This window comes from Stenotrophomonas sp. GD04054, assembly GCF_029836955.1.
Classification (GTDB): Bacteria; Pseudomonadota; Gammaproteobacteria; order Xanthomonadales; family Xanthomonadaceae; genus Stenotrophomonas; species Stenotrophomonas maltophilia_A.
The window spans coordinates 1-93,850 of record NZ_JAOECR010000011.1; the positions used below are offsets into that span (position 1 = coordinate 1).

A 93,850-nucleotide genomic window follows, 5' to 3' on the forward strand; every position below is an offset into this window, starting at 1 on the left:
AAGGCAGCCAAGCATGGGCTCGGCTCTACATGATTGGGTCCTTCGGATCACTTCCGGGCCAGCGGTTTCACATTGTTCGCATAGCGTGGAAACGCAGGCGCGGCGAACTCCCTCAGCATGTGCAGGTGCGGCTGAAGCTTGAACCTGCGCAGATTGCCAATGGCTACTTCGCCGCCGCAAACCAGCGCTGGCTCAAAGCCATACATCTCATCCGCCATCAAGTGCCCGCAAGTGCTCACAACCCTGTCGAAAGGCAGCTCTTCGGCCCCATCCATCAGATCAAAGTCGTCAAGCTCCGCGCAAGCGAAGAATGCCTTGATGCCACCCTCCTGCCGTGCGAGAGACTTGGGTCTCAAACAGTTCTGAAGAGCAAATACTTCACTACGGATCGGATCGATGCTCACGCCAGCGCCTGATGCTTCGCCGCACAGGTAGAGCCGTCCAAACCCGCTTCTGGCAAACACATGGTAGGTATCGATCAGGGGAAATGGCGTACCAGACAACCACATGTGCATCAGGCCTTCGTAGTCCTCGGGATTCACCGTCCACAGCCGTCCATTGCCATAGTTCGCCCATCCATCCCGACGCCAATAGCTCAAGAGCGAATCAGGCAAGATGCCCGCCCACTTGGAGAACGCGGTCTCTGGCACCGGATCGTGTTCAGTTGCCTCACCGAAGCTCTCGATGAAGAGCGCGAAATCTTCATCATCTTCCATTGTCCCTCCCATCTTGGACTGTTTCGTCGGCGTGGACTGAGGCGCTCTTATATCTGGTGCTTCATCAGATTCTAAGAGCTGTTTACGACAGACCATTGGAAATTCATTCATTCACATTGCCGCCAGCCCCGCTTGACCCGCTCTCCCGCCGTGACCAACATGCGCCATCACCGCTGACGGATCACCGCGATGTACCGCACCCTTGCTGCCGCATTGCTCTGTGCCCTGTTCGCCGTTCCGATCGCTTCTGCACGTGGCGCTCCCGGCACTCTCTCTGCTCAGCTCGACACCCAACTGCAGGCCAACCGCGAGCGCTACGGCATCGCCGGCCAGGCGGTACTGGTCGCGCACAATGGCCAGGTGCTCTACCAGGGCGCCAGCGGCGAACGCGATCCCGCTGCCCATGTGCCTGCCACTGTCGACACCATCTTCGCCGCGCAATCCATGGCCAAGCTGCTGACCAGCACACTGGTGATGCAGCTGGTCGACCAGGGCAAGGTGGATCTGGACGCACCGGCCAGCCGTTATGTTCCGGACCTACCGACGGCATGGCAGGCGATTCACGTACGCGATTTCCTCAACCACAGCTCGGGTATCGGCGAGTATTACGACCGGGTGGACAACCGCTGGGTGAGCAAGGGCTACACCGGAGTGGCGCCTAACCTTGGCGCTGCACTGAAGGTGGCCGGCGCGACACCGATGCAGTTCGCCACCGGCAGCCGCGTGCAGTACACCCAGGCCAACTACCTGGTGCTGACCGCCTTGCTGGAAGCGCATTACGGCAAGCCCTACCCGGCCATCGCGCGCGAACGCATCCTGCAACCGCTGAAGATGACCAGCACCTCATGGGGCGTCACCAGCGTCCCAGCCACGCGCGCGGCAGTGCCTTACATCGGCAAGGACGGCCAACTGCAGCCGGCCAATGAAGACCCCTGGCCGAACTACGGTTGGGGCCACGCCGACCTGCAGACCACCGTGGGCGACATGAACCGATTCCTGCAGGCGCTGGCGACCGGCAAGCTGCTGCGCACGTCCACGCTGGAAACGCTCTGGCAGCCGCAGAAGCTGAGCGGCGGCGGCAGCAATTTCTTCTCCACCGGTTGGGACACCACTCGCAGCGACGGCTACACCCAGGTCGGCCACGATGGTGGCACCCGCGTGCGGGCACGGCTGGCCTACAAGGGCACGCTGGCCAGCGGTTACTGGGTATTCGTGTACCTGACCAACGGCAGCGCCCGCAATGTCTGGTCGAGCACGCTGGTGGAGAGCACGATGGCGGTGGCCGCGCCAGAGGAGTTTCCGCATGCGGTGCTGTCCGAGCGACTGATCGCGTATGCGCTGGATGACAGTGCTGGCGCGACCGAAGCAGTGCATCGCTGGCTGGGCGACAGCAACCAGGTTGCTGCCAGTGAACTGGAACGCGCGATCAATGCCGATGGATATGCCATCCGCGAAAGCCTCGGTGCACGCAAGGCACTGAAAGTATTCGCGCTCAACACAGAGCTGTATCCGAATTCGGCCAATGCGTGGGACAGCCTCGCGGAATGCCACGCCGCGCTGGGTGAGAAGGAAGCGGCCGATCGGCTGTATGCCAAGGCCAAGGCGCTGGCGAAGCCGGCTCTGTAGAGTCGAGCCGTGCTCGACTCCGGGACACAGAGGCAGTCGAGCAAGGCTCGACTCTACAGAAAGCGAAAGACAGTCGAGCAAGCTCGACTCTACAAGGAGCGCGGGCGGCCATACGCCGCCGATGGGTGACGTGACGTCGCCGACCTGTTAACTTGCGCGCCACTTCCTTGGTTTACAGCATTCCCGCATGTCGCTCTCGCCGTACCGCCCCACCCCGTCGCTGCTGTTCCTGGCCGTTTCCCTCTGCCTCTCCTCCACCGCCGCTGCGGCCCCGCAGGCCACCACGCTGGATGCGGTGCAGGTCACCGCTGCCGCCGATGCCAGCGCGCAGGCGCGCGAGGCGCTGAAGCGCGTACCCGGCGCCGGCAACGTGATTGACGTAGCCAAGGCGGACAGCCGGCTGTCCAGCAGTGCCGATGTGCTGGCCTACCAGCCGGGCATCAGCGCGCAGTCGCCAGGCAACGAAGGCACCAAGATTTCGATCCGTGGCTCAGGCATCAACCGGGGCCCGGGCGCGCATGCCTCGGGTATTGCGGTGTCGATCGACGGCCTGCCACTGACCGGCCCGGGCGGCACGCCCTACGAGCTGCTGGAACCGCTGTGGCTGTCCCGCGTGGAAGTACTGCGCGGCGCCAACGGTTTCGAGCGTGGCGCGCTGGCACTGGGCGGTGCCATCGACTACATCAGCCGCAGCGGCCGTGATTCGGCGGGCGTGCAGCTGCACTACGAAGCCGGCAGCCGTGGCTACCAGAAGCGCGGCATCAGCTGGGGCGGCGTCAGTGGCGATGTCGATTACTTCCTGGCCTACACCGATACCGAGTTCGATGGCTATCAGCGCCATGCGCGCGGCGACGGCAAGGGCGCAATGGCCAACATCGGCTGGCAGATCACGCCCGACCTGCAGACGCGCTTCTTCGTGCGCTACCGCGAGACCAATCACGAAACACCCGGTCGCCTGACCCGCGATCAGATCCGCAACGACCCACGTGCCGCGAATGCGGCCAACCTGGCTATCGATGCGCGCCGCCCGCAGCCGGGCAGCACCTGGGTGGGCAACGTCACCACGCTGCAGATCGATGAGGATTCCTCCCTGCAGGCCGGGCTGGTCTATCACACGTACCCGATGGACTTGAACGAGAGCCTGTACCGCCAGCAGCTGGACTACGCCAACCTCAACGGCACGCTGGACTATCGCCATCGCCACCGGCTGTTCGGCCTGGACAGCGAAACCACGGTCGGCCTTCGCGTCACCCACGATCTGGACGCCGATGTGCGCGAGTCGCTGCGCTTTGCCAGCAACGGCTACGCCGCCGGTACGCGCACGCGTGACTTCCGCCACCACGGCACCGACAGCACGCTGCACGTCGGCAATACCCTCACCTTGAACGACCGCCTGCGCATGCAGACCGGGCTGGCACTGATCAACACCCGCCGCGATGTGCAGGTGACCTGGCCAAGCAGCGGCGGCCGCCTGCGCGACCACGACTGGGACTACGCACCGCGGCTGGGCTTCACCTGGCAGCACAGCGCGCAGACCCAGTGGTTCGGCAACCTCAGCCGCTCGGTGGAAGCACCGCATCCGTGGTCGATGATCTGGGGTTCCAACCAGTACTTCGGGCCGGGCAATGGCCCGTCCACCGGCCGCCAGCGCGCGCCGGTACCGATGCAGAACCAGACCGCCACCACGCTGGAACTGGGCGCGCGCGGTGACGCGGCGCTGGGCCGCTGGGAACTGACCGGCTACTACGCGCACGTAAACCACGAACTGCTGAGCGTCGAACTGCAACCGGTGCCGAACCTGTTCATCGCCGAGAACAACGCCAGCCCCACCGTTCACCGCGGCATCGAAGCCGGGTTGGACAGCACCCTGTGGCAGGCTGCGCCGGGCCGCCTGTCGCTGCGCCAGGCGTACACCTTCAGTGACTTCCGCTATCGCCACGATGCGCGTTTCGGCAGCAACCGCCTGCCCGGCCTGCCGCGCCACGCTTACCAGGCCGAGCTGCGCTTCGATCACGCGTCCGGCCTGTACGCTGCGCTCAATACCGAATACGCCTCGCGCATCGCCGTCGACTACGCCAACAGCTACTGGGCCGACAGCCATGTGATCTTCGGCAGCCGCATCGGCTACGACGCACCCGGCGGTCGCTGGCAGGCCTGGGCGGAGATGCGCAACATCGGCAACCGCCACTACGCCGCCACGGTCACGCCAGGCTACAACGATGCCGGCAAGGATATTGCCCGCTCGACGCCGGGCGAAGGCCGTGGCATCTACGCTGGTGTGCGTTTGCGCTTTGACTGATGACCGCAGGCGGCGCCGGGTGTGATCCAGCGCCGCCGTTTCAATGTCAGCTGATGCGCCACGCCGGCAGGCGCTCGCTGCGTTTCCAGATGGACGGCGCGAAGCCGATCAGCACCATCGCCGCCAACCACTTCGGTGAGGTAGTGAGCAGTGTCGATGTGAGCGAGCCATCGACGGGGGCAGCCATTTCCTGCCACGGGTTGTAGCCCAGGTAGACGATGCTGCCAGCCCACCACAGCAACGCCACACCGAAACCCACCAGCAACAGGGCCAGCGTTCGGCAGGTCCAGCGCTGCGAGGTGGTACCCCATTCGCGTGATACCGCCACCAACAGGCCCACCACCAGCAGCGAAATCAGGGCCACCAGGCCGATATCGACCTTGGGCCCAATGCGCTCATAAGTGCAGGCGCGGCATTGCGCCTCTTCCGTAGCGGTGGTGGTGGCATTTTCGGTGATGTCGGCCTGCCCGGCTGCGGGCTGCGCCAGTGCTGCAAACGGCAACAACACCGCCAGCAGCACCATCATGGTCCAACGAAACAACGTCCTGTTGCGGTGTGCAGCGACATCCATGCGCTCTTCCTCGTCAGTGGTGGTTGACAGCCGGCCACATACCTTGGCCTTGGCGCGGATCATAGCGCAGGGTAGGCCAGGAACGAAAAACCGGGCTCGGCCATCCACATGCGCCGCTACAGCGCCCGAAATGCCTGGGCCAGACTGACCGCACCTGGTGCCAGCTCCTGTGCGAGCGATCCAACAACGGTGAAAAACACCAGCAACCCGAGCAACGGCCAGATCGTGTGCGTCACGCATACCCGCCACCATCCCTGCTCCTGCATACCCTGCATGCGCCGGTACAGGCCTCCGGCGATGGCCGCGTCCACCAGCAGCTCAGCCATCAGCACTGGCGCCGACCACACAATCCACACGCTGGCCAGCAGAACGGTCGCCACCAACGCGACGAGGCCGAGGATCGCGAGCAACGGCAGGCCCGCTTCGTCTTCGGCCAGGCCGGTCAATGGCAGCTCACCGGCATCGTCGCCGCTGACCCGCGCCGACTCATTCCACGAAGCTGACGCGCCGCCACCTCCAGAACGGCCACCGACGCCGCTCCACGGTGATTCCACGGCACTTCCACGAGGCGATGGGCTACCACTGCCCACATCCGCCGACAGGCCATCCAGCACGTTGTCCCAGCGCCAGCGGATCCAGATCCACATCAGCAGCAGGAACACGCCATAGGCCAACAGCACGGCCATCGGGTAGCGAAGCAGCATTGCGTCGATACCGGCCAGACGCAGCAGATGCGAGGCAAGGAAACCGGCCGCACCGGTCAGGGCCACGATCAATGCCATCTGCAGGCGCGGCCAGCCGCGTTGCTGCAGATGCTGCCGCGCGCGCACGACTTCACTGCCGCGATTAGCCGGCAGCTTCAATGGGCTGCGTGTAAAGAAACGGGTGCGTTTCATCGGCGCCGCTGGATGCCGCAGATCGTGCAGCGTGGAAGCTCGAAAACCTGATACTGCATGCGGACATCCTTGCCGGGCACGCGTAAGCGGTGGTGGGCGGATTCTACCGCGGGCAGGTCCGCTGTCCAGACGGCGGACCTGTGCCATCGATCTTCAGCTGCGGTCGATGATCCGCACGATGCGACCGTCCTCAAAAGCGAACTCGCTGCGTCCCTGCAGGGCCAGTTCCGTGCCCGCACTGGGACCATCGGGAATGTCCTGCGCGAACACGCCACGCCAGCCGATGCTGGCCAGCGCCATGCCATCCTCGAAGGTCAACTCGAGCAACCGCTGCTCGCGCTCGCGGAACAGCGGCGCCGATTGCCGTGCCAGTTCGCCGAAGGCATCGATGCCTTCGGTGACCATCGTCAGCTGGCTGCCGCTGTGGTTCTCGAATCGCACGTTATGCGCCAGCACCGCCAGCATGGCGTCGATGTCGAAGCGGTTGTAGGCCTGCAGGTAGTGCTCGATCAGGTGGCGGCAGTGCGATTCGTCCATGGCGGCGTCCAGTCAGGGCCTGCGCCGAGTCTCCCGCGACCGTGCCGCCGGATCAAGGCCGCGCGGCGGCTTTCAACAACTGCGCGGCCACCTGGTCGAACGGTGCGATGTCCTGCAGTGCGCGGCTCATCGCCACCGCACCTTCCACGCTGGCAATCACCAGACTGGCCAGCCCACCCGCGGCGGCCGGATCGTGTCCGTCGGCGACGAACGCTGCGGCCAGATGGCCCTGCCAGCGCGCGAATACCTCTGCAGCTGCCGCGCGCGGCTGGCTCGGTACGGCCTCCACCGGCTCCTCCACCGCAGCGGCCAGCACCGGGCAGCCGGCGCGGAAATCGGTGCGCAGCAGGCGCTCGCGCCACATCGTCAGGAACTGCTGCAGGCCCTGCACCGCCCCGCCCTTCAGCAGCTCCACCAGCAACGCTTCGACCTTGTCGCCGGCCATATGGGTGGCACGCGCCAACAGCTCCTGCTTGCCGCCGGGAAAGTGGTGATAGGTGGAGCCCAGCGGTGCCTCGGCCAGCTTGGTGACCTCACGGATGCTGGTGGCATTGAGACCCACGCGCGCCAGCATCTGTGCCGCAGCATCAATCACGCGTTGTGGCGCATCAGAGGGACGCGGGCTCACGGGAGGCTCCTTGCCAGGACAGTCGTCATAGATTAGCGTACCGGCGATTCTATAACAGTCGTCATAACCATGAATCTCTGGTTCCGCCTGCTCCACCTGCTCCTGTGCAGCCTGTTCCGGCCCAAGCTGGAGGCCCCGTTCGGGGTCTCGCGGCTGCAGTTCCGGGTACTGCCCAACGACCTGGACAGCAACCTGCACATGACCAACGGCCGCTACTGGAACATCTTCGACCTGGGCCGGCTGGACCTGATCCTGCGCATGGGCCTGGGCCGGGTGGCGCTGCGCGAGAAGTGGGCACCGATCGTCGGTGCCGGCACCATCCAGTTCCGCCGCGAGCTGAAGCCGTTCCAGCGCTTCACCCTGGAAACGCGCCTGGTGGGCTGGGTCGGTTCGCGCGGCATCATGGAGCAACGCGTACTGATCGGCGCCGAACAGAAGATTGCCACGCGCGCGCTGCTGGTCACCGGCATCTACGACCGCCGCACGCGGCAGTTCCTCGGCATGCCGAAGATGATGGAAGCGATCGGCGTGGTCGCCCCGCCGTCGCCGCCGCTCAGTGCAGCCGCCGAGGCGCTGCTGGCTGCCGATGCCGCATTGAAGCAGGACGACGCCTGAGCGGGCTGGATGTGCGCGCCATGCAGGTGCTGCCGCCTCAGCCCGGCAGCCGCAAAACTCCGACCACACCACAGGCGACGCCTGCCAGCAGGATCGAGTAGATCAACCACACCGGCCCACCCTGCGAATAGCCGAAGATCACCCATGCCTCACGGATCGGACGGCGGGTCATCCAGGGAATCAGCAGCAGCGCCAACAGCGGCAGACCGCAACTCATGCCGGCTGCCAGCAGCAATGGAAGTGAATCTGTACTGGCGTAGTGACCCAACGGCCAGATCAACAGGCCGCTGATCAACCCGAGCAGGAAAAGCGCGTTTGCACTCCAGATGGAAGCGCGATGGCGGCGTCGCAGGTAGACCAGACTACGGCCGCGGTAGTGACTGGGAAGTCGACCGGCAGCTCGCCGTGCAATCATCGTGGCGATACTGCCGCCCACCAATCCACTCCATATGCCCGTATCCAGATCCATCTGCTCCCCCGAGCATGTGTACCTGGAGCATCATGACATGACCTCCGGCGCGTCAACGCAACAGTGGACTACACCTTCGGCATGTTCTTGGTCACGCAATGGATGCCGCCACCGCCACCGGCGATGGCATCGATATCCACCTGCTCGATCACGCGGCCGGGATACATGTCTTCCAGTAGTTCGCGGCAGAATCCATCGGCTTCGTCGTCTCCGAACTGCGGCGCGACCACTGCGCCGTTGATCGGCAGGTAGTTGATGTAGCCCATCGCCAGATCGTCGTTGTCGCGCGTATGCACGTTGTCGCGTCCGTCCAGCGGCGGCGGCAGCGTATGCACCTGCAGGCGACGGCCATCGGCATCGGTGGCCCCGCGCAGGATCCGCAGATGCTCGCGGGTCAGGTCGTAATCGTAGGACTCCGGATCGTTGTCCAGATTGGCGATCACCACGCCCGGGCGTACGAAGCGCGCATAGAAGTCCACGTGCGCATCGGTGATGTCCTTGCCGGCGATGCCGGGCAGCCAGATCACCTTGCGCAGGCCCAGGTGATGCTTCAGCTCGGCCTCGATATCCGCGCGCGACCAGTCCGGATTGCGGTTGCGGTTGACCCAGCAGCTTTCGGTGAGGATGGCCGTGCCATGGCCGTCGACTTCGATGCCACCGCCCTCGCCCACCAGATCGCTTTCCAGCAGCGTCGCACCGGTCACCTGCGCCAGCCACGGCGCCACCGCGCCATCGTTGCGCGCGCTCTGCTTGCCGCCCCAGCCATTGAAGTTGAAGTCGACCAGGCCCAGCCCGCCCTGGCCATCGGTGACGAAGCACCCACCATAGTCGCGCACCCAGATGTCATCCAGCGGCACCTCGAGGAACTCGATGTTGTCGCGGCCACAGCGATCCTGCGCCTCCTTCAACTGCGCCGGGCGGCACAGCACGCTGACCGGCTGGTGGCGGGCGATGGTACGGGCCAACCGCGCCACGGCGGTGTTCACCGCATCGGCTTGCGCGCCCCACACCCGCGGCTGCGCGGCGAAGGCAAGGAACACGCGTTCCTGTGGGCCGTGCTCGTCCGGCATGCGCCAAGTCCCCGCACCTGGCCCTGCTGCAGCCACGCGACCCGGCAGCCCGGCCAGGCCCAGAGCAGCCAGGCCGCCAAGGCCGGCGGCGCCCGCCAGCTGGGTGAGGAAGTGACGACGGTTGCTCATGACAGGCTCCATGGCCGGTGTGGGATGGGCGCTATGCTGCGCTTGCCGACACATAAGAACAAACGATAGATTCAGCCATCAATTGAACAGTTTTACTTATCTGAAATGCTCAAGCACTGGCCACCACTGAACGCGCTACGGGGTTTCGAGGCTGCCGCCCGGCTGGGCAGTTTCCACCGTGCGGCGGAGGAACTGCACCTGACCCAGTCGGCCATCAGCCAGCAGATCCGGGGCCTGGAAGCGTCGCTGCAGCAGCCGTTGTTCTTCCGGCAGGGCCGCAGCGTCACCCTCACCGATGCCGGCATCGACCTGCTGGAAACAACGCAGGCGCTGCTGCGGCAGCTGGCCAGCGGCATCCGCCGGCTCGATCAGTACCGCAAGCCCAATCAACTGATCGTCAACGCCAGCCCGGCCTTTGCCCGGCATTGGCTGGTGCCACGCCTGGCCAGCTTTCACCGGCTGCATCCCGACGCCGACCTATGGCTGCTGACCAGCGAGGAAGCGCCGGACATGACCACGCAGACGCTGGACGTAGCGGTACGTGATGACCTCGACTCACAGGCGCAGTGCCAGCATCGCGTGCTGCTGCAGGATCGTCTCTATCCAGCCTGCCATCCGGCCCTGCTCGCCACACCGGCGCACGAACGCCTCACCCTGCATGGCGAGCGCGAGATGGACTGGAGCCAATGGCAGGTGCAGGGTGGCGCCGATGTCGGCCAGCGCCGCGAGGGAATGAATTTCTCCGAGCCCGGGCAGTTGCTGGATGCAGCCTGCCAAGGGCTGGGCATCGCACTGGTCAGCGAACTGCTGAGCACGCGTGCGTGCGAACAAGGCCTGCTGCAACCATTGGATGATGCACGCGTGCGCGGCCCACGCTGGAGTTGGCTGGTACATGAGGAGAGTGCAACCAATCCGCTGGTGATCAGTTTCTGCGAGTGGTTGTTGGCAAGCCTGCCCGGCGGAGCTACTTCTGCTGCAGCGCGCGCTTGACCGCCGCCTCGGCCAACGGCGCCATCACCGCATAGCCCTTCGCCGTAGGATGCACGCCGTCGTCGGCCAACTGCGGGTCCAGTCCGCCGATCGCATTGGCCATCGGCGTGTAGTAGTCCAGATAGACCAGCTGCTGTGCATCGGCATAGCGCTTCAATGCCGTGTTCAATGCACGCACCTTGGGCGCAGGTGCTGTGCCCGGCAGCCACGGGTAATCGCTGACCGGCAGCACTGATGCCAGTACTACGGCGATGCCATGTGCACGGGCAAGGTCCACCATCGCGTGCAGGTTGTCTTCGATCATCGCCTGTGTGGATGGGCCGGTGTTGCCGGCAATGTCGTTGGTGCCGGCCAGGATCACCACCACCTGTGGCTTCAGTGCCAGCACGTCCTGCGGGAAACGCACCAGCATCTGCGCCGTGGTCTGGCCGCTGATGCCGCGGTTGAGCCAGCCCTTGCCGGGGAAGAAACCGGCACTGCCTTCCCTGCCCCAACCTTCGGTGATGGAGTCACCGAAGAACACCACGCGCGGCTGGCCGGGCACCGCATCAGGTAGGCGCGCATTGGCATCACGATAGCGTTGCAGCTCCGGCCAATCGGCCAGGCGCTGCTGCATGAAGCGCACTTCGTCGGGGCGTAGCTGGTCGATGGGCGTCTGCAGTAGCGGGTTGACTGCGACGGCCTCAGCGGCGCCCAGCGGAGAAGCCAACGCGAGGCCCAACGTCACGACAGTGGCAGTGGCAAGCTCAACAGGTCCACGCATGCGGGTACTCCTGAAATCATCTTCAGCAGTCTAACGCCCCGCCCTGTGCTCAGCGTGCAGCCGTACGCGCCGCCACACCCGTGACTTTCGCCGGCATCCACATACCCGGCGTCCAGCCGCTGGCGGCCAGGATCGCCTTCGGGTTGTCCTGCTGGATCAGCGCACGCACCGCGTCACGCTTGTTCTTGGCCTGCAGGTAATAGGCCTTGGCGATGCGGTATCCCACCCAGTACCCGAGGTCATAGGGCTCCTGCGAACCGGGCTTGTAGTTGTACAGCCACGGCGACAGATCGGTGCTGTCCAGATCCAGCGCGAATGCGCTTTCGATATGCACTTCCCGACCACGGGTCCAGGCCGCATGGCGCCCGTTGCCGACGTTGCCGGAAATCAGTTCGGCGATGAACTCAGCAATGCCCTCGCCCAACGAAACACGCAGCACCGTCGCATGCGGGTCGCCCGGCTCGAAGTCGGTCAGGCCGGTCTGCTGGATGTGCACGTACTCGTGCGCGATCACATGCACGAAGCGGTCCTGCACATTGGGATTCATGAAATCGGCTGCGCACAGCGCTTCCAGGCCGATGATCACGCCGCTTTTCGAGGTCAACCCTACCGGACGACCACGGCCGACGGCGATGGTCACCGGCGGAAACGCAGCCTGCGGATAGATGGCCTGCAGGTTGGAAAACACCTGCGTCAGACGTTGTTTCACCGCCGGCAGTTCGGCCAGGCAGCTTCGCCCCTGCACATACAGCTCCGGCTGGCTGGCGATGGACTCGGCAATGCGCTCGGGGGTGACCCGGCGCGCCTTGGCCAGCTCGGCCAGGCCCGCCGAACCCTCGGCCATGTAGCCACGCAACTGCGCAACGCTGGGTTTGCCACCTGCGTTGTCGTACAGCGCGTAGAAACGGCTGACATCGTCAGTGACAATCTGCGGCCCGGCCGGTGCCGCCGCCGTGGCCATGCCAACCACCCCGGCACAGGCCAGGGCCAACAGGCCGCGCAGGATCATGGACATCGCTCCGTCCTTGGTGGAGTGCATGCGAAGCGCGCAATCTATCACTCCGGCCCGGCCGTCGCAGCAAGCAGATGCGGGCACCCCGGCGCTGTGCCAGACTCGCGTTGGCACCTGCCACGGAAGATAGAGCACCCCGCGATGATGATCGTTCCCGCCTACTGGGCCGAAGCCCGCCTGCAGGCCCGTTTCCGTGGCCGGCCGGTGGTGGTGCGCCGCTTCGGCTGGTCCGACGAAGGCCCTGCCGAGGCGCAGGTGCACGCCGACCGCCGCGCCAATGAAGCCCTCAATGCCATCCTCGCCGGACAGGTGCTGCCGCGTCGCGAAGTGCGCAGCAACTACGGCGTGGAAGGCGTGCCGATCCGCGAGCAGATCGTGCAGCGCGACGGCGACGTCGTCATAACCCGCAACAGCTATGGCGCACTGTGCCTCAACAGCCCGGACGTACTGTTCGCCGACATCGACCATGCGCAGCCGCCAGCCGGCTGCGTGATGCCAGCCATCGTTGCGGCGGTCGTGCTGCTTGCCGGCGCCGTCACCGGCACGCTGCTGTGGCATTGGCTGGTGGGACTGGTGCTGGGCGTGGCGGCGGTGGTTCTGGTCAATGCCGCATTGCTGATGCGCCGCAGGCAGCGGCTGGCCGCCGCCGGGGGCGCCGAGGGGTTGGCGCTGCGACGCGTGGAAGCCTTCAGCGAACAACACCCCCACTGGCATCTGCGCGCCTACCGGACGCCTGCGGGACTGCGTGTACTGGCGATGCATGCCACGTTCTCGCCGGAGGACGAGCAGCTGCAGGCATTCTTCAAGGCACTGGGCACCGATACCCTGTACGCGCGCATGTGCCGGCTGCAGCATTGCTTCCGTGCGCGACTGACACCGAAGCCGTGGCGCGTCGGCCTGAAGTACCGCATCCGCCCGCCAGTGGCCGCGTGGTCATCCGAACAGGCCAACAATCCGGATCGATTGGCCTGGATTGCCGAGTACGAAAAGAAGAGCGCCGGCTTCGCAGCCTGCGCTTATCTACGCAGTTTCGGCGATACCACCCGGGTGCATGCCAAGGCCGAGCACGTGCGCGACCTGCATGACGGGTTATCCCACGCGCAGGACCGCCTACCGCTGGCGTGAGGGCGGGTGCTCAGTCAGCGCTCTGCACGAACGGCTGCCCTGCCAGGGTAGTGCCCAGCCGCACCGCGATCTGTTGACCGTCCTTTTCGAAGGTCGTCGCACACTGCTTTCCGTCCTTCTGGCATCCGACTTCCGGAAAGCCCTCCAGCGACTCCGGCGCGCCCTGCGCAGGTTTCGCCTGCCAGCCTGCAGCATCCAGCAGGCGCTTGGCCTTGGCGTAAGGCATGCCGGCGACAATGCCCAATTGCGTCAGCTCAGCAGGAAACGACTGAGCATATGCCGTTGAAACTAGGGCCAACGACAACGTTGCAGCAAGGAGAATGGCTTTCATTGCACCGACCTGGAACGAGCGATCAGGTTCAGCCTAGACCATTTGCGTGGCATGCGAATGTGCCGGTAACACGTCGTTACCGAGTCTCCACAGTTGATTGCAGAGCATCCATGGATGATCAATCTGCCGTTTCCTAGCGCAGGGTTCCACAACGCAGCGCCTCCAAGGCAAGGTCGCCGCGTAATCTGTTCTGAAACCAAGCGATCTTGAAGCGTTCGCGTGTGGGTTCTCCCGCAGGTAGCAGCCCCATCAATGCATCGCTCAACGCCGGACGCCACTCTTCCTGAGCACCTTCCAGAACCTGCTGATCGAAGTCCGCCGACGACAGGCGCTTCCAAGGCAGCATCATCGTGTGCTGGGAGGTGGACACCAAGACGGTATCCGGGTGGCCCAGCCGGGATACGACCACGGTCATGATGGGATAGTCATCGGTCCGGAGACTGTTGAAGTGCTCTGCAACGCGCTCCTGCAAACCCTGCCCGGCCAGAGCTTGCCGTGCCCAGGCCTGCTGCTGGGCAAACGAACATCTGGCCGGCGGCATGCTGCGCAGCTCCGGATCCAGCTTGAGTATCGCGGGCCGGTCCAGCTGCGAAGTGATCAGATCCACCGTGGCGTCCCTGGTCAACGGTGCTGCCCGCAGCGCGGCCTCGAACGCTGACAGCGCCCCGAACGGCAGAAGCTCCGGCAAACGCGGCTGGACGTCGGGCGCATCAACCACCTGTACACGGGTGGTCAAGCCATAGGCATCGCGCCGGATGACCCAGCGCTCAGATACAGAACCCCAACCAGACCAGTCGTACGTCACGTGCACGCTCATCGGGGGCTGCACCGCCATTGCCACGGGAGAAACCAACAACGTGGCCAGTACCAACATCCATGCCTTCATGAGACTTTCCTATCTCTGTCGAACAGCAGCCGAGCATGGCGCGGCTCTACAGGATGCAGGAAGGCCGCCCGAAGGCGGCCTCGTGCAAAGCAGTCGAGCTCGCTCGACGCTACTTGGCGTTCTTCACGTAGGTGTCGAACCAGTTCAGCATCTCCGACACCAGCTGCTCGTTGGACTCCAGCGCGGTGTACCAGTGCGGTTCGTTCGGCAGCATCACCAAGCGGGTGGTACCGCCGTTGCCACGAATGGCCTGGTACAGCTTGCGCGACTGGAACGGTTCGGTGCCCGGGTTGGCATCGTCCTCACCGTGCACCAGCAGCAGCGGCAGCTTGATCTTGTCGGCATAGAAGAACGGCGAGGCCTTCAGGTACACGTCCTGCGCCTGCCATACCGAGCGACGCTCGTTCTGGAAGCCGAACGGGGTAAAGGTCTTGTTGTACGAACCGCTGGTCGCCACACCGGCCTTGAACAGGTTGGTGTGCGCGATCAGGTTGGCGGTCATCAGGCCGCCATGGCTGTGACCGGTCACGCCGATGCGGTTGCGGTCGACCACGCCCATGTCCACGGCCTTGTCCACCGCTGCCTTGGCGTCGGCTTCCAGCTGCTCCAGGTAGGTATCGTAGGCGTTCTTCGGGTCACCCACGATCGGGAACGAGGCGTTGTCGATGATCGCGTAGCCGGCCAGCAGCATCAGGCGGTACGGCTGCAGGCGGGTGAAGGTCTGCTGCGAACCGGACACCTGGCCGGCCTGCGCGGCATTGGCGAAGTCGGCCGGGTAGGCGTACAGGATCGCCGGCACGCGCTGGCCCTCCTTGTAGCCCGGCGGCGTGTACAGGGTGAACGACAGGTCCACGCCATCGGCACGCTTGTAGGTCACCAGCTGCTTCTTGATCTGGCGCACTTCCGGGGTCGGGTCGACCAGTTTGGTCAGCGCGGTCGCGGTGGACGCGAACTGCGCCTCGCCGGTCTTCGCATCGGCCACTGCCTCCCCCTGCTGGCGGATGAAGGCGTTCGGCGGATCGATCACCGACTGGTGCCAGGTCAGGTAGCGCCCCGGCGTGTTGCTGAAGCCGAGGAACTGTTCGTAGGCGTCGGCACTGCTACGGAACAGGCGCTCGCTCTTCAGCGTGCCCAGGTCCAGGCGGTCGAGGAACGGACGATCGCCCTGCGGCGAGGCGCCACGGCCGCTGAGGAACACGTGGTTGCCCTCACGGCGCACGACCTGCGCGCCATTCGGCAGGCGGGTAAACACCAGGTTGCCGGGGTTGCCGTACAGCTCATCGCTGGACATGTCCCACAGCAGGCGACCGTCCTTCTTCGGCTGGTCCACATCCACGATGCGGGTCTGCATCCAGTGACGGTTCTCGTCGTTCTCGTACTGGAAGGCTACGGCCGGATCGGCGGTCCACGCAAACCCTTCAAAACGCTGCGCGGTACGGGTGATTTCGGTCGGCTTGCCGTTGAACGGCGCCTTCAGCATCAGCACGCGGTCACGGTGCGGCACGTTGACCTTCCAGTCGCCCTTGTCCAGCGCTTCGGCATAGACCAGGGTCGCCGGATCGGTGGCTCGCCAGTCGAAACCGCGCGGGCCTTCCGGTACGCCGTGCACCGGCACGCGATCCGCCAGCGGCAGGCTGGCGATCGGCATGCTGCGGCCATTGCTCACGTCCAGTACGGCCACGTTGTTGGCGAAGCGCTGGTAGGTCACCGCATGTGAGTACGGCGCCTTGATCGATTCGGTCAGCACGTGCACGCCGTCGGGCGCGGCGCTGACCTCGTTGAACAGCGCAGGCTGCCCCACCGGGCGCACGCTGCCCGCGGCGGTATCGACCACGGCCAGCTGCGAAGCGCCGTAGTAGGCGAACAGCTTTTCATCATGCACGCTGGTCAGCGTGTCGCGGGCTTCGTAGGTGCTGCTCTCGCCACTGCTGCCCAGCGATTCCTGCGCATCCGGACCGGTCGGCACGCCACCGTTGGACGGCGCCGGACCGTGATTGGCCGGCACCAGTTTCACCAGCAGGTTCTGGCTGCCGCCCAGCCACTGCACGGTGTAGCCGAAGATCGGATTCAGCTGCACGTTCGGCACCTGCTTCACCTGGCCGGTGGCTGCATCGCCCACCCACAGCTGCACGCTGGTATCGACCGCATTCTGGAAGGCGAAGTGGCTGCCATCGGCCGACCACAGCGCGCCGGTGGCGCAGCCCTGCGGCAGGTTGACCTTGGTCTCCTTGCTGCTGCCGATATCGACCAGGGTGAAGTCGGCCACGCAGGCCGGAATACCGTAGCCGCCGGGGGTGTCATGCCGACTGCGGTTCTTCGGCTCCAGCCGAACGCCGGCCAGCTTCAGGTACGGCTGGGCGACGCGGCTGATCGACGGATAGGTCTGCGCGGTGGTCAGCAGCAGGCGCTGGCCGCCCGGGGCCACGTTCGGTGCTGGCGGCGGCGGTGCCTTCAGCACCTTGAGCAGGTGCTCCGGCGGCTTCGCGTAATCGGCAAGCGCCGGGCCAGCGGCCAGCAGGCCGACGGTGGCAACGGCAACTGCCGCTGCCAGAGAGGTTTGACGGATCAGCATCCTTATCCCCTGGGGTGTGAATGGGTACCCGGAATCGGGCATGGCCCCGAATCTAGCACCGCAGGAGTTGTCGTGAATGGGCCGGAAGGGCTAGTGGCCGGATGGGGCAAAGTGCATCGGAGAACAGGCCGCGGGGCACTCAAGAAAGAACTGAAGCTGGCTCCAGGCAACGATCTACTGCCACTTTCCGGGAGAGATGGCTCCTTTAGCCACGATTCCCGGCCCCCGATTTTCCTGTCCGGCTGCCCTTGCGGCGCCTAGCATCAACAACACCCCTACCCCGTCAGCAGCACAATGATCCTCCGAAAAATCTACCTTTATCTCGATCCCGACGAGTTCCCCAAGGAAGTCGCCATACCTTTCGGCTTCAGGTCGCGATACGCGTGCAATTTTCTGGAAAGGAAACTTAAACCCCTTCGATTTCATTCAGCTGGATTCAACAGGATTATTATTCAAGGATCAGCACTTCAAACCAATGAAAAGATCGTCAAGGGCTCGAATGCAATCAGCTCACCAGTACCATTCCAGATCGATCACTACGAAAAATTAAACAACAACGATCGCCACGAATTCTACCTTTCAATGATCGAGCGTGGACTCAATACAGTCTCCCTTCACCACCCCATTCCGACACCGGAACTAACGGAAGCAATCGACCTTTTCAGAAATTCCGGATATAAAAACGAATGGACGCACCAAACTAAATATTATAGAGAAGACGGACTCCGGGCATCGCTTCTATGCAGGCTCACGCCGGATTCATTCTCGCTCACCCTCAACGTGACCCAGGGCCGCGAGATCATACTTGAAAACACAATACTTGAAACAAAACCCGATGAACTCATATTCGCAGATCAATTCAAGAGCCTTGAGCGGCACAAAGATACCGTCATAGTGAGAGACAAATTCGGAAATATCTTTTATCAGACACCAAATATATAAGCGCACGAATGCATAGAGGAAATTCCAAGGCCACCGTCAAATGGAAGAACGGCCACTACGTTGTCCTTAAACTAAAAGCAGACCTTTTCACCATTGCCCAGATGCGCAACCGACCGGTGATGCGCTTCTTCGACATCTGCTCAAGCGAAGACACCTGGGACTCCCCTGATCTGAGCCAATGTCGCCCGTTGTTCCAAGCGTTCGTCGGCATGGTGGTCCAGCAACGACTGGCGACGAGGAAGATAGTCATTGGTACGCACTGCCCAACTGAACTTCCCCACTACTGGATTGCCCCATATACCTCCTTCGACAGGCAGTACTTCGCGGGAGGCCCTAACAGCGTCTTCTTTGGCGGACGTCTGATCGACCTTGGACCCGGGAACGACCTTGATGTCACACTGGCCCCCGTGATCAAGCACAGCCTCTCCGTCGAAGAAGACCGGGAAGCAATCGAACGGTTCGAGCTGACCAACATGTGGGGAAGTCACGACCTGCAGGACAGGCTTATTCGACATTTCACCACATCGGTAGATCGGGACGACCTCAAATTCGAGGTGTTTCCCGATCTTTGGCCGGATCGGCAGGCATTGAGCCCCCTGACGCGCAGATTGCCCGAGTGGCTGCGCTAGCCGTCGGTGGCTCCAACGGGCAATCCGCTCCCAATGCCAGGCTTGGCTTGGTACTACTGCTGGACGTGCAGGTCCCAGGCAGTCAGGTAATCGGGGTCGACCACGATCATGCCACTGTTCCGCATGCGGTATTCGCCTGGCTCGGCCCGCTGGTACTGGTCGAGCATGGGCGGCAGGTAGCGCTCATGGCCATCGTCTTCGTCGGCCAGCACCACGCCTTCGTCGGCACTGATGCGCAGCACCGTTCCCGCGTACTGCTCCAGTCCCTGCACCTGGCCGTCGCCGCCGTAGCGGGTCACCCCGACCAGCACCAGTTTTCCGATCATTTCCTCGACCTTGGCATCGTCCAGGGCCGGCAGCATTCGTTCGTATTGGTCGCTCATCGGTGCACCTCCAAAGCCTGCAGGATTTTCATGGACAAGCCAGCCTCCGCGCTGCGAAGGCCATCGGGCAACGCAGAGGACAATCTGGCGGGCGTATGCCTGTATTGCAGGGCCGGCAAGAGCATGCCGGGACCGCATCGGGTGAACAGTGGCAGATGCTGTGGGTGGCGGCCATCCGTGCCGGCAAAGTGGCCGTATCAGACCAGGGTCAACACCACGCGTTGCATTGCATGCAGGGTAAAGCGTGACAGCTGCGCAGTTGTTGCATGACGGCCTCCTGTTGAAGGTCACACGCGAAGTTGATGCTCCATGGACCCGATGCTGACATCGCGCGCGGCATGGTCAAGTGAAGAATGCGCACCCGTTCACCTTTTGTAACGCATTCGGGTGCCTCGATTACGCTTAACCTCTGCTTCATCCGGCTGGCCCTAGGGTCAGCCTTCAATCTGCAAGGAACGCACATGCCCCGGTACGCATTCATACGACCGTGGACGCTCGCACTTTCAGCGGCCACGCTCTGCGCCTGCGCACATGCCGCCGACCGCACGCCGACTTCTCAAGGAACCGACACCATGGCCCCCGCCGTATCCGAGACCACCTCACCCTCCCCGCTCAATGCCGAGCAGTTGCTGCTGCGCCTGTTGGACCTGATCAAGGTCACGACCTCCACCCGTGAGCTCACTGCCGAGCGCCTATCCGCGGCAATGCAGGCGCCGGCGCAGGTCTTCGGCCCCGGCCACTTCGGCTATGGCGGCACGCTGACACCGGAATGGGGCTATGGACTGGAAGTGCAGCGGGCCGGCACTGCCGACGCGCGGCTGGACCTGAACTTCATGGACACCAGCAGCGATCGCAAGGCCTCGGCTGCGGCGATCTGCCAGGTCGACTTCAACCACTTCGCTTCCGCACTGGATGCCGCCGGCTTCAAGCGCGAGACGGTGCGCGGCGAACACGGCCGGGTGATCTACGACCGCTTCGATCGACCGCAGCTGAGCATCAAGGTCGACACCATGCCCGAGAACCCTCACGCCCTCGGCGACGCCACGCATGCCTGCGTGCGTCTTGTCACCGTGCAGTAAGGGGAGCCATCAATGACGATCCTTTCCGCAGAAACGGAACGCCTGCTGGGCGAGTTCGCCGGCAAGACCGACGTCACCAGCGACCAGGTCGACAACCTGCGCAACGTCATCGCGGGCTCGCCCGTGCTGGCAAAGCAGGTGGACGCCGCCATCGCGGCAGGCTATCTGGAACGCTTCGAACTGTTGCCCGCCACAAGCAATGCGGGTGGTACCTACGAGACCGGCACGAAATCCATCAACCTGCCCGCCAGCAGCTTGTCGACCCCGGCGGCGCCGGACCGGTTCGACGCGGCCGAGGCCACCTTTGTGCTCGGTCACGAGATCCAGCACGGCTTCAACGATGCTGATGTCGAGCGCGCCTACGTGCAGTTCGAAGCCGACGTGGAGCAGGTCGCGGGCCGTACAACGAGCCATGATTACACCGAGGCCATCGGCACCCTGCTCGCGGCCAACCGCCGCGATGAGGCTTCTTCGAACATCGCAGGCTGGAATGCGCTGGTCAGCCAGGTACGTGCCAGCAACCCGGACGCCACCCTGCGCGACCTGTATGAAGCCAGTACCCGCTCGACAGATGTCATCCAGTCGCGACCCGGCCCGCCGATCACCTATGCCCCGCACCCGGAGCTGACCCTCAATGCGGACCTGACCATCTCCCCCACCGCAGCCAACATCGAGGGAATGGCCAGGCACTATTACGATCAGGGCGTCAGCACCGGCCTCGGCCATCATGGGAATTCGGACTACCAGAATTTCTACGGCGCCCTGGCGATCGGACTGGCCAGCGAATACGAGGCCGCGAATCCAGCGCCCGATGGCGTCAGCCGGATGGAAGTGAACATGAAGAAGCTGGGCCTGGATGAGCGCCTACTGGAGCAGAACGGGCTCAACCTCGGCGAGGGCTCGCCCCCGCGCCAGCCCTACTTCGATACCAGTACCTCGCCGTCGACGCTGCATTACTTCGACCACACTGAGGGCACGCATACGCATGTGCCGATCACCACACAGCATGCGGTGGAGGGCGATGGCTTACCGACGCTGCTTGCGGAAGGCCGTGACCGTTCGCTGCACGAGCAGATCCGCGGCAAGGTAGCTGAGCTGGATGCTGCCAACGGACGCAGTTTCGATGCGTCCAGCGAGCGCCTGAGTGCCAGCCTGCTGGTGCTGGCCCGCGAAAACGGCCTGGACCGGGTCGACCATGTGGTGCTCAGCCGCCAGACCGAGGGTGCGGGCGCGGCGCAGAACATCTTTGTGGTGATGGGGCCGCTGGAAGATCCGGCCTCGCTGCGCGCCTCATCACCCACTGCCGAGGCCGCCCAGCGTCCGGTGCAGGACAGCCTGGATACGCTTGCCGTGGTCAACCAGCGGCAGGCCGCTCAGGCCACGCAGGAACAGGTCCGCGTGCAGGAGCAGCAGCGCGGCGCGCTGACGCACTGACGGGGAACGACATGGAGCCGCCGGGACGCGCCCGGCGCTCCCTTGGCGGCACCCACGCTAGAATGCGCGCATGCGCACCGTACATGCCCTCCGCTACATCACCCCCTTGCGGGAAGGTGGCTCCCTGCCGGCCGTAGTCGAGACTGACGACGACGGCATGGCCGTGCTGAAGTTCCGAGGCGCCGGCCAGGGCCCGAAGGCACTGATCGCCGAGCTGATCGCTGGTGAAATGGCGCGCACGCTGGGCCTGCCGATTCCGGAAATCCTGTTCGTGGAGCTGGACCGCGAGTTCGCCCGCACCGAGCCGGACCCGGAGATCCAGGAACTGATCCGCGCCAGCGAGGGTTTGAACCTGGGCCTGGACTACCTGCCCGGTGCGATCAACTACGACCCGGCGGCGATGCCGGTGGATGCCGACCTGGCCTCGCGCATCGTCTGGTTCGATGCGTTCACCAGCAATGTCGATCGCACCACGCGCAATCCCAACCTGATGGTGTGGCATCGAAAGCTGTACCTGATCGACCACGGTGCGGCCATGTACTTCCATCACGACTGGGCCAACGCCGGCGATGCCTGCGAAAAGCCGTTCGTGCTGATCCGCGACCACGTACTGCTGTCGTTCGCCAACCGCATCGCCGAGGTGGATGCCGAACTGGCCGCGCGCCTGACCGATGCCGAGATCGAGCGCATCGTCGGCCTGGTGCCGGACAGCTGGCTGGTGGACGAACCGGCGTTCGACAGCCCGCAGGCCTACCGGCAGGGTTATATCAACTACCTCAAGCACCGCCTGAAGGTGCGTACGGTGTTCGTGCAGGAGGCCATCCGTGCCCACGCTGCACACGTATGACTACGCCGTCATCCGCGTGGTACCGCGGGTGGAGCGCGAGGAATTCATCAACGTCGGGGTGATCGTCTCCTGTCCCGGTGCGCGTCATCTGGAAGCGGCCATCGAGATCGATCCGGCACGCCTGCACGCCTTCGCGCCAGCGCTGGACCAGGAGGCGCTGCAGCCATGGCTGGATGCGATCGTGGCGATCTGCCGCGGCGATGCCAGCGCCGGGCCGATCGCGCAGCTGCCGGCGCGCGCGCGCTTCCATTTCCTCACCGCCAAGCGTAGCTCGGTCGTGCAGATGTCGAGCACGCATGTGGGCCGCACGGCGGACCCGGCGGGTGTGGTGGAACACTTGATGACGAAGATGGTGCGGGTGCCGCGCTGACGCGCCCGTCTCTCACTTCCGGGCGCGCGCCCTGTGCCAGGCAATGAGCGCACAGGCTGCTGCAGCGGCAATCAACACCCACCCGGCTGCCGCTTGTCCATGCAGGTAGCCTAGTGCATACGCAGCACTGGCACCTTCGCTGGCCATGGCCGGAACACCCTTGAGTATCACGTGCACCCCACGCAGCAGCAGCACCATGCTGGCGACCAGACACACCACGGGAAGGAGTCGGCTCATGGCCCGATTCTGGTCCGCCACCTGCCCCAGCGTCAACATCGCTGTGGCATAGTCGCTCGGGACTACAACGGCACTCTTCGCGCGATGTAGTTGACCACATTGCCGATCGCATCCGGATCGACATTGGCCAGCCCAACGATCACATAGCCCTGCGCGGGTAGCACCACGATGGCACTGTTCGATCCGGGCGCACCGCCTTCGTGGCCGTACTGATGCTCCCTGCCCTCGCCCTGCACCACGAAGCCGAACCCGTACCAGCCCTTGTGGTTCTGCGCCGTGGTGGCCTGCTGCAGCAATGCAGGTGAGACCAGCTTTCCGCTGCGCAGCGCCTCGGCGAACTTCACCATGTCGCTCACCGTGCTGTAGCCACCACCGGCTGACATGCCGCGCCAGGGCAGCGACTTCGTTTCACGGACCCATTGCCCATCCTGCTTCGTATAGGCGACGGCACGCTGTGGCACCGTCACTGTTTCCGGTTCGAAGCCGGTGCCGGTCATGCCTGCCGGGCGCAGGATGTGTTGCTCCACATAGGCGTAGTACGACTGCCCGGAGACGGCCTCGATGATCCGCCCAAGCACGATGAAGCCATAGTTCGAGTAGCTGTCCTGGCTGCCGGGCGTGAACTGCGGTGCATCCTTGGCAAAGCGCTGCACATAGTCATCCAGCGTCTTCAGCGACGCGGAATACTGCTCGAAATCGTCGCCGAAGAAATCACCCAGGCCACTGGTATGGGTCAGCAGCTGGCGAACCGTCACGCTGTTGGCAACGGCCTTGTTCGGATAGTCCGGCAGGTGCTTGCCGATCGTGTCATCGAGACTGAGTTTGCCCTCCTGCACCCGCTGCAGTATGGCCACTGCGGTGAACATCTTGTTGGAGGACGCAAGGCGGAACTGCGTATCCACGCCCACTGGAATGCCAGCGGTGCGATCGGCATTGCCACCGCGCCAGTCCAGCAGCACCTTGCCGTTCCGTGCTACCTGCAACGCACCCGACAGCGCGTCCTGGACCCGCAGCGCCTCCAGCCTTGCTGTGGCATCGGCCATCAGGGCAGGCAAAGCAACCCTCTCCGGCTTGAACTTGTCCGGCGTTTCAGTGCCTTCGATCTGGAACTGCTTCAGGTGCGCCGGATTGTCCGGGTCCATGCTGGCCGTCACCCACATCGCGCGCTCGTTCAGCTGGCCCATCACCAGCACCTTCGCGTGACCGGGCGCGCTCTGGAGTGTTTCCAGCACACGCAGCGGGCCGGTGCTCTCGCGGAACTCGAGATAGTCCTTGGGGCTGCTGCCTTCCTTCTTCGCGTAGGTATCGGCGAACGCCTGCAGTTGCTCGAGGCTGCCAGCGTTGAAGGCCACCAGCCAGTCATCGATGGCGTCCTGCGCACGTGGATGTGCACACTCGGAAGATGTAGCGCCAACTGCCGGAAACGCCGATGTGGCCACAAGGACCAAACCGGCCAGTGCATTGCAGAGAAACAGGCGTCCAACAATCCTCATCGCAGTTCCTTTGCGGGGATTCCTGGACGCATCCTAGACCAAGGATGCGGCCGCCGCATCGACACCAGGGACTCTGCTGCAACATCTCAACGGTGACGCTGAATGCGTCGATGCGCTGCCATCCACTCCGCGTGCGTGGTGGAATGCGCACAGCCCCGGATGCAACGTGAGTGCGAGATCCTTCGCAGTTGATGGAAACCCTTCTACCCGATGGCCCCGCTATCGCCTTGCCATCGTCTGTTCGCTGAATCTCGCCACGCAGAAGTCCAGGAAGCTGCGCAGCTTGGGCGTCAGCTGGCGATCGCGCGGATACACCAGGTTGATCCAGGTCGACACCGGTACGTAGTCCGGCAGCACTTCCACCAGCTCACCACGCGCCAATGCTCCGGCCAGCATTTCGTGCGGTTGCAGGATCAGCCCCAGCCCTCCGATGGCGGCGGTCAGCAGCGGCTCGGCCTGGTTGACCATGAAGCGGCTGGACACTGGCACGGTCAGTACGCCGCCATCGGTATCGCGAAAGCTCCAGCGGGTGCGGATGATCGAATGCGCGAAGCCCAGGCACTCGTGGCGGCTCAGGTCATTGGGATGGGCAATGGCCGGGCGCGAAGCCAGATAGTCCGGCGAGGCACACAGGACCAGCGGATACGGCCCCAACCGCCGCGCCACCAGCCCACTGTCGGCCAGATCGCCAGTGCGGAACACCAGGTCGTAGCCGTCTTCAACGATGTCCACCAGACTGTTGGACAGGTTCAGATCGACCTGCACGTCCGGGTACTGCTGCAAGTAGGCCACCACCGCGGGGCCCAGCGCATGCACGCCGAAGGTGACCGGCGCACTGATGCGCAGGCGCCCCATCGGCCGCCCGCGCGCCACTTCGGCCAGCTGCTCGGCCCCCTCCACTTCCTCCAGGATCACCCGCGCCCGCGCCAGGTAGGCCTGGCCGAAGTCGGTCAGGCTCTGCTTGCGCGTGGTGCGGTTGAGCAGGCGCACACCCAGATGCTGCTCCAGCGCCTGGATGTGCTTGCCGACCAGCTGCGGCGACAGGTCCAGTGCCTCGGCAGCGGCGGCGAAGGATCCGACCTCGGCCACCTTGGCGAAGGTCCGCAGGGGAACGATCAGGTCCATTGCAAACAATTGTTTTTCAATGAAACACCAGATTACCCCTTATTCTGGATACAGACTACGCGCACAGTAGCGCTCACCCTTTCGCCGGCGCCCTCGCCGGCCCTTCCTCGGAGCCCCCCATGAGCCAGGTTGTCCGCATCCACGAATATGGCACTGCCGATGTACTGCGCATCGACGATATCGACGTTCCCGCCCCCGCCCCTGACGAAGTCCAGATCCGGGTGAAGGCGATCGGCCTGAACCGCGCCGAGGTGATGTTCCGTAACGGCGCCTACCTGCAGGAAGCGCAGTTCCCCAGCCGCCTGGGCTACGAAGCGGCCGGCGTGGTTGAAGCCGTCGGCAGTGCAGTGAGCGGATTCACCGCGGGCGATGCGGTCAGCGTGGTGCCGCCGCTGGATATCGCGCGCTGGGGCACCTACGGCGAACTGGCCAACGTGCCGGCACGACTAGTAGTCAAGCATCCGCAGGCACTGGACTTTGAAACGGCCGCCGCGGTGTGGATGCAGTACGTCACCGCCTGGGGCGCGCTGTTGGAACAGGCACGCCTGGCCGCCGGGGATTTCGTCATCATCACCGCCGCCAGCAGCAGCGTCGGCCTGGCCGCCATCCAGATCGCCAATGCAGTCGGCGCCACGCCGATCGCTGTGACCCGTGGCCCGGGCAAGCGCCAGGCCCTGCTCGATGCAGGCGCCGCCCACGTCATCGCCACCCAGGAGCAGGATCTGGTGGCCGAAGTGGCGCGCGTCACCGGCGGCGCAGGTGCCCGCGTGGTGTTCGATCCGATCGGTGGCCCGCAGTTCGTGCCGCTGACCGAAGCGATGGCGCGTGGCGGCATCCTGCTGGAATACGGCGCGCTGAGCAGCGAACCCACGCCGTTCCCGTTGTTCAACGTGCTGGGCAAGTCGCTGACGTTGAAAGGCTACCTGTACTCGGAGATCGTTTCCGACGATGCCGCGCTGGCCCGCGCGAAGGCATTCATCGTTGATGGCCTGGACAAGGGCACGCTGGCACCGAAGATCGCCAGGGTGTTCCCGTTCGCGCAGATCCAGGACGCACACCGTTACCTGGAATCGAACGAGCAGATCGGCAAGGTGGTAGTGACGGTGTGATCCAGCGTCATGCAACGGGGGCGGCCCACCGCCCCCATTGCGGTTACCTGGGCAACGCAAACGCCATCACGTAATCGCCGTTCGGGGTTTCCATGAAATGATGGCCGCCGGCCATGATCACCACGTACTGGCGCCCGCCCTGCTCGTACACCATCGGGTTGGCCTGGCCGCCGGCAGGCAGCTTGGCGTGCCAAAGCTCCTTGCCGGTCTTCAGGTCGATGGCGCGCAGCAGGTCATCGGTGGCGGCGGCGATGAAGATCAGGCCGCTGGCGGTCACCACCGAACCGCCATTGTTCGGTGTGCCGATCTCGATCGGCAGGCCGGAGCGGATGCCGAACGGTCCATTGCCACGCGCACTGCCGAACGGACGGTCCCACAGCAGCTTGCCGGTGCGCAGGTCGATGGCACGGATGCCGCCATAGGGCGGCTGCTTGCACAGCAGACCGGTGAACGGCAGGCGCCAACCGGCATTGACCTGGATGGCGTAGGGCGTGCCCACCTGCGGGTCACCCGCGCCTTCTGCTCCGCCCTTGTCGAACCGGATCTTTTCGCGCGGCAGCCAGCCCAACCGGTCGGCCTCCGCGCGTGACACCAGCCGGTTGTAGTTCGGCATGTCGTTGTAGTTGGCCACGATCACGCCGCGGCGCGTATCGATGGACACACTGCCCCAGTCCGAGCCGCCGTTGTAGCCGGGGTACTCGATGGAATGGCGCTCGCTGCTCGGCGGCGTGTAGAACCCTTCGTAGTAGGCCTTGCGGAACTGGATGCGGCAGACCAGCTGGTCGATCGGGGTGATGCCCCACATGTCGCGCTCGGTCAGCTCATGCTCGCGGCGCAACGTGTGATACAGCGAGAACAGTTGCGTGGGCGAGCGCTGCTCGGGTTCAACACCACCGATGGGCACCTTGCGCTCTTCGGCCGCGGTCAGAAGCTGGCCGTTGCGGCGGTCGAGGATGTAGATGTCGCCCTGCTTGGTCGGCAACAGGATCGCCGGCACTTTGCCGGCAGCGGTCGGGTAATCGATCAGGCTGGCCTGCGAACCCAGGTCGTAATCCCACACGTCCTTGCGCACCGCCTGGAAATGCCAGGCCGGCTTGCCGGTGGCCACGTCGATCGCCACCAGTGACGTCGCATAGCGGTTCTGGGTTTCCGTGCGTGAGCCGCTCCAGTAGTCACCCGCGGAATTGCCCAACGGCAGGTAGACCAGGCCCAGCGCCTCATCACCGGTGGCGGTGGTCCACATGTTGGGCGTGCCGCGCGTATAGGTCTGCTCGCGCGGCGGCAGACCGCTGCGCTCGGGCTGGTCCATGTCCCACGCCCAGCGCAGCTTGCCGGTGATGGCATCGTAGGCCTGGATCACACCCGACGGCGCATCGCGGCGCTGACCATCCAGCACCTGGTGACCGGTGACGATCACCCCGCGCACGATCGCCGGTGGCGAGGTGATCGACACGTAGCCGGGCGGTACCTCCCCCATGCCCAGGGTGATGTCGACCTGGCCGTTGTTGCCGAAGTTGGCGCAGGGGCGGCCGCTGTCGGCGTCCACCGCGATGATGCGGCCGTCCAGCGTTCCTTCGATGATGCGTGCCCAGCACGCCGGACGGCTGCCCGGTGCAGCACTGCGGGTGACGCTGGGCGGCGGCTCCGGCAGCGCCAGATCGGCGGCGACATCGGCCAATGCCGCATCGGCAATGGTCGGCGTGCGGGGCTGCTCGTAGTAGCTCACCCCACGGCAGGCGGCGGTGTACGGAATCGAGGCGTCCTTCACTTTGGGATCGAACCGCCACAGTTCCTTGCCGCTGGCGGCATCGAGTGCGATCAGGCGGTTGCGCGCGGTGCACAGGTAAAGGCGATCGCCGATCTTCAGCGGCGTGGTTTCCGCGCCCCAGCGATTCTTGGGCATATCGCCGGTACGGAACTGCCAGGCTGGCTGCAACGTGGCCACATTGGCCGGGGTGATCTGCTGCAGCGGCGAATAGCGGGTGGCGGTGTTGCTGCGGCCCCACGCCGGCCAGTCGCCCTCGGCGGGCTGGTCAGCCGGCTGCAGGCCCGTGGTATCACGCGTAGGTTCCAGTCCGGCGCTGACCGCGCCTTCCGGGAACGGCTGATGTCCATCCACTTCACCATGCGGCGCAAAGGCCAGGCCGAAGGCGGCCACGAACACCAGCATCAGCACACCCGCCGCGCTGCGCGACAGGCGTTTGGAGACCGGCTCGTGCAGGGTGGGCGCCAGCAAGGCCAGCACGATGCCGAGTGCGGTCACCAGGCCCAGCCGGGGCACCCAGCGCCAGTAGTCGCTGCCTGACTCCCACCAGGTCCACAGCAGCGTGCCGATGAACACCAGCGCGTACAGCAATGCACCGCTGCGGCGGTTGCCGAACAACAGGATGCCGCTGGCCAGCAGGCCGAGCCCGGCGATGGCGTAGTACGCCGAGCCGCCAAGGCTGAGCAGCCACGCACCGAGCCCGCCGATGACCAGGCCGAGCACGACCAGCAGCAGCGACAGCACGGTGACAAGGGGGTGCCGGGAGGCGCGAACAGGGGCAGGAGCGGACTGCGGCGTGGCGGACATCGTCGATCTCCGGGGGCAGCATGCGCCGTTATCCCACCGCCTGCGTGAAGCGCGCGTTCTTTGTCCAGCGTGAATATCTCAGCGAATTGATTCGACGAGGAGAAAGGACAGAACCAAGAGAGCGAGTACATGTTCGCGTCATGACGCATTTTAGGCCATTCTATTCAGGCCATGCAACGCATGAGAAACCCACCAAAATCAATCGCGCACTGAATTAAGGGATCTGAAAAGATGCAGTTTGCTGATTTCCTATCGACCATTGAAATGAAATCGTCACTATCTTCATTTCAGAACAAGCTAAGGGCTGCAAGGACGGACCCCCATGAACTGGAAGGATTCATAGACACCCTCGATATTCTGCTGACATCAATACAAGATCACGCAACCGACATTGACTCCCTATGCCGATTCAACATAGAGAACATTGGCGGTCAATTCAGAAAAGAACTATTGAGATTCACCCACACCTCAGACGAAAGGGAGGAAAAATCATCCGCACATAGAGCTTTCTGCTTCGCCTACAGACTAATTTGCGAGCTGGAATTTCACAAAGAGATAAATAACGACCCCGCGCTACACTCGATCCACAATTACGTCGACAATAATCATGCGCTCTTCCCAACTGAAATAGCTAGACATCTTCATTTCTCAATTTATCTAATGCCCGCAAGAATTGCGAGCAAAGCACTGCGGGATCCAGCAATATCAAGCTTCAAGGAATTCTCAAATTCTATTGAGAACTCTATACGCCTAAAGAAGCAGTGGGAAGATGAAAATCTTGAAAGAAGCCAAAGACTAGATGCTCTTTCTGACCAGATCAAGAAGCTGTCCTCGGACTACAATTTCGTCAACCTCGTTCACGGATTCAGCTCGATAAGAACGAAAAAGAACAAGGAACTTTCCACATCATTCGTTTCCGCCATCTTGCTTGCAATGTTACTTCTAGCGGCACCCGCCATCCAAATATCATTTATTCTTGCAAATCTTAATGAAATTGAGAGCCACAAGCTCACACTGGTCTACTCACTCCCCTCCCTGGTGGCCATTGAACTGTTCATATTGTACTTTTTCAGAATAGTCCTATTGCAGTTTAGATCAGTAAAAGCTCAACTCCTTCAGATAGATCTTCGCATTGCACTTTGCCAATTTATCGAAGGATATTCGGATTACGCCTCAAAGATTAGAAAGCAAGACGCCTCATCACTAAAAAGATTTGAGTCATTGATATTTAGTGGACTGGTACTAGACGGCTCAGACATTCCTTCCACGTTCGACGGCCTCGACCAACTAACCGGAATACTGAAGAGCCTTAAAGGGAACTCATAAAAAAACGCCGGCGCTATGCCGGCGTTCTTTCTTCAGCTGTGGAATGCAGGAGGATCACTCCTGCGCGGCGTCCTCGCTGCTGGCAGCAGCCGGTGCGCCGTCGGTCGCGGCCGGTGCGGCGACGGCCACCTCGTCCTCGTCTTCGTCGATCGAGGCATCCATGCGCTCCACCGCCTGCAGCTTCTCGTCCTTGGACAGGCGGATCAGGGTCACGCCCTGGGTGTTGCGGCCGACACGGCTGATTTCCGAGCCACGCGTACGCACCAGGGTGCCACCATCGGAGATCAGCAGCACTTCGTCGCTGGAGCCCATCAGCACTGCGGCGACCAGCTTGCCGTTGCGCTCGGTGGTCTGGATGCCGATCACGCCCTGCGTACCACGGCCCTTGCGCGGGTAGTCCGGCAGCGGGGTGCGCTTGCCGTAGCCGTTCTCGGTGGCGGTGAGGATGTACTGCACGCTGGCGTCATCGGCGCCGTCGATCACCGCATCGCCATTGGCTGCGGTTTCCTCGACACCGTTGTCGTCCTCGTTCTCGTCCTCGCTGCCACCGGCACTCTCGGCCACGATCAGGCTGACCACTTCCTCGCCGGCCGGCATCTTGATGCCACGCACGCCGGTTGCGGTACGGCCCATCGAGCGGACCTTGTCTTCACCGAAGCGCACGGTCTTGCCGTTGGAGGCGAACAGCAGGATGTCGCGCTCGCCGTCGGTCAGGCCAACGCCAACCAGGGCATCGCCCTCGTCCAGATTGATTGCGATCTTGCCGCGCGCCAGACGGAAGGCGAACTCGCTCAGCGGGGTCTTCTTGACCGTACCGTTCTTCGTGGCGAAGAACACGAACTGGCCGTCGGCGTACTCACGCACCGGCAGCACGGCCTGCACGCGTTCGCCCGGCTCCAGCGGGATCCAGTTGATGATCGGACGGCCGCGGGCATTGGAACCGGCTTCGGGCAGCTGGTAGACCGGCAGCCAGAACACCTTGCCCGAGCTGGTGAAGGTCAGCAGCGTATCGTGCGTGTTGACCAGCCACAGCTGTTCGATGAAATCCTCTTCCTTGGTCGCTGCCGCACTGCGGCCACGGCCGCCACGGCGCTGTGCGCGGTACACGCTCACCGGCTGCCGCTTCACGTAACCGGCATGCGACACGGTGACCACCACGTCTTCCGGCGCGATCAGGTCGAGGATGTCCAGGTCTTCTTCGCTGTGGCGGATTTCGGTACGACGCTCATCGCCGAACTCGGCCTTGACGTTGACCAGCTCCTCGCGGATCACCTGCAGCAGGCGGTCGGGATCTTCCAGGATGTGGATCAGCCCGGCGATCACTTCCAGCAGCTGCTTGTACTCGTCGGTCAGGCGGTCCTGCTCCAGCCCGGTCAGGCGGTGCAGGCGCATTTCCAGGATCTGGGTGGCCTGGATCTCGGTCAGCTGGTAGCCGCCCTCGATCAGGCCCACGCCCTTGGGCAGGTCTTCCGGACGCGAGGCTTCGGCACCGGCGGCACCCAGCATCGCACCGACCAGGCCCGGCTCCCACACGCGCGCCAGCATGCGCTCGCGTGCTTCATTCGGGTTCGGCGAGGTCTTGATCAGCTCGATCATCTCGTCGATGTTGGCCAGCGCAACGGTCAGGCCTTCCAGCACGTGGGCACGGGCGCGCGCCTTGCGCAGCTCGAACACGGTGCGACGGGTGACCACTTCGCGACGGTGGCGGACGAACGCCTCCAGCATCTGCTTGAGGTTCATCAACTGCGGGCGGCCATCGACCAGCGCCACCATGTTGATGCCGAACACCGATTCCATCTGCGTCTGCTGGTACAGGTTGTTCAGCACAACCTCGGCAGATTCACCCCGCTTGATCTCGATGTAGATGCGCATGCCGTCCTTGTCGGACTCATCGCGCAGCTCGCTGATGCCTTCGATCTTCTTTTCCTTGACCAGCTCGGCGATCTTCTCGATCAGACGCGCCTTGTTCACCTGGTAAGGAATTTCGGTGACGATGATCGATTCGCGGCCGTTGTCGGCCACTTCGATATCGGCCTTGGCACGGATGCGCACACGGCCGCGGCCGGTGCGATAGCCGGCGACGATGCCGGCAGTGCCATTGATGATGCCGGCAGTCGGGAAATCCGGGCCCGGGATGTACTCCATCAGGCCGTCGACATCGATTTCCGGATTATCAATCAGCGCGATGCAGGCGTTGATCGATTCGCTCAGGTTGTGCGGCGGGATGTTGGTCGCCATGCCCACCGCGATACCGGCCGAACCGTTGACCAGCAGGTTCGGGAACCGGGTCGGCATGACCGTCGGCTCCAGTTCCTTCTCGTCGTAGTTGGGCTGGAAATCGACGGTTTCCTTGTCGATGTCCGCCATCAGCTCATGCGCGAGGCGCGACATGCGCGCTTCGGTGTATCGCATCGCCGCGGCGGAGTCGCCATCGATCGAGCCGAAGTTACCCTGGCCATCGACCAGCATGTAACGCAGCGAGAACGGCTGTGCCAGGCGCACCAGCGTGTCGTACACCGACTGATCGCCATGCGGGTGGTACTTACCGATGACGTCACCGACGATACGCGCCGACTTGAAGTAAGGCTTGTTGCTGTGCGCGTTGAGTTCGTTCATCGCGAACAGCACGCGGCGATGCACCGGCTTGAGGCCATCGCGCGCATCCGGGAGCGCGCGGCCCACGATCACGCTCATGGCGTAATCGAGGTAGCTCTTGCGCATCTCGTCTTCCAGGTTGACCTGGATGATTTCCTTGGCGTTTTCTGCCATTCGGGTTCCGTTGTCTGGTAGCGGTCCAGTCCGGCGCAGCCCTCTGCGGGAGGGGGTCGTGCCGGAACCTCGATTCAACCTGTGGATACTACCACAACAGGCCGTTCCCTGCCTCCATTTACGGGGATTTTACCGGCACAAATCAGGAACTTAGGGGGGTGCCGGCCAGCGGCCGGCACTACCGGGGGCGGAGGTCATGCTGCCCCCTCCCCTGTGCCTCACCCGCCGAAGGCGGCGCGCATGTTCTCGATGGTCGGGTTCAGGATCACCCCGCGCTCGGTCACGATGGCATCGATCAGTTCACCCGGGGTGACGTCGAACACCGGGTTCCAGGCGGCGATGCCTTCGGCCACGGTGCGGGTACCGCCCACGCCGTACAGCTCGCCCGGGTCGCGCTGCTCGATCTCGATCTGGCTGCCATCCACGGTCTCCATGTCCACGGTCGAGGACGGCGCCACCACCATGAACTTGACCCCGTGGTGGCGGGCGGCGATGGCCAGCTGATAGGTGCCGATCTTGTTGGCGGTATCGCCGTTGGCACAGATGCGGTCGGCGCCGACGATCACCCACTGCACGGCGCCGGTCTTCATCAGGTGCGAGGCTGCCGAATCGGCGATCAGGGTGGCGTCGATGCCATCCTGCTGCAGTTCCCACACGGTCAGGCGTGCGCCCTGCAGCCACGGACGGGTCTCGCCGGCGAACACGCGGGCGATGCGGTGCTGGGCCATGCCGGCACGGATCACGCCCAGTGCGGTGCCGAAGCCGGCGGTGGCCAGCGAGCCGGTGTTGCAGTGGGTCAGCACACCGCTGCCGGCCTCGATCAGGCCCGCGCCCAGCGCGCCCATGTGGCGGTTGGCGGCCAGGTCCTCCTCGGCAATGGCCTGCGCTTCGGCTTCCAGCAGAGCCTTCCAGTCGGCGCCGGCGACGTTCAGGCAGCGACGCATGCGCGCCAGCGCCCAGGCCAGATTGACGGCGGTCGGGCGCGATGCGTTCAGGCGCTGCAGCGCCGGCTCCAACTGCTGAAGCGCATGCGCGCCATCAGCGGCCTGCACGTCCCGCGCCGCCAGCACCACACCCCAGGCTGCGGCAATGCCGATCGCCGGCGCGCCACGCACGGTCAGCGCGTGGATGGCGCTGGCAACTTCGTCACTGTCATGGCAGACCACGTGCTCGACCACGAACGGCAGCTTGCGCTGGTCCAGCAGTTGCAGGGCATCGCCGGTCCAGAGGATCGGGCGGATGTGGTCATAACGGGCGTAGTTGATGTCGGAGGCAGTGTTCATGGGCCCATTGTAGGGCCACGCCCCGCGTGGTTGGAGCCTGCCCGGGCTCAATTCACCGAGAATTCGGCGCGGCAGCCGCCGTCCACCCAGATCCCGTTGCGGTTCCAGCCCCAGGTGTTGCCTTCCTCGCACGGGGTGCTGGACAACTGCTCGGTAACGACCGCGCCGACCGAAATGCTCGCCCCACAGAAGCGGCGCTTCTTCGACTTCGACTCGCAGGTCAGGCGGCGTGGCACGTCGACAAAACGGCCGTCCTCGTCAGCCACTTCGAAATCGCCCTGGCAACCACGGCTGGTCCAGACTTCATTGCGCTTGTAGCCCCAGCCCTGCCCTTCGCGGCACGGCAGCACCGACAGCTGGCGCAGCAGGCGCACCGGCGCCCCGTCCAGGCGCACCGGGCAACTCTGCGGGCGGCCATTGGATTCGCAGCGCACCACCCGGCGGACCAGGCGCTTGCCTTCCGTTGCCGCAGGCGCTGCACCTTCCGCACGACGCGCACGGAACTCGGCGCGGCAGCCAAGGGTGACCCACACGCCACTGCGGTCGGTGCCCCATTCGCTGCCACGGATGCAACTGTTGCTGGACAACTGGCGCACAAGGTCGATGCCATTGCTGACGTCGATATCGCAATGCACCCAGCCCATGTCGCGCGATTCGCAGGTCACCACTTCGCCGTCATAGCCCGCCTGCTGGGCCGACGCCGATGACGGCAGCCAGGCACCCCAGAGCGCGATGGAGTACACCGGTGCAGCGACAACCGCAAACCACTTGACCAAAGCCTTCCCCAGCAGGAATGGATGAACTGCGTGCCAGTGTCCGGCATCTGCCGTGATAAGAGCATCATCCTGCTTACCGAAGCAAGCGCGGAAACGCGGAATTCCGTTCAGCCTTCGATGTTCAGGAACGTGCGCACCGCGCTCACGCGTGGGCGAAGTCGTAAGCCAGCACATCGGCGATACGCGGCGTGCGGTTCATCGCCATCAACAACCGATCGACACCCACCGCCACGCCAGCGCAGGCAGGCATCGATGGCAACGCCGACAGCAGCCCCTCATCCACGGACGGTTGCACCTGGCCCCGCTCATGGCGTCGCTGCAGGTCACGCTGGAATCGCGCACGCTGTTCGTGCGCGTCGTTCAGTTCGTGATAGCCGTTGGCCAGTTCCACGGCCCCCAGATAAAGCTCGAAACGCTCGGCCAGCGGCGGCGTGCCGGCTCGAATGCGCGCCAGTGCGGCCTGGCTGGCAGGCCAATCATGGACCACGGTCATCACTGCGTCATCGAAATGCGGCTGGATATGATGGGTCATCAGCAGATCCAGCCAGTCATCGCGGGTCAGCCCGACCGGGTCGATATGTACCTCGCCCAGCGCGGCACGCAACGCGGCCTCATCGGCATCGAACGGATCCACACCCACGTACTGCTGGAACAGCTCGCGGTAACTGAGCACACGCAGCGTCGCACTGCGCCCGACCAGGGCCAGCGCCTGGCCCACCAGCTCGGCGGTTTCCTGCACCAGACGATGGTGGTCCCAACCGACCCGGTACCACTCCAGCATGGTGAATTCCGGATTGTGGCGGCCGCCCGCCTCGCCGTTGCGGAACACCCGGCCCAGTTCGTAACAGTCACCCACGCCCGCCGCCAGCAGGCGCTTGAGCGGATACTCCGGCGAGGTGCGCAGCCAGCGGCGGCGGCCACCGGCATCGACATGGCCGGTGAAATCGGTATGGAAGCTGTCGATGTTCGGCTCGGTGTTGCCGGCCACCGACAGGATCGGCGTCTCCACCTCCAGCACATCGCGATCGGCGAAGAAGCGGCGCACCAGCGCATTGAGCGCGGCACGCTGCTGCAGCGCGCGCAGCAGGGCCTCGCTCACAGGATGCCCTCCGGGCGCGGATGATCCAGCGGCAGGGTCAGCAGATCGCGGGTGTCATCGATGTAGCCACTGGCCAGGTACAGGCGCCGGGCCAGTTCGTTGTGGTGGTTCACTTCCAGCCGCAGGCGGCTGACGCCACGCCCGCGAGCGCGCTGTTCGCAGATGGCCAGCGCCTGCTTGCCGCGGCCGCGGCCGCGCGCGCGGTGGCTCAGGTACAGCTCGTCCAGCAACATGAAGTGGCCGCCCTGCTCCAGGCTGAAACCCATCGCGATCACTGCATAGCCCACCACCTCGGCGGCCTCGTCCAGCCACAGCAGCACCTCGCCATTGCGCGGATCGGCCAGCAGCGCGTCCACGCCGCGACGCACGCGCGCGTCGTCGAAGTCGATCTTGTCTTCGGCATAGAACTCGCGCATCAACGCGATCAACAGTTCTTCGTCGGCACGGGTGGCCAGGCGGAAATCCAGCGGAGCGGTCTGCATCGGTGTTCCTTTGTGTTTCATGCCGGGCGCCAGGCACCCGGCGGGGTCATCATTCGTGTTCGGCGAGGTAGGCCAGCAGGCGGTCTTCGTCCCATACCGGCACGCCCAGCGACTGCGCCTTGTCCAGCTTGGAGCCGGCCTCGGTACCGGCCACCACGAAGCTGGTCTTCTTCGACACGCTGCCGGAGACCTTGGCACCCAGCGCTTCCAGGCGTTCCTTGGCGGCATCGCGGGTTAGCTGGGCCAGGGTGCCGGTCAGCACCACGGTCTGCCCATCCAGCGGGCCGGCCACGATCTCGGCCAGCGCCGGCGCCTTGGCCAGGATCTGCTGCATCGCCTTCTCGGCCGCCAGCAGCATCGCGCCATGGCCATCGGCATCGAGCCAGTCGGCCAGACCGCGCGCAGTGTCGTCCGGCAGGCCGGCGTTGACGAACTGGCCATGCTCGGCGTCGAGCACTGCTTGCGCGCCGGAAAGCGCAGAGATCAGTTTTTCGGCGCGCAGGCGGGTGATGCCAGGGATCTCCGATTCGACCAGCAGCTGCGCCAGATCCAGCCCTTCGCGCAGCTTGGCACTGGGCGCATGCACATCGCTGATGCGCACCTGACCGACCTGCAGCAGGTCATCGATGGCCTGCTGGTTGCCCTGCTGCTCGAAGAAATGACCCAGCGAACGCGCCACTTCGCCGCCGATGTCCGGCACACGCTTGAACAGCGGCCACGGCAGGTGGCGGATCAGCTCCAGGTCACCGAACCACTGCGCCAGCGCCTTGGCCGTGCTCTCGCCGACGTGCTCGATGCCAAGCGCGAACAGCAGGCGCTCCAGCGTGGCCGCACGGCTGGCATCGATCGCCGCGATCAGATTGTCGGCCCACTTGGTGGCGATCTTCTTCGTGTTCCATTCGAAGCTGGCCGGCTGTGCCAGCGCCTGTGCGCGCCAGCCCGGATCGTTGCCATCCAGCTTGAGCACCGCATTGAGCACCGCACCACTGCCTTCGGCGGGCAGGTGCAGCTTCAGCGCAGCCGCCAGTGCGGAAGGGTCCTCGGCATCCAGCACCAGCTTCAGATGCAGCAGCTGGTCACGGTTGAGCCGGTACAGATCGGCCACGCTTCTGACGATGCCGGCGTCGACCAGGGTTTCGATGTACTTGTCACCCAGGCCATCGATATCCATCGCGCGACGCGAGGCGAAATGGGCGATGGCTTCCTTGCGCTGCGCCGGGCAGGACAGTTCGCCCGAGCAGCGCCATGCGGCAGCACCTTCCTCGCGCACGATTTCCGAGCCGCACACCGGGCAGCGCGTCGGCATCTGCCACGGCGTGGTGCCCGGCGGGCGGCGATCAAGGATGACGCTGACCACTTCCGGAATTACATCACCGGCGCGGCGCACGATCACGCTGTCACCCACGCGCACATCCAGGCGTGCGATCTGGTCGGCGTTGTGCAACGTGGCGTTGGACACGATCACGCCGGCCACCGCCACCGGTGCCAGCCGCGCGACCGGTGTGGCAGCACCGGTGCGGCCGATCTGGATCTCGATCGCCTCTACCGTAGTGCTCTGTTCCTGCGCGGGGAACTTGTGCGCGATGGCCCAGCGCGGCGCACGCGAAACGAAGCCCATGGCCTGCTGGCCGGCGCGGTCATCCAGCTTGTAGACCACACCATCGATATCGAACGGCAGACCATCGCGGCGCTCACCGATATCGCGGTAGTAGCCGAGCAGGCCGTCGGTGCCTTCCACCACCTTGCACAGCTCACTGACCGGGAAGCCCCAGGCACCGAGCTGGGCCAGCGTGCCCGAATGGGTGTCTGGCAGCTCGCCGCCCTGCACTTCGCCGGTGCCGTAGGCGAAGAAACTCAACCTGCGCTGCGCACTGATCTTCGGGTCGAGCTGGCGCAGCGAACCGGCCGCCGCGTTGCGCGGATTGGCCAGCACCTTGCCGCCCTGCAGGCGCGCACGTTCGTTGTAGGCCTCGAAGTCGGCGCGGGCCATGTAGACCTCGCCACGCACCTCCAGCACATCCGGCCAGTCCTTGCCGTGCAGGCGCTTGGGAATATCACCGATCTCGCGCAGGTTGGCGGTCACGTCCTCGCCGGTACTGCCATCGCCGCGGGTCGCGCCGAGTACGAAATGACCGTCCTCGTAGCGCAGGCTGATCGCCAGGCCGTCCATCTTCGGCTCGGCCGAGAACCGCAGGCTGCGACGGCCCAGGCGCTCGTCGATGCGGCGTACGAAATCCGCCACTTCCTCGTCACTGAAGGCATTGGACAGCGACAGCATCGGCACAGCGTGGCGCACTTCCGGGAAGCGGCCGGACGGGCGCGCACCGACCTGCTGGGTCGGGCTGTCGGCACGGGCCAGCTCCGGATGCTCGCGCTCCAGCGCTTCCAGCTCGCGCACCATCCGGTCGTAGTCGACGTCGGGGATCTCCGGCGCGTCCAGCTCATGGTAGGCGCGGTTGGCCTGGGCGATCTGCCGGCGAAGGTCTTCGGCGCGTTCGGCGGGGCTGGGGCTCATCGGGATCCGGTGGTTCTGGGATGGCCGGGGATTCTACCGCGCCCGGCTGTCAGCCCCTGTAACGCCGCCGCCTTTTGTAGAGTTGAGCCAAGCTCGACTGCGCCTTTCCGTAGAGTCGAGCTTGCTCGACTGGCCTTCATGCACGGCCAAAGCAGTCGAGCAAGCTCGACTCTACAAAAGACGGCTTGCGGCGCATCCCCACCGGCGCTAGCGTGCCCTGGCTACCCTCCGGAATCCTACCCGTGACCCTGCCCGCTACCCGTCGACGCTTCCTGCAACTGGCCGGTGCTGGCCTCGCCGTCGCCGGCACCGGGCTGCCGCAGCTCGGCCATGCCCAACCCGCGACAGCCGCCGCCCCAGCCCCTGCCGAAGGCGCCGTACTACTGAACTTCAACGAATGCCCGTACGGCCCCTCGCCCGCCGCCCAGCAGGCGGCGCGCGACAGCATCGCCAGCTGCGGCCGCTACCGCTTCGCTCTGGCGGCACAGGTTCGCGATGCCTTCATCGAACAGGCGCGCATCCCGGCTGATCACGTGCGGCTGTATCCGGGTTCCAGCGAGCCGCTGAACCGCGCCGCCGTGCTATGGACCGGCCCGCAGGCGGGGCTGGTGGTGGCCGACCCAACCTTCGAGACGCTCGGCGAGGTCGCCGCCGCACACGGTGCACACGTGCAGAAAGTGCCGCTGCGCGAGGACGGTGCACACGATCTGCGTGCGATGGCCGCCGCCGCACACGCACGCCCGACCGGGCTGCTGTATGTGTGCAACCCGAACAACCCGACCGGCTCGATCAGCCCACCGGATGAGCTCGCCTGGCTGCTGGCCCACAAGCCCGCTTCCACCCGCGTGCTGTTGGACGAGGCGTATCTGCAGTACAGCGAACAGCCGAGCCTGATCGCGCAGGTGGCGCAGCGCGATGACCTGATCGTGTTGCGCACGTTCTCCAAGCTATATGGTATGGCCGGCCTGCGCCTGGGCGTGGCGGCCGCACATCCCGACCGCCTGCGCGAACTGGCCAGCCTGGGCGACAACCCGCTGCCGGTGTCGGCGCTGGCGGCGGCACTGGCCAGCCTGCGCGATCCGCAGTTGATTCCACAGCGCCGCCTGCAGAATGCCAAGGTGCGCCAGGCCACCATCGCATGGCTGGGCAAGCGTGGTTTCAGCTGCGTGCCGTCGGAAGCGAACTGCTTCGTGGTCGACGTGCAACGCGATGGCAGCGCGTTCGCCAAGGCGATGGCGGACAACGGCGTGGTGATCGGACGCAGCTGGCCGATCTGGCCACAGCGCGTGCGCGTGACCGTCGGCACCGAAGAGGAAATGGCCGCGTTCCGCCATGCGTTCGCGAAGGTGGCCGGCGTACCGGCCTGACCCTGTTGGTGGGGGCGAACCCTGGTTCGCCCCATCCACGCATGGCGTGGATCTACTGTTGTGGGTGCCGACCGTTGGTCGGGGTGGGTGCCGACCGTTGGTCGGCACGCCATGGCGCTTACCAGCGCGGGGTCTTGGTCAGCGGCGGGGCCTGGTGCTGGCGGTCGTAGGCGCGCAGCTCGTCACGGATGTGTGCGATGCGCTGGCGGCCCAGGGCATTGCGGCTGTCATCCAGCACCACGCCATCCAGCAGTTCAGCCATGCGCTGCACCGTCGGCAGCATCTTCTCCCAGGCGTCCAGCGCGGTCAGCGGCGCCGGCAGGGTCAGAAAGAAGGCGATGGCCGGGGTTTCCATGGCGCGGATATTGGCCATGTCGAAGCTGCCCGGCTTCATGATGCTGGCCATCGAGAAAATCGGTCCGCGCTCGGGGTGGCCTTCCACCAGACGGTGGAACACGTTCATGTGGCCGAACACCAGGCCGGTCTTCTCGGCCGCCACCACGATGTCTTCGCCACGCAGCTGTTCACCGGCCCGGGCAGCCACGAACAAGGAGACGATCTTGTCGAAATCCTGGGTGGCGCGCTTGCCGAGATCACTGGCGCCCGGGTCGGTTTCGCCCAGACCAAGTTCGGCCTGCTCGCCTTCCGTGCCCATGCCCGGTTCGACGCGGCCATCGGCCACGGCGACGCCGTCTTCGCCCAGTACCGGCTCGCGGCGCTCGCCGCTGGTCGGTTCCGCGCCTTCCACGCGACGCCCCTGGGGCTTCTTTTTCGGACGGCCAAACAGGAAGATCGCGGCGATCAACAGCAGGCCGGCGGCCAGGATGCCGATGCGCAACAGTGCCGTGTCGGACATTCGATAGGTTCTCCGGCTAGTTCATTCAGGTAACTAGGATGGCACGTCAGGCCGCGCCCGCCAATCGCGCGGCTTCTTCCAGGTCCACGCTGACCAGGCGGCTGACGCCCGGCTCGCGCATGGTCACGCCCGACAGCTGGTGCGCGGCCTCCATCGTCGCTTTGTTGTGGCTGACGAACAGGAACTGCACCTTTTCGCTCATTTCCTTGACCATGTTGGCCAGGCGGCCGACGTTGGCTTCGTCCAGCGGCGCGTCCACCTCGTCCAGCAGGCAGAACGGCGCGGGGTTCAGCTGGAAGATGGCGAACACCAGCGCCACCGCGGTCATCGCCTTCTCGCCGCCGGACAGCAGCGAGATGCTGGACACGCGCTTGCCCGGCGGACGCGCCATGATGGTCACACCGGTGTCGAGCAGGTCTTCACCGGTCAGTTCCAGGTAGGCGTGGCCGCCACCGAACAGGCGCGGGTACAGCGCCTGCACGCCAGCGTTGACACGATCGAAGGTGTCCTTGAAACGACCGCGGGTCTCGCGGTCGATCTTGCGGATGGCATCCTCAAGGGTTTCCAGCGCCGTGGTCAGGTCGGTGTGCTGCGAATCCAGGTAGTCCGAGCGCTGCGAAGCCTCGCCGTACTCGTGGATGGCGGCCAGGTTGACCGGCTCCAGCCGGCGCATGCGCCCATCGATCTGATGCACGGCCTGCTCCCAGTCGCCCAGGCGGGCGTCCTCGGGCAGTGCGTTGAGCACGTCCTGCAGCACGAAGCCGGCCTTCTCCACCGCGCCCTGCAGGGTGTCCGCGCTGAGCACCAGCGCCTGCTGGTCCAGCTTGCGCTGCGAGATTCGCTCGCGCTGGGCCAGCGCCTGTTCGTCGCGCTGGTGGCGGGTCTGCTCGTAATTGCGCAGCTCGGCGTCGATGCCGTCCAGCAGCGTGCGCGCCTCGGTCAGCACGCGATCGGCCCGCACGCGCTCTTCCAGTGCGTTCTGGTGCTCGGCCTGCAGCGATTCGACCGGCGAATCACCTTCATCCAGCTGCGAGTGCAGTTCGCCCAGTCGCGAATCCAGCTGTCCGCGCTGGGTACCCATGCGTTCCAGCGCCTGGCTCAGTGAAGCCAGCTGCGCACGCTGCGATTCCAGGGTCAGGGCCAGCGAATGCGAGCGCTCGCGCACCGCACGTGCGGCGTCGCGGGCCAGGTCGCGGGCCTCGGTCAGCTGGCGGCGCTCTCCCTCCAGCCGCTGCCGGGTCGATTCCAGGTCGCCCATGCTGCTGACCGCGTTCTCCAACCGCGAGCGCGCTTCACGCGCTTGTTCGTTGTTGGCTTCAATGGTTTCCTGCAGCTGCTTCAGCTCGCCCTCGATGCGATCGATGCGCGTGCGCGCTGCCTCCACCTTGCCCTGCTGGCCCTGCAGCTGGCCGGCCAGTTCGGACACCGCACGATGGGCCTGGTACAGCGCACGCTGCGCGTCTTCGCGCTGCTGTTCGGCAGCCTGCAGCTGCTCTCGGAAGCCGGCCAGCTGTTCTTCCAGTTCGGCCTCGCGGTCCTGCAGCTGCTCGATCTGCTCACGCAGCTCCTGGATCTCACGTTCGCGCAGCAGCGCGCCCTGCTGGGCTGCACCGGAGCGCGATACGCGCAGCCAGCCCTGGCCCAGGCGCTCGCCACTCTGGGTGATGATCGAATCGCCTTCCGGAAGGCTGGCCTGCAGCACCTTGGCCTCGGACAGATCCCTGGCACCGTGCAGGTGCGCCAGCAGGCGCCGGATCGCTGCCGGGCCACGCACGCGTGCAGCCAGCGAGGTCGGCGCGACCTTCAGGTCCGCGCCATCGTTGGCGACCAGCGCAATGTGGCCCTCGCCCAGTTCGCCCAGCGCGTCGACCAGGCTGGCCGGGTCATCGACCAGCACGCCTTCGATCAACTGGCCGAGCGCGCTTTCCACCGCGTTTTCCCAGCCGGCGTCAACGTCCAGGCGTTCGCCGACACGCGCTGCCGAATCCAGCCCACGCGCCTTCAGCCAGGCCACGGCAGCGCCCTGCTCCTGGCCCAGCGCGGCCTGCTGCAGGGTTTCCAGCGAAGCCAGGCGACCGCGCAGGCCGTTGGCCTGCTTGCGCAGTTCGGCCAGTTCGTTCTGGCCATTGCGCTGCTGTTCCTGCACTTCCGCCACGCCCTGCTTGCGCAGCTCGACGTCTTCGCTCAATTCATCCAGCGCGGTCTTCTGCGTGTCGTGCTGCAGGTGCAGCTGCTCGAAAGCTTCTTCCAGCGCATCCACGTCCAGCCCGGCGCGCTCGGCGGACAAGGCTTCACGACGCCGGTCGGCATCGAGGATCTGCTTGTCCAGGTAGTCCACGCGCGTGCGCTCGACGTCGCCGGCGCGCGAGGCTTCCGAACTCTGCGAGGTGTGCTGTTCCCAGCGCTGCTGCCAGCTGGCCAGCCGGTCTTCAGCCTCGCGCAGGCTTTCCTGCTTTATCTCGTTTTCTTCCTGCAGTTCTTCCAGCTGCGGGGTGGCGGCCTCTACCGCCTCCCGCAGCACCCTCAGCTTGGCCTCGTCGCCACTGATGTGCTGCCCCAGTTCGGCCAGGGCCTGCTGGGTTTCGTCGCGCGCCTTGTGCAGGCGCTGCGACAGCTCGCGCTGGTGCTGGATCTGCTGCTCCAGGCGGGCCAGGGTGCTGCCGACCTGATAGACCGCCGCCTGCGCGGTGTTGAGCGCATCGGCGGCCTCTTCGCGACGCACGCGCGAGGTTTCGATGCGGGCCTCTGCGTCGCGCTGATCGGCGATCAGCTGCTGCAGCTTGGTCTCTTCCTGCGACAGGCCTTCGCGCAGCTTCGACAGGCGCCCATCGAGGCCACGGAATTCCAGCGCCTTCCACTCGGCATCCTTGATCCGGCGCTCTTCCTGCAGCGCCTGGTACTGCTCGGCCTGCTTGGCCTGGCGCTTGAGGTGTTCGAGCTGCTTGCTGATCTCGTCGCGCAGGTCGCCCAGCCGGTCCAGGTTCTCGCGGGTGTGGCGGATGCGGGTCTCGGTCTCCTTGCGGCGCTCCTTGTACTTGGAGATGCCGGCCGCCTCCTCCAGGTACACGCGCAGGTCTTCCGGGCGCGCCTCGATGATCTGGCTGATCATGCCCTGTTCGATGATCGAGTAGCTGCGCGGGCCCAGGCCGGTGCCGAGGAACAGGTCGGTGATGTCGCGGCGGCGGCACTTGGTGCCGTTGAGGTAATAGTTGCTGGTGCCGTCGCGGCTGACCGTGCGCTTGACCGAGATTTCGTTGAACGAGGCGTACTCGCCCGAGATCGTGTGGTCGGAGTTGTCGAAGATCAGCTCGACGGTGGCCTGCGAGACCGGCTTGCGGGCATTGGAGCCGGAGAAGATCACGTCGGTCAGCGAGTCGCCACGCAGGCGGCTGGCCGAGCTCTCGCCCATGACCCAGCGCACGGCGTCGATGATGTTCGACTTGCCGCAGCCATTGGGGCCCACCACGCCGGTCATGTTGGTCGGCAGGTGCAGGGTGGTCGGATCGACGAACGACTTGAAGCCGGACAGCTTGATCGTGGAAAGACGCATGGCGTGATTGGGTTCCAACAGGCGCTTTGGGGGCGTCCGTATTGTGGATGTCAGGTCAGCCAGCACCTCAAGCCATTGATTTCAAAAGAATTCAATGAAGCCAAGGGTGACACAATGGAATGAGTATAACGGCGCGAATGTTCCACGGGCGGGATGACCGGCCGAGAATGCCCGTACACGTACTCCGTTTCACGCTTGAATGTCACTTTCGGACCGCGCAGCCCCCTCCCCAATGAACCAAATATTTGATTTTAAAATGTATTTTTTGAGTCAGCCTAGCCAGCCACGTCTCCAGGCTGCAGCATGGACCGATGAACAGCCCCAGCCAGCCTTCCTACCAGGAGCTGAAGTTTGAGCACCTTGGCCAAGCCCGGGATCGCGCCTTTCTTGGAGGCAATCCATACCTGCCTCCCGATACTCCCTGGCCTTGCGACGCAAAGGCGAAGCCGATGCTTCATCTTGCGAGCCTGCCTGCACCCTTCGTTCAAACGCATGCCCAGAAGATCGAAATCAGAGCTGATCTCTGCGTGTCGATCTTCACGCCTTATGACGTTATTGACGATGCCTACATCGAAACCGCTCTACTGACTGGCGGACGTGTCATCGCTTACGCACCCCACGAATCCGGTCCAGACAGCGCAGCGCCCCCTTTTTATCCGCGCCTGATCACCACTGCCACGGCCTCCATCCCGGATGACGCCGCGAACGGAATCGCCAAGATTGGCGGAATTCCCGTCTGGCTTCAGGACGATTGCACCGATGGACGGGAATTCATCCTCCAGATCAACGGCTCCCGATTGAACCGGGCAGCACCGACGCATCGAGGAATCCTGATCGGCGGAATGGGCTATCTATTGCTTGATCGCAACATTCCCTCACCTTCGATGGATTGCGGTCGATTCGTCATCCAGACCACTTGAGAGCTGCCCATGCAGATACAGATCAGCGGCCATTACGGCGATCCGCCGTCAGGCGCTCTTTTTGCCCCACTCCAGAGACAGCTGAACATCTGCTTCGATCGTCATGTGACGGGGAACTATCTTCGATCCATCACCAAATTCGGAGTCGTTCTTCGGGTCTCCGGGACGATTGTGGCATTCGAACAGAGTGGACCAGACCGCTTGAAGCTGTTCCTAAAAAAGCAGCTATTGACCATGGATATGGTCTACGCCTGCCAGCCCTGGAAAACCATCGACAGAAACGCCCTCGTGCCCGTTGTATCAGCAGACATGGCGACCTGTATCGGCATGATGATCGAACGGGCGCGTCGCGCCGGAGAACTGCTCCAGCACGAGCAGCTGCGGACAGATGCTGCCAGTGCACTCGCGGAGTTTGAGCGCCACTTCCTGGTTGAGGCCGTCTAGCAGGAAGTGATGCAGGGCGAAGATCAAGTCGAGCATGGCTCGACTCTACATGTCCCGCGCTCGCCCAAAACAAAACGGGCACCCTTGCGGGCGCCCGTTCTGCGGTGATGCCAGGCCTTGCGGCGTGGGATCAGGCTTCGGCGACGACGACGACCTTGACGGTGGTCTCGACGTCAGCGTGCAGGTGGACCAGCACGTCGTATTCGCCGATGTTGCGGAAGGCGCCTTCGCCCAGGATCACTTCGCTCTTTTCCAGCGGCAGGCCGGCGGCGGTGAAGGCCTCGGCGATGTCGCGCGGGCCAACCGAGCCGTACAGCTTGCCTTCGGTCGAAGCGTTGGCGGCGATGGTCACGCTCGCGCCTTCCAGCTTGGCCTTGCGGCCTTCGGCGTCAGCGTGGATGGCCTGGGCCTTGGCTTCGTATTCGGCGCGCTTGGCTTCGAACTCGGCCTTGTTGCTCTCGGTGGCCGGCACGGCCTTGCCCTGCGGCACGAGGAAGTTACGGCCGTAGCCCGGCTTCACGTCGACCAGGTCGCCCAGGTTGCCGAGGTTGGTGACTTTCTGCAGGAGGATCAGCTGCATGGTATTGCTCCAGATAAGTTATTCGTTAGCGAGGCGATGCCCCGCAACAAAGGCTGTCCGAATAGCTGGCACAGCGGGGGCGGCGCCGGGCCGCCCCGCTGGCATCAGACGTCGTGGTTGTCGGTGTACGGGATCAGGGCCAGGAAGCGAGCGCGCTTGACGGCGGTCGCCAGCTGGCGCTGGTACTTCGACTTGGTACCGGTGACGCGGCTCGGCACGATCTTGCCGTTCTCGGTCAGGTACTGGCGCAGGGTGTTGAGATCCTTGTAGTCGATCTCCTTCACACCTTCAGCAGTGAACTTGCAGAACTTGCGGCGACGGAAGAACTTGGACATGGGAAGGCTCCTTAGGCGGCGGAAGCGGCGTCGTCGCCGGCTTCGTTGTCAGCGGTGTTGTTGGACTCGCCTTCTTCGTCGTCACGACGACGGCGCTCACCGCGCTCCGGCTTGTCACCCTTCTCGTCCTTGCTCTTCATGATCAGCGACTGCTCGGTGTCAGCCTCGTCACGCTTGATGACCAGGTTGCGCAGCACGGCGTCGTTGAACCGGAAGCTCTCGGTCAGTTCGTTCAGAACGGCCTGGTCGGCTTCGATGTTCATCAGCACGTAGTGGGCCTTCACCAGGTTCTGGATCGGGTACGCCAGCTGGCGGCGGCCCCAGTCTTCCAGACGGTGGATGGTGCCGTTGCCGTTCTCGACCAGCGACTTGTAGCGCTCGATCATGGCCGGGACCTGCTCGCTCTGGTCCGGGTGGACCATGAACACGATTTCGTAATGACGACTCATGTTTTTTCTACCTTTCGGATGTGGCCTTGCGGCCGGACAGCCCCCCGCCGTTGATACCGCGGTGGGGCAAGGATTCCCGCCGGGGAGGCAGGAAGCCGCGCATTATGGCGCAGATGGGGATGGCGGGCAACCGGGGGCACCCGACCTTCTGAACCGGGGTGCCCTGCCCCCGGTGCCGATCAAGGTCGGCACCCACCAGGCGGGTAGCGCCGGGCCATGCCCAGCGGGCGCCAAAGCCGCGCGTCAGGCCTTGTCGGCGTCGGTAGTGAAGCTCTCGCCGCAGCCACACTCGGCGGTGGCATTGGGGTTGCTGAACGTGAACGTTTCGCTCAGGCCGTGCTTGCCGAAGTCGATCACGGTGCCGTCCACCAGCGCCAGGCTCTTGGCATCGACGTAGATCTTCACGCCGTCCTGGTCGAACACGGTATCGCCCTCGCGCTCGTCGCGGGCCAGGTCGGTGATGTGACCCCAGCCCGAGCAACCGGTCTTGGTCACGCCGAAACGCAGGCCCAGCGCGCCGGGGGTCTGGGCGACAAAGCGCTGCACGCGCTCGAAGGCAATGGGGGTCAGGCTGACGGCCATGGGGCTACTCCAGAGGTACGGGGACATTATAAGGAGCCGTTGCCACGAAAAATGCCTCGCAAGCAGAACGCTGCAACCGGTAAACTCCCGTGTTCACAGATCGAGTCGATCAGCAGAGGATTCAAGTCATGACGGTGGTCAGCGTTGAACATGCGCTTGCCGGGAAGATCCCGGAAGGCGGCGAAGTCACGGTACGCGGATGGGTGCGCACGGTGCGCGGTTCAGCGAATCTGGCCTTCGTGAATGTGAGCGACGGCTCCTGCTTCGCGCCGATCCAGGTCGTGGCCGGCGACAGCCTGGCCAACTTCGATGAGATCAAGCGCCTGACCAGCGGCTGCTCGGTCATCGCCACCGGCACCCTGGTGAAGTCGCAGGGCAAGGGCCAGTCATTCGAGATCCAGGCCAGCACGCTGGACGTGGTCGGCTGGGTCGAAGACCCGCTCACCTACCCGATCCAGCCCAAGCCGATGTCGCCGGAGTTCCTGCGCGAAGTGGCGCACCTGCGCCCGCGCACCAACCTGTTCGGCGCGGTCACCCGCATCCGCAACTGCCTGGCCCAGGCCGTGCACCGTTTCTTCCACGAGAACGGCTTCAACTGGATCAGCACCCCGATCATCACCACCTCCGACGCCGAAGGCGCCGGCCAGATGTTCCGCGTGTCCACCCTGGACATGGTGAACCTGCCGCGTGACGAGAAGGGCGCGATCGATTTCGGCCGCGACTTCTTCGGCAAGGAAACCTTCCTGACCGTGTCCGGCCAGCTGAACGTCGAGGCCTACTGCCTGGCGCTGAGCAAGGTCTACACCTTCGGCCCGACCTTCCGCGCCGAGAACAGCCACACCACCCGCCACCTGGCGGAGTTCTGGATGATCGAGCCGGAAATCGCCTTCGCCGACCTGGCCGAAGACGCGCGCCTGGCCGAAGAGTTCCTGAAGTACCTGTTCCGTGCGGTGCTGAACGAGCGTGGCGACGACCTGGCCTTCATCGCCGAGCGCGTGGACAAGAACGCGATCACCAAGCTGGAAGACTTCATCAATGCGCCGTTCGAGCGCATCGACTACACCGATGCGGTCAGCCTGCTGCAGAAGTCCGGCAAGAAGTTCGACTTCCCGGTCGAATGGGGCCTGGACCTGCAGACCGAGCACGAGCGCTGGCTGACCGAAGAACACGTCGGCCGCCCGGTGGTGGTGACCAACTATCCGGAGCACATCAAGGCCTTCTACATGCGCCTGAACGACGACGGCAAGACCGTTGCCGCGATGGACGTGCTGGCCCCGGGCATCGGCGAGATCATCGGCGGCAGCCAGCGCGAAGAGCGCCTGGACGTGCTGGACGCGCGCATGGCCCAGTTCGGCCTGGATCGTGAGCACTACAGCTGGTATCGCGACTTCCGCCGCTATGGTTCGGTGCCGCACGCCGGCTTCGGCCTGGGCTTCGAACGCCTGGTGGTGTACGTCTGCGGGCTGTCCAACATCCGCGATGCGATCCCCTACCCGCGCGCCCCGGGCAGCGCGGACTTCTAAGCCCCACACGACCACGGAGGTACCGCTCCCATGACCCTGTTCTTCGCCCTCTGTTTCGTCGGCGTTGCAGTGGCCGGGTTCAGTGCCTTCGTGATCTTCTGGCCGCTGACCCTGGTGCACGTACGCGATCGCCATCCGGCGCTCGCCGAGCGCTTCGGCAGCGGCGCCTTCCTCAAGCCCGATGCCCTGGCCTGGCTGCTGCGCCGTGACTATCGCCAGCAGCCGGACCGCTCGCTGTCCGGGCTGGCGACGCCGGCCTGGGTATCGCTGCTGACCCTGCTGGCCGGACTGGGCATGGCCGCCCTGCTCTGGCTGGCCTCGCTCTGGTAACACATCCATGAATGACATCACCGCCTCGCGCGACAGCTGGTGGCTGGCCAGCCTCGGCAACACCCTGATCTGGGCGCGCCTGCGCGTGCGCCCGGCCGGCACCGCCGAAGTGCTCGACAGCGATGGCAACACGCTGAGCTATGACAGCGAAGACACCGCGCGTTCGCAGCTGTTCGACGCCGAATTCGTCGAGTACGACGGCCTGGACGAGGAAGACGCGCTGGTGCGCGGCTTCAGCCTGCACGAAGTGCAGCCGCCGCAGGCCGACAGCGATGAGGGCCTGCGCGGCCGCATGATCCAGTCGCTGGGCGGGCGCGCCTGACCCTGCATGTTCACCCCGCGCGCCTTCGCCGAGACCGACCTGCTCTGGCTGGACCGCCTGCTGGCGCGCGACCCGTTCGTTACCGTGCTTACGCCCGGCAGCGATGGCCTGCCGGAGCTGACCCGGATGCCGGTGCTGTACCGGCGTGACGGCGACCAGATCGAACTGCGCGGCCACTGGGCGCGCGCCAACCCGCAGTCGCGCCACCGCGGCGCGGCCAAGGTACTGATCGATGGTCCGCATGGCTACGTCTCAGCCAGCTGGTATCCGGACAAGGAACCCGCTGCGCGGGTACCCACCTGGAACTACGCCGCCGCCGAGCTGCGTGGCCAGCTGCAGACCTTCGACGATACCGAGGCGCTGGCCGAACTGGTCGGCGCGATCAGCGACCGCTTCGAAGCCAGTGTCGGCCAGGCCTGGCAGTTCGATGCCACGCGTGCCGAACATGGCCCGGAGCTGCGCGCCATCGTCGGCTTCCGCTTCCAGGTCGAACAGGTGCAGCTGAAGCTCAAGCTGAGCCAGAACCATCCCGATGCGAACCAGCGCGCGGTGATCGCCGAACTGGAACAGCTGGGCACCCCCGCTTCCACCGAGTTGGCGCAGTGGATGCGCTGGCACCGCGAACAGGCCGCCCGCAGCGACTGAACGCCCCAGATTCCCGCGACGACGCAGCCGGACGGCTGCGGCGAGCCCCCACCCTACGCCAGGGACCCATACATGAAAGACATCCACAAACTGCTGCAGAACAACCGCGACTGGGCCGACCGCATCGAGAAGGAAGACCCCGAGTTCTTCCACCAGCTCGCCAAGCAGCAGCACCCCGAATACCTGTGGATCGGCTGTTCCGATTCGCGCGTGCCGGCCAACCAGATCATCGGCATGGCCCCGGGCGAAGTGTTCGTGCACCGCAACGTCGCCAACGTGGTCGCCCACACCGATCTGAACTGCCTGAGCGTGGTGCAGTACGCGGTGGACCAGCTGAAGGTGAAGCACATCCTGATCGTCGGCCACTACGGCTGCGGCGGCGTGCATGCCTGCCTGCACAACACCCGCGTCGGCCTGGCCGACAACTGGCTGCGCCACGTTGGCGACGTGATGCAGAAGCACACCGGCATCCTCGATGCGATCGAGACCGACGAGCTCAAGCACGCACGCCTGTGCGAACTGAACGTGATCGAGCAGGTGGCCAACCTGTGCCGCTCGACCATCGTGCAGGACGCCTGGGCCCGCGGCCAGAAGCTGATGGTGCACGGCTGGGTCTACAGCCTGAAGGACGGACGCGTGCGCGAGATGGGCATCGACGTCGGTTCGCAGGAAGAGCTGCAGCCCGCCTATGAAAAGGCCCTGTCCTACGTCCCGCGCAAGGGCAAGCGCGACTGATCCCTTACGGATGACCACCATGCTCGCTTCGCCGATCAACCTGCACGCCTGGATCGAAGAAAACCGCCACCTGCTGAAGCCGCCGGTGGGCAACAAGATGATCGACAACGGCGACTTCATCGTGATGGTGGTGGGCGGGCCGAACTCGCGTACCGACTTCCACTACGACGAAGGCCCGGAGTGGTTCTACCAGCTCGAAGGCGAGATGGTGCTGAAGGTGCAGGAAGACGGCGCGGTGCGCGACATTCCGATCCGCGCCGGCGAGATCTTCCTGCTGCCGGCAAAGGTGCCGCACTCGCCGCGGCGCCCGCCCGGTGGTATCGGCCTGGTGGTCGAGCGCAAGCGCCTGCCGCACGAGATGGACGGCGTGATCTGGCATTGCGAACGCTGCAACCACAAGCTGCACGAAGAGTATTTCCCGCTGCAGAACATCGAGACCGACCTGCCCAAGGTGTTTGCGCGCTATCACGCCAGCCTGGAACTGCGTACCTGCAGCGAGTGCGGGCACGTGGACCCGCTGCCGGCGCCAGCGGCGGGCTGAGCCATCGAACGGTAGTTCCCCACCTTGGTGGGCGCTTGCCCCCGCTCTGGTAGTTGCCCACCTTGGTGGGCGCTTGCTTGTACGTGCGCCAACCAAGGTTGGCGAAAACCGGGTCATGCGGCGCTGGCGTTGGGTTGGCAGCTACCGGGCCATGCCCCAGGCGCTACACTGGCGGTCCCGTTGCAGCCTGTTGCCCGACCATGTCCGACCTGCTCAGCCGCACCCACGCCATTGCCCTGGACGCCGCCGATCCGCTGCGCCCGCTGCGCAATGAATTCCTGATTCCGCGCCATGGCGGCGGCGAGCAGACCTACTTCGTCGGCAACTCGCTGGGCCTGCAGCCGCGTGGCGCGCAGGCGGCCGTGCAGGAAGTGATGAAGCAGTGGGGCGAGCTGGCGGTGGAAGGCCACTTCACCGGCCCGACACAGTGGCTGTCCTACCACCGCCTGGTGAGCGCGCAGCTGGCCCGCGTGGTCGGTGCGCTGCCCAGCGAGGTAGTTGCAATGAACACGCTGAGCGTGAACCTGCACCTGATGATGGTCAGCTTCTACCGGCCCACGGCCGAGCGCCCGGTGATCCTGATGGAAGCCGGCGCATTCCCGACCGATCGCCACGCGGTGGAAGCACAGATCCGCTTCCATGGCTTCGACCCGGCCGAGTGCCTGGTGGAAGTGCAGCCGGACGAGGCCAACGGCACGATTTCACTGACCGCGATCGAGCATGCCATCGCCGAGCACGGTTCACGCCTGGCGCTGGTGCTGTGGCCCGGCGTGCAGTACCGCACCGGCCAGGCCTTCGACCTCGATGCGATCACCCGCGCCGCACGTCTGCAGGGCGCGCGTATCGGCTTCGACCTGGCACACTCGGTCGGCAACCTGCCGCTGCGCCTGCATGACGTGGCCCCTGATTTCGCCGTGTGGTGCCACTACAAGTACCTCAACAGCGGCCCGGGCGCGGTTGCCGGCGCCTTCGTCCACGAGCGCCATCACCGCGACACCAGCCTGCCGCGCTTTGCCGGCTGGTGGGGCCATGAGGAATCCACCCGCTTCCAGATGGCACCGCAGTTCACGCCGGCCATCGGTGCCGAAGGCTGGCAGCTGAGCAATCCGCCAATCCTCGGCCTGGCGCCGCTGCGCGCCTCGCTGGACCTGTTCGAGCGCGCCGGCATGGAGGCGCTGCGCAGCAAGTCGCTGGCACTGACCGGCATGCTCGAAGCACTGGTCCGTGCGCGCCTGTCCGGCGTGCTGGACATCATCACCCCGGCCGAGCCGCAGCGCCGTGGCTGCCAGTTGTCGCTGCGCGTGATCGGTGGCCGCGAGCGCGGCCGTGCGCTGTTCGAGCATCTGCGCGGCATCGGCGTGCTCGGCGACTGGCGCGAACCCGACGTGATCCGCATCTCGCCCACCCCGCTCTACAACCGCTACTTGGACGTGCACCACTTCGTCGAGGAAGTGGAAGCCTGGGCCGGCCTCTAAGCCGGCCCCTCCCCTACTGCTGGACAGTTCGTTGATCGCACACGCTTCCCGCTCGTTGAGCATTATCGGTGCCGGCCTTGCCGGGTCCCTGCTGGCCATCCTGCTGTCACGCCAGGGCTGGCGCATCACCTTGTACGAACGCCGCGGCGATCCACGCGTGGCCGACTACGAGAGCGGCCGCTCGATCAACCTGGCGTTGGCCGAGCGTGGGCGCAACGCACTGCGTCAGGCGGGCGTGGAAGACGAGGTGATGGCGCGCGCGGTGATGATGCGCGGGCGCATGGTGCACCCGCGCGAGGGCGAACCGCAGCTGCAGCGCTATGGCCGCGACGACAGCGAAGTGATCTGGTCGATCCACCGCAGCGACCTGAACACCACGCTGCTGGAGCTGGCCGAACAGGCCGGCGCCACCGTGCACTTCCATCGCCGCCTGCACACCGTTGATTTCGACGCCGGCTACGCGCGTTTCATCGATGACCGCGACGACAGCCCGCACGACATCCGCTTCGACACCCTGATCGGTGCCGACGGCGCCGGTTCGGCCCTGCGCGCGGCGATGAACCGGCGTGCGCCGCTGGGCGAGGACATCGCCTTCCTCGACCACTCCTACAAGGAGCTGGAGATCCCGCCGGCCGCCGACGGCAGCTTCCGCATCGAGCGCAACGCGCTGCACATCTGGCCGCGCGGCCACTACATGTGCATCGCCCTGCCCAACCACGAAGGCACCTTCACCGTCACCCTGTTCCTGCCCAACCAGGGCGATCCCAGCTTCGCGACGGTCAACACCGGCGCGCAGGCCGAAGCGCTGTTCGCACGCGAGTTCGCCGACACCCTGCCGTTGATCCCGAACCTGCGCGCGGACTGGGAGCAGCACCCGCCGGGCCTGCTTGGCACGCTCACCCTGGAACGCTGGCACCAGCAGGGCCGCGCGGTGCTGATCGGCGACGCCGCGCATGCGATGGTGCCGTTCCACGGCCAGGGCATGAACTGCGCGTTCGAGGACTGCGTTGCGCTGGCCCGCCACCTGATGGAGGCGGATGATCTGGAAGGCGCGTTCGCCGCGTTCGAAGCCGAGCGCAAGCCGAATGCACGTGCCATCCAGCGGATGGCACTGGAGAACTACCTGGAGATGCGTGACCGCGTGGCCGATCCCGCCTTCCTGCTGCAGCGCGAGCTGGAACAGGAACTGCAGCGGCGCTGGCCGACCCGCTTCGTACCGCACTACACGATGGTCACTTTCCTGCACACGCCGTACGCCGAGGCGCTGCGCCGCACCGAACTGCAGCGCGACATGCTGGTGGCCGCCACCGCCGGTCACGATTCACTGGACAACATCGACTGGACCGCACTGGAAGCACAGATCCACGCCCAGCTACCGGTCCTGGAGGGCGCGCACTGATGGCTGACAGCTTCCTGTTCTACGACCTGGAAACCTTCGGCCAGGACCCGCGGCGCACGCGCATCTCGCAGTACGCCGCGATCCGTACCGACGCCGATCTCAACGAAATCGACACGCCGGTCAGCTTCTTCGTGCGCCCGGCCGATGACCTGCTGCCCTCGCCGATGGCCACCCTGGTCACCGGCATCACCCCGCAGCAGGCACTGGCCGAGGGCATCAGCGAAGCCGAGGCCTTCGATCGCATCAACGAGCAGCTGTCGCGCCCCGGCACCTGTGCGCTGGGCTACAACACGCTGCGCTTCGACGATGAATTCGTCCGCTACGGCCTGTTCCGCAACTTCCACGACCCGTACGAACGCGAGTGGCGCAACGGCAATTCGCGCTGGGACCTGCTGGACATGCTGCGGCTGATGCGCGCGATGCGCCCGGACGGCATCCAGTGGCCGCTGCGCGAGGATGGCGCCACCTCGTTCAAGCTCGAGCACCTGGCCGAGGCCAACAACGTGCGCGAAGGCGATGCGCACGAAGCGCTGTCCGACGTACGCGCCACCATCGGCATGGCACGCCTGTTCAAGCAGTCGCAGCCACGCCTGTGGGAGTACGCGCTGAAGCTGCGCGACAAACGCTTCGTCGGCAGCCTGCTGGACGTGGCCGCGATGAAGCCGGTACTGCACATTTCCATGCGCTACCCGGCCAGTCGCCTGTGCGCGGCCCCGGTGCTGCCGCTGGCCGCGCACCCGACCATCAACAACCGGGTGATCGTGTTCGACCTGGAAGGCGAGATCGACGATCTGCTGGAACTGCCGGCCGAGGTGATCGCACAGCGCCTGTACATGCGCGCCAGCGAGCTGCCCGAAGGCGTGGCGCGGGTGCCGCTGAAGGAAGTGCACCTGAACAAGGTGCCCGCGCTGATCGCCTGGAACCACCTGCGCGCCGATGACCACGCGCGCCTCGGCCTGGACGTGGCCGCGATCGAGGCCAAAGTGGAACGCCTGCGCGCGTTCGCCCCGCAGCTGGCCGAGAAGGCCCGGCAGGTCTACAACCAGCCCCGCGCCGCCACCGTGGCCGATGTCGATGCCTCGCTCTACGACGGCTTCCTCGGCAATGGCGACAAGCCGCTGCTTGCGCTGGCACGCACCACCGCGCCGGAGCAGCTGGCCGCGCTGGAAGGCCGCTTCCGCGACCCGCGCCTGCCGGAGCTGCTGTTCCGCTACCGCGCGCGCAATCATCCCGACAGCCTCGCGCCGGCTGAACGCCAGCGCTGGCAGGATTACCGCCGCCAGCGCCTGCTCGGAGACGGCGGGCTGGGCGAACTCAACCTGCCCCAGTACCAGCAGCAGCTCGATGCACTGGCCGCTGAAGCGCCCGACGATGCACGGCGCCAGGCCCTGCTGCAATCGCTGCGCGACTGGGGCCAGCACCTGCAGGAGACCTTGTGAGTACCTATTTCTCGGACGCCAGCTTCAAGTTCCTGCGCAGCCTGGCGCGGCATAACGACAAGGCGTGGTTCAACGACCACCGCCAGCAGTATGAAGACCACGTGCGGCAGCCATTCCTGCGCCTGCTGGGTGACCTGCAGCCGGCGCTGGCCGAGGTCAGCGACCACTTCCGCGCCGATACCCGCGGCGTCGGCGGCTCGCTGTTCCGCATCCATCGCGACGCGCGCTTCTCCAACGACAAATCCCCGTACAAGACCTGGCAGGGTGCACGCCTGTTCCATGAGCGCCGCCGCGAGGTGGCCGCGCCCTCGTTCTACGTGCACCTGCAGCCGGGCGAGAGCTTCGTCGGTGCCGGCCTGTGGCATCCGGAACCGGAGACCCAGCGCCGCGTGCGCCACTTCATCCTCGACAACCCCGGCAGCTGGAAGGCCGCAGCGCATGCACCGGCCCTGCGCAAGCGCTTCGACTTCGAAGAGAGCGAGAAGCTGGTGCGTCCGCCGCGCGGCTTCCCGGCCGACTTCGAATTCATCGACGACCTCAAGCACCGCAACTGGGTGATGTGGCGCTCGCTGGACGACGCCACCATGACCGGCCCGCGCCTGCTGTCCACGCTGGGCAAGGACCTGGCCGCGCTCGGCCCGTTCGTCGACTACCTGTGCGCGGCGCTGGACCTGGAATTCTGATGCCGTTGGCACAGCAACGCCGCACGCTGGGCCGCACCGGCCTGCCGATTTCGCCGGTGGGCCTGGGCTGCTCCGGCTTCTGGGGGCATCGCCGCTTCCCGGAACAGTCGGCAGCGCACGTGGTCGAGCATGCACTGGCACAGGGCGTGAACCTGTTGGACACCGGCCACAACTATTCCGGTTTCCACGCCGAGCCGCGGCTGGGCCGCATCCTGCGCCCGTTGCTGAAGCGATACCCGCGCGAGTCGCTGGTGATTTCCAGCAAGGGCGGCACACTGACCGGCCAGGCCGGCGTCAGCGGCGCCGAGCAACGCAATTTCTCGCCGGCAGCCATCACTGCCAGCTGCGAGGCCTCGCTGCGCAACCTCGGCCTGGATTACCTGGATATCTACCAGCTGCACGGTGCCAGCCAGCACGACATCAACGATGACCTGCTGGCCGCGCTGCAACGCCTGCGCGAACGCGGGCTGATCCGGCACACCGGCATCAATACGCACACGGCATCGACCCTGCGCTGGATGATCGACCATCCCACGCTGTTCGACGTGGTGCTTCTGGACTACAACGCCCTGCAGCAGGACCGTGAACCCCTCATCGACCAGTTGCACGCAGTGGGCATCGGCGTACTGGCCGGCACCGTGCTGGCGCAGGGCCATCTGCTGCCACCACGCCCGCGCCTGCCACGACCGGCGGATGCCTGGTATCTGGCCAGGGCTTGGCTAAAACCGAGCAGCCGCACACTGATGCACAGCGCACGCAACATGCGGAAGACGCTGGCCGCCATCCGCAGCCAGCGCCCCGCCCAGACCGCGTTTGCCTACGCCCTGGGCCATCCCGGCGTGGCCAGTGGCATCCTGGGTACCACCCGCACCGCCAGCCTGGAAGAAGTACTGGCAACGCGGCTTGAGGCACTGACCGCAGCCGAACGCCAGCAGCTGGTGGACGCCTTCGGTGATGGCCGCGGATCTCCCAGTCATTGAGTCTTCACCCCATGCTGCTGCGGTTGCGGCAGTCTGGGCGGCATGAAGAAACTCACCGCACTCGTTGGGCTGTTGGTCCTGGCCTTGGCCGCATGGTGGTTCGGCGGCCCGTACATGACCGTCAATGGCCTGTCCAAGGCCATCGAGCAACGCGACACCGCGCGCCTGGAGCGTTACGTCGATTTCCCGCGCGTGCGCAGCAGCCTGCGCGCGCAGCTCAATGACTATCTGGTGCGCCAAGCCGGCCCGGATGTGGCGGCCAGCCCGTTCGGTGCCCTGCTGTACGGGCTGGGCGACCAGCTTGGTGGTGCCGCGGTGGACACCATGGTGACCCCGACCGGGATCGGCGCGATGCTGCAGGGTCACGTGCTGTGGAAGCGCGGCCGCAATGAACTGCAAGGCGGCGATGCCTTCGGCGCGACCGAACCCGCACGGCCGCTGAAGCATGCCGAACATCATTTCGAAGCGCTCGACCGCTTCGTGATCGATGTCGATCGCGGTCCCGGCCAGCCGCCGATGAAGGTGGTGCTGGAACCGCAGGGCCTGCGCTGGAAGGTGGTGGACCTGCAGCTGGGGATGTCCGGCAGCCCTTGACGGGACCCGTGGCCTGACGGCAATGCCAACCAAGGTTGGCGACTACCGGGGCATGGCGCTCTGGTAGATGCCCACCTTGGTGGGCATGGATCCAGGACGGCGCCAACCAAGGTTGGCGACTACAGGGGTACAGCGCTCTGGTAGATGCCCACCTTGGTGGGCATGCATCCAGGACAGCGCCAACCAAGATTGGCGACTACCGGGGTACAGCGCTCTGGTAGATGCCCACCTTGGTGCGCATGCATCCAGGACAGCGCCAACCAAGGTTGGCACCTACCGGAGTACAGCGCTGTGGTAGATGCCCACCTTGGTGGGCATGGATCCAGGACGGCGCCAACCAAGGTTGGCAACTACCAGACCCTATCCTTCGTTGGCAACGCCATGCGGCACGTGGCCGGCGGCTACATGCTCTCGGGCGCTGTCGATGTTGTGCTGCGAATCATCGAAGAAGATGTCGGCGCCGAACGCCTGCAGGAACGGGCCCTTGTGGCGGCCACCGAGGAACAGCGCTTCGTCCAGGCGCACACCCCACTCACGCAGGGTGCGGATCACCCGTTCGTGCGCAGGTGCCGAACGCGCGGTCACCAGTGCGGTGCGGATCGGTGCACTGTCTCCGGCCGGGAACACTTCCTGCAGCGTGTGCAGCGCCGATAGGAAGCCACGGAACGGCCCGCCGCTGAGCGGCTCTCGGGCGCGCTCGCGTTCGTGGCGGCCAAAGGCTTCCACGCCCTGCTCGCGCGAAATGCGCTCACTCTCGTCGCCGAAGATCACGGCGTCACCGTCAAAGGCGATGCGCAGCTGGCCGGCCGGGCGACCGGTATCGATCTGGTCGGCCGCCGCGGCGGCGGTTTCGCCAGGCGGCTTGGGCAGGATGGTCGCCGCCGCGATGCCATGGCGCAGCGCGCTGCGCACCGATTCGGGGTTGGCCGACAGGAACAGGTCGGTACCGAACGGCTTCACGTACGGCCAGGTCGGCTCGCCGGCGGTGAACGTCGCGCGGATGATGCCCAGGCCGTAGTGCTGGATCGAATTGAAGATGCGCAGGCCGGTATCGGCCGAATTGCGCGACAGCAGGATCACCTCGACCCGCGGGTTCTCCGGGCTGGCGCCCTGGTTCAGCGCCAGCAACTTGCGCACCACCGGGAAGGCCACGCCGGGCCCGAGGATATCGTCCTCGTGCTGGCGCTGGAATTCGGCATAGGCCGCCACGCCATCGCTCTCGAACAGCGCATGGCTTTCCTCGAGGTCGAACAGGGCGCGCGAGGTCACCGCGACGGTCAGCAAACGGGGGGAGTTGTCGCCCATCGGTGGGGGTCCTTCAAGCGGTCGGCGGGGCCGGCCGCCTATTGTCGTCAAAAAACGAACTGTTCGCTCAGGATCCGGTCTTCCAGGTTGTGCTCCGGGTCGAACAGCAGGGTCACGCGGCGGTCCTTCGACTCGCGGATGGTCACCTCGACCACGTCGCGGGTCTCGTGCGAATCCGCTGTAACGCTGACCGGGCGCTTGTACGGATCAAGCACGCGGAAACGCACCTCGGTGTCGGCCTTGAGAATCGCCCCGCGCCAGCGTCGCGGCCGGTAAGGGGCCAACGGCGTCAGCGCGATGGTATGCGAGCCCAGCGGCAGCACCGGTCCGTGCGCGGAATAGTTGTAGGCGGTGCTGCCGGCCGGGGTGGCCACCAGCACGCCGTCACCGATCAGCTCGGCCACGCGTTCCTGGCCGTTGAGGTCGATGCCGATATGCGCGGCCTGCCGGGTCTGGCGCAGCAGCGACACATCGTTGTAGGCCAGCGAACCGGTGCTGGTGCCCGACTCGGTCAGCGCCACCATTTCCAGCGGGCGCAGGTTGGCCGGTTCGGCACGGGCAATGCGGGCCTGCACGTCGTCGTCGCCGCGGTACTGGTTCATCAGGAAGCCGACCGTGCCCAGTTTCATGCCGAATACCGGCTTGCCCAGGTGCCCATGCCGGTGCAGGGTCTGCAGCATGAAGCCATCGCCGCCCAGTGGGCACAGCACGTCGGCCTGTTCCGGCGCGTGGTCGCCATAGCGCGAGACCATCGCCGCGCGGGCCATCTGCGCGGGCTCGGTGGTGCTGGCCAGGAAAGCGATGCGGGGGGTGTCGCTCATCGGTGGATCCGGGGGGAACTGATGAAGAGCATAACCGAGCGCCGGGGGTTGGACCGCGCGGGGCGGATGACCGGCATATCCGCCGGGACACGCCGTAAACCCGTCCCTGGGGGCTCGATCGCGCCATCCATGGCGCTCACGGTCTCGGCGGATATGCCGGTCATCCACCTGGCAGGTCGACGGCCGGCGTCGGGTCAGTGATCGCAGAAAAACAGGCAGAAACAGAACGGCCCCGCTTTCGCGGGGCCGTTCCTCCAACTGCTGCAGATCAGGAGCCCCCCTGAGTCAGGGGGGGCGCGCCAACGGCGCGGGGGTCTGGGAGCATGGTTGGCATGGGGCCCACGGTTTGCAGAGCAAACCGTGGGGCGTCAGCGCGAATGCGCTTACGCACCATGCGCGGCCAGCTGGCCCAGGCGCTGGACCGCGACCGAGACGGTCGGGTAGTCCAGGGTCTTCTGCTCGGCCAGTTCGGCCAGCATCGCCAGGGTGAAGCGCAGGCTGTTGTCGTCGCGACCCATCCAGGCCGCCACCTTGGCTTCGGCACTGCCACCCTTGGTGCCCAGCACCTGGCCCGCCAGGTTGCGGTGGTTGGCGGCCAGCTCGTCACGCAGCACGCCACGTGCCACGGCGTGCCAACGGCCATTGACCTCCAGCGCGTCGACCTGCTCGAACAGCCACGGCAGCTGCAGGGCATCGCCCAGGCGGAAGTGGACCTTGGACACGTCCACCGGCTTCAGCTTGCGGGTGCGGGCCAGTTCGATGATGTCGAACGCCGGCTCCAGGAAGTGCAGTTCGGCCAGCTGCTGCGCCAGCGCGGACGGCAGGCCCTTTTCCTTCCACTCGGCCACCAGGGCTTCGTAGGTCGGACGCTGCGAATCCGGCAGCACACCCGAAGCAACGCGGATGTCGTTGAACGGACCCTGGTAGCGGTTGACCGCTTCGGTGATGCCCGGCATCGCGCCCGGGCGCGACAGCAGCCAGCGCACGAACGAGCGCTGCAGCTTCCAGATCACTTCCAGTGCATCGATCTGCACCGACTCCGGCACCTTGCCGTCGAGGGCATCGATCTGCGCCCACAGCGCGCGTGCATCCAGCGTTTCACGGCTGATGGTGTAGGCCTTGGCGACCTCGGCGATGGAACGGCCGGTGTCTTCCTGCATGCGCATCAGGAAGGTGGCGCCCATGCGGTTGATGGTCTGGTTGGTCACGGCCGTGGCGATGATTTCGCGCTTCAGGCGGTGACGCTCCATCGCGTCGGCGTACTTCTTCTGCAGCGGGGTCGGGAAGTAGCGCTGCAGCTCCTTGGACAGGTACGGATCTTCCGGGATGTCCGAATCCAGCAGCTGGGCGAACGCCACCAGCTTGGAGTAGGACAGCAGCACCGACAGCTCCGGACGGGTCAGGCCCTGGCCGCGTGCCTTGCGCTGCGACAGCTCGGCGTCGGACGGCAGGAACTCGATCTGGCGATCAAGCAGGCCCTGCTGCTCCAGGGTACGGATGAAGTGCTGCTTGGAACCCAGGCGCTTGACCGCCATCCGCTCCATCAGGCTCAGCGCCTGGTTCTGGCGGTAGTTGTCGTTGAGCACCAGCTCGGCGACTTCATCGGTCATCGAAGCCAGCAGCTTGTTGCGCTGCTCGACGGTCAGCTTCTTGGCCCGCACCACATCGTTGAGCAGGATCTTGATGTTGACTTCGTGGTCGGAGGTGTCGACACCGGCCGAGTTGTCGATGAAGTCGGTGTTGAGCAGCACGCCGGCCTGGGCGGCTTCGATGCGGCCCAGCTGGGTCATGCCCAGGTTGCCGCCCTCGCCCACCACCTTGCAGCGCAGCTCGCCACCGTTCACGCGCAGCGCGTTGTTGGCGCGGTCGCCGACATCGCTGTGCTGCTCGCTGGCGGCCTTGACGTAGGTACCGATGCCGCCGTTCCACAGCAGGTCGACCGGTGCCTTCAGGATCGCGCTCATCAGGTCGTTCGGCGACAGCGCCTTGACGTTCTCGTCCAGGCCCAGCACTTCACGCACCTGCGGGGTGATCTCGATCGACTTCAGGCTGCGCGGGTACACGCCGCCGCCCTTGCTGATCAGCTTGGCATCGTAGTCCGCCCAGCTCGAACGCGGCACGGTGAACAGGCGCTCACGTTCGACGAACGTGGTGGCTGCATCCGGGTTCGGGTCCAGGAAGATGTGGCGGTGATCGAACGCAGCGACCAGGCGGATGTGGCGCGACAGCAGCATGCCGTTCCCGAACACGTCGCCGGACATGTCGCCGACGCCGACCGCGGTGAAGTCCTGGCTCTGGCTGTCACGGCCCAGCGCACGGAAGTGGCGCTTGACCGACTCCCACGCACCGCGTGCGGTGATGCCCATGCCCTTGTGGTCGTAACCCACCGAACCACCGGAGGCGAACGCATCGCCCATCCAGAAGCCGTGCGCGATGGCCAGGCCGTTGGCAATGTCGGAGAAGGTCGCGGTGCCCTTGTCGGCAGCCACCACCAGGTACGGATCGTCCATGTCGTGGCGCACGACATCCACCGGCGGCACGATCTTGTTGTTGACGATGTTGTCGGTGATGTCCAGCAGGCCCTGGATGAACAGCTTGTAGCAGGCCACGCCGTTGGCGAAGATCGCGTCGCGGTCGCCGTTCACCGGCGGGGTCTTGGCGAAGAAGCCGCCCTTCGCGCCGACCGGCACGATGACGGTGTTCTTGACCATCTGCGCCTTGACCAGGCCCAGCACTTCGGTACGGAAGTCTTCGCGACGGTCCGACCAGCGCAGGCCACCACGGGCGACCGCGCCGAAGCGCAGGTGGGTACCTTCCACGCGCGGGCCGTAGACGAAGATTTCGCGGTACGGGCGCGGCTTCGGCAGGTCCGGCACCAGCGCCGAATCGAACTTGAAGCTGATGACATGGCCGTGCTGGCCGTTGGCATCGGTCTGGTAGTAGCTGGTACGCAGGGTCGCGTCGATCACGCCCATGAACGAGCGCAGGATGCGGTCCTCGTCCAGGCTGGACACGCGGTCCATCAGCTTCAGCAGCGCATCGCGCGCGGCCTGCATCTGCGCGTCGCGGTCACCCTTGCGGGCGTCGACCACGGTCTTGAGCACCTTCAGGGTGGCGTCGTCGCCAGCAGCCAGCACATCGAAGTGGGCCTTCAGCTGGGCCTGGCCGGCGGCGATATCGTCCTTGCTCTCATGGCCGGTAGCCGGATCGAAGCGGGCTTCGAACAGCTCGACCAGCAGGCGGGCCAGCAGCGGGTAGCGCGCGAAGGTGCCTTCCACGTAGGCCTGCGAGAACGGCACGCCGGTCTGCAGCAGGTACTTGCAGTAGCCGCGCAGCATGGCGACCTGGCGCCAGTGCAGGCCGGCAGCCAGCACCAGGCGGTTGAAGCCGTCGTTCTCGGCATCGCCGTGCCAGACGCGGGCGAAGGTCTCGCCGAAGGCTTCATCGACGCTGGCGGCATCGATCGCGCCGGCGGTCGACTCGACCTCGAAGTCCTGCACGTACACCGGCGCGTTGTCGACCGACAGGCGGTACGGGCGCTCGGCGATCACGCGCAGGCCCATGTTTTCCATCATCGGCAGCGCGTCCGACAGCGGAATGTCGTCCAGCTGGCGATACAGCTTCAGGCGCAGGCCATCGCCGCTTTCGCGCGGCACGGCCTGCAGGCTCAGGCGCAGGTCGTCCGGGCCGGTCAGGGCATCGAGCTGGCTGACATCGTTGGCGGCAACGGCGGTGCTGTTGTCTTCGATGTAGCCAGCCGGCAGTGCCTTGCCGATGCGGGCAGCGATGCGCAGGCCTTCGGTTTCGCCGTGGCGGGTCACCAGCGCTTCGCGCAGGTCGTCCTGCCAGTTGCGCAGCACCTGGGCCAGCTTCTGCTCCAGTTCGGCGGTATCGACGTCCAGCATTTCGCCCGGCTTCGGGCGCACGATCAGGTGCACCTGGGCCAGCGGCGATTCGCCCAGCACCACCGAGCTGTCCACGTACTCGCCGTGCAGCGCGTCCTTCAGCATCGCTTCGATGCGCAGGCGCACGTCGGTGTTGAAGCGCTCACGCGGCAGGTAGACCAGCGCGGAGATGAAACGACTGTACTTGTCGCGGCGCAGGAACAGGCGGCTGCGCACGCGCTCCTGCAGGCCCAGCACGCCCATGGCAGTGCGGAACAGTTCGTCCTCGCTGGACTGGAACAGTTCTTCGCGCGGCAGGGTTTCCAGGATGTGGCGCAGGGCCTTGCCGCTGTGGCTGGCCGAGGCCAGGCCCGACTGCTTCATCACGTGCTCGTGGCGCTGGCGCACCAGCGGGATTTCCCACGGGCGACGGTTGTAGGCGCTGGAGGTGAACAGGCCGAGGAAGCGCTGCTCGCCGATGATCTTGCCCTTGGCGTCGAATTCCAGCACGCCGATGTAGTCCATGTAGCCGGCGCGGTGCACGCGCGAACGGGCATTGGTCTTGGTCAGGATCAGCGCGTCCTTCAGCCCGGACGTGGTGTTCAGGCCCTGCGCGGCCAGGGTCTTGACCGGACGGGCGGCGGACTTGTCCTTGCCGCGCATCAGGCCCAGGCCGGTGTCGTTCAGCGGCGCCAGCACGTCTTCCTTGCCCTGCTTCTCGACGCGGTACTCGCGGTAGCCGAAGAAGGTGAAGTGGTTGTCGGCGGCCCAGCGCAGGAATTCCTGTGCTTCCTTGCGCGAGGCGGCATCGACCGGCAGCTGGCGGCTGCCCAGGTCGTCGGCCAGCGCCAGTGCCTTGTCCTTCATCGGCTGCCAGTCGCGCACGATCGCACGCACTTCGTCCAGCGCCTTGTTGATGGCCTGCTCGATGGCGGCCATGGCTTCGGCCGGCTGGCGGTCGATTTCCAGCAGCATCACCGACTCGGCATCACCCTCGCCGACCTTGACCAGCTTGCCGGCCTTGTCGCGGGTGAAGCGCAGCACCGGGTGGCCCAACACGTGAACACCCACGCCCTGTTCGGCCAGCGACATGGTGACGGTGTCGACCAGGAACGGCATGTCATCGTTGACGATCTGCAGCACGGTGTGCGGCGATTCCCAACCATTGGCCTTCGCGGTCGGATTGAACACGCGGACGTTGGCCTTGCCGGCCTTGCGGGCACGGGCGAATTCCAGCGTCTCAGCCGCGAGAGCGGCCCACTCTTCAGCGCTGTGGTGCGGGAACTCGTCCGACTCCATGCGCTTGTAGAAGTCAGTGGCGAAGGCCACCGCTTCGGCCTGTGCGGCCGCGGGGTAACGCTTGCGCAATGCCGTGTACACCGGCTCCAGGGAGAAACCAGCGGTCACTGCGACCTCCGACTCTGCTGGTTTGGTCTTGTTTTTCACGGTCTTGGCTGCGGTTTTTTGCGGTTTCATGGCAGAGCGATGCGCTTGCTCAGTTGGGAAAATGAAATTGTAGCCCTACCGCACGAAAAGGCCTTGCTGCAGGACGGAATAACCAGATTCGGGTTTGCTGCGGTTTAGACGCCTATTCAGTTCGCACCGGTATGGTGCTGGCGCGCGCTTCAGCACTGCCGACAGGATCGGCAAAGCGTGTTACCGGAAGACACACGCGGCGACGCCGATTCGATTCCACAATCCTGAACTGGACGGTATAGTCCACCGCGTGAACCCGGCCTACCTCCCCGTTGCCCTCGACGCACGCGATGAGCGCGTGTTCGATGCCGTGCGCGAGCTGTTGGCCCAGCAGGGCATGCAGATGAGCATGGACGCGGTGGCCCAGCATGCCGGCTGTTCCAAGCAGACCCTGTACTCGCGCTACGGCAACAAGCAGGAACTGCTGCGCCGGGTGATGCAGCGCCATGTCGGCCACGCTACCGGAGCCATGGTTCGTGCACTCCGCACTGACGACCTGCGTGCCAGCCTGCTCCAGTTCGCCACCGACTTCCTGGAGCATTTCAACCAACCGCACGTAGGGCAGGCCTGTCGGCTGATCGCCGCCGACGCGGCCCAGTTTCCCGAAGAGGCGCGTACGCTGTACCGGCATGGCGCCGGCGCGCTGACGCTTCATCTTGCTGAATGGATTGAAACCGTTTGCATGCGTGGCCAGCTCCGGCATGACGACCCGCACTTCATGGCCGAACTGCTGCTGAGCATGATCGCCGGTCAGGATTTCGACAAACAGCGTTTCCATACCCCCCATCGTGATGACGCGCAGCTGCGTCGGCGCTGGGCAGAGTTCTCCGTCGACAGCTTCCTGCGCGCCTTCGCGCCTCAGCCGTCGGCGGCCCCGTCTTCAAACCAACCCCGGAGTTCCTCCTGATGACCGCCCCACTCCGCACCCTTGCCCTGACGTGCGCCGTTGCTGTCGCGCTGGCTGCCTGCAAGAAGCCGGAACAGCAGACGCCCCCGCCGCCGGAGGTGGGCGTGATCGACGCCAAGCCGCAGACCCTGCCGCTGCAGCGTGAGCTGGTCGGCCGCCTGTCGCCGTTCCGCAGCGCCGACGTGCGTGCGCGCGTGCCGGGCGTACTGCTCAAGCGCGTCTACCAGGAAGGCTCGCAGGTCAAGCAGGGCCAGCCCCTGTTCCTGATCGACCCGGCGCCGCTGCGTGCTTCGCTCAATGCCTCCGAGGCCCAGCTGGCCTCGGCCCGCGCCACCTACGCCAATGCCAAGGTTGCCGCCGACCGCGCGCGTTCTCTGGCGCCGCAGCAGTTCGTCTCCAAATCCGACCTGGACAACGCCGAATCGGCCGAGCGCACCGCGCTGGCCGCGGTCAAGCAGGCCGAAGCGGCGGTGACCTCTTCGCGCATCAGCCTGGGCTACACCGAAGTGACCGCACCGATCAGCGGCGTGGCCAACAAGCAGCAGGTCACCGAAGGTGCGCTGGTCGGCCAGGGCGATGTGACCCTGCTGACCACCGTCGACCAGCTCGACCCGCTGTACGTGAACTTCTCGCTGAGCGTGGACGAGTTGACCCAGCTGCGCGCGCAGCAGGCCAAGGGTGCGCTGGCGCTGTCCGGTGACGGCAAGGCCACGGTCAACGTCAAGCTGGCCGACGGCAGCACCTACAGCGAGCCGGGCACGCTGGACTTCTCTTCGACCACGGTCGACCCGGCCACCGGCGCGGTGTCGCTGCGTGCGCTGCTGCCGAACCCGCAGCAGATCCTGCTGCCCGGCGCCTTCGTCAGCTTCCAGGCCAACCTCGGCGAGCGCAACAACGCCTACCTGGTGCCGCAGCAGGCGCTGCTGCGCGACACCACCGGCGGCTACGTGATGGTGGTCGGTGCCGACGGCAAGGTGGTGCGCAAGAACGTGAAGACCGATGGCGCGCAGAACGGCAACTGGCTGGTCAGCGACGGCCTGGCCGCCGGTGACAAGGTGATCGTGGCCGGCGTGCAGAAGGTCAAGGAAGGTGCACCGGCGGTGGCCAAGCCGTGGACCCCGGGGCAGGACGCCAACGGCAAGCCTGCCGCAGGCGGCGCCGCTCCGGCGGGCGCAGCACCGGCCGCAGGCAAGGCACCGGCCGACGCGGCCAAGCCCGAGCAGGCCGATGCGGCCAAGCCGGCCGCCACCGATTCGAACAAGCAGTAACGGGAACCTTCCGTCATGCCTAAATTTTTCATCGAACATCCAGTCTTCGCCTGGGTGGTTGCGATCCTGATCTCGCTCAGCGGCGTGATCGCGATCCTCAACCTGGGCGTGGAGTCCTATCCCAACATCGCCCCGCCGCAGGTCACCGTCTCGGCGACCTACCCGGGTGCCAGTGCGGACACCACGGAGAAGTCGGTCACCCAGGTGATCGAGCAGCAGCTGACCGGTATCGATCACCTGCTGTACTTCAGCTCATCGTCCGCCTCCAACGGCCGTGCGCAGATCACCCTGACCTTCGAGACCGGTACCGATCCGGACATCGCCCAGGTGCAGGTGCAGAACAAGGTCTCGCTGGCCACGCCACGCCTGCCTTCGGAAGTGACCCAGCAGGGCGTGGTGGTGGCCAAGGCCAACGCCGGCTTCCTGATGGTGATCGCGCTGCAGTCCGATACGCCGGCCATCAACCGTGATGCCCTGAACGACATCGTCGGCTCGCGCGTGCTCGACCAGGTCTCGCGTATTCCCGGCGTCGGCAGCACCCAGCAGTTCGGTTCCGAGTACGCCATGAACATCTGGCTCAACCCGGAGAAGATGCAGGGTTATGGCCTGTCGGCCAGCCAGGTGCTGGCGGCGGTGCGCGCGCAGAACGTGCAGTTCGCCGCCGGTGCGCTGGGTTCGGACCCGTCGCCGGAAGGCCAGCACTTCACCGCCACGGTCTCGGCTGAAGGCCGCTTCAGTTCGCCGCAGGAGTTCGAGAACATCATCCTGCGGGCAAATCCGGACGGTTCGCGGGTGCTGATGAAGGACATCGCCCGCGTCGCCTTCGGTGCCAACAACTACGGTTTCGACACCCAGTACAACGGCAAGCCGACCGGTGCCTTCGCCATCCAGCTGCTGCCGGGCGCCAACGCCCTGAACGTGGCCGATGCGGTGCGCGCCAAGATGGACGAGCTGCAGCCCAGCTTCCCGTCCGGGGTGACCTGGTTCTCGCCGTACGACAGCACCACCTTCGTCAAGATCTCCATCCAGGAAGTGGTCAAGACACTGTTTGAAGCAGTGTTCCTGGTGTTCCTGGTGATGCTGATCTTCCTGCAGAACTTCCGCGCCACCCTGATCCCGACCCTGGTCATCCCGGTGGCCCTGCTCGGCACCTTCCTGGGCATGTGGATGATCGGCTTCACGATCAACCAGCTGACCCTGTTCGCGATGGTGCTGGCGATCGGCATCGTGGTCGATGACGCGATCGTGGTGATCGAGAACGTCGAACGCATCATGACCGAGGAAGGCCTGGCGCCGAAGCCGGCCACGCAGAAGGCGATGACCCAGATCACCGGCGCGGTGGTGGCGATCACCGTCGTACTGGCCGCGGTGTTCATCCCGTCCGCCCTGCAGGGCGGCGCCGCCGGTGAAATCTACAAGCAGTTCGCGCTGACCATCGCCATCTCGATGGCGTTCTCGGCGTTCCTGGCTCTGGGCTTCACCCCCGCGCTGTGCGCGACCTTCCTCAAGCCGACGCACAACGACAACCCGAACATCATCTACCGCACCTTCAACAAGTACTACGACAAGATCAGCCATACCTATGTGGGGCACATCACTTCGGCGGTGCGCCATGCACCGCGCTGGATGATCCTGTTCGTGGTGCTGACCGCACTGTGCGGCTTCCTGTTCACCCGCATGCCGGGCAGCTTCCTGCCGGAAGAAGACCAGGGCTATGCGCTGGCGATCGTGCAGTTGCCGCCGGGCTCGACCAAGGGCCAGACCAACGAAGTGTTCGCGCAGATGCGTGGCATCCTGGAAAAGCAGGATGGCTATGAAGGCATGCTGCAGGTGGCCGGTTTCAGCTTCGTCGGTTCCGGCGAGAACGTGGGCATGGGCTTCATCCGCCTGAAGCCATGGGAGGAACGCAAGTTCACCGCGCCCGAGTTCATCCAGAACATGAACGGCGCGTTCTACGGCATCAAGGAAGCGCAGATCTTCGTGGTCAACCTGCCCACCGTGCAGGGCCTCGGCCAGTTCGGCGGCTTCGACATGTGGCTGCAGGACCGCAGCGGTGCCGGCTACGAGCAGCTGACCCAGGCGCGTAACATCCTGCTTGGCCAGGCTGCGCAGAAGCCCGATCATCTGGTGGGCGTACGCCCGAACGGCCTGGAAAACGCCCCGCAGCTGCAGCTGCATGTCGACCGCGTGCAGGCCCAGTCGATGGGCATGTCGGTGTCGGACGTGTACAGCACCATCCAGCTGATGCTGGCCCCGGTGTACGTGAACGACTTCTTCTACGAAGGCCGCATCAAACGCGTGACCATGCAGGCCGATGGTCCGTACCGCACCGGCCAGGAGTCGCTGAAGAGCTTCTACAGCCCCTCCAGCCTGACCACGAATGCCGACGGCACCAATGCGATGATCCCGCTCAATACGGTGGTCAAGTCCGAATGGGTGTCGGCACCGCCGTCGCTGAGCCGCTACAACGGCTACTCGGCGATCAACATCGTCGGCTCGCAGGCACCGGGCACCAGCTCGGGTGAGGCGATGCAGACCATGGAAGGCATCGTCAACGACGATCTGCCGGCCGGCTTCGGCTACGACTGGTCGGGCATGTCCTACCAGGAAATCCTGGCCGGCAACGCGGCGACGCTGCTGCTGGTGCTGTCGATCGTGGTGGTGTTCCTGTGCCTGGCCGCGTTGTATGAAAGCTGGTCGATCCCGGTGGCAGTACTGCTGGTGGTGCCGCTGGGCGTGCTTGGCGCCCTCGGCCTGTCGATGCTGCGTGGCCTGCCGAACGATCTGTTCTTCAAGATCGGCCTGATCACCGTGATCGGCCTGGCCGCGAAGAACGCGATCCTGATCGTCGAGTTCGCGGTGGAACAGCGCGCAGCAGGCAAGACCCTGCGCGACGCCACCATCGAGGCGGCACGCCTGCGCTTCCGCCCGATCCTGATGACCTCGTTCGCGTTCATCATGGGCGTGATCCCGATGGCGATCTCCACCGGCGCCGGCGCCAATTCCCGCCACGCCATTGGTACCGGCGTGATCGGCGGCATGCTGTTCGCCACCCTGCTCGGCCTGCTGATGATCCCGGTGTTCTTCGTGGTCGTGCGCCGCATGCTGGGTGACAAGCTGGATGAGTCCTCCAAGGAATTCATGGAGCGCCAGCGCGACGCCGAAGCCGCGCACCGCCCGGATCGTTGATCCGGCGGTGAGTTGAAACGAAAAGGCCCCGGAGCGATCCGGGGCCTTTTTCATTCGTGCCATGAAGCCGGTAGTCGCCAACCTTGGTTGGCGCCGCTGGATCCATGCCAACCAAGGTTGGCGCATGCCAAGCCGGCGTCTCAGCGCAGCAGCGCAACCACCACGCATACCACCACGAGAGCCAATGCCGCCCATTGCATCGGCACAAAGAAGAAATGATGGGGTGCAGCCATACCCTTCTGCCGGGGCGCACGGTTGAGCCACAAACCCAGCAATACGTTCACCGCTGCGCCGATGCCTGCACCCAACAGAACCTGGGGCAGCGGCGTGTTGCCCCTGGAGCCTTCATGCGGAAAGAAGTACGCCAGCAGCAGGATGGCTGCAATCGGCGTCACCAGCGTCATGAATCCCCAACCTCGATAGATCATCTTTGCAGACCGCGTAAAAACCGGCTTGCATTGGACCAGATCGGGTATCGCTCGGCCAAGAAGACCGTGTATCCACGCATGGCGTGGATCTACTGGCCGCGCCGCCGTTGCAGCGGCGCGGCCGGTCGAACTCAGCGCAGCCCGGTCTCGTTGCGGGCGATCACCAGGCGCTGGATTTCCGAGGTGCCCTCGTAGATCTCGGTGATCTTGGCATCACGGAAGTAGCGCTCCAGCGGCATTTCCTTCGAATATCCCATGCCGCCATGAATCTGCACGGCCTGATGGGTGATCCACATCGCCGCTTCCGAGGCCGTCAGCTTGGCCACCGCCGCTTCGGTGCTGAAGCGCTTGCCCTGGCCCTTTACCCACGCCGCGCGCAGGGTCAGCAGCAGCGCCGCGTCCAGCTTGCACTTCATGTCGGCGATCTTGGCCTGGGTCATCTGGAAGGTACCGATGGCCGCGCCGAACGCCTTGCGCTCCTTCACGTACTCCAGGGTCGCTTCATAGGCGGCACGGGCGATGCCGATGGCCTGCGAGGCGATACCGATGCGACCAGCATCGAGCACGCTCATGGCGATCTTGAAGCCCTCGCCTTCCTGGCCCAGCACGTCTTCAGCCTGCGCCACGTAGTCGTTGAACTCGATCTCGCAGGTGGCCGAAGCGCGGATGCCGAGCTTCGGCTCCGTCTTGCCGCGACCGAAGCCCGCCTTGTCGGTATCGATGATGAAGGCGGTGATGCCGCGCGCGCCCTTTTCCGGCTCGCTCATTGCGAACAGCACGATGTACTTGGCCACCGGGCCGGAGGTGATCCAGCTCTTCTTGCCGTTGATGACGAAGGTGCCATCGGCCTGCTTCACTGCACGGCAGCGCATGGCGGTGGCGTCCGAACCGGACTGCGGCTCGGTCAGCGCGAACGCGCCGATGGCCTCGCCTTCGGCGATGGCACGCACGTAGGTCTGCTTCTGTTCCTCGGTACCGTGGGTGAGGATGCCGTTGCAGAACAGCGAGTTGTTGACCGACATGATGGTCGAGTGGGCAGCGTCGGCGGCGGCGACCTCCACCATCGCCAGCACGTACGCAATCGGGTCCATGCCCGCGCCGCCGTACTCGGCCGGCACTTCGATGCCCATCAGGCCGTTTTCGCCCAGCAGGCGGATGTTGTCCAGCGGGAACTCGCCGGTGCGGTCATGGTGCTCCGCGCTGGGGGCGATCTTTTCCTGCGCGATGCGCCGCGCCACGTCCTGCAGCATCAACTGCTCTTCAGTAAAGCTGAAATCCACAACACCCTCCCGGGTACATGAAGTTATGGGCCGCGCACCGCGCGCCCAGGTGCCTCGATTGTACCGGGGCCCGCCAGTTTCCGTACGCCAGCGACTTGACCGCGGCAGGTCTTCTCAGCGAATATATCTCTATATCGCGATAGGTAGATATTTATGGATCTGGAAGACTGGTCGACCCGCCTCAAGGTGTTTGCCGATGCCACCCGTGTGCGCCTGCTGGCGCTGCTGGAGCAGGAGGAACTGACCGTGGCCGAACTGTCGGCGATCACCCGGCTGGCACAGCCACGCGTGTCCACCCACCTGGCGCGCCTGAAGGAAGCCGGCCTGGTCCGCGACCGCCGTGCGGGCGTGTCGGCCTATTACCGCTTCGACGAGGCCCAGCTGGACCCGGCGCAGCGTGCATTGTGGCATGCCTTGAGCAATGGAAGCGACGACCCGTTGCTGCGGCAGGACGCTGAACGTGTCGCCGCCGTGCTGGCCCACCGTGCCTCCGACCAGAACTGGGCCGACAGCGTGGCCGGCGACATGGAGCGCCACTATTCTCCCGGCCGCACCTGGGAAGCCCTCGCGCGTACCGCGTTGCCGCTGCTGGAGACCGGCGACGTGCTGGACATCGCCTCCGGTGACGGCGTGCTGGCCGAACTCGTCGCCCCGCATGCCAAGCGCTACATCTGCATCGATACCAGCGCGCGCGTGGTTGCCGCCGCCAGCGAGCGCCTGCGCCGCCTGCCCAATGTGGAAGTGCGCGAGGGCGACATGCATGCGCTGCCGTTCAAGGACGGCAGCTTCGACCTGGTGGTGCTGATGCATGCGCTGACCTACGCCAGCAAACCGGCGCAGGCGGTGACCGAAGCCGCGCGCGTGCTGCGCTCCGGCGGCCGCCTGCTGCTGTGCAGCCTGGCCCGCCACGAGCACAAGGCGGCGGTGGAGGCCTACGGCCACGTCAACCTCGGCTTCAGCGACAAGGAGCTGCGCAGGTTCGTCGACAAGGCCGGCCTGCAGGTATCCAGCCTGGAGACGGTCACCCGCGAAAAGCGTCCGCCGCACTTCGAAGTGATTTCACTGATCGCCAACAAGCCCTGAGCCCGAGATCGCCATGCCTGCCCTGCCCTGGTTGCATCCTGATCGTGCCAACGCCCTGCTCGACGCCCTGCGCGAGCGGATCCTGATCATCGACGGCGCGATGGGCACCATGATCCAGCGCCATGGCCTGCAGGAAGACGACTACCGCGGCGAGCGCTTCGCCGGTGGCTACGATCATGTGCATGGCCCCGCTTGCGACCACGCCGTGCAGGAAGGGCATGACCTGAAGGGCAACAACGATCTGCTGCTGCTGACCCGGCCGCAGATCGTCGCCGACATCCATACCGCCTACCTGGAAGCGGGCGCGGATCTGGTCGAGACCAACACCTTCAACGCCACGTCGGTCAGCCAGGCCGACTACCACCTCGAACACCTGGTGTACGAGTTGAACAAGGCTGGCGCAGCGGTGGCACGCGCCTGCTGCGATACGGTAGCTGCAACCACACCAGGCAAGCCACGCTTCGTGATCGGGGTGATCGGCCCGACCAGCCGCACCGCCTCGATCAGTCCCGATGTCAACGATCCGGGCTTTCGCAACACCAGCTTCGACGAGCTTCGCGACACGTACCGCGAAGCCATTGACGGCCTGATCGACGGCGGCGCCGACACCATCATGGTCGAGACCATCTTCGACACGCTCAATGCCAAGGCCGCGCTGTATGCACTGGAGGAGGCCTTCGATGCACGCGGCGCAAGGTTGCCCGTGATGATCTCCGGCACCATCACTGATGCCTCGGGACGCACGCTGTCCGGGCAGACCGCCGAGGCCTTCCACGCGTCGCTCGCGCATGCGCGCCCATTGTCGATCGGCCTGAACTGCGCACTGGGTGCCGACGCGATGCGCCCGCACGTGGAAACCCTTGCGCAGATCGCCGACTGCTACGTCAGCGCACACCCCAATGCCGGTCTGCCCAATGCCTTCGGCGAGTACGACGAGACGCCCGAGGACATGGCCAGCACCCTGCGCGGTTTCGCCGAGGATGGCCTGTTGAACCTGGTCGGTGGCTGCTGTGGCTCCACCCCTGACCACATCCGCGCAATCGCCGAGGCCGTGGCCGGGCTGCCGCCGCGCGCCCTGCCCGGTGTCCAGGAGCAGGCCGCATGAATGTCGCCGCCACCGTTCCGCACTTCCCACCCTATTGCTGTTGAGCTGACGCCTGCCATGACGCCTGTCCGCCCTACCCGCCTGTCCGGCCTGGAACCTCTGGTCATCACTCCGGACCTGCTGTTCATCAACGTCGGCGAGCGCACCAACGTCACCGGCAGCGCGCAGTTCCGCAAGCTGGTCAAGGAAGGCCGCTACGAAGAAGCGGTGGACGTGGCCCGCCAGCAGGTGGCCAGCGGCGCGCAGATCCTCGACGTCAACATGGACGAGGGCCTGATTGATTCGGAAGCGGCGATGACCCGCTACCTCAACCTGATCATGTCCGAGCCGGACATCGCCCGTATTCCGGTGATGGTCGACTCCTCCAAGTGGAGCGTGATCGAGGCCGGCCTGAAGTGCCTGCAGGGCAAGAGCGTGGTCAATTCGATCTCGCTGAAGGAAGGCGAGGCGCTGTTCCGCGAGCACGCACGCAAGGTCCTGCGCTATGGCGCGGCCGCGGTGGTGATGGCCTTCGACGAAAGCGGCCAGGCTGACACCTGCGCACGCAAGGTCGAGATCTGCACCCGCGCCTACCGCATCCTGGTCGACGAGATCGGCTTCCCACCGCAGGACATCATCTTCGACCCGAACATCTTCGCCGTCGCCACCGGCATCGAAGAGCACGACAACTATGCGGTGGACTTCATCGAAGCCACCCGCATCATCAAGCAGACGCTGCCGCACTGCCATGTGTCCGGCGGTGTTTCCAACGTCTCGTTCTCGTTCCGCGGCAACGAAACGGTGCGCCAGGCCATCCACTCGGTGTTCCTGTACCACGCCATTGCCGCCGGCATGGGCATGGGCATCGTCAACGCCGGCGCCATGCCGATCTACGACGAACTGGAACCGGAACTGCGCGAGCGCGTGGAGGATGTGATCCTCAACCGCCGCAGCGATGCCACCGAGCGCCTGCTGGAAATCGCCGAGCGCTACAAGGGCAAGAAGGGCGCGGCGAAGACCGAAGACCTCGCCTGGCGCGAGAAGCCGGTGGCGCAGCGCCTGGCGCACGCGCTGGTGCACGGCCTGGATGCCTTCGTGGAAGAAGACACCGAACTGGCCCGGCAGGCGTCCAGCCGCCCGCTGGACGTGATCGAAGGTCCGTTGATGGATGGCATGAACGTGGTCGGCGACCTGTTCGGCGCCGGCAAGATGTTCCTGCCGCAGGTGGTGAAATCCGCGCGCGTGATGAAGAAGGCCGTGGCCTACCTGCTGCCCTACATCGAGGCCGAGAAGGCGCGCAGTGGCGACACCGCCAAGAGCAACGGCAAGATCATCATGGCCACGGTGAAGGGTGATGTGCATGACATCGGCAAGAACATCGTCGGCGTAGTCCTGGCCTGCAACAACTTCGAGGTGGTCGACCTTGGCGTGATGGTGCCGGCGCAGAAGATCCTCGATGCCGCGCGCGAGCACAACGCCGACCTGATCGGCCTGTCCGGTCTGATCACTCCATCACTGGAAGAGATGAGCCACGTGGCCCGGGAGATGCAGCGCCAGGGCTTCGACCTGCCGCTGCTGATCGGTGGAGCGACCACCTCGCGCGCGCACACCGCGCTGAAGATCGACCCACATTACAAGGCGCCCACGGTGTGGGTGAAGGACGCCTCGCGCGCGGTCGGCGTGGCCCAGTCGCTGATCTCGCGTGACCTGCGCGAGGCCTTCGTAGCCGCCAACGAGGCCGACTATGCCGAGATCCGCGCGCGCCATCGCAACCGTGGCGATGCCAAGCGCCTGGTTTCGCTGGAACACGCGCGTGGGCAGAAATTCCAGGGCGGCTGGGACACCTACACGCCGCCGGCACCGAACCAGCCCGGCCTGCACGTATTTGACGACTACCCGCTGGCCGAACTGGTCGACTACATCGACTGGACGCCGTTCTTCCAGGCCTGGGAGCTGGCCGGCAAGTTCCCGGCCATCCTCACCGACGAAATCGTCGGCACCCAGGCCAGCGATCTGTACAGGGACGCCCGCGCGATGCTTGAGCGCATCGTCAATGAGAAATGGCTGACCGCCAAGGCCGTGTTCGGCCTGTGGCCGGCGAACAGCATCGGCGACGACGTGCGCGTGCAGCACCCGCAGGGCGAAACCACCCTGCACTTCCTGCGCCAGCAGGTGGACAAGCCGGCCGAGCGCCCGGATTTCTGCCTGGCCGATTTCATCGCCCCGGCCGACAGCGGCAAGCAGGATTGGATCGGCGCCTTCGCCGTCACTGCCGGCATCGGCATCGACGCGCACGTAGCGCGCTTCGAAGCCGACCACGATGACTACAACGCGATCCTGCTGAAGGCCCTCGCCGATCGCTTCGCCGAAGCGCTGGCCGAGCGCCTGCACCAGCGCGTGCGTACCGAATTCTGGGGCCATGAGCACGCCGAGACGCTGGACAACGAGGCCCTGATCGACGAGCAGTACCGTGGCATCCGCCCGGCGCCAGGGTACCCGGCATGCCCGGAGCACAGCGAGAAACGGCGCCTGTTCGACCTGCTGCAGGCCGAAGCCAACGCCGCCATGGAACTGACCGAGAGCTTCGCGATGCTGCCTACGGCGGCCGTTTCGGGCTACTACTTCAGCCATCCGCAGAGCCAGTACTTCGTGGTCGGCCGCCTCAGCCGCGAGCAGGTCAGCGACTACGCCCGCCGCAAGGGCGTGGACCGCGCCCAGGCCGAGCGCTGGCTGGCCTCCAACCTCGACTACGACCCCGAATGACACAAAAAGGGGACGGAGGGGATTAAGTCGTTTGTGCCCAAAACGACTTAATCCCCTCCGTCCCCTTTTCGCTTCATCATTGCGCTGGACTTTGACGGTTTCTCGTCCGGTGTCGTTTGCCCTGGTCGGCGCACTGCTGTGCTTCTTCGCACCGAGCCTGCCACTGATCCGCGCACGCCGGAGCCGCTTCAAGGCCTGACGCCGGCGCGGTCCTACTGCTGCCGCAGTACCTGCTGCAGCGACGGCAGCAGCACACGGTTGCCATGCGCGCTGAGGTGATCGCCATCGAAGAACAACGGCCGGCCATCGCGCTGCGCCGGGCACAGCACGTCATCACACAGCACCGGCATCGGATCCCACAGCACCCCCCCTGGCAGGCCATCGACCACCTGCTGCAGGCTGCCCAGCATCGGCGCACGCAGCGTTTCCATCGCCTCACGCGTGCTGTCCAGGCCGTTGCGGCAGACCTCGTTGCGTGAATTGAAGCGGTCCGAACAGCGATACGGCGGCGCCGGCAGCACCGGTTTGGGCGCCTCCAGCACAATTCGCACACCGCGCTCGGCCAACGGTTTCCACTGGGTGATCGCCTCGGCCACTTCGGCCTCGCGTCCTGCAGTGGCTTCCGGGGTCACCTCGCCCGCCAGCTGCGCCTGCGCATCGAACAATACGAACTGATCGGACAAGCGCGGTATCCGCAGCGACACCAGCACCACGGCATCACCTGGCTGCGCACGCTGCGTGACATCGGCGAGCATCGCTGCGTCGAAATCACTGCAACCGGCACCCACGCCGCGCCACTTCTGCAGGCTCACCTGCGGGCATCCACCACGACCGTAGAGAATTACCTCCGAGCCACTCTCAAGCGCCAGCCGCTGCAGCAGCTCGATGTAGGCCATTGCATGCGAATCGCCAGCAACGAACACCTGCTTCGGCGCACCGGCAGGCACCGGCCGATCGCAGTCACCACGCGCATAGGTCCGCATGCTGCCACCTTCGAAGCGTCGCTTGGTGGTCACCAGGCTGCAGTCGGGATAGTCGCCTGCCACGCTCTTGCCGTTGGGATACCAGTCGCCGGGATGCCGACTGACCGTGCTCAGTGATATCCGCGGTGCCTGCAGGTACAGCAGCGTCTGGGTGCCGGCCGCGACCAGCAGCACAACCGAACCTGCCAGCGCCCAGCGACCCGGGCGCAGACGCTGCGCCAAGGGGCCCCGGAACGGTTGCTCCACCCAGCGCCACGACAACCACGACAGCAGCAGCACCAGCGCCATCGCAGCGCTCATCTGCAGGGGTGTCTGCAGGCCCACGGTCCAGCGCATCAGCACGAATACCGGCCAGTGCCACAGATACAGCGAGTACGACAGCAGGCCGATGGAGCGCATCGGCCTGCTGGCCAACAGGCGTGCCACCCAGGACCGGGGATGATGATGCAGCGCCCACAGCAAGCCTGCCGCCGCAAAGGTCGGCAGCAGGCCATCAGGCCACGGCGAACGTCCGGCCCGTGCGGTCCACAATGCCCAGCACAGCAAGGCCAGCGCCACCATCGCGAGCAGCGAGAACACGGGCGCAGCGCGCTTCAGTGCAGTCGTCGTCACCGCATCCACTGGCTGGCGAACATGCAGCAGCTGGAACAGCAGTACGCCAACACCCAGTTGCCACAGCCGCGTAGTGGTGGCGTAGAACGCCCACGATGGCGGCGCCTCGCGCAGGCCCAGCACCGCCGCATGCAGCAGCGACGCCGCGCTGACCACGGCAAACAGGCCAAGGCTGATCCAACGCCCGCGCACGCCGCGCGCCCAGGCCAGGAACAGCAGCGGGAACAGCAGGTAGAACTGCTCCTCCACGCCCAGCGACCAGGTATGGGTATAGGGATTGAATTCGGCCTTGGGCGCGAAATAGTCGTTGCCGATCAGCGCCAGCACCCAGTTGCTGAAGCCGAAGAATGCCATCAGCCCGGTCTTGTCACTGGCCTCGCTGAGCCAGGACTCGGGAATGAACAGCACGCTGCCGACGGCGGTCAACAGCAGGCAGCTGATCAGCGCAGGTGCGATGCGGCGGATGCGACGCGAATAGAAGCGCAGCATCGACTGCCACAGCGACAACGGCGGCAGCCGGTGCACCGACGCGCTGACCACGAACCCGGAAATGACGAAGAACACGTCTACGCCGGTGAACCCGCCCGGCAACCAGGCCGGGTCCAGGTGGAACACGATGACGGCCAGCACGGCAATCGCGCGCAGGCCGTCAATGTGCGGCACGTAGCCGCGGCTTGGATCAGCGGTCATCCCTTCCCCCCAACCGCGGAGGCAATGCCGTCCGCGGTGGTTGCGCCTTTACCAGACCAGGTCGTCCGGCACCTGGTACTGCGGATCCGCATACGGATCTTCCTCGGCCGGCGCATTCGGATCGACCTTCAGCGCCACCGAGGCAGCGAACACCGCCTCGGACTGTGCCAGCACGTCGGCCGTTACCAGCAGGTAGCGGCCATTGAGCTGGACCACACCCAGCTCACCGGCATTGAGCGCGGTCAGCTGTTCGGCGGTCACATAGATGCGCTTGATCTTGCCGCCATACGGGAAGTGGCGGGCGATGTCCGCTGCCTCGGCGTTGAGGCTCTTGTCCTTCAGCAGTTCTTCCAGCTTGGCCTTCGCCTCGCGGCGCACGCGTGCTTCTTCCTGCTTCAGGCGCTCGGTCTCGATGCGCTCTTCCTTCTCCCGCTGCGCCCGGATGGCATAGGCCTTGGCCAGGTCCATCTCTTCGGTGCTGCGCGGCTTGCGCGGGCCCTGCTGGCCCTGGCCACCGCGAGCATGCCCGCCGGGCTTGCCCGCGCCATGGCCCTGCCCACGACGCTCACCGGGCTTGTGCTCGCCCTTGCCTGCGCCCTGCGGCTTTCCATTGCCGTTGCCGTTGCCACCCTTGCCCTGCGGGCGGCCATCACGGCGGGGGCCATCATTCTTGCGCTCGGGCTTGGGCGCGGGCTTGAAGCCCAGGCCCATCAGCTGGTCGCGGAGGGTATCGCTCATAGGATTCGGATCAGTAGTGCGGCGGCGGCGGTTCGCTCGCCGGATCGGAAGAATTCAGTGCGTTGCGGACCTTGCCCAGGTCTTCCAGCAGCACGCGCAGCACATCGGCGTTGCGCATGCCCTGCATGCGGGCATCAGCCAGCGCGTCGCTCAGCTCGGCCAGCGCCTGTTCCTGGAAGGACACGCGCATTTCCAGCTCGACCAGGCGCGCTTCCAGCGCCTGCTCGCGTTCAGTGGGCAGATCAGACATGCAACGAGCGCCCCCGGCCAATGCCGTAGTACGCAAGACCTGCGGCTTCCACTTCGCCCGGCTCATACAGGTTGCGGCCGTCGAACACCGCCGCATCCTTCAGCTGCTCGCGCAGCTTCTGGAAGTCGGGGCTGCGGAACTGCTTCCACTCGGTCACCACCACCAGCGCGTCGGCACCCTGCAGCGCTTCATCGGCACTGTTGCAGAACACCAGGTCATCGCGTTCGCCGAAGATGCGCTGCGACTCGTGCATCGCCTCCGGATCGTAGGCACGCACCGTCGCACCGCCTTCCCACAGCTGCGCCAGCAGTCGACGGCTGGAGGCCTCACGCATATCGTCGGTGTTCGGCTTGAAGGCCAGACCCCATACGGCGAAGGTCTTTCCACGCACGCCCTCGTCCTCGCCCTTGTCGTAATGACGCTGGATGAGGGCAAACAGATGACCCTTCTGCGCATCGTTGACCGCTTCAACCGCATTGAGCAGCTTCGGCTCAAGGCCATACTGCTGGGCGGTACGGGCCAATGCCTGCACGTCCTTGGGGAAGCACGAGCCGCCGTAACCGGCACCCGGATAGATGAAGTGCCAGCCGATGCGTGGATCCGAACCAATGCCCTGGCGGACCTGCTCGACATCGGCACCGACGCGTTCAGCGATGTTGGCGATTTCATTCATGAACGAAATCTTGGTCGCCAGCATCGCATTGGCGGCGTACTTGGTCAGTTCGGCCGAACGCACGTCCATTTCCACCACGCGGTCGTGGTTGCGGTTGAACGGCGCGTACAGGCGACGCATCACCGCCACCGACTCTTCGTTCGCCGCACCGATGATGATGCGGTCCGGGCGCATGCAGTCCGCAACCGCATCGCCTTCCTTCAGGAATTCCGGGTTGGACACCACGTCGAAGGCGATGTCCGCGCCACGCGCGGCCAGCTCTTCGGCAATGGCGGCACGCACCTTGTCGGCGGTGCCGACCGGCACCGTCGACTTGTTCACCACCACGGTCGGCACACTCATGTGCCGACCAATGGTCCGGGCTACGGCAAGCACGTATTGAAGATCGGCACTGCCATCCTCGTCCGGTGGCGTACCAACGGCGATGAACACCACCTGGCCGTGATCGATGGCGGCCGCGGCATCCGTGGTGAACGCCAGCCGCGCTGCGGCATGGTTGGCCTTCACCATCGGCTCCAGGCCGGGTTCATAGATCGGGATGATGCCCTGGTTGAGGCCATCCACCTTGGCCTGGTCGATATCGACACAGACCACCTGATGACCAACATCGGCCAGGCAGGTACCGGTCACCAGTCCAACGTAGCCGGTACCAAAAATCGCAACGCGCATATCCGTATTCGCTCCTGAATGACTTACGGCAGAACGCCCAGCAGCTCGACGTCGAACGTCAGAGTCGCGTTCGGGCCGATCGGGCCGCCCGGGGTGCCGTTCTCACCGTAGGCGAGTTCGCCCGGGATCCAGAAGCGGTACTTCGAACCGACCGGCATCAGCGCGACGCCTTCGGTCCAGCCCTTGATCACCTGGTCCAGACCGAACTCGGCCGGCTGGCGGCCGTAGGAACTGTCGAACACGGTGCCGTTGAGCAGCTTGCCTTCGTAGTTCACGCGCACCTTGCTGCTCGGCAGCGGGCGCTCGCCGCTACCCGGGCGGATCACCTGGTACTGCAGGCCCGACGAGGTGGTCACCACGCCCGGCTGGGTCTTGTTCTTGGCGAGGAATGCGTTGCCTTCCGTGCGGTTGGTCTGCGCAGCCTGGGCGGCCTTGGCCTGCATTTCAGCCTGCTTGGCACCCATGAAGGCCTGGATGGTGGCGGTCGCGTCAGCTTCCGTCATCTTCGGCTGGCCCTTGGTCAGGCCGGCGCTGATTGCGTCAAACAACGAGGCGACATCGATATCGTCCTTCAGCTGCGCCAGCGACGGACCCACCGAGTAGGAGCCGATCATCTGCGACACCTTGACGCGGTCGACCTTCGGCGGCTGCGAGCCCGGTGCCACGCCCGGCACCTGCTGGCCGCTGCGGGCCATCACGACCTGGCGCAGGGCGGCATCGGTGGCCTTGGCCTGTTCCTGGGTGATCTGCGGCTGCAGGCCCTCGAACGAACGCTCAACGGCGGTGCGCAGGGCGGCCACATCGATCTCATCGGCGATCGGGGTGAACGACTTGGCGACATCAAGGCCGATGGCGTAGCCGAGCTTCTGCTTGGGGGAATTCAAGGTTGCGGTCTCCTTGGCGGCTGCGGGGGCAGCCGGTTGTTGCGACAGAGCGACACCCGAAGTGCCCATCGCCAGAATCAGAACCGACGCCGCGGCGCCGCGCATTCCCATCTTCATTCGCTGCATTCCTGGAAGTGTCTGGGCGCCGACGTCGGCGCGAAAAGAAACATTGTCGCACGCATGCCGTCGATGTCGAGGCATGCGTGCTGGATATCAATGCGTGGCAGCTGCCGCCAGCGCCTTGTCGATGGCCGCGGTCAGCTGCGGATCGTCCGGCGTCACCTTGCTGGCGAACTGGGCAATGACCTTGCCATCGCGGCCCACGAGGTACTTGTGGAAGTTCCAGGCCGGCGCAACGCCGGTCGCTGCGGTCAACCGCTGGTACAGCGGCGTGGCCTGCGTGCCGACCACATGCACCTTCTCGAACATCGGGAACTTGACGCCGTAGGTCAGGGTGCAGAAGTCCTGGATCTGCTTCTCGTCACCCGGTTCCTGGCCCTTGAAGTCATTGGAAGGAAAGCCCAGCACCGCAAAACCGCGGCCTGCATAGCGCTTCTGCAGCGCCTCCAGCCCTTCGTACTGCGGCGTGTAGCCACACTTGCTGGCGGTGTTGACCACCAGCAGCACTTGCCCGTGATAGCGCTGCTGCAGATTCACCTGCTGCTTGCTGGCCAACGGCCGGTATTCCAGATCGAGCAGGTCGGCCGCCAGCGCACTGGCGGAACCGGCGGCGCCGGCCACCATCAGGGCCAGCAGGGACAGGCCGCGCAGGCGGCACGGGGAAACGGTCGGCAGGGGCATCAGAGGCGGTCCGCGGTAGCCATTCACAAGGCCCGGCCAGTGCTGGCCGGGAATCGGCCGAACTATAGCACCGGGCTCTGCAGCCCCTGATGGCACAGGTCCACCCCGGGCTTTGCGCGGCGTGGCGAATGTGCTGCCCGGGCGCCATCGAAGGCGCAGTGATGACATAGCATGGACATCACTGAATGGAAGGCCGGCCCAAAAAGCCCCCTGCAGAAGATTCATTTCCCTTTTAAATCAATCGACTAAAGGGATGTTTCAGCAATCTGACCACCCCTGCCATCAGTTGGGGACGGCAAGGGGTTGCACGTAGGCGTGCCGGTGTTATAGTTGCATACAACACCAGTCACCTGAGACAGGGGGAAGCCATGAACGTCCGGATCCGTCGCAACCTCACCGCACCCGCGGCCGTCGCTGTTTCGACCCTGCTCGTGCTGGCCTGGTGGGCCACGCCCACCGCCCCTGTTTCCGCCGCTGCTGAAAGTGCGCAGGACGCGACTCTCTCCCCCACAGGGAACGCCCCCTCCTCCTCCCCCCCTCCCCCGCGTCGGCTGCACAGCGCGCTGTCCATGCCGTATTTCTCGTTCGCCCAGCCGCTGACCCCACGGAGCTGAATATGAGCGACATCCAGTGGAGCGACGGCGCTCCCATCTACCGTCAGTTGAAGGAGCGCGTGATCGCCATGATGCTCGACGGAATCCTCAAGCCGGGCGATGCCCTGCCTTCAGTGCGCCAGGTGGCCGCCGACTATCAACTCAACCCCATCACCGTTTCGCGCGCTTACCAGGAGCTGGCCGACGAAGGCCTGGTCGAGAAGCGCCGCGGCCTGGGCATGTTCATGACCGAGCAGGCGGCCACGCAGCTGCGCAGCAGCGAGCGCGACCGTTTCCTCAACGAAGAATGGCCGGCGGTTCTGGAGCGCATCCAGCGCCTGGGCCTGAGCCTCGACGAATTGCTGCCCCAGGGGAAAGTCTGATGAATAGCACTGCAAGTGAGTCGGTCATCACCGCCCGAGGCCTGCGCAAGGCCTACAAGACCACGGTCGCCCTCGACAACGCCAGTTTCAGCATTCCAAGCGGACGCATCGTCGGCCTGATCGGGCCCAATGGCGCCGGCAAGACCACCGCGCTGAAGGCCATTCTTGGGCTGACCTCGGTGGAGGGTGAACTGAGCGTGCTCGGCCGCGACCCGCGACTGCACCGCGACGAACTGATGAACGACATCTGCTTCATCGCCGACGTCGCCGTGCTGCCGCGCTGGCTGAAGGTGCGCGAGGCGATCGATTTCGTGGCCGGCGTCCACCCGCGCTTCGACCGCGCCCGCTGCGAGCGCTTCCTGGCCAGCACCAAGCTGCAGCCGAAGCAGCGCGTGCGCGAGCTGTCCAAGGGCATGATCGTGCAGCTGCACCTGGCGCTGGTGATGGCCATCGATGCCCGCATCCTGGTGCTGGACGAGCCGACCCTCGGCCTGGACATCCTGTACCGCAAGGAGTTCTACCAGCGCCTGCTGGAAGACTACTTCGACGAACAGAAAACCATCATCGTCACCACCCACCAGGTGGAGGAGATCGAGCACATCCTCAGCGACGTGATGTTCATCCGCGATGGCCGCATCGTGCTCGACGCGGAAATGGACGACGTCGGCCAGCGCTACACCGAGCTGCTGGTCAATGCCGACCAGCTGGACACCGCGCGCGCCCTGAAGCCGATCGACGAGCGCAGCCTGGCGTTCGGCAAGACGGTGATGCTGTTCGATGGCGTGCCGCGCACCCAGCTTTCCTCTCTCGGCGAGACCCGCATTCCGGGCCTGGCCGACCTGTTCGTCGCCATCATGAAGGGGACCTACGCATGAATGCCGTCAACCACCCCGTCAGCCCGATCGGCACCCTGCGCTGGCTGCTCAAGCGCGAGTACTGGGAGAACCGCGGCGGCTTCCTGTATGCCCCGTTGATCGCGGGCCTGATCTCACTGGTGATGAGCATCGCCGGCATTGCCTTCGGCCTGTTCGCGCTGAACCGTGCAGCACGCGACGGCGGCCTGCACATCGATGGCGAGAACGTGAACATCAACGGCCTGAACCTGGCCCTGCTCACCCGTGACATCAGTGCCAAGGACCTTGCTGATCTTGGCAACGGCCTGGACCTGACTCTGGTACTCAGTTCAAGTTGGCCGTTCGTGGTGCTGGCCTTCGTCGTGTTCTTCTACTGCCTGGGCGCCCTCTACGACGATCGCCGTGACCGCAGCATACTGTTCTGGAAGTCGTTGCCGCTGTCGGACACGCAGACCGTGCTGTCCAAGGTGATCAGCGCACTGATCGTGGCACCATTGATCGCGGTCATCGCCGGCATCCTCACCATGTTCGGCTTCATGCTGATCATCAGTGCCGTCGCGCTGCTGCACGGTGGCAGCCCGATGACCCTGATCTGGGGCCCGGCCAGCCCGCTGACCCTGGCCGCTGGACACCTGGCCTGGATTCCGGTCTACGCCCTGTGGGCCCTGCCCACCGCCGGCTGGCTGCTGCTGTGCTCGGCATGGGCCAGGAGCAAGCCGTTCCTGTGGGCGGTAATGTTGCCGCTGTTTGCCGGCATCATTGTCAGCTCCACCAAGATGATGCCGCTGTTCGGCCTGACCACCGGCTGGTTCTGGCAGAACATCGTCGGCCGCCTGCTGCTGGGCGGCGTGCCCGGCATGGACCTGCTGTATCGCCTCGGCGCCGACGAAGCATCGCGCCGCGATCTGGACTCGGTCGTCAGCCTGATGTCCCCCGCCTCGCAGCTGAAGTCGCTGGCGATGCCGGAGCTGTGGATCGGCGCCGTCGTCGGTGCAGTGTTCATCTTCCTTGCCATCCGCCTGCGCAAGCGCGCCGGCGAGATCTGATCCCATCCTTCCGGAGGCACCATCCATGCGTTCTTTGCTCGCCTGTTCTGCGTTGTTGCTGTTGCCATTGTCGGCGCTGGCCGCCGATGCTCCGAACTGCAAGTTCACTGCCGCCCGCGCACTGAAGCTGGACGTGGCTGGTGCCAGGACGGTGGTGTTCGAGGTCAATCAGCATGACCTGAAGGTGGTCGCCAGCGCTGGCGGCGGCCAGCTGGACGGCCGCGCCTGCGCGTCCAGCCAGGAATGGCTGGACCAGCTGGTGCTGGAGCAGCGCAAGGTCGGCGACAAGCTGGTGGTGAGCCTGCGCCGCGACGGCCGCCAAAGCGGCATCAGCCTGGGCAACAGCTACGCCTGGCTGGATATCCGTGGCAGCGTGCCGGACAACATGCCGCTGCAGTTCAAGATCGGCTCGGGCGATGCCAGCGTGGAGAACGCACAGTCGCTGAGCGTGGACGTGGGTTCCGGTGATGCCGTGGTCCGCGGTACCCGCGGCAGCATCCACGCTGCAGTGGGTTCGGGCGACCTCAACATCGATGGCGGCAGCTCCCTGAATCTGCTGTCGCTGGGTTCCGGCGACGTCACCGTACGCAACATCAGCGGCGATGCCAGCACCGGTACCGTCGGCTCCGGTGACCTGAAGATCAGCGATGTGCGTGGCAACGCGCGGCTGGATACCGTGGGCTCGGGTGATATCGAGTTCAAGCGCGTGCAGGGCAGCGTTGAAGTGGGCGTGGTCGGCTCCGGCGGGGTCGATCTGGCCGACATCGGTGGCAATGTGCATGTCCGCAGCCACGGCTCGGGCGACATCAACGTCGACGGCGTGCGCGGCACCCTGACCGTCGACCACAGCGGCAGCGGTGACGTCGATCATCGCAACGTCAGCGGCCGGGTCACTCTGCCGCGCAGCAAGTAAACCCTCTTCCAGACACTACCAGGGGAACACCATGAACCTGTTGCGCCTGTTGCCCGCTTTGCTGCTGTCCCTGCCGCTGATCGCCTGCGGCGGCACGTCGTCAGCACCCGACAAGACCGTTGGCAAGAACGTGGCCGAAGCCACAGGCGGCGTCGGCGAGACCGTCAGGAACGCGATGGACGATGCCCGCAAGGATATCGCCCAGGGCAACATCAAGATCTCGGCGGACAAGCAGCCGCGTGCGGAGATCACGCCGGATGGCCGCCTGCTGATCGCGGGCAAGGAGATCGCCGCCAACGATATCCAGCGCCGTCATCTGCAGGACTACCGCGGCCACGTGGTCGCCATCGCGATGGACGGCATGGATGTCGGCCTGGCCGGCGCCAAACTGGGTGCCAGTGCTGCCGGCGAAGCGCTGAAGGGCATTTTCAGCGGCGACAGCGAAGGTGTCGAAAAGCGCATCAATGCCGAAGCCGAGAAGATCGAAGCCCAGGCCAAGCGCATCTGCGACCGCCTTCCGGCGATGCTGGCCAGCCAGCAGGCGCTCGCACGTGAACTGCCGGCATTCAAGCCCTACGCGACCATGGACCAGAGCGACGTGGACGACTGCGGCAAGGACACCGTGGTCCAGCGCTAGGCCTGTGACAGATCAGCGCACCCGGCCGGCAGCGGCGTCCGGCTGCCGGCCGTAGTGCGCCGCCCGGCTTACAATGGCGGCCCCGGACGCCCCCGAACCGATTGCCATGAAGAAGCTGTTTCTGCTGTTGACCGCCCTACTCTGCCTCGGCCTGGCCGGCTGTGACCAGGAGTACCGCAACCACCGCGCCGAGCGTGGCAAGCCCAAGATTTCCGTCAGCGAAGGCATGGTCACCGTGCGTCGCCCGCCCGCGCCGAACATCATCATCCTCGCCGACGGCACGATGAAGATGGACGAGATCCAGATTCCGCTGGACGATGGGCAGAAACAGATGCTGCAGACCATGTTCGGCAAGCTGCAGGTGCTGCGCCAGAACACCCTGGTGGCCGCACCGGCCGATCCCAACATGCAGCCGGTGAAGATCCAACCGCCGGAGGGCATGGTCGTGATTCCGGCGGACCTGATCCAGCGCATCCCGGAGTTCAAGGATTACACCGACACCTTCGGCAACATCGTCGCCGACCGTCGCTGAAAAAAAACGCCGCCCAAAGGGCGGCGTTTCTGCTTTCTGTAGAGTCGAGCCATGCTCGACTCCGAAACAACAGTCGAGCATGGCTCGACTCTACAACCGGCCGATCAACCGCCGGCGCCGCCCCCACCGGCCTGGATGCCACCGGCGGTCAGCGCGGTCGGGTCCAGCAGGCGACGCAGCTCGGCCTCCTCCAGTCCACTGTCCTCCAGCGCCACATCCAGCACCGGGCGCTGTTCCTTGTACGCACGCTTGGCAATCGCCGCAGCCTTCTCGTAGCCGATGATCGGGTTGAGGGCGGTAACCAGGATCGGGTTGCGTGCCAGCGCCTCGGCAACCCGGTCCTCGCGCACCTTCAGCCCGGCAATCGCACTGTCGGCCAGCAGGGTGGACACGTTGGCCAGCAGGCCGATGCCATCGAGCAGGTTCACTGCGATCAGCGGCAGGGTGACGTTGAGCTGGAAGTTGCCGGTCTGCCCGGCCACGGTGATCGCAGTGTGGTGACCGATCACCTGTGCACAGGCCATCACCGTCGCTTCCGGAATCACCGGGTTGACCTTGCCCGGCATGATCGAGCTGCCCGGCTGCAGCGCCGGCAGTTCGATCTCGCCCAGCCCGGCCAGCGGACCGGCGTTCATCCAACGCAGGTCGTTGGCGATCTTGATCAGCGCCACCGCCAGCGCATTGAGCTGACCGGAAAGCTCCACCGCGTCGTCCTGTGCGGCCAGGCCTTCGAACTTGTTCTCGGCACTGTCGAACTTGAAACCGGTCTGCTGCTTCAGTGCCTTGGCCACCTGTGCACCGAAGCGCGGATCGGCATTGATGCCGGTGCCGATGGCGGTGCCACCCAGCGGCAGCCGGCGCACGCGCTTGAGGCTGTCTTCGATACGCTCCTGCGCCGACGCCAGCTGCGCCGACCACGCGCCGAATTCCTGCTCGAAGGTCAGCGGCATCGCATCCATCAGGTGGGTGCGGCCGGTCTTGACCACCTTGCGCAGGCTGCGGCCCTTCTTGTCCAGGGTCTTGCGCAGGTGCACCAGCGCCGGCAGCAGCTGCTCATGCGTCGCCAACACCGCCGACACCCGCAACGCGGTCGGAATCACGTCGTTGGAGCTCTGCCCCTGGTTGACGTGGTCATTGGGGTGCACAGTGGTCTTGCCCGCCTTGCCGGCACGGTTGGCCAGGGTGGCGATGACCTCATTGGCATTCATGTTCGACGACGTGCCAGAACCCGTCTGGTAGACATCGATCGGGAACTGCGCGTCCCAGTTGCCGGCGGCCACTTCGGCGGCAGCGGTCTGGATGGCCTTGGCCACGTTCTTCGGCAGGTGGCCCAGTTCTGCGTTGACGCCTGCGGCGGCGCCCTTGACCAGGCCCAGGGCACGGATGAAACCGCGCGGCATGCGCTGGCCCGACACCGGGAAGTTCTGCACGGCACGCTGGGTCTGGGCGCCCCACAGGGCGTCCGCAGGCACCTGCAGCTCGCCCATGCTGTCGTGTTCGATTCTGAAACCCTTGCTTGCAGCTTTGCTCATTGCATCAACTCCGCACTACTTCAGTTGGGGAAAGGGAAGCGGCGGCTGGCAGGGTGTCGCTTCCCGGGCTGGCGGCAGCGCCAACGATACTCCCTTGCCCGCAGCGTGGGATGACGAGGGCGGGCCAGATCGTTTCATCCGCAGGGCCGATCTGCACGCGCAAGGGGTAGTGCCGGCCGCTGGCCAGCAATCCATGGAATCGTGGGCCGGGCGTGGTTGCCGGCCAGCGGCCGGCACTACCTCACCGGCACGTCGTAGAATATGGCCCCCGCCGCTCGCCCCAGCCCTGCCGACATGTCCGATTCCGCCCTGCTCGCCCTGTCCCCGCTCGATGGCCGCTATGCCGGCAAGGTCGACGCCCTGCGCCCGATCTTCTCCGAGTACGGCCTGATCAAGGCCCGCATCACGGTCGAAGTGGAGTGGCTGCTGGCCCTGGCCGCCGAGCCGGGCATCGTCGAACTGGCCCCGTTCTCCGACGCCGCCGTCGCCCGCCTGCGCGCCCTGGCCGCCAGCTTCAGCCCGGTCCAGGCCGCGCGCGTGAAGGAGATCGAACGCACCACCAACCATGACGTCAAGGCGGTGGAGTACTTCATCAAGGAACAGCTGAAGGACGACGCCGAGCTGGCCCCGGCGCTGGAATTCGTGCATTTCGCCTGCACCAGCGAAGACATCAACAACCTCAGCTACGGCCTGATGCTGGAACAGGCCCGCCGCGAGGTGCTGCTGCCGACCCTGGACGGCATCGCCAACAGCCTGCGCAGCCTTGCCCACGCCCAGGCCGGCCAGCCGATGCTGTCGCGCACCCACGGCCAGACCGCCTCGCCGACCACGCTGGGCAAGGAACTGGCCAACGTGGTCGCCCGCCTGGAACGCCAGCGCAGGCAGATTGCCGCAGTCGAACTGACCGGCAAGATCAATGGCGCGGTGGGCAACTACAACGCCCACATCGCCAGCTACCCGGACGTGGACTGGCCGGCCTTCGCCGAGCGCTTCGTGACCGGCCTGGGCCTGGTGTTCAACCCGTACACCACGCAGATCGAACCGCACGACAACATCGCCGAGATCGGTGATGCCGCACGCCGCGCCAACATCATCCTGATCGACCTGGCCCGTGACATCTGGGGCTATGTTTCGCTGGGCTACTTCAAGCAGCGCCTGAAGGAAGGCGAAGTCGGCTCGTCGACGATGCCGCACAAGGTCAATCCGATCGACTTCGAGAATGCGGAAGGCAACTTCGGCATTGCCAATGCGCTGTTCGAGCACTTCAGCGCGAAGCTGCCGATCAGCCGCTGGCAGCGTGACCTGACCGATTCCACCGTGCTGCGTGCGCTGGGCACCGCGTTCGGCCACAGCCAGGTGGCGCTGGATTCGCTGGCCAAGGGCCTGGGCAAGCTGGAAGTGAACCCGCAGCGCCTGGATGCCGATCTGGACGCGGCCTGGGAAGTGCTGGCGGAAGCCGTGCAGACGGTGATGCGCCGCCATGGCCTGCCGAACCCGTACGAGCAGCTGAAGGCGCTGACCCGCGGCCAGGGCATCACGGCCGAGTCGATGCGCGCGTTCGTGCAGGGGCTGGAGCTGCCGGCGGATGCGAAGCAGCGTCTGCTGGAGATGACCCCGGGCAGCTACACCGGCCTGGCCGAGTCGCTGGCAAAGAAGATTTAAGGGGTTTCCTTTGCGGCGGCGGCCGCGGGCGCTGCCTGCGGCAGGCTCTACTGCAACAGCAACAGCAACAGCAACGTCAAGAGCGGCTCTGGGTTTTTGCCGTGCTTGGCGGGGCGGGTTGGATTCGCGGGGGACGCCGTAAACCCGTCCGTGGGGGCTTAGCCGCGCCATCCATGGCGCGGATACCCCCGCGAACCCATCCCGCCCCACCTCTGACAGATTGCCGGTGACGGATCGAAGAGCTTTGGGTTGTCGGGACGGAATTTGAAAGAGGGACGCGGCTTCGCCGCGTCCCTCTGTTGTTTTGGCATGAGCAAGCGCAGCGCGCGACCCGCTTTTGCCTTTGATCTTCTTCTTCCATTCCGTGGCGGGCCGCGCAGGAAACTGTCAGGGGCCGGGCGGGTGGGCCATGCAGGGGACGCTGCAAGTCCCCCTCCGGGGCCCTGCCCAGCCGCT

At 65.3% G+C, this 93,850-nt stretch carries 82 protein-coding genes; 41 read left to right on the plus strand and 41 right to left on the minus strand.

Going from position 1 to position 93,850, the window contains the following annotated elements; translation table 11 throughout:
- Positions 1-47: 47 nt before the first annotated feature.
- The gene (locus N7573_RS07515) at positions 48-716 is read right to left on the minus strand and encodes a GAD-like domain-containing protein (RefSeq protein WP_253144316.1); all 669 of its coding nucleotides are present in this window, start codon (positions 714-716) and stop codon (positions 48-50) included.
- Positions 717-905: 189 nt separating this feature from the next.
- On the opposite strand from N7573_RS07515, the gene N7573_RS07520 reads away from it, so the two are divergent.
- Positions 906-2,342: a serine hydrolase gene (locus N7573_RS07520; RefSeq protein ID WP_279912464.1), complete on the plus strand. Its 1,437-nt coding sequence runs from the start codon at positions 906-908 to the stop codon at positions 2,340-2,342.
- Positions 2,343-2,529: 187 nt separating this feature from the next.
- Positions 2,530-4,641: a TonB-dependent receptor gene (locus tag N7573_RS07525; protein WP_279912465.1), complete on the plus strand. Its 2,112-nt coding sequence runs from the start codon at positions 2,530-2,532 to the stop codon at positions 4,639-4,641.
- A 46-nt stretch (positions 4,642-4,687) separates the two neighbouring features.
- Here the strand turns inward: N7573_RS07525 and N7573_RS07530 are convergent, their stop codons facing one another.
- From N7573_RS07530 to N7573_RS07545, 4 genes are all read right to left on the minus strand, one after another.
- Positions 4,688-5,212, minus strand: a complete 525-nt coding sequence (locus N7573_RS07530; protein WP_132810436.1) for a hypothetical protein — start codon at positions 5,210-5,212, stop codon at positions 4,688-4,690.
- Positions 5,213-5,328: 116 nt separating this feature from the next.
- Positions 5,329-6,108, minus strand: coding sequence for a hypothetical protein (locus N7573_RS07535; protein ID WP_279912466.1), 780 nt, complete (start codon positions 6,106-6,108; stop codon positions 5,329-5,331).
- 153 nt (positions 6,109-6,261) lie between these two features.
- Positions 6,262-6,645 carry a nuclear transport factor 2 family protein gene (locus N7573_RS07540; protein ID WP_032127707.1) on the minus strand — a complete coding sequence of 128 codons (384 nt, stop codon included), beginning with the start codon at positions 6,643-6,645 and terminating at the stop codon, positions 6,262-6,264.
- A gap of 52 nt (positions 6,646-6,697) precedes the next feature.
- Entirely contained in the window at positions 6,698-7,273 is a 576-nt protein-coding gene (locus tag N7573_RS07545) for a TetR/AcrR family transcriptional regulator (RefSeq protein ID WP_049463188.1), read from the minus strand.
- Between the two features lie 69 nt (positions 7,274-7,342).
- Here N7573_RS07545 and N7573_RS07550 point away from each other — a divergent pair, with 69 nt between their 5' ends.
- The gene (locus N7573_RS07550) at positions 7,343-7,888 is read left to right on the plus strand and encodes a thioesterase family protein (protein ID WP_279912467.1); all 546 of its coding nucleotides are present in this window, start codon (positions 7,343-7,345) and stop codon (positions 7,886-7,888) included.
- Positions 7,889-7,925: 37 nt separating this feature from the next.
- Here the strand turns inward: N7573_RS07550 and N7573_RS07555 are convergent, their stop codons facing one another.
- Both N7573_RS07555 and N7573_RS07560 read right to left on the minus strand, forming a co-directional pair.
- Positions 7,926-8,324, minus strand: a complete 399-nt coding sequence (locus tag N7573_RS07555; RefSeq protein ID WP_279912468.1) for a hypothetical protein — start codon at positions 8,322-8,324, stop codon at positions 7,926-7,928.
- A 101-nt stretch (positions 8,325-8,425) separates the two neighbouring features.
- Positions 8,426-9,556 (minus strand): agmatine deiminase family protein, encoded by a 1,131-nt coding sequence (locus tag N7573_RS07560; RefSeq protein WP_279912469.1) that lies wholly within the window; start codon positions 9,554-9,556, stop codon positions 8,426-8,428.
- A gap of 105 nt (positions 9,557-9,661) precedes the next feature.
- On the opposite strand from N7573_RS07560, the gene N7573_RS07565 reads away from it, so the two are divergent.
- A complete protein-coding gene (locus tag N7573_RS07565; RefSeq protein WP_279912470.1) occupies positions 9,662-10,546 on the plus strand; it encodes a LysR family transcriptional regulator in 885 nt (294 codons plus the stop codon).
- On the opposite strand, the gene N7573_RS07570 is transcribed toward N7573_RS07565, so the two are convergent.
- Together N7573_RS07570 and N7573_RS07575 are read right to left on the minus strand one after the other, a co-directional pair.
- Entirely contained in the window at positions 10,521-11,309 is a 789-nt protein-coding gene (locus N7573_RS07570; protein WP_279912471.1) for an SGNH/GDSL hydrolase family protein, read from the minus strand. The genes N7573_RS07565 and N7573_RS07570 overlap by 26 nt on opposite strands.
- Before the next feature lie 49 nt (positions 11,310-11,358).
- The gene (locus N7573_RS07575; protein ID WP_032127700.1) at positions 11,359-12,324 is read right to left on the minus strand and encodes a DUF2268 domain-containing putative Zn-dependent protease; all 966 of its coding nucleotides are present in this window, start codon (positions 12,322-12,324) and stop codon (positions 11,359-11,361) included.
- A 138-nt stretch (positions 12,325-12,462) separates the two neighbouring features.
- Here N7573_RS07575 and N7573_RS07580 point away from each other — a divergent pair, with 138 nt between their 5' ends.
- Complete coding sequence (locus N7573_RS07580) at positions 12,463-13,446, plus strand: hypothetical protein (protein WP_049463183.1); 984 nt, start codon at positions 12,463-12,465, stop codon at positions 13,444-13,446.
- 10 nt (positions 13,447-13,456) lie between these two features.
- Here N7573_RS07580 and N7573_RS07585 read toward each other — a convergent pair whose 3' ends face one another.
- From N7573_RS07585 to N7573_RS07595, 3 genes are all read right to left on the minus strand, one after another.
- Positions 13,457-13,777: a hypothetical protein gene (locus N7573_RS07585; RefSeq protein WP_006376283.1), complete on the minus strand. Its 321-nt coding sequence runs from the start codon at positions 13,775-13,777 to the stop codon at positions 13,457-13,459.
- A gap of 133 nt (positions 13,778-13,910) precedes the next feature.
- A complete protein-coding gene (locus tag N7573_RS07590) occupies positions 13,911-14,663 on the minus strand; it encodes a hypothetical protein (protein ID WP_132810443.1) in 753 nt (250 codons plus the stop codon).
- Between the two features lie 109 nt (positions 14,664-14,772).
- Complete coding sequence (locus N7573_RS07595) at positions 14,773-17,235, minus strand: prolyl oligopeptidase family serine peptidase (protein WP_279912472.1); 2,463 nt, start codon at positions 17,233-17,235, stop codon at positions 14,773-14,775.
- 294 nt (positions 17,236-17,529) lie between these two features.
- Between N7573_RS07595 and N7573_RS07600 the strand changes: the two genes are divergently transcribed.
- Together N7573_RS07600 and N7573_RS07605 are read left to right on the plus strand one after the other, a co-directional pair.
- Positions 17,530-18,177 carry a hypothetical protein gene (locus N7573_RS07600; RefSeq protein ID WP_279912473.1) on the plus strand — a complete coding sequence of 216 codons (648 nt, stop codon included), beginning with the start codon at positions 17,530-17,532 and terminating at the stop codon, positions 18,175-18,177.
- An 8-nt stretch (positions 18,178-18,185) separates the two neighbouring features.
- A complete protein-coding gene (locus N7573_RS07605; RefSeq protein ID WP_279912474.1) occupies positions 18,186-18,806 on the plus strand; it encodes a hypothetical protein in 621 nt (206 codons plus the stop codon).
- A 53-nt stretch (positions 18,807-18,859) separates the two neighbouring features.
- Here N7573_RS07605 and N7573_RS07610 read toward each other — a convergent pair whose 3' ends face one another.
- On the minus strand, positions 18,860-19,189 hold the full coding sequence (locus N7573_RS07610; protein WP_279912475.1) for a hypothetical protein: 330 nt from the start codon (positions 19,187-19,189) through the stop codon (positions 18,860-18,862).
- A 572-nt stretch (positions 19,190-19,761) separates the two neighbouring features.
- Here N7573_RS07610 and N7573_RS07615 point away from each other — a divergent pair.
- From N7573_RS07615 to N7573_RS07630, 4 genes are all read left to right on the plus strand, one after another.
- On the plus strand, positions 19,762-20,268 hold the full coding sequence (locus tag N7573_RS07615) for a hypothetical protein (protein ID WP_223224724.1): 507 nt from the start codon (positions 19,762-19,764) through the stop codon (positions 20,266-20,268).
- Between the two features lie 12 nt (positions 20,269-20,280).
- A complete protein-coding gene (locus tag N7573_RS07620; protein ID WP_279912476.1) occupies positions 20,281-21,702 on the plus strand; it encodes an XVIPCD domain-containing protein in 1,422 nt (473 codons plus the stop codon).
- Between the two features lie 70 nt (positions 21,703-21,772).
- Positions 21,773-22,549 carry a HipA family kinase gene (locus N7573_RS07625; RefSeq protein ID WP_279912477.1) on the plus strand — a complete coding sequence of 259 codons (777 nt, stop codon included), beginning with the start codon at positions 21,773-21,775 and terminating at the stop codon, positions 22,547-22,549.
- Positions 22,527-22,919 carry a DUF3037 domain-containing protein gene (locus N7573_RS07630; protein WP_049400180.1) on the plus strand — a complete coding sequence of 131 codons (393 nt, stop codon included), beginning with the start codon at positions 22,527-22,529 and terminating at the stop codon, positions 22,917-22,919. Before N7573_RS07625 ends, N7573_RS07630 begins: the two co-directional genes overlap by 23 nt.
- 12 nt (positions 22,920-22,931) lie before the next feature.
- Here N7573_RS07630 and N7573_RS07635 read toward each other — a convergent pair whose 3' ends face one another.
- From N7573_RS07635 to N7573_RS07645, 3 genes are all read right to left on the minus strand, one after another.
- Positions 22,932-23,156 carry a hypothetical protein gene (locus tag N7573_RS07635; RefSeq protein ID WP_279912478.1) on the minus strand — a complete coding sequence of 75 codons (225 nt, stop codon included), beginning with the start codon at positions 23,154-23,156 and terminating at the stop codon, positions 22,932-22,934.
- A 62-nt stretch (positions 23,157-23,218) separates the two neighbouring features.
- A complete protein-coding gene (locus N7573_RS07640) occupies positions 23,219-24,649 on the minus strand; it encodes a serine hydrolase (RefSeq protein ID WP_279912479.1) in 1,431 nt (476 codons plus the stop codon).
- A gap of 219 nt (positions 24,650-24,868) precedes the next feature.
- Complete coding sequence (locus N7573_RS07645) at positions 24,869-25,774, minus strand: LysR family transcriptional regulator (RefSeq protein WP_049400186.1); 906 nt, start codon at positions 25,772-25,774, stop codon at positions 24,869-24,871.
- Between the two features lie 119 nt (positions 25,775-25,893).
- On the opposite strand from N7573_RS07645, the gene N7573_RS07650 reads away from it, so the two are divergent.
- Positions 25,894-26,883 (plus strand): zinc-dependent alcohol dehydrogenase family protein, encoded by a 990-nt coding sequence (locus tag N7573_RS07650; protein ID WP_279912480.1) that lies wholly within the window; start codon positions 25,894-25,896, stop codon positions 26,881-26,883.
- A 43-nt stretch (positions 26,884-26,926) separates the two neighbouring features.
- Here the strand turns inward: N7573_RS07650 and N7573_RS07655 are convergent, their stop codons facing one another.
- Positions 26,927-29,455 (minus strand): membrane-bound PQQ-dependent dehydrogenase, glucose/quinate/shikimate family, encoded by a 2,529-nt coding sequence (locus N7573_RS07655; RefSeq protein WP_279912481.1) that lies wholly within the window; start codon positions 29,453-29,455, stop codon positions 26,927-26,929.
- A gap of 231 nt (positions 29,456-29,686) precedes the next feature.
- Here N7573_RS07655 and N7573_RS07660 point away from each other — a divergent pair, with 231 nt between their 5' ends.
- Positions 29,687-30,781: a hypothetical protein gene (locus N7573_RS07660; protein ID WP_279912482.1), complete on the plus strand. Its 1,095-nt coding sequence runs from the start codon at positions 29,687-29,689 to the stop codon at positions 30,779-30,781.
- Between the two features lie 54 nt (positions 30,782-30,835).
- Here N7573_RS07660 and gyrA read toward each other — a convergent pair whose 3' ends face one another.
- The 6 genes from gyrA to ligA form a co-directional block, all read right to left on the minus strand.
- Positions 30,836-33,550: a DNA gyrase subunit A gene (gyrA, locus tag N7573_RS07665; protein WP_125892079.1), complete on the minus strand. Its 2,715-nt coding sequence runs from the start codon at positions 33,548-33,550 to the stop codon at positions 30,836-30,838.
- 218 nt (positions 33,551-33,768) lie between these two features.
- On the minus strand, positions 33,769-34,833 hold the full coding sequence (gene mtnA, locus N7573_RS07670; RefSeq protein WP_279912692.1) for an S-methyl-5-thioribose-1-phosphate isomerase: 1,065 nt from the start codon (positions 34,831-34,833) through the stop codon (positions 33,769-33,771).
- Between the two features lie 47 nt (positions 34,834-34,880).
- Positions 34,881-35,609 (minus strand): DUF3011 domain-containing protein, encoded by a 729-nt coding sequence (locus tag N7573_RS07675; RefSeq protein WP_032127686.1) that lies wholly within the window; start codon positions 35,607-35,609, stop codon positions 34,881-34,883.
- A 142-nt stretch (positions 35,610-35,751) separates the two neighbouring features.
- On the minus strand, positions 35,752-36,708 hold the full coding sequence (epmA, locus tag N7573_RS07680; RefSeq protein ID WP_279912691.1) for an EF-P lysine aminoacylase EpmA: 957 nt from the start codon (positions 36,706-36,708) through the stop codon (positions 35,752-35,754).
- Complete coding sequence (locus tag N7573_RS07685; protein ID WP_032127684.1) at positions 36,705-37,190, minus strand: GNAT family N-acetyltransferase; 486 nt, start codon at positions 37,188-37,190, stop codon at positions 36,705-36,707. Before N7573_RS07685 ends, epmA begins: the two co-directional genes overlap by 4 nt.
- Positions 37,191-37,239: 49 nt before the next feature.
- Positions 37,240-39,711: an NAD-dependent DNA ligase LigA gene (gene ligA / locus N7573_RS07690; protein WP_279912693.1), complete on the minus strand. Its 2,472-nt coding sequence runs from the start codon at positions 39,709-39,711 to the stop codon at positions 37,240-37,242.
- 236 nt (positions 39,712-39,947) lie between these two features.
- On the opposite strand from ligA, the gene N7573_RS07695 reads away from it, so the two are divergent.
- A complete protein-coding gene (locus N7573_RS07695) occupies positions 39,948-41,072 on the plus strand; it encodes a pyridoxal phosphate-dependent aminotransferase (RefSeq protein WP_279912690.1) in 1,125 nt (374 codons plus the stop codon).
- A 118-nt stretch (positions 41,073-41,190) separates the two neighbouring features.
- On the opposite strand, the gene zipA is transcribed toward N7573_RS07695, so the two are convergent.
- Complete coding sequence (gene zipA, locus N7573_RS07700; protein WP_006376490.1) at positions 41,191-41,928, minus strand: cell division protein ZipA; 738 nt, start codon at positions 41,926-41,928, stop codon at positions 41,191-41,193.
- 46 nt (positions 41,929-41,974) lie between these two features.
- Positions 41,975-45,478: a chromosome segregation protein SMC gene (gene smc / locus N7573_RS07705; RefSeq protein WP_279912689.1), complete on the minus strand. Its 3,504-nt coding sequence runs from the start codon at positions 45,476-45,478 to the stop codon at positions 41,975-41,977.
- Between the two features lie 311 nt (positions 45,479-45,789).
- Between smc and N7573_RS07710 the strand changes: the two genes are divergently transcribed.
- Complete coding sequence (locus N7573_RS07710; protein ID WP_277778220.1) at positions 45,790-46,398, plus strand: DUF1963 domain-containing protein; 609 nt, start codon at positions 45,790-45,792, stop codon at positions 46,396-46,398.
- Positions 46,399-46,407: 9 nt separating this feature from the next.
- Positions 46,408-46,842, plus strand: coding sequence for a hypothetical protein (locus N7573_RS07715; RefSeq protein ID WP_279912688.1), 435 nt, complete (start codon positions 46,408-46,410; stop codon positions 46,840-46,842).
- A 130-nt stretch (positions 46,843-46,972) separates the two neighbouring features.
- Here the strand turns inward: N7573_RS07715 and rplI are convergent, their stop codons facing one another.
- The 4 genes from rplI to N7573_RS07735 all read right to left on the minus strand — a co-directional run bounded on the left by rplI (position 46,973) and on the right by N7573_RS07735 (position 48,788).
- Positions 46,973-47,422 (minus strand): 50S ribosomal protein L9, encoded by a 450-nt coding sequence (gene rplI, locus N7573_RS07720; RefSeq protein ID WP_005410227.1) that lies wholly within the window; start codon positions 47,420-47,422, stop codon positions 46,973-46,975.
- A gap of 104 nt (positions 47,423-47,526) precedes the next feature.
- Positions 47,527-47,757 carry a 30S ribosomal protein S18 gene (rpsR, locus tag N7573_RS07725; RefSeq protein WP_002804494.1) on the minus strand — a complete coding sequence of 77 codons (231 nt, stop codon included), beginning with the start codon at positions 47,755-47,757 and terminating at the stop codon, positions 47,527-47,529.
- Positions 47,758-47,768: 11 nt separating this feature from the next.
- Positions 47,769-48,206: a 30S ribosomal protein S6 gene (gene rpsF / locus N7573_RS07730; RefSeq protein ID WP_005410228.1), complete on the minus strand. Its 438-nt coding sequence runs from the start codon at positions 48,204-48,206 to the stop codon at positions 47,769-47,771.
- Positions 48,207-48,449: 243 nt separating this feature from the next.
- Positions 48,450-48,788: an iron-sulfur cluster assembly accessory protein gene (locus N7573_RS07735; protein WP_006376495.1), complete on the minus strand. Its 339-nt coding sequence runs from the start codon at positions 48,786-48,788 to the stop codon at positions 48,450-48,452.
- Positions 48,789-48,916: 128 nt separating this feature from the next.
- Between N7573_RS07735 and asnS the strand changes: the two genes are divergently transcribed.
- The 12 genes from asnS to N7573_RS07795 all read left to right on the plus strand — a co-directional run bounded on the left by asnS (position 48,917) and on the right by N7573_RS07795 (position 59,454).
- The gene (asnS, locus tag N7573_RS07740; protein WP_279912687.1) at positions 48,917-50,311 is read left to right on the plus strand and encodes an asparagine--tRNA ligase; all 1,395 of its coding nucleotides are present in this window, start codon (positions 48,917-48,919) and stop codon (positions 50,309-50,311) included.
- A gap of 30 nt (positions 50,312-50,341) precedes the next feature.
- On the plus strand, positions 50,342-50,641 hold the full coding sequence (locus N7573_RS07745; protein ID WP_005417403.1) for a hypothetical protein: 300 nt from the start codon (positions 50,342-50,344) through the stop codon (positions 50,639-50,641).
- Positions 50,642-50,648: 7 nt separating this feature from the next.
- Positions 50,649-50,963: a hypothetical protein gene (locus tag N7573_RS07750; RefSeq protein ID WP_006453002.1), complete on the plus strand. Its 315-nt coding sequence runs from the start codon at positions 50,649-50,651 to the stop codon at positions 50,961-50,963.
- 6 nt (positions 50,964-50,969) lie between these two features.
- Entirely contained in the window at positions 50,970-51,608 is a 639-nt protein-coding gene (locus tag N7573_RS07755) for an FMN-binding negative transcriptional regulator (RefSeq protein WP_049400205.1), read from the plus strand.
- 72 nt (positions 51,609-51,680) lie between these two features.
- A complete protein-coding gene (can, locus tag N7573_RS07760) occupies positions 51,681-52,343 on the plus strand; it encodes a carbonate dehydratase (protein ID WP_014037740.1) in 663 nt (220 codons plus the stop codon).
- 19 nt (positions 52,344-52,362) lie between these two features.
- On the plus strand, positions 52,363-52,884 hold the full coding sequence (locus N7573_RS07765; RefSeq protein ID WP_049422134.1) for a 3-hydroxyanthranilate 3,4-dioxygenase: 522 nt from the start codon (positions 52,363-52,365) through the stop codon (positions 52,882-52,884).
- A 200-nt stretch (positions 52,885-53,084) separates the two neighbouring features.
- Positions 53,085-54,359 carry a kynureninase gene (gene kynU, locus N7573_RS07770; RefSeq protein ID WP_032127677.1) on the plus strand — a complete coding sequence of 425 codons (1,275 nt, stop codon included), beginning with the start codon at positions 53,085-53,087 and terminating at the stop codon, positions 54,357-54,359.
- A gap of 31 nt (positions 54,360-54,390) precedes the next feature.
- Positions 54,391-55,758, plus strand: a complete 1,368-nt coding sequence (locus N7573_RS07775) for an NAD(P)/FAD-dependent oxidoreductase (RefSeq protein WP_279912686.1) — start codon at positions 54,391-54,393, stop codon at positions 55,756-55,758.
- Positions 55,758-57,197, plus strand: coding sequence for an exodeoxyribonuclease I (gene sbcB, locus N7573_RS07780; protein WP_182266389.1), 1,440 nt, complete (start codon positions 55,758-55,760; stop codon positions 57,195-57,197). The genes N7573_RS07775 and sbcB overlap by 1 nt, the downstream gene beginning before the upstream one ends.
- Positions 57,194-57,880 carry a DUF2461 domain-containing protein gene (locus N7573_RS07785; protein WP_032127674.1) on the plus strand — a complete coding sequence of 229 codons (687 nt, stop codon included), beginning with the start codon at positions 57,194-57,196 and terminating at the stop codon, positions 57,878-57,880. The genes sbcB and N7573_RS07785 overlap by 4 nt, the downstream gene beginning before the upstream one ends.
- Positions 57,880-58,860, plus strand: a complete 981-nt coding sequence (locus N7573_RS07790) for an aldo/keto reductase (protein ID WP_279912685.1) — start codon at positions 57,880-57,882, stop codon at positions 58,858-58,860. Before N7573_RS07785 ends, N7573_RS07790 begins: the two co-directional genes overlap by 1 nt.
- A 42-nt stretch (positions 58,861-58,902) precedes the next feature.
- A complete protein-coding gene (locus N7573_RS07795; protein WP_071227460.1) occupies positions 58,903-59,454 on the plus strand; it encodes a DUF2939 domain-containing protein in 552 nt (183 codons plus the stop codon).
- A 360-nt stretch (positions 59,455-59,814) separates the two neighbouring features.
- On the opposite strand, the gene N7573_RS07800 is transcribed toward N7573_RS07795, so the two are convergent.
- The 3 genes from N7573_RS07800 to N7573_RS07810 form a co-directional block, all read right to left on the minus strand.
- Complete coding sequence (locus tag N7573_RS07800; protein ID WP_005417414.1) at positions 59,815-60,759, minus strand: 5'-nucleotidase; 945 nt, start codon at positions 60,757-60,759, stop codon at positions 59,815-59,817.
- 47 nt (positions 60,760-60,806) lie between these two features.
- A complete protein-coding gene (locus tag N7573_RS07805; protein WP_006376667.1) occupies positions 60,807-61,580 on the minus strand; it encodes an NAD kinase in 774 nt (257 codons plus the stop codon).
- Between the two features lie 383 nt (positions 61,581-61,963).
- Entirely contained in the window at positions 61,964-66,940 is a 4,977-nt protein-coding gene (locus N7573_RS07810) for an NAD-glutamate dehydrogenase domain-containing protein (RefSeq protein WP_279943115.1), read from the minus strand.
- Between the two features lie 250 nt (positions 66,941-67,190).
- Here N7573_RS07810 and N7573_RS07815 point away from each other — a divergent pair, with 250 nt between their 5' ends.
- From N7573_RS07815 to N7573_RS07825, 3 genes are read left to right on the plus strand one after another with little or no spacing between them, the layout of a single operon-like run.
- Positions 67,191-67,847, plus strand: coding sequence for a TetR/AcrR family transcriptional regulator (locus N7573_RS07815; RefSeq protein WP_032127669.1), 657 nt, complete (start codon positions 67,191-67,193; stop codon positions 67,845-67,847).
- On the plus strand, positions 67,847-69,115 hold the full coding sequence (locus tag N7573_RS07820) for an efflux RND transporter periplasmic adaptor subunit (RefSeq protein WP_049422071.1): 1,269 nt from the start codon (positions 67,847-67,849) through the stop codon (positions 69,113-69,115). Before N7573_RS07815 ends, N7573_RS07820 begins: the two co-directional genes overlap by 1 nt.
- Before the next feature lie 15 nt (positions 69,116-69,130).
- The gene (locus N7573_RS07825) at positions 69,131-72,304 is read left to right on the plus strand and encodes a multidrug efflux RND transporter permease subunit (protein ID WP_049400218.1); all 3,174 of its coding nucleotides are present in this window, start codon (positions 69,131-69,133) and stop codon (positions 72,302-72,304) included.
- A gap of 140 nt (positions 72,305-72,444) precedes the next feature.
- Here N7573_RS07825 and N7573_RS07830 read toward each other — a convergent pair whose 3' ends face one another.
- Positions 72,445-72,708: a hypothetical protein gene (locus N7573_RS07830; RefSeq protein WP_080355173.1), complete on the minus strand. Its 264-nt coding sequence runs from the start codon at positions 72,706-72,708 to the stop codon at positions 72,445-72,447.
- Positions 72,709-72,863: 155 nt separating this feature from the next.
- Complete coding sequence (locus tag N7573_RS07835; RefSeq protein ID WP_279943116.1) at positions 72,864-74,012, minus strand: acyl-CoA dehydrogenase family protein; 1,149 nt, start codon at positions 74,010-74,012, stop codon at positions 72,864-72,866.
- A gap of 153 nt (positions 74,013-74,165) precedes the next feature.
- On the opposite strand from N7573_RS07835, the gene N7573_RS07840 reads away from it, so the two are divergent.
- The 3 genes from N7573_RS07840 to metH are packed head-to-tail and all read left to right on the plus strand — an operon-like array spanning position 74,166 to position 78,942.
- Positions 74,166-75,095, plus strand: coding sequence for a metalloregulator ArsR/SmtB family transcription factor (locus N7573_RS07840; protein ID WP_032127664.1), 930 nt, complete (start codon positions 74,166-74,168; stop codon positions 75,093-75,095).
- 13 nt (positions 75,096-75,108) lie between these two features.
- Positions 75,109-76,200 carry a homocysteine S-methyltransferase family protein gene (locus N7573_RS07845; RefSeq protein ID WP_279913409.1) on the plus strand — a complete coding sequence of 364 codons (1,092 nt, stop codon included), beginning with the start codon at positions 75,109-75,111 and terminating at the stop codon, positions 76,198-76,200.
- Positions 76,201-76,257: 57 nt separating this feature from the next.
- The gene (gene metH, locus N7573_RS07850; RefSeq protein WP_279913410.1) at positions 76,258-78,942 is read left to right on the plus strand and encodes a methionine synthase; all 2,685 of its coding nucleotides are present in this window, start codon (positions 76,258-76,260) and stop codon (positions 78,940-78,942) included.
- A 212-nt stretch (positions 78,943-79,154) separates the two neighbouring features.
- Here metH and N7573_RS07855 read toward each other — a convergent pair whose 3' ends face one another.
- The 6 genes from N7573_RS07855 to N7573_RS07880 all read right to left on the minus strand — a co-directional run bounded on the left by N7573_RS07855 (position 79,155) and on the right by N7573_RS07880 (position 85,242).
- Complete coding sequence (locus tag N7573_RS07855) at positions 79,155-81,227, minus strand: acyltransferase family protein (RefSeq protein WP_279913411.1); 2,073 nt, start codon at positions 81,225-81,227, stop codon at positions 79,155-79,157.
- Positions 81,228-81,275: 48 nt separating this feature from the next.
- On the minus strand, positions 81,276-81,965 hold the full coding sequence (locus N7573_RS07860) for a DUF2058 family protein (protein ID WP_032127660.1): 690 nt from the start codon (positions 81,963-81,965) through the stop codon (positions 81,276-81,278).
- Positions 81,966-81,975: 10 nt separating this feature from the next.
- Complete coding sequence (locus N7573_RS07865) at positions 81,976-82,215, minus strand: SlyX family protein (RefSeq protein WP_019660397.1); 240 nt, start codon at positions 82,213-82,215, stop codon at positions 81,976-81,978.
- A complete protein-coding gene (locus N7573_RS07870; RefSeq protein WP_032127659.1) occupies positions 82,208-83,557 on the minus strand; it encodes a UDP-glucose/GDP-mannose dehydrogenase family protein in 1,350 nt (449 codons plus the stop codon). The genes N7573_RS07865 and N7573_RS07870 overlap by 8 nt, the downstream gene beginning before the upstream one ends.
- 23 nt (positions 83,558-83,580) lie before the next feature.
- Entirely contained in the window at positions 83,581-84,558 is a 978-nt protein-coding gene (locus N7573_RS07875; RefSeq protein ID WP_279913412.1) for an FKBP-type peptidyl-prolyl cis-trans isomerase, read from the minus strand.
- A 96-nt stretch (positions 84,559-84,654) separates the two neighbouring features.
- Positions 84,655-85,242 (minus strand): glutathione peroxidase, encoded by a 588-nt coding sequence (locus N7573_RS07880; protein ID WP_019337359.1) that lies wholly within the window; start codon positions 85,240-85,242, stop codon positions 84,655-84,657.
- Positions 85,243-85,858: 616 nt separating this feature from the next.
- Here N7573_RS07880 and N7573_RS07885 point away from each other — a divergent pair.
- From N7573_RS07885 to N7573_RS07910, 6 genes are all read left to right on the plus strand, one after another.
- A complete protein-coding gene (locus tag N7573_RS07885; RefSeq protein WP_006453095.1) occupies positions 85,859-86,218 on the plus strand; it encodes a GntR family transcriptional regulator in 360 nt (119 codons plus the stop codon).
- Positions 86,218-87,093, plus strand: coding sequence for an ABC transporter ATP-binding protein (locus N7573_RS07890; protein WP_279913822.1), 876 nt, complete (start codon positions 86,218-86,220; stop codon positions 87,091-87,093). Before N7573_RS07885 ends, N7573_RS07890 begins: the two co-directional genes overlap by 1 nt.
- Positions 87,090-88,118 carry an ABC-2 transporter permease gene (locus tag N7573_RS07895; protein WP_049400228.1) on the plus strand — a complete coding sequence of 343 codons (1,029 nt, stop codon included), beginning with the start codon at positions 87,090-87,092 and terminating at the stop codon, positions 88,116-88,118. Before N7573_RS07890 ends, N7573_RS07895 begins: the two co-directional genes overlap by 4 nt.
- Before the next feature lie 25 nt (positions 88,119-88,143).
- The gene (locus N7573_RS07900) at positions 88,144-89,031 is read left to right on the plus strand and encodes a DUF4097 family beta strand repeat-containing protein (RefSeq protein ID WP_032130457.1); all 888 of its coding nucleotides are present in this window, start codon (positions 88,144-88,146) and stop codon (positions 89,029-89,031) included.
- Between the two features lie 31 nt (positions 89,032-89,062).
- Positions 89,063-89,668 carry a hypothetical protein gene (locus tag N7573_RS07905; protein WP_279913823.1) on the plus strand — a complete coding sequence of 202 codons (606 nt, stop codon included), beginning with the start codon at positions 89,063-89,065 and terminating at the stop codon, positions 89,666-89,668.
- A 106-nt stretch (positions 89,669-89,774) separates the two neighbouring features.
- Positions 89,775-90,200 (plus strand): hypothetical protein, encoded by a 426-nt coding sequence (locus N7573_RS07910; RefSeq protein ID WP_032130459.1) that lies wholly within the window; start codon positions 89,775-89,777, stop codon positions 90,198-90,200.
- Positions 90,201-90,304: 104 nt separating this feature from the next.
- Here the strand turns inward: N7573_RS07910 and N7573_RS07915 are convergent, their stop codons facing one another.
- Positions 90,305-91,732, minus strand: coding sequence for a class II fumarate hydratase (locus tag N7573_RS07915; protein WP_049400231.1), 1,428 nt, complete (start codon positions 91,730-91,732; stop codon positions 90,305-90,307).
- A gap of 294 nt (positions 91,733-92,026) precedes the next feature.
- Between N7573_RS07915 and purB the strand changes: the two genes are divergently transcribed.
- Complete coding sequence (gene purB / locus N7573_RS07920; RefSeq protein ID WP_049462123.1) at positions 92,027-93,394, plus strand: adenylosuccinate lyase; 1,368 nt, start codon at positions 92,027-92,029, stop codon at positions 93,392-93,394.
- Positions 93,395-93,850 lie beyond the last annotated feature (456 nt).

Excerpts from the sequence above, each read along its gene's own strand:
- N7573_RS07515 (WP_253144316.1), bottom strand. The coding sequence starts at position 716 with ATGGAAGATGATGAAGATTTCGCGCTCTTCATCGAGAGCTTCGGTGAG.
- N7573_RS07520 (WP_279912464.1), top strand. The coding sequence starts at position 906 with ATGTACCGCACCCTTGCTGCCGCATTGCTCTGTGCCCTGTTCGCCGTT.
- N7573_RS07525 (WP_279912465.1), top strand. The coding sequence starts at position 2,530 with ATGTCGCTCTCGCCGTACCGCCCCACCCCGTCGCTGCTGTTCCTGGCC.
- N7573_RS07530 (WP_132810436.1), bottom strand. The coding sequence starts at position 5,212 with ATGGATGTCGCTGCACACCGCAACAGGACGTTGTTTCGTTGGACCATG.
- N7573_RS07535 (WP_279912466.1), bottom strand. The coding sequence starts at position 6,108 with ATGAAACGCACCCGTTTCTTTACACGCAGCCCATTGAAGCTGCCGGCT.
- N7573_RS07540 (WP_032127707.1), bottom strand. The coding sequence starts at position 6,645 with ATGGACGAATCGCACTGCCGCCACCTGATCGAGCACTACCTGCAGGCC.
- N7573_RS07550 (WP_279912467.1), top strand. The coding sequence starts at position 7,343 with ATGAATCTCTGGTTCCGCCTGCTCCACCTGCTCCTGTGCAGCCTGTTC.
- N7573_RS07560 (WP_279912469.1), bottom strand. The coding sequence starts at position 9,556 with ATGAGCAACCGTCGTCACTTCCTCACCCAGCTGGCGGGCGCCGCCGGC.
- N7573_RS07565 (WP_279912470.1), top strand. The coding sequence starts at position 9,662 with ATGCTCAAGCACTGGCCACCACTGAACGCGCTACGGGGTTTCGAGGCT.
- N7573_RS07570 (WP_279912471.1), bottom strand. The coding sequence starts at position 11,309 with ATGCGTGGACCTGTTGAGCTTGCCACTGCCACTGTCGTGACGTTGGGC.
- N7573_RS07575 (WP_032127700.1), bottom strand. The coding sequence starts at position 12,324 with ATGTCCATGATCCTGCGCGGCCTGTTGGCCCTGGCCTGTGCCGGGGTG.
- N7573_RS07580 (WP_049463183.1), top strand. The coding sequence starts at position 12,463 with ATGATGATCGTTCCCGCCTACTGGGCCGAAGCCCGCCTGCAGGCCCGT.
- N7573_RS07585 (WP_006376283.1), bottom strand. The coding sequence starts at position 13,777 with ATGAAAGCCATTCTCCTTGCTGCAACGTTGTCGTTGGCCCTAGTTTCA.
- N7573_RS07590 (WP_132810443.1), bottom strand. The coding sequence starts at position 14,663 with ATGAAGGCATGGATGTTGGTACTGGCCACGTTGTTGGTTTCTCCCGTG.
- N7573_RS07595 (WP_279912472.1), bottom strand. The coding sequence starts at position 17,235 with ATGCTGATCCGTCAAACCTCTCTGGCAGCGGCAGTTGCCGTTGCCACC.
- N7573_RS07600 (WP_279912473.1), top strand. The coding sequence starts at position 17,530 with ATGATCCTCCGAAAAATCTACCTTTATCTCGATCCCGACGAGTTCCCC.
- N7573_RS07605 (WP_279912474.1), top strand. The coding sequence starts at position 18,186 with ATGCATAGAGGAAATTCCAAGGCCACCGTCAAATGGAAGAACGGCCAC.
- N7573_RS07610 (WP_279912475.1), bottom strand. The coding sequence starts at position 19,189 with ATGAGCGACCAATACGAACGAATGCTGCCGGCCCTGGACGATGCCAAG.
- N7573_RS07615 (WP_223224724.1), top strand. The coding sequence starts at position 19,762 with ATGGCCCCCGCCGTATCCGAGACCACCTCACCCTCCCCGCTCAATGCC.
- N7573_RS07620 (WP_279912476.1), top strand. The coding sequence starts at position 20,281 with ATGACGATCCTTTCCGCAGAAACGGAACGCCTGCTGGGCGAGTTCGCC.
- N7573_RS07625 (WP_279912477.1), top strand. The coding sequence starts at position 21,773 with ATGCGCACCGTACATGCCCTCCGCTACATCACCCCCTTGCGGGAAGGT.
- N7573_RS07635 (WP_279912478.1), bottom strand. The coding sequence starts at position 23,156 with ATGAGCCGACTCCTTCCCGTGGTGTGTCTGGTCGCCAGCATGGTGCTG.
- N7573_RS07640 (WP_279912479.1), bottom strand. The coding sequence starts at position 24,649 with ATGAGGATTGTTGGACGCCTGTTTCTCTGCAATGCACTGGCCGGTTTG.
- N7573_RS07645 (WP_049400186.1), bottom strand. The coding sequence starts at position 25,774 with ATGGACCTGATCGTTCCCCTGCGGACCTTCGCCAAGGTGGCCGAGGTC.
- N7573_RS07650 (WP_279912480.1), top strand. The coding sequence starts at position 25,894 with ATGAGCCAGGTTGTCCGCATCCACGAATATGGCACTGCCGATGTACTG.
- N7573_RS07655 (WP_279912481.1), bottom strand. The coding sequence starts at position 29,455 with ATGTCCGCCACGCCGCAGTCCGCTCCTGCCCCTGTTCGCGCCTCCCGG.
- N7573_RS07660 (WP_279912482.1), top strand. The coding sequence starts at position 29,687 with ATGCAGTTTGCTGATTTCCTATCGACCATTGAAATGAAATCGTCACTA.
- gyrA (WP_125892079.1), bottom strand. The coding sequence starts at position 33,550 with ATGGCAGAAAACGCCAAGGAAATCATCCAGGTCAACCTGGAAGACGAG.
- mtnA (WP_279912692.1), bottom strand. The coding sequence starts at position 34,833 with ATGAACACTGCCTCCGACATCAACTACGCCCGTTATGACCACATCCGC.
- N7573_RS07685 (WP_032127684.1), bottom strand. The coding sequence starts at position 37,190 with ATGCAGACCGCTCCGCTGGATTTCCGCCTGGCCACCCGTGCCGACGAA.
- zipA (WP_006376490.1), bottom strand. The coding sequence starts at position 41,928 with ATGTCCGACACGGCACTGTTGCGCATCGGCATCCTGGCCGCCGGCCTG.
- smc (WP_279912689.1), bottom strand. The coding sequence starts at position 45,478 with ATGCGTCTTTCCACGATCAAGCTGTCCGGCTTCAAGTCGTTCGTCGAT.
- N7573_RS07710 (WP_277778220.1), top strand. The coding sequence starts at position 45,790 with ATGAACAGCCCCAGCCAGCCTTCCTACCAGGAGCTGAAGTTTGAGCAC.
- N7573_RS07715 (WP_279912688.1), top strand. The coding sequence starts at position 46,408 with ATGCAGATACAGATCAGCGGCCATTACGGCGATCCGCCGTCAGGCGCT.
- rplI (WP_005410227.1), bottom strand. The coding sequence starts at position 47,422 with ATGCAGCTGATCCTCCTGCAGAAAGTCACCAACCTCGGCAACCTGGGC.
- rpsR (WP_002804494.1), bottom strand. The coding sequence starts at position 47,757 with ATGTCCAAGTTCTTCCGTCGCCGCAAGTTCTGCAAGTTCACTGCTGAA.
- rpsF (WP_005410228.1), bottom strand. The coding sequence starts at position 48,206 with ATGAGTCGTCATTACGAAATCGTGTTCATGGTCCACCCGGACCAGAGC.
- N7573_RS07735 (WP_006376495.1), bottom strand. The coding sequence starts at position 48,788 with ATGGCCGTCAGCCTGACCCCCATTGCCTTCGAGCGCGTGCAGCGCTTT.
- asnS (WP_279912687.1), top strand. The coding sequence starts at position 48,917 with ATGACGGTGGTCAGCGTTGAACATGCGCTTGCCGGGAAGATCCCGGAA.
- N7573_RS07745 (WP_005417403.1), top strand. The coding sequence starts at position 50,342 with ATGACCCTGTTCTTCGCCCTCTGTTTCGTCGGCGTTGCAGTGGCCGGG.
- N7573_RS07750 (WP_006453002.1), top strand. The coding sequence starts at position 50,649 with ATGAATGACATCACCGCCTCGCGCGACAGCTGGTGGCTGGCCAGCCTC.
- N7573_RS07755 (WP_049400205.1), top strand. The coding sequence starts at position 50,970 with ATGTTCACCCCGCGCGCCTTCGCCGAGACCGACCTGCTCTGGCTGGAC.
- can (WP_014037740.1), top strand. The coding sequence starts at position 51,681 with ATGAAAGACATCCACAAACTGCTGCAGAACAACCGCGACTGGGCCGAC.
- N7573_RS07765 (WP_049422134.1), top strand. The coding sequence starts at position 52,363 with ATGCTCGCTTCGCCGATCAACCTGCACGCCTGGATCGAAGAAAACCGC.
- kynU (WP_032127677.1), top strand. The coding sequence starts at position 53,085 with ATGTCCGACCTGCTCAGCCGCACCCACGCCATTGCCCTGGACGCCGCC.
- sbcB (WP_182266389.1), top strand. The coding sequence starts at position 55,758 with ATGGCTGACAGCTTCCTGTTCTACGACCTGGAAACCTTCGGCCAGGAC.
- N7573_RS07790 (WP_279912685.1), top strand. The coding sequence starts at position 57,880 with ATGCCGTTGGCACAGCAACGCCGCACGCTGGGCCGCACCGGCCTGCCG.
- N7573_RS07795 (WP_071227460.1), top strand. The coding sequence starts at position 58,903 with ATGAAGAAACTCACCGCACTCGTTGGGCTGTTGGTCCTGGCCTTGGCC.
- N7573_RS07800 (WP_005417414.1), bottom strand. The coding sequence starts at position 60,759 with ATGGGCGACAACTCCCCCCGTTTGCTGACCGTCGCGGTGACCTCGCGC.
- N7573_RS07805 (WP_006376667.1), bottom strand. The coding sequence starts at position 61,580 with ATGAGCGACACCCCCCGCATCGCTTTCCTGGCCAGCACCACCGAGCCC.
- N7573_RS07810 (WP_279943115.1), bottom strand. The coding sequence starts at position 66,940 with ATGAAACCGCAAAAAACCGCAGCCAAGACCGTGAAAAACAAGACCAAA.
- N7573_RS07820 (WP_049422071.1), top strand. The coding sequence starts at position 67,847 with ATGACCGCCCCACTCCGCACCCTTGCCCTGACGTGCGCCGTTGCTGTC.
- N7573_RS07825 (WP_049400218.1), top strand. The coding sequence starts at position 69,131 with ATGCCTAAATTTTTCATCGAACATCCAGTCTTCGCCTGGGTGGTTGCG.
- N7573_RS07830 (WP_080355173.1), bottom strand. The coding sequence starts at position 72,708 with ATGACGCTGGTGACGCCGATTGCAGCCATCCTGCTGCTGGCGTACTTC.
- N7573_RS07840 (WP_032127664.1), top strand. The coding sequence starts at position 74,166 with ATGGATCTGGAAGACTGGTCGACCCGCCTCAAGGTGTTTGCCGATGCC.
- N7573_RS07845 (WP_279913409.1), top strand. The coding sequence starts at position 75,109 with ATGCCTGCCCTGCCCTGGTTGCATCCTGATCGTGCCAACGCCCTGCTC.
- metH (WP_279913410.1), top strand. The coding sequence starts at position 76,258 with ATGACGCCTGTCCGCCCTACCCGCCTGTCCGGCCTGGAACCTCTGGTC.
- N7573_RS07855 (WP_279913411.1), bottom strand. The coding sequence starts at position 81,227 with ATGACCGCTGATCCAAGCCGCGGCTACGTGCCGCACATTGACGGCCTG.
- N7573_RS07860 (WP_032127660.1), bottom strand. The coding sequence starts at position 81,965 with ATGAGCGATACCCTCCGCGACCAGCTGATGGGCCTGGGCTTCAAGCCC.
- N7573_RS07865 (WP_019660397.1), bottom strand. The coding sequence starts at position 82,215 with ATGTCTGATCTGCCCACTGAACGCGAGCAGGCGCTGGAAGCGCGCCTG.
- N7573_RS07870 (WP_032127659.1), bottom strand. The coding sequence starts at position 83,557 with ATGCGCGTTGCGATTTTTGGTACCGGCTACGTTGGACTGGTGACCGGT.
- N7573_RS07875 (WP_279913412.1), bottom strand. The coding sequence starts at position 84,558 with ATGAAGATGGGAATGCGCGGCGCCGCGGCGTCGGTTCTGATTCTGGCG.
- N7573_RS07880 (WP_019337359.1), bottom strand. The coding sequence starts at position 85,242 with ATGCCCCTGCCGACCGTTTCCCCGTGCCGCCTGCGCGGCCTGTCCCTG.
- N7573_RS07885 (WP_006453095.1), top strand. The coding sequence starts at position 85,859 with ATGAGCGACATCCAGTGGAGCGACGGCGCTCCCATCTACCGTCAGTTG.
- N7573_RS07890 (WP_279913822.1), top strand. The coding sequence starts at position 86,218 with ATGAATAGCACTGCAAGTGAGTCGGTCATCACCGCCCGAGGCCTGCGC.
- N7573_RS07895 (WP_049400228.1), top strand. The coding sequence starts at position 87,090 with ATGAATGCCGTCAACCACCCCGTCAGCCCGATCGGCACCCTGCGCTGG.
- N7573_RS07900 (WP_032130457.1), top strand. The coding sequence starts at position 88,144 with ATGCGTTCTTTGCTCGCCTGTTCTGCGTTGTTGCTGTTGCCATTGTCG.
- N7573_RS07905 (WP_279913823.1), top strand. The coding sequence starts at position 89,063 with ATGAACCTGTTGCGCCTGTTGCCCGCTTTGCTGCTGTCCCTGCCGCTG.
- N7573_RS07910 (WP_032130459.1), top strand. The coding sequence starts at position 89,775 with ATGAAGAAGCTGTTTCTGCTGTTGACCGCCCTACTCTGCCTCGGCCTG.
- N7573_RS07915 (WP_049400231.1), bottom strand. The coding sequence starts at position 91,732 with ATGAGCAAAGCTGCAAGCAAGGGTTTCAGAATCGAACACGACAGCATG.
- purB (WP_049462123.1), top strand. The coding sequence starts at position 92,027 with ATGTCCGATTCCGCCCTGCTCGCCCTGTCCCCGCTCGATGGCCGCTAT.